This window comes from Micromonospora sp. CA-240977, from assembly GCF_050942285.1.
GTDB lineage: Bacteria > Actinomycetota > Actinomycetes > Mycobacteriales > Micromonosporaceae > Micromonospora.
Genome location: NZ_CP192055.1, coordinates 3,249,714 through 3,363,690, shown reverse-complemented (window position 1 = coordinate 3,363,690; position 113,977 = coordinate 3,249,714). Strand labels below are relative to the sequence as shown.

Here is a 113,977-nt window from a genome sequence, read left to right as displayed (position 1 = left end):
GCGTGCTCGTTCATGGCGCGTACGCCGGCGGCGCTGTCCGTACCGCTGCCGAGTCGGGCCAGCGCGTTGGCGGCCTCGTTGCCGGAGTTGAGCAGCAGACCCAGCCAGATGGTCTCGATGGTGTAGCGACCACCAGCGACAAGCCCCACCGCGGAGGAGCCGGGCTCGATGTTCATGTCGTCCTCGGTGACGGTGACCGTCTGCTTCGGGTCCAACCGGGGCAGCATCGTGGCCGCCAGCAGGAGCTTCTGCACGCTGGCCGGGGTGCCGTACTCGTGGGGGCCGCAACCGCCGAGCACCTGGCCGCTGTCCAGGTCGGCGACCAGCCACGACGTGGCGGTGATCGCCGGTGGCGCGGTCGCGTCGGCCGGCACGACCAGGCCGGACGTGTCCAGCGCCGCGCCGCCGACCACCCGCTGCTCGGGCACGGCGGGCGGCGGTGCGGGTCGGGGCGGACGGGACATCGCCGGGGCCGGCGCCCGCGGGCAGCGCACGGTCGGCCCGGCGGACCCTCCCGCGGCGGCGACCGGCGCGGGAGCGAGCAGGATGGCGGACGCCGTGGCCGCCAGCAACGCAGCTCTCATGTGCCCGACCCTAGTCAACAAGATCGGCCGGCGGGACGGGATGCGGTCGGTCAGTCCGCCTCGCCGCGACCGCGCAGGTAGTCGTGCAGCGCGGCAGTGCCCCGCAGCCGGCGCAGGCTCCGGGTGTGCAGGTCCTGCTCGCGGCGGGCAAGTTCGGCGCGGACCCGCTGGGGGCTGCCCGTGGTCCGCAGCTCCCCCAGCACCGCCTCGATGATCTCGAACGGGTACGCGCCCCGGCGGAGCAGCGCGATGACCTGCGCGGCGCGGAGTTCCGCCTCGTCGTACACCCGGTAGTTGGTGCCCGGGGTGCGGCCCGGCCGCAGCAGTTCGCGCTGCTCCCAGAGCCGTAGTTGGGAGGTGCGCACCCCGACCAGGGCGGCGACCTCGCCGATGCGGGCGGCGCGGCGCGGCGCGGGCCGGACCGCCGGTGGGCTGGCCAGCACGGTCTCGAAGGCGCCGAGCACCCGGCGGATCTCGGCGCGTTCCCGGTCCAGCTCGGCGTGGCCGCCGTCGAGCGCCGCGAGGGCCGCCGGCAGGTCGCCCCGGTGCACCGCGGTCATGATCTCCCGGGCCCGGCTCCAGCCGTGCCCCTCGGCCAGCCGCCGCGCCACCCTGAGCGCCCGGGAGTGCTCGGTCGTGAAGATCCGGTAGCCGCTGGCGGTCCGCCGAGCCGGCGGCAGCACACCCTGCTCGACGTAGTTGCGCACCTGCTGCACCGAGATCCCGACGGTGGCGGCCAGGTCCACGGCGCGGAGCCGGTCCTTCGGGGCGACGTCCACGCACGCCACCGTACCGCTTACGTCGTGATTTGAGACTTCCCGGGAGATCCCGCCTCACCCGCCTGCGAAAGTTCGCCAAAAGTCTCTACATGGGGATGAATGAGACAATGGAACCCGCACGCATCGGCGGGGCAGTGCCCCGCCACGACTCCGTGAAGGGTTCGCATGTCGCAGCCAGCAAGGTCCGCCGCCGACAGCCACGAGATGATCGAGGTACGCGGAGCGCGGGAGAACAATCTCGCCAGCGTCTCGGTCGACATCCCCAAGCGCCGGTTGACCGTCTTCACCGGCGTCTCCGGATCAGGCAAGTCGTCGCTGGTCTTCGGCACCATCGCCGCCGAGTCCCAGCGCATGATCAACGAGACCTACAGCGCGTTCCTCCAGTCGTTCATGCCGAACCTCAACCGGCCGGACGTCGACTCGCTGCGCAACCTCAGCGCGGCAATCGTCGTCGACCAGGAGCGGATGGGCGTCAACTCCCGCTCCACCGTCGGCACCGCCACCGACGCGTACGCCATGCTGCGGATCCTCTTCAGCCGACTCGGCCAGCCGTCGATCGGCGGCGCCGGGGCGTTCAGCTTCAACCTGCCCGAGGGCATGTGCCTCACCTGCGAAGGGCTGGGCCGCGTCTCCGACCTCGACATCAGCGAGCTGGTGGACGTCGAGCGCTCCCTCAACGACGGCGCGATCACCGTGCCCAACTTCGCCGTCGGCTCCTGGTACTGGCAGACCATCGTCGGCTCCGGCCTCTTCGACCCGGACGTCAAACTCCAGGACTTCACAGCGCAACAGTGGGAGGACTTCCTGCACAAGCCGGCCACGAAGATCAAGGTGGGCAGCAACAACTGGACGTACGAAGGGCTGGCGGTCAAGGTCAAGCGGCTCCTTCTCGCCAAGGACCGCGAGTCGATGCAACAGCACATCCGCGCCTTCGTCGACCGGGCGGTCACCTTCACCACCTGCGGCGACTGCGGCGGCACCCGACTCAACGCGGCGGCCCTGTCGTCGCGGATCGCCGGACGCACCATCGCCGACTGCTCGGCCATGCAGATCAGCGACCTGGCGACGTTCGTCCGGGGCATCGACGACCCGGGGGTCGCGCCACTGATCGCCAACCTGCGGGACCTGCTGGAGTCCCTTGTCGAGATCGGGCTGGGCTACCTCAGCCTGGACCGGGAGTCCGCCACCCTGTCCGGCGGTGAGGCGCAACGGGTCAAGATGGTCCGGCACCTCGGCTCCAGCCTCTCCGACGTCACGTACGTCTTCGACGAACCCACAGTCGGCCTGCACCCGCACGACATCGCCCGGATGAACGACCTGCTCCTGCGGCTGCGCGACAAGGGCAACACGGTGCTGGTGGTCGAGCACAAGCCGGAGACCATCGCGATCGCCGACCACGTTGTCGACCTCGGACCGGGGGCCGGCATCGACGGCGGCCGGATCTGCTTCACCGGCGACGTGCCCGCTCTGCGCCGCTCCGACACCCTCACCGGCCGGCACCTGGACCACCGGGTGACAGTGCGCGACCAGGTACGCCCACCGACCGGGCAGCTCAGCATCCGCCAGGCCGACCTGCACAACCTGCGCGACGTGGACGTGGACATCCCACTCGGCGTGCTCACCGTCGTCACCGGCGTCGCCGGTTCCGGCAAGAGCTCACTGATCCACGGCTCGCTGCGCGGCCGGTCCGGGGTGGTCATCGTGGACCAGTCCCCCATCCGCGGGTCCCGGCGCAGCAACCCGGCCACCTACAGCGGGCTGCTCGACCCGATCCGTACCGCCTTCGCCAAGGCCAACGGCGTCAAGGCGGCCCTGTTCAGCGCCAACTCCGAGGGCGCCTGCCCGGCCTGCAAGGGGATCGGCCTGATCTACACGGACCTGGCGATGATGGCCGGCGTCGCCAGCGTCTGCGAACGGTGCGAGGGGCGACGCTTCACCGACGAGGTCCTCACGTACACGCTGCGCGGCAAGAACATCAGCGAGGTGCTGGCCATGTCGGTCACCGAGGCGTACACCTTCTTTCCGCACCCCATCCTCGGTCGGCTTGTCGACGTCGGGCTGGGCTACCTCAGCCTCGGCCAACCGTTGACCACCCTGTCCGGCGGGGAACGGCAACGACTCAAGCTCGCCATCCACCTGGCCGAGAAGACCACCACGTACGTGCTTGACGAACCCACCACCGGCCTGCACCTGGCCGACGTGGACCAACTGCTGGCCCTGCTCGACCGGATGGTCGACGCCGGCAACACGGTGATCGTCATCGAGCACCACCAGGCGGTCATGGCCCACGCGGACTGGCTCATCGACCTGGGCCCCGGCGCCGGCCACGACGGCGGCCGGATCGTCTTCACCGGCACTCCCGCCGACCTGGTCGCCCGTGGTGACACGCTCACCGCCACCCACCTGCGCGAGTACGTCAACACGCCGGCGGCCCGACAGGGGTAGGCCCAGCGGCGGGCGGGTGGCGGTCGCGGCGGGCGGGCGGGTGGCGGTCGCGGCGGGCGGGCGTGGCGGGCGGGCGGTCGCGGCGGGCGGGCGGTCAGGCGACGCGGCGCAGCCAGCGCCGCTGCCAGGGAGTTTCCACCGCCCTGGGGTGGTACCCCTCCCGGACCCACGACACCGCCCGCTCGGCCGGCACGCCGTCGAGGATCGCCATCGCGGCCAGCGCGGTTCCGGTGCGACCCACCCCACCCCGACAGGCCACCTCGACGCGCGCCCCGTCGTGGGCACGCCGCAACGCCGCCCGCAGCGCATCCAGGGCATCCTCCCGATCGGTCGGCACCCAGAAATCGGGCCACCGGATCCGCCGGTGCGGCCACGCCGGCTCCGGGCCGGGGGCCAACAGCAGGGCGAAATCGGCAGGCGAGGTCACCGCGGCGATGCGGCGCCCGCGCACCGTCACCCCACTGGGGAGTACGAGCAAACCAGCCTGCTCAGCCCAGGCCTGAGAACCAGTCACCCGAGCAATTGTGCCGCTCCCGGCCCGGCCGGTGGGCACAGACAGCGCCGCCCCCGGCCTTGTGGACCGGGGGCGGCGCTGGTGTCGGTGTGCAGGTCGCCTCTCGGCGAGTGGCACGACGCGGCTCCAGCCGAACGGTATTCCGCGAAGGCGATATTAGGTGAGGCCCGGGGACACTGAGTCACACCGACACCCTCTACAACCAGCCAAGCCCCGGCGTTGTTCCCCGCGTCGGGCCGGTCAGGGTCGCAGTGCCAGCCGCAGGCGCGAAGCCGGCCGCGGGGCACGGCACCCGTCGCGAAGCCCGCCGCGGGCGCGAAGCCCACCGCAGGCACGAAGCCCGTCGCAGGCACGAAGCCCGTCACGGACGCGAAGCCCGCCGCAAGCACAAGCCCGCCGCGGGCGCGGGCCGGTCGCGGGCGCGGGCCGGTCGCGGGCAGGTGCCGGTCGCGGGCAGGCGCAGGCCCCGGACACGGGCGCGGCGCCCGTCGTGGGCACGAAGCCCGTCGCGGGCGCGAGACTAGCCACGAACGGCGGGGCCGCCGCGAGATCTTGGACAGTTTCCGTTAGCCGCTGACGGAAACTGTCCAAGATCTCCGACCAACCGCCGTCGCAGGCCGGGGTGATCGCCTCCCCGGGTGCCCGACACTGCGTCGCGCCAGCCCCACAACCCATCGCCGCAGCCGCGAATGCCGCTGGCCGGCACCCCGGGTGTGGGGTGCCGGCCAACGGTCGGTGTTCAGCCGGTGGGGGTCAGCTGTTCCAGTACTGGCCGACCAGGTCGGTGGCCTGCTGCTCCCACTGGGCGTACGCGTCCGGGTAGGCGGACACCTGCACGGTCTGCGCGGCCTCGGTCAACGGCATGTCCTGCCAACCGTCGACCTGCTTGAGGCCCTTGAGGAACGCCGTCGTCGAGTAAGCCGGGTCAGTGATCTGCTCCGGAGTACCCCAACCCGAGCTCGGGCGCTGCTGGAACAGGCCCAGCGAGTCGTGGTCGTTGCTGTCACCCAGATGACCCAGGTTCTCCAACTTCGACTCCTGCAGACTCGTCGCGATCGAGATCACCGCGGCCCGCTCGGGCAGGCCGGCCTTCTTCGTCGCGGCGATGATCGCCTTCACGTTGGCGGTCTGCTCGTCGTTCAGGGGAATCCGGGACTGCTCGCCCTGCGGCTTCGGCGCACTGGTCTGCACCGTGGCCGCGACGGGCTTGCCCTCGACCGGGGTGGCGGCGTGGGCGGCGATCGGACCGGCGAACACACCACCGGCGAACGCGAGACCAGCAACAGACAGCACACTCTTACGCATGATCGTGTTCATGGGGGTAGCTCCTTCGGGGGTAGGAACACCCAAACCACTGACCGGGGGGCCGGCGGCACGGGTGCGAGCACCTCGTCCGGCGCTGCACAAAACAGGGGAAAAGTCGGGAGGGTGGGCGACCGGCAAGCCGGAAGGCTCACGACGCGCAAAATTGCGGCGACCTCACAAGCGGGGCTCGTACCAGGTTCGGTGAGCGGGGGCTTGTGGTGCCGGGTCCAGATGTAACGACCGGCGGGCCGGGGTCATTCCAGGGGCGGCCCATCCACCGGCACCCTCGCGAAAGCGGTGACCGGGCGGTCGTTCGTGGGGACTGCAACGACCTGACCGCGACCCGCATTCCAACCCCGTCGGGCGGGGCGGCGAGCCGGTGGTGCTGCGATCGTCAGGGTATGTAACGACCCCGGCCCGGCCATGATTCCGGGCCACGGGTGCACCCGGTCACTGGTCAGACCGCCCACGACCGGACATCAAGCCCACATACACCGACCACGCCGACCCCGAAACGCCCCACCGAACCATGATCGACTCGGGATCAGCGAAACCGGGGTATCGGAGCCAACCGGACACCCCCGGTATCGGGGACCCTGTCAGCATCACCCCGACGAGGGCATCAGCTGCCCAGGTAGCGCAGCACCGCGAGGATCCGACGGCTGTACCCGGTGGCCGCTCCGAGATCGAGCTTGTCGAAGATGGCGTTGACGTGCTTCTCCACCGCGCTCTGCGAGACGTGCAGCCGTTGCGCGACAGCGCTGTTCGTGTGGCCTTGGGCCATCTCGTGCAGGACGTCCCGTTCGCGGGGTGTGAGCCTCCCGAACGGGTCAGGTCGCTCCGAGCCGGCCACGACCTGACGAACCACCTCCGGGTCGAGCGCGGTGCCCCCGGCGGCCACCCGGTCCAGTGCGTCGAGGAAGTCGTCGACCTGGGCGACCCGGTCCTTGAGCAGATAGCCGACCCCCTCGGGACGGTCCGCGAGCAGACGGCCGGCGAAGCGCCGCTCCACGTACTGGGAGAGCACCAGGACACCGGTGCTGGGCCAACGTCGACGGATCTCCAGGGCGGCACGCAGCCCGTCGTCGGTGTGGGTGGGCGGCATCCGGACGTCGGTGACGACCACCTCCGGACGGGTTCGTCCGACCGCCTCGACCAGTTCGTCGGCGGTGCCGACCGCCGCGACCACCTCGTGCTCCTCCTCGGCGAGCAGGCGTGTCAGGCCCTCCCGGAGCAGTGTCGAGTCTTCGGCGAGGACTAGCCGCACGGCAGCTCCGCCAGCACGGTGGTCGGGCCGCCGGCCGGGCTGGTCACCCGCAGCCGGCCGTCCAGTGCGGCGACCCGTCGGGCCAGGCCGGCCAAGCCTCGCCCGGTGGGGTCCGCGCCGCCGACGCCATCATCGTGTACGCGCATCCGGACCCAACCCTCCCGTACCCCGATCTCGACCGCGACCAGCGTAGCGGCGGCGTGCTTCGCGGCATTGGTGAGCGCTTCGCAGGCCACGAAGTACAGCACCGTCTCGATCTGCCGGTCGGGGCGGATCGGCAGATCGCAGCGGATCCGCACCGGCACCTCGGAACGACGGGCGACCATGGTGAGCACGGCGCCGAGGTCGCTGCCCTCCAGCGCCGACGGGTAGACCCGCCACGCCACCTCGCGCAGTTCCTCGACGGCCCGCTGCACGTCCTCGTGTGCCTGTGCGAGCAGGGCTGCGGTGCGGTCGGCGTCGCGGGCACGCCGCGCCCGGCCGAGCAGCATGCCGAGGGCGACGAGCCGCTGTTGGAGGCCGTCGTGCAGGTCGCGTTCGATGCGCTGCCGTTCGGCGTCGACCGCCGCGATGACCCCGGCCCGGCTGCTTGTCAACTCGTCGACCCGCCGCGCCAGCTCGGCCCGACTTCCGGGGCCGAGCAGCCGCCGCGCCAGCCGGACGTCCAGCGCGGCGACGCTGGCGAGGGCCTGGACGTTGAGCAGCAGGAGCACCACCCCGACGGCGGCCTGTGCCAGGGTGTCGAGGAGGGACAGCTCGCCACGTACCGCCGCGCGGACCACGATCCCGGCCAACACCAGGCCGACGCCGAGCATCGCGTACGCGAGGAGGCCGAGCGCTCCGGGCAGCAGGCGGGCCGCCAGGTAGCCGACCTGCCGCCGGGTCGCCACCTCGTGGACCGGGAGTGGTTCGCCCTCGGGGAGCAGCAGCCGACGGAGCCGGTCACGTTCCAGGCCGACGAGCCATCCGGCGTACCGCCGGGTGAGCCGGGCGACCCCGCGAGCGGCCGGCGGCACGGGCGCGGACACGGCGAACGCGACGGCCGCGAGAACCAGGACGGCGAGCTCGACGACGCCGGTAGCGCTGCCGGCGGCGACGCCGACCGGCAGCCGGAGACGAGCCCACCACCTGTCGACCCGACGCTCTCCGGTCACCTGTCCTCCCCCGTCCGTGGCGTGTCGGTCGTCATCGGGTCCTGCGGCGACAGGTGGAGCAGAGGCTGGGTAGCGCATGCCGGGCTAGCGCTCGTCCGAGGTCCACGTACCGCTTCGGTAGAGGGTGCCGCGCCCACCCGGATCGGGCACACCGAGCGCCGGTTCGCCGCGCCCGGCGTCACCGGGTTCGGCCCCCTCGGGGTTACGGGCGGCGCGGCGGGCGCGCAGCACACGGGACCCGACGAACCAGGCGACCGCCGCCGCGCAGATCACGATCACGACCTTCTGGAGCGTGCTCGCGTACCCCTCGACGAGGTGCCAGTTGTCGCCGAGCAGGTAGCCGGCGAGGACGAAGGTGGTGTTCCAGATCAGGCTGCCCAGCGTGGTGTAGAGCAGGAACGTGCCCACCGGCATGCGCTCCACCCCGGCCGGGATGGAGATCAGGCTCCGGAAGATCGGGATCATCCGACCGAAGAAGACGGCCTTCACGCCGTGCCGGAGGAACCACGCCTCGGTCCGGTCCACGTCGCTGAGCTTCACCAGCGGCAGCCGGGCCACGATGGCCCGCATCCGGTCCCGACCCAGCGAGGCGCCGACCAGGTAGAGCGCCAGCGCGCCCACCGCCGAGCCCAGCGTGGTCCAGAAGATCGCGCCGACCAGACTCATCCGGCCCTGCGCCGCGACGAACCCGGCCAGCGGCAGGATCACCTCGCTGGGGATCGGCGGAAACAGGTTCTCCAGCGCCACGGCCAGACCGGCGCCCGGCCCGCCGAGTCGTTCCACCAGGTCACTGACGTAACCGACGAGGCCACCCTGCGGTGGTTCCGCAGCGGCGGTGGGGGTTCCGGTGGCGAGCACGGCGTGGGACGTTCGAATCATGCGCCCACCGTACGAAGTGATCCTGAAAGCCGACCATGCGGTTGACCGCCCGGCCGCGCGACCCGACCACACCGCTGGGGGTGTGGAAAACCGCACCCCACTGCGGCTCGCGGTCGCGCAGCCGCCGTGCGTACCCCTCGATGTCGCGGAGAACGCGCGGGCGCACGCCGCCGCGGTCCGCGCGGCGGCGGCCCGGGTGGTGGTCTTTCCCGAGCTGTCCCTCACCGGGTACGAGTTGGACGCGCCGGTCGTGTCGGTCGACGACCCGCGGTTGGTGCCGCTGGTCGAGGCGTGCGCCGAGACGGGCGCGGTGGCCCTGGCCGGGGCACCGGTCGCCGGCGACCACATCGGGGTGCTGGCGGTGACCGGCGCCGGGGTGACGCTGGCGTACCGGAAGATGTGGCTGGGGGCCGCCGAGGCCCGCCGGTTCCGGCCGGGCGACGCGCCGGTCGTGCTCGAGGTGGACGGCTGGCGGGTGGGACTGGCGGTCTGCAAGGACACCGGCGTCCCCGCGCACGCGGAGCGGACCGCGGCGCTCGGGATCGACGTCTACGCGGCGGGTGTCGTGGAGTCCGCGCGCGACGCGGCAGTGACGGACCAGCGGGCGCACCGGATCGCGACCGCCCAGCGGGTCTGGGTGGCGGTGGCGAGTTTCGCCGGCTCCACCGGGGGTGGTTTCACCGAGACGGCGGGGCGGTCGGGTGTCTGGACTCCGGCGGGCGAGGTGGTCGCGCGCGCGGGCACCGAGCCGGGTGAGTCGGTCGGCGTCACGCTCGGTTGACCGGGCTCGACTGGCCTTCCTGCTCGGTGGCGTCCTGCTCGCGCTCTTCCCGCTGCCGGAGCTGGCCGCGGAGGCGGCCCCGGGCGTGCCCGATCCGGCCGGCGGCTGGTCCGGCGTCACCCCTGGCGTGCGTTGTCGACGGTCGCGAGGAGGTCGACCTGGCTTTCGCCGCGGCGGTCGCTGCGGGCGCGACGGTGGTGGCGGCGCCCACCGACCGGCCCTGGGGTGGGCGCTCCGGCTACATCGCCGACCCGGAGGGCAACCGGTGGGAGATCGCCTGGGCGGGCACTGCCGTCTTCGACGAGCGGGGCGCGCTCGTCTCGTTCGGCTGAGTGGAGGGGTTTGCGTCTCGACAATGACCTTGGAATGCTTCGCGGGTGACTTCTTTTCCGGGGACCTTCGCCGACGATGTCGTGAGCCAGCCGGCGCAGGCTCAGCTCGAGGCGTTCATCGACGAGCATCGCCGAGACCTCAACGGCTGTCTGGACGGGCTGACCGAGGAGCAGGCGCGCCGTTCGTTGGTGCCGTCCCGGACCACGCTGCTGGGTCTGGTGAAGCACGCCGCGTTCGTGGAGAAGGTCTGGTTCGACGAGGCCGTCACCTGCCGGTCCCGCTCGGAGATCGGCATTCCCGCGACGCCGGACGAGTCGTTCATCCTCACCGACGACGACACGATCGCCAGCGTCCAGCGGGCGCACCGCGAGGCGTGCGAAGCCTCCCGCCGCGCGACGGCGTCGTTGAGCCTGGACGACATCCTGCGCGGCCATCGGCGCGGCCCGGTGCCGCTGCGATGGGTGTACCTGCACGTGCTGCGCGAGCTGGCGCAGCACTGCGGGCATGCCGAGATCCTGCGTGAGCAACTCCTGGCGGAGTAGCGGGGGCGGTCAGCCGGCGTCCAACACCTCCCGCAACCGTGCCGCGAACTCCTCGGGCTTGCCCGCGTAGCCGAACTCGCCACCGAGGAAACCGCCGTGGTGACTCGGGAACACCACGGCCTCCTGGCCGAGCAGGGCCGCCAGACCGAGGGCCGTACGCGCGGTGTACGTCCCGGCCGACTCCTCGCCGACGGCCACCACGATCCGGGTCGGCGCCGCGGTGAGCCGGTTCGCGTCGGGACGGTAGTCGCTGATCGCCCACGACAGGTCCGACAGCAACGGGTCGTCGCGGTTGCCGTCGTCCTCGGTGGACAGACCGAACGTCGCCGGGTCGGGCGTGGGCTGGGCGAAGTAGGCGTCGGTGAACTCGCCCTGCCACGAGGTCATCGCGATGAACGCGGCCATGCCCGCGCCGGCGCCCTTCGTCTGGTACGCCTGGTAGAAGTCGGCGCGAGCGCGTTCGGCGGCCCCGGCGTCGGGAAGCACCGCGTTGATCGGCGGCTCGTGCGCCACCAACGTGACGACGTCGCCCGGGTAAGCCGCGACGAGTTCGAGCGCCGTGACCGCACCGCCGCTGCTGGCGAACAGGTCGACCGGGCCGGCGCCGAGCGCCTCGATCAGCTGGTGCAGGTCGGCCGCCTGCTGCTGCGGCGTGTGGTCGCTGCGACCGTCGGTACGGACGCTACGGCCGAGACCGCGCGGGTCGTAGGTGACAACGGTGCGGTCCGTGAAGTGCGGGGCGAGCGCGGTGAAACCCTCCGCCGTCATCGGTTGACCGATCATGAGCAGGACGGGGCGCCCGCCGGACGGGGGCAGCGGACCGCGGACATCGTAGACCAGGTCGACGCCGGGCACGGCGAGGGTGTGCGTCTGCGTTGTCGTCATGGTGGTGAGACTACGGCCGACGGAACCGGTGGGCGGCTACGCCGTGCCGTCGACCCGACTGGCCGATCAGTCGGATCCGGCGAAGCCGTTGAGCGCTGGTCGGGTTCGGCGGCGGTACTGGATCACGCTCCAGCCCAGCCGCCGGTGTCGCCGAAGCGCCGGAGCGTCCACCGGGCCGGCGGCCAACCGCCGGGGTCGTGGTCGCTGGTCCATTCGGTGATCGACGCCGGTGCGACGTCCAGGTCGAACGCGCGAAATATCGGCTGCGCGGCGAGCGCGTGGAACGCGCCCTCGACGGTCTCGCTGTGGCCGACCAGGATCACTGTGGCGCCCCGATGTCGATGCGCGATCTCCATGATCGCGCGGCTGACCCGGACCACCAGCTCGGCCCAACTCTCGTTGCCCTCCTCGAACGGCCGGAACACACCCCCGCCGGCCACCGCGTGTTCGGTGCGGAAGCGGGTGGTCGGCAGGCCGTCGGCGTACGGGGGTGTGTGCCAGGTGCACAGGCCGCAGTCGGCCACCGGTCGGACGCCGAACGCCGCGCCGATGGGTTGCGCGGTCTCGACGGCTCTGCGCAGGACCGACGAGTAGACCGCCACCGGTCCGTCGGCAGCAACGTCACGGGTGAGCCGGTTGGCCAGGTCGTGCGCCTGCTCGTGGCCGAGGGCGGTGAGGCCTCGACAACCCCGTGGCCCACCCACGATTCCTTCGACCTGATGAAGCGACTCGCCGTGCCGAACGAAGATCAGACGTGTCCGCATCGGGACATCATGCCAGCGGCATCGACGGCGATATCAGTCGTCCGTCCGGCCCGTGGAGAAGCTGCCGGCCCGGGTCAGCAGGGCGTCCAGTTGGGCGCCGGTCTGCGCTGGCAGCCTGTCGCGTTCCACCAACTCGGCGATGTGGTCGCGCAGGTCGGCGACGCGCTTGGCCCGGTCCCTGGTGTGCCGGTTGAGGTCGGCGAGGTCGTCGCGCAGATCGTCGGCGGTCCTGCGGTCGACGTCGCCGCGGGCGACCGCACCGGCGAGGACGGCGGCGAACTCGCTTGTCACCTCCCGGAGGCTGACCGGCACCTGCTGCCCGGCGGTCGGGGGCTCGGTGCTGGCGCTGGGTCGGGGCGAGGAGGGTGCCGCCGGCGTCGGCGAGTGCGTCGTGGGCGCGGGGTTCGGGGCGGAGGTCGACGGCGGGGCGGCCACCTGCGGCGAGGTGGGCGCGCTCGGCGTGCCGAACGGACCCTCGGCGAGCAGGGCGCCGACGCCGACCAGCACGGCGAGACCGGCCGCGACCAGCACGGCGAGGGGCCGGCGCGACCGGCGGCGGGTCGGCTCGGGGGCGGCCGGGGCGGGGCGGGCCGCCGAACGGTCGATCAGGGTGGGCGGGTGCGCCGCCGGCAGGATCCGCAGCAACTCGGTGGGCGGCTCGACCGGCTGGCCGGCGCCGAAGCGGCGGGCCAGATGGGCGGCGCTCGGCCGGTCGGCCGGGTTGGCGGCCAGGCAGGCGAGGGTCAGCTCGGCGATGTCGGCGGGGAGGCCGGGCACCCGTAGCGGCGGCACCGGAGTGCCGCGCCGATGCACGTCGAGGGCGTCCTCCCAGCTCTGCACTGGCAGCGGCGCCTGCCCGGTGAGGGTGCGGTAGAGCAGCGCGCCGAGGGCGTACACGTCGCTGGCCGGATCGGGCGGGCCGGCGGTCAGCCGCTCCGGGGCGAAGTAGGCGGGGGTGCCCATCAGCGGCTCGCCGGACTGGCCGTCGAGCCCACCGAGCGCGGCGATGCCGAAGTCGAGCACCTTGGCCCCGGTGTCGGTGAGCATGACGTTGCCCGGCTTGACGTCGCGGTGCACCACGCCGATGCGGTGCGCGGCGGCGAGCGCGGCGGCGATCTGTCCGGCCACCCGGACCGCTTCCGGCCAGGGCAGCGGCCCGCCGCGCAGGCGGTCGGCCAGGTTGTGGCCGTCGACGAGCTCCATCACCAGGTACGGGACCACGACGCCGTCGGACAGGGTCGCCTCGGCGTAGTCGTACACCTGGGTCACGTGTGGGTGGGTCAGCCGGGCGGCCGCGCGGGCCTCGCGTTGGATGGTGGCCCGCAGTTGCGGGTCGGCGGCGAGCTGCCCGGCGAGAACCTTGATCGCGACCGGTCGGCCGAGCACGTCGTCGTCGGCCCGCCACACCTCGGACATGCCACCGAGGCCGATCCGCTCGTGCAGTACGTAGCGGTCGTGCAGACGGAGGGTGGGCGTGAAGGGTGACATGGCCTCACCAGTCTGCCTGGCCGCGCCCTCCTCGACCACCCTCCGTGCCCGGACCCACACTGTTCGTCCCGTGCGTACCGGAATGAGTTTCGATCGGCTCAGGAGCAGCGCGGCGAGGCAGGCATCGGTCGCGGCTGGATGCGGTCGGCGAGCCGGCGCAGGGCGACGGCGGCGGCCAGCCGGGTCGGGGCGAGCAGGGCCGGGCGGACGCGTTTGACCTGGACCGGGGCGTCCGGTCGGGCCGAGTTGACGTGCCGGTTCATGGCGTCGAGCGCGGTGACGTAGCCGGTGGGAAGTTCCATGGTCAACTCCTCGGGACAGGTCCGGTGGAGTCCCGGACGACGAGTGCGGTGGGCAACAACACATGGCCGGCCGCGGCGTCCGCGGGCGGGTCGAGCAGGAGTTCGGCGGCGATCCGGCCCTTCTCCTCGGCTGGCTGTCGGACCGTGGTGAGGCCGGCCGCGGCGGCCTCGGGGACGTCGTCGAAACCGGTCACCGAGACCGGCGGGCGGGCGCCGGCCGGCCGCTGCGCCAGCGCGTCGAGCACACCGAGGGCAAGCACGTCGGAGCCGGCAAGCACGGCGGTCGGCGCCGTCGGCCCGTCGAACAGGCCGGCGACGGCGGCGGCGGCCGCCGGACGGCTGTTACCCGGGGCGTTGAGCACTGTCAGTTCGGCCCACCCGACGCCGACCTCGGCGAACGCGTCGGCGAATCCGGCGAGCCGGCCCCGGGTCGTGGGGTGCCCCGCCTCGTGCACACCGGACAGGCGGAGCGGGCCGGCGGGGGCGTCGGGGAGCACGGAGTCGGCGAGCAGGGCCACCCGGCGATGACCGAGTCCGGCCACGTGCGCGGCGACGCCACGCGCCGCGGCGCGCTCGTCGATGCCGACGAACCGCTCGTCGGGGCCGGCGTCCTCGCGGGCGGCGGTGCTGACGAACGGCAGCCCACGAGCGCGGATCACGTCCAACGCCCACTCCTCGTCGGCCACGCAGTAGACGCAGAACCCGTCGACCGCGGCGTTCTCCACCGCCCGCCGGGCGTCGGTCACGGCCGGCGGCAGCGGTACCAGCAGCATGCTGGTGCCGTGCCGCTCGGCCGCCCCGCCGACCCCGGCGAGGAAGCGGACCGCGAACGGGTCGGTGAAGGCGTAGGACAGTCGCGAGGTGAACAGCACCCCGATCGACCCGACGAAGCCCCGGCGCAGGGAACGTGCGGTGGGGTTGGGGCCGGGGTAGCCGAGTTGCCGGGCGGCGTCCAGGATCCGCTCGCGCAGGGTGGCGGAGAGCTGGTCGGGGCGGCTGTAGGCGTTGGACACGGTGCTGCGGGAGACGCCGACGGCGTCGGCCACGGCTTGCAGTGTTGGCTTCACCGGCACCTCTCTGTATCGATCCAGTCTGTATCGATACAGAGACTAGCTCGACCAGTCGGCGTCGGTCAATACGTGGATCCGACTCAGGAAACCGCTATGCCTCTGGGCGCCAGCGCAACCCGGCGGCCAGCCACGACGGCACAGCGGAGTGGCCCGGGCGCGTCGGAAGACCCCGGCGAGCTGGACGCCCTCGGTCGGGACCGTCGCCCGGCCGGGTCAGGGCAGGCGGGCGACAGCGCCGTACATGCCCACCTCGGCGGTCGAGGGACGCGGCAGCTCCTCGCCCTGGGCCCGCCACTCGGCGACCGAGGTGATGCCCGGCTCGACCAGGTCGAGACCGGTGAAGAAGCGGACGAACTCGTCCCGGGTACGCAGGTTGATCAACCCGTGCGGGCCGCCGCCCCGGGCCTTGGCCCTGAAGTCCGCGGCGACCGCCGGCGGAAGGTGGTCGTGGGTGCCGTGCGAGGCGACCAGGTAGCTGCCGGCCGGCAGCGCGTCGAGCAACTGCCGCACCAGCGCGTACGGGTCGTCGTCGTCGGACAGGAAGTGCAGGACCGCGACCAGCATGAGCGCGACCGGCTGCGACAGGTCGATGGCGCGGCGACACTCCGGGTGCGCGAGGATCCGCTGCGGATCGCGCAGGTCGGCGTCGATGTAGGCGGTGGCACCCACCGTCGAGCTGGTCAGCAACGCGCGGGCGTGGGCCAGCACGATCGGGTCGTTGTCCACGTAGACCACCCGGGTTTCCGGCGCGATGGCCTGGGCGACCTCGTGGGTGTTGTTGGCGGTCGGGATGCCGGTGCCGATGTCGAGGAACTGCCGGATGCCGGCCTCGCGGGCCAGGTATCCCACAGTCCGCTGGAGAAAACGGCGGTTTTCCAGGGCCGCGGTGCGCACGGACGGGAAGGCGGCCGTTATCGCGTCGCCGGACTCCCGGTCGGCCTGGAAGTTGTCCTTGCCGCCCAGCCAGTAGTTGTAGCGGCGGGCCGGGTGCGCCACCGAGGTGTCGATCCGGTCGCTCGGCGAGCCAGCCGTCGCGCCCGCAGCATCGGTGGTCAAGGCAGCCCCCGCAATGACGTCTGTCCACTGTCGCCGTTCGCGACCATGCTAGTGCCAGTGCGGGTGGGGCCGTGGCCCCACCCGTCGATCACGCGGGATAGAGGTCGTCAAGCAGGCCGCGGAGAATGTCCGCCGTGCGCTCGGGTGGCTCGGCCTCGACGCAGAGCCGCTCCATGGCCACCGCGTAGTAGTCCAGGTCGTCACGCTTGTCGAGGTAGATCGCGCTGGTGAGTTGTTCGATGTAGACGATGTCGGGCAGCTCCTGGTCACCGAAACGCAGGATGGTGAAGGCGCCCCCGGCGGCAGCGTGCCCCCCGGCGGCGAACGGGATGACCTGGAGCCGGATGTTCGGTGACTTGGTCGCCTCGATGAGCGCGGTGAGCTGGCCACGCATGACCTCGGGGCCACCGATCGGTCGGCGCAACGCCGCCTCGTCCACCACGGCCCAGAGCTGCGGCGGGCCCTGCCGGTGCAGCAACTGCTGCCGCTGCATCCGCAGGGCGACGCGCCTGTCGATCTCGTCCGGACCGGCCGTGCCGTGCCCGAGCAGCACGACCGCCCTGGCGTACTCCCGGGTCTGGAGCAGGCCGGGCACGAACTGCACCTCGTAGCTGCGGATCAGCGCGGCCGCGGCCTCCAGGCCGAGGTACGACTGGAACCAGGTCGGCAACACGTCGCCGTAGCGGTGCCACCAGCCGGGACTGTTGGCGTCCCGCGCGAGCTTGAGCAGCGCGTCACGCTCGTGTTCCTCCGTGACGCCGTAGAGGGTCAGCAGGTCGGAGACGTCGCGCTCCTTGAAACCGACCCGGCCCAGCTCCATTCGGCTGATCTTGGATTCGGAGGAGCGGATCTCCCAGCCGGCGCCCTCCCGGGTCACCCCGCTGGACTCCCGCAGGCGGCGCAACTGGGCACCGAGCAGCATCCGGAGCACTGTCGGCCCGGTTGTCGGGCCACCCTCGGCAGGAACCATCGTCACGTGCGGACCTCCGGACACCGACCCGTGATGGCCGGGCACCCCGGCCCGACCGACGTGTAAGCATGCCATGGACCGACAGTGAGGTGAACTCCTCCGGACCGGCTATTCGGTCCCGTCGCCGGGACGTTCCCGCCGACGAACGGTCAGTTGATGAGGTGATCGAAGTCGCCGTCGCGTGCGCCGAGCACGAAGGCGGTGATCTCGTCCACCGTGTAGATCAGGGCCGGCCCCTCCGGATGTCGCGAGTTGCGGACCGCGATGCCCGCTCCTCCGGGCAGTTCGGCGAGTTCGACACAGTTGCCGCTGGGGTTGCTTCGGCGGCTCTTCTGCCAGCTCAACGGAGGCAGCTGGTGGATCGGTACGCCATTGGGTGGCTGCTGCATGGAGGCGTCTTTCTGCTCACGAGCCCGCCGGTGGCCGTGGGAGGAGCGGTGACGGCGAGGGGGGTGCCATATCGACAGTGGACGGTCATGCACGTGCATCTGCTATTGCATCTGCACCGGACGGCGAGCATGATAACGCACGTGATCGGTGGCCATCCGTTCACTTTGAGTTACCCCTACAGGGGCAACCATCAGGTAAAACGTGGCCCCGACGCGGCACGCCGCGTCGACCGAGGCTGGAGGCGGTCGAGGCGATGGGAGGGTTCGTGCCGGATCCGATGAGTGTCGCCTCCGGCGTCTGTGCCGCCGGCGCCCTGCTCTCCTCCTGGCAGCTGCGGCGACGGGCGCTGCGCGCCGAGGCCGAGATCGGGCACCTGCACGCCGAGCTGGCCGCCGAACGGCACGCAGCGAGTCACGACCCCCTCACCGGGCTGCCCAATCGCCGCGCCTTCTACCGCCTCGCGGCCGCCCTGCTCACCGACGCGGCCGGCGAGCCGTTGATCGCCGTCGTGCTGGACCTGAACGACTTCAAACAGATCAACGACCAGTACGGGCACGCCGCCGGCGACCAGGTGTTGATCAGCGTGGCCGAGCGGCTCGCCGGCTTCGCCGGGGACAACCTCGTCGCCCGCCTCGGCGGGGACGAGTTCGCCGGGCTGCTCTCCACCCCCACCGTCGACCGGCGCTGGATCGAGCACGCCACCCGCCGTCTCAGTGAGACAGTCGCCGCGCCGATCCGACTGAGCGGATGCAGCGTCCGGGTCACCGCGTCCGTCGGGCTCGCCCCGGTGACCGGTCCGGCTCAGCTCACCGACGCGCTCAGCCGCGCCGACGCGGCCATGTACCAGGCGAAGAGCCTCGGCGGCGACCGGTCGCCCCGGCAACTCGTCGACAGCGCCCGCCTGGCCGAGCGCTGACCACGAGCCCGCCCGGCCGGTGACACGGGGTCACCCCGATATCGATCAAGAGTTACCCTCATTGCTCGGTGGAGACCTGTCACGGGGGTGATATGGAATTCCGTGTGTTGGGTCCGGTGGAGGCCTTACAGAACGGCCGGCCCGTACCGCTCGGCGGGCAGAAACCGCGCACCCTGCTCGCGGCGCTGCTTGTCGACCACGGCCGGGTCGTGCCGGTCGACCGCCTCATCGACGTCGTCTGGGACACCAGGCCACCGGGCAGCGCCCGGGCCGTGCTCCAGACCTACGTCTCTTCCCTGCGGCAGGTCATCATGCGGGTGGACCCCACCGCGGAGATCGTCACCCGGGCGCCGGGTTACCTGCTCCGGATCGGCCCCGACTCGCTGGACCGCGACGTGTTCGAGCGGTTGCTCGACGAGGGGCGCGCCGCCTCCCAGCAGGACCGGCCCGAGGACGCTGTCGAGCTGCTCCGACTCGCCGCAGGTCTCTGGCAGGGGACCGCGTTGGACGGTGTCCCCAGCGACCTGCTCTCCGGTGAACGGCTCCGACTCGACGAGCTGCGCCTGGTCGCCGCCGAGGAACGGGTGGCCGCCGAGCTCACCCTCGGTCGGGCCGCCGCCGTGAGCGCCGAACTGACCGACCTCGTCCGGCGACACCCGTTCCGGGAACACCTTCGCGGCCAACTCATGGTCGCCCTCACCGCGCTGGGCCGCCGCTCGGAAGCGCTCGCCGTGTACCGCGCCGGACGCGCCGCGCTCGTCGCGGAGATGGGCATCGAACCCGGTCCGGAGCTGCGTGCGCTCCACGATCGGCTGCTACGGGAGGACGAACAAATCGTCACGTCGGGCGACGCGGCACACCGCCCAACGCGCGCCGGGCCCGACGAACGGGCGACGACCGACGCCGGCGAGCCGGCCGGCCACGACGCCGCCGCCGGGCCGACGCCGGGCCGCGCCCGCCCTGCCCAACTTCCACCCGCGCCCGCCGACTTCACCGGGCGTCGCGACGAGATCCGGCAACTGGTCGGTGCCCTGTCCGCGGCCCCGGTGGTCGGCTCCGCACGGGTGCACGCCATCGTCGGCAAGGGTGGCATCGGCAAGTCGACAATCGCGCTGCGCGTGGCGCACGAGGTGGCCGGCCGATATCCGGACGGTCAGCTCTACGCCGACCTGCGCGGCATCAACAACTCCCCCCGCAGCGCGGACGAGGTGCTCAGTCGCTTTCTCCAGGCGTTGGGGATGGCCGCCGTCGCCCTACCCACCACACTTGAGGAACGCACGCAGCAGTTCCGGACGCTCACCGCCACGATGCGGCTGCTGCTGATCCTCGACGACGCGTGCTCCGAGGGGCAGATCCGTCCGCTGCTCCCGGCCGCGTCCGGGTGCGCCGTGCTGATCACCTCGCGGATGCGGCTGGGTGGCATCGCGGGCGTCGGCCTGACCGAGCTCGACATGATGGACCCGCAGGACTCGGTCGACCTGCTGGACCGGGTGGTGGGTGGCGGCCGTACCGCTGAGGAGCTGGGCGCGGCACGACAGATCGTGCAGCACTGCGGCGGGCTGCCGCTGGCGATCCGGGTCGCCGGCGCCCGCCTCGCCGGCCGGCAGCGGTGGCCGTTGCACCTGCTCGCGGCACGGCTCGCCGACGAGAGGCGACGCCTGGACGAGCTGACCGTCGGCGACCAGGAGGTGCGGGCCAGCATCGCGCTGAGCTACCGCACCCTTGATCCCGCGGCGCAGGAGGTGCTGCGCATCCTCGGCCTGCTCGGCCTACCCGACTTCCCGTCCTGGGTGGTGTCCGCGGCGCTCGGCGTCACCGAGGCCGTCGGTGAGGACCTGATCGAGCGGTTGGTCGACGCGCAGCTGGTCGACGTCGTGCGGGTCAGCGAGATCCATCAGCTCCGCTACCGACTGCACGACCTGGTTCGACTCTTCGCCCGCGAGCTGGCCGAGGCCGACGACCCGATCGAGACCCGCCGCCGCCGGGTCAGTGACCTGGGCGCCGCGCTGATCTGGCTGGTGGACGCGGCGGCCGCGGTCAGCCCGTCCGGCGAGTTCGTCGCCCAGCAGCGCCCGGTCATCGCCCAACCGGCCCTTCCCCTGGCGATCGGGCAGGCACTGGCCGAACCGGCGGCGTGGTTCTCCGGCGAGCACGAGGTGCTCGCCGCGATGGTGGCCGTCGCGGCCGGCCTCGACCTCGACCAGCTCGCGTGCGACCTCGCGGCGCTGCTGATGGTGCCCGCCTTCCCGACCGAGAAGCGCTTCGCCGTCTGGACGGCGGCGCACGACGTCGCGCTCGGCGCCGCGCAACGCGCCGACAACCGCTACGGAGAAGCCATCCTCCTCTATGGTCTCGGCGCGCTGCGCAACCTTCAGGACCGCCACGACGAGGCCACCGAATACCTGTGCCGCGCGCTGGAGTCCTTCCGGCGCAGCAAGGACCGCCGGGGCGAGGCCGCCAGTCTGACCGCGCTGGGGTTGACCTGTCGCGAGCGGGGACGCTTCGACGAGTCGCTGCACTTCCTGGACGCCGCCGCCGTCCTGCTGCCGGAGATCGCCGACGACATCGCAGTCGGGTACGTTCACCGCCTGCTCGGCTCGGTCCGCCTCGAGCAGGGTGACAACGCGCGTGCGTCCGATCATTTCCGGCAGGCGCTGGAGGCGTACGGTCGGGCCGGCAGTCGCCGGGGCCTGTCGCTTGTGCAACGCAACCTGTCGATGTGGCACCTGGCTCGGGGTGAGGCCGACGAGGCGCTGGAGACCGCCCGACAGGCCGCGGCCGGGGCGCAGGAGGTCGGCGACCAGTTGCTCACCGGATACTGCCTGCGCACGGTGGCCAAGGCGCTGATCCGGTTGGGGCGCGGCGCGGCGGCGGAGGAGCTGCTGCGAACGGCGCTGGGTGTCAGCATTCGCGCCGGGGACCGCTGGGGTAGGGCGGCGACCCTTGTCGCGCTCGGCGAGCTGCACCTCTGCGAGGGCGACCTGGACGAGGCCGAGCGGCGGATCGGCGAGGCTGTGCGCATCTGGGAGGCGCTGAGCCTGCCACTGGATCGGGCCCACGCCCTGCGCGACCTGGCCCTTGTCGAGCGCGCCCGGGGCCGGCACGAGGCCGCCGCCGCCCTGCGTACCGAGGTGCTTGCCGTCTTCCGTCAGTACGGGGCCTGGCAGCACGCCGAACTGCTCGCCGAACACGACGACGGCGCTCCAGAGATCCTCCAGGATTTACCGACGACCCTCTGAAGGGCGACTGCAGCCGTTCTGTAGCCGGTCACGGGACCTTCCTTGTGCGCAACCCGCGCTCTGAGGAAGGACGATGACATGACCAGGACGACACGGGGGAGGCGGTCCGTCCGCCTCGTCGCCGCGGCACTGGCGGTGGCCGCCGCCGCCACCGACGCCGTCGTCACGCCCCGCACCCGCACCGGCCGGCAGTTCATGACCGCCATCAGCTGAGCGCGGACACCGGCCGTCGGACCAACAGCACCCCGACGGTGTCCATCCGCCGCACGACCCCGCGTCGACAGACGCCGATGGCTGCTGCCCGGCAGCGGTACCCGCTTGCCTCGTACGACTCTCACCACGACACCCCTGGAGATTTCGATGAAGATCCTGAACGCCCCGATCCGGTACGTGACCGCCCTCGCCGTCGGTGCCGCCTTCCTGAGCACCGGCGCGGTGCCCGCCTCCGCCGCGGAGCCGACCCCGACGATCCCGCCGGCGTTCGCGTCAGCCGCAGTGGCGTACCCGACCGCACCCTGCGACCCGAACGGCACCACCGGCGCCGACAGCACGATGGCCACCCAACTCAACGCCCAGCTCCGATCCGACATGCGCGGATACATGAACGCCTACCGCACATCCTGCGCCCGGATGGTGGTGAACGCGGTCAAGGCCCGAGGGCTCACCTCGCGGGCGGCGGTCATCGCGATCGCCACGGTCATCGTGGAAACGCACCTGCAGAACGTCGACGAGGAGCTGGACCACGACAGCCTCGGGCTGTTCCAGCAGCGGGCCTCCTGGGGCTCGGCGGCCGAGCGCCTCAACCCGACCTGGGCCACCAACGCGTTCCTGGGGAAGATGCTGCGGGAGTATCCGAACAACTCGTGGAAGACCGCGCCGATCGGCGAGGTGTGCCAGGCGGTCCAGGTCTCCGCGTATCCCGACCGCTACCAGACCCAGGCGGCCGACGCGCAGATCATCGTGGACGCCCTCTGGACGCCGCCCGCACCCGAGTTGCCGGACATGTTCGGGGTGTCGGGTGACTTCAGCGGCGACGGCAAGGCCGACATCATCGCCCGCAGCGGCAGCGGCGACCTGTGGCTCTACCCCGGCACCGGCAACGCCACCACCGACGCCGTCGTCAGCCTCCCCCGCATCCGCGTCGGGGTCGACTGGGACAACATGACCACCCTCGTCAGCAGCGACTTCACAAACGACGGCAAGGCCGACCTCGTCGCCCGCGACGCCGACGGCGAACTCTGGCTCTACCCCGGCACCGGCACCGCCACCAGCGACGCCGTCGTCAAGCCCCGCACCCGCATCGGCACCGGCTGGAACACCCTGGCCACCATCACCGCCGGCGACTTCACAAACGACGGCAAGGCCGACCTCGTCGCCCGCGACGCCGACGGCATCCTCTGGCTCTACAAGGGCACCGGCACCGCCACCAGCGACGCCGTCGTCACCCTCCCCCGCGTCCGCGTCGGCACCGACTGGCAGAACATGAACGGCCTCACCACCGGCGACTTCACAAACGACGGCAAGGACGACCTCGTCGCCCGCCACGCCACCGGCGAACTCTGGCTCTACCCCGGCACCGGCATCGCCGCCACCGACGGCGTCGTCAAGCCCCGCACCCGCATCGGCACCGGGTGGAGCACCCTCAACGCCATCACCGCCGGCGACTTCACGAACGACGGCAAGGCCGACATCGCCGCCCGCGAGACCGACGGCGAACTGTGGCTCTACCCCGGCACCGGCACCGCCACCACCGACGCCGTCGTCAAGACCCGCACCCGCATCGGCACCGACTGGCAGTTCATGACCGCCATCAGCTGACCACGAACACCGACGAACCGCTCCGGTGGGGCCCTGGGAACGACAGGGTTCCACCGGAGCGCTGGCGTGATTGCGAGACACACCGTGTACGACACGAGCCGGGAGACCGTGCCGCCCCTACTCCGGCACTGGATGGTTGGCGCGGTGGAGTGCGGTGAGCCGCTCATCGACCTGACCGCCGTGCCATCACTGCGACTCCGCCCGACGCGGCGCACGGACCTGCCCGTCCGGCTCCGTCTCGGCGTGGTCGACCGCATCGTCGCCGCCCAGAGCCTGCTGCCGGTCCATCTCCGACTGCTTGTCGTGGACGGCTACCGAACGGCCAGGGCGCAGGCCGGGCACGCCGAGAGCGCCATGCCCGGCCCCCTGGGTCACCACACCGGCGGCGAGGCCGACCTGACGCTCTGCGATCCGCTCGGCCAGGAACTCTGGCTGGGCTCCGCGGTGTACGACATCGACCCGACGGGGACACCACCGGAGCTGACCGTCGAGATCCAGTGTCGACGCCTCCTGCTGCGCCGCGTGCTGTCCACAGTGGGGATGGTCGGCTCGCCGCACGCATGGTGGCACTGGTGCTACGGCAGTCGGGAGTGGGCCGGCGTCACCGGTGCGCGCACGGCCCCGTACCACGACATCGGCACCGCCGAGCCGTGACGACGGCTCCCGCCACCGGTTCAGTTGACGGGTTCGCCGAACCACCGGGGCAGCTGACCCAGCAGGCCCGCCTGGTCGTCGCCGGCCCACGCCACGTGGCCGTCCGGCCGGAGCAGTACACCGGGCACGTCCAGTTCCTCGCTCACGTCGACCACATGGTCGACCCGATCCGCCCAACCGTCGACCGAGAGCCGGCCGGTCCGGTCGAGCAGCAGTCCCCGGCCGGAGTGCATCAGCTCGTAGAGGCGCCCCTGCTTCAGCCGCACATCCCGCAGGTGGCGGCCGAGCAGCGGGTGACCGTCACCGAAGTCGTAGCGGACCCCGATCGCGGTGACCTTCTCGATCAGGTGGCGGTTCACGTCCTCGAAGTCCATCAGCTCCGACAGCAGCTTGCGGACCGATTGCGGACCCGGAGCGGGTGACAGCAACTCCATCTGCGCGCGGGTGTTGTCCAGCACCTCGGCGGCCACCGGGTGCCGTTCGGTGTGGTAGCTGTCCAGCAGCCCGTCGGGCGCCCAGCCGTTGATCTCCGCGGCCAGTTTCCAGCCGAGGTTGAACGCGTCCTGGATGCCGAGGTTGAGCCCCTGTCCGCCGGTGGGCGGGTGGATGTGTGCCGCGTCGCCAGCCAGCAGCACCCGGCCGGTGCGGTAGCGCTCGGCCAGCCGGGTGGCGTCACCGAACCGGGAGAGCCAGCGCGGTGAGTGCACGCCGAAGTCGGTGCCCGCGTACACCCGCAGTTGGTGCTTGAACTCCGCGAGGGTCGGCGGGACCGAACGGTCCTCGGCGACCCCGTCGGCGGGCACGACGACGCGGTAGACACCCTCCCCGAGCGGCCCGACACCGAACCGGAATTGGGTCCTGCGGACCTCGGCCACCACGGCGGCGACCGTCTCCGGCGGGGCGGTCACCGCCATCTCGCCCAGCAGCGTGTCGACCCGGCTGGGCTCACCGGGGAAATCGACGCCGAGCCGCCTGCGCACCGTGCTGCGACCGCCGTCGCAACCGACGAGATAGCGCGCGCGCAGCCGCGTGCCGTCGGCCAGTTCGACTGTCACCCCGTCGTCGTCCTGGCTGAGCCCGACCAGTTCGCAGCCGCGTCGGATCTCCACACCCACGTCGCTGGCGTGCTCGTTCAGCAGACGGTCCGTGCTGGTCTGCGCAATGCCGAGGACGTAGGCGTGGGCGCTGTCCAGCCCACCCGGCGACGGTTTGGCGATGCCGGCGAAGAAGCCACCGACGGGGTGTCGCGTGCCGAGCGCGAGGAACCGCTCCAGCAGGCCGCGCTGGTCCAACACCTCGATGCTGCGCGCGTGCAGGCCGAGCGCACGCACGAACCTGGTCGGCTCCGCGTCCTTCTCCAGCACGAGGGCCTGCACCCCGTGCAGCCGTAGCTCGCTGCCCAGCAGCAGACCCGTCGGGCCGCCGCCAGCAATAATCACGTCAATCATGAAATCCCCCGATTTTCCCAGGTTTGGGATTCGTCAGGAGATTCTGCGGCACATGGGGGGTCTTGCGGCAAGACCCCCCATGCGATATACGTTGGAAGAGGCAAGGGGCGGGTCCGCTCTGTGGAGCACATCCCGCCAGCTCCGCGGCCACCGGACCAACGGGATCAGTTGGGTCCGGGTCGCACAGCCGCTCGAGCGCCACCCGAGTCGCGGTCACGATCCCCGTGGTACGCCGGCAGCACCCGGCGCGACTCGTCGGTCACCGCACCGCGGTCCGGCTGCCGTGATGTTCGTTGCGCCGTTGCCCGGGTATGGGAAGACAGTCACACAGGTCGACGGCCGAAGGGAACCGACGTGGCGACCATTCGCGCCCTCGTGCTCAACTGCACCCTCAAGCCGTCGCCGGCCCCGTCCAGCGCCGAGCAACTCGGTCGGGAGGTGCTGGCCGAGCTGGCCGCGCAGGGCGTCGAGGGCGAGTTGGTCCGGGTGGTCGACCACGGCGTGCGCTTCGGGGTGTCGACGGACGAGGGTGACGGCGACGGCTGGCCGGCGATCCGCGCCAAGCTGCTGGCGGCCCAGGTGCTCATCATCGCCACGCCGATCTGGCTCGGTCAGCCGGCCAGCGTCTGCAAGATGGTCCTCGAACGCCTGGACGCCGAGCTGTCCAAGACCGACGACGCCGGTCGGCTCCGCACCTACGGCAAGGTGGCCGGCGTCGCCGTGGTCGGCAACGAGGACGGCGCGCACCACACGATCGGCGAGGTGCAGCAGGCACTCAACGAGGTCGGGTTCACGGTCCCCGCTGCCGCCGCGACCTACTGGGTCGGCGAGGCTCTGCACAAGGTGGACTACCGCGACGCCGGCCCCAAGCCCGACACCACCGGCCGCACCACGAAGGCCCTGGCACTCAACACCGCGCACCTGGCACGGCTGCTCGCCGACCAGCCCTACCCACCGCCCGACACGCAGGGCGCCGCGGTCGGCCCGAGCAACACGCCGGCCTGATCACACCCGGCCCCGCCGTCCGGCCACGCCGACGGCCTGATGCCCCGCCCGGTCGGCCGACCGCCGGATGCCACGCCCGATCGGCCTACGGCCGCACGGTCAACGCCAGCCGTAGCCCGCGCGCAGCGCCTGCCCGACCCGGTCGAACCGGGGCCGATCCAACACGGCACCCTCGCGGCGGATGCTGTCCTCCCGCATGGTGAGCACCCGGTCCAGCCGGACCCAGCTCGGCCGGTTGTCCCGGTCCCACTCACCCGGCCCGAGCGCGAACCAGTGCCGCTGCCCGTCCCGCTCACTCTGACTGGACAGCATCAGCCCGAACAGCGTCCGGCTGTGCCGCCCGACGACCAGCACCGGCCGGTCCTTGCCCTGCCGGGGGTCGTCCTCGTACGGCACCCACGTCCAGACGATCTCGCCGGGGTCGGCCTGACCGTCCCGCTCCGGGGCGTAGGTCAGCTCCCGTCGTTGCAGGGCGCTCACCTGACGGCGGCGGGCCACCTGCGCGGGTGCCGGCCCGGTACGTCGGGGCGACGGGATCACCGCGCCCACCCGGGAGATACGAGCCGCGACATTCCTCAACAGACCAGCCACGGCGGGCAGCCTACCCGTCGCCACGCCGGCCGTCGGCGTGGGAGTTGCTGCGGCAGACTGGGGCGATGATTGACGTACCCAACGACCTGCCGATCCTCGAACGGCGTGCGGTACGGGTGGTGGTCATCGACCACAGCGATCGGGTGTTGCTGTTCCACACCCACGACCCGGACCATCCCCGGCTGGGCACCTGGTGGGAGCTGCCGGGCGGCGGCATGGACCCCGGGGAGACCTACCGCGACACCGCAGTGCGCGAGCTGCGCGAGGAGACCGGCATCGTGGTCGCCAGCGACCAGGTGGGCGCGCCGACCTGGCGACGGCGGGCAAGCTTCCTGCACCGTCAGGTGCGGCACGTCCAGGACGAGGTGGTCGTCACCGTACGGCTGGCGGGCCCCGGCCCGGACGTGGACGAGGCGCATCGCCTCGACTACGAGCGGGAGGACTACTTCGGCTTCCGTTGGTGGCCGCTGCCGGAGGTGGTGGCCAGCCCGGACCGGTTCTACCCCGGCCAACTCCCCCGGCTGATCACGCCCTTCCTGGCCGGCGAGGAGATCGACGAGCCGTTCGAGCTGTGGTCGTGAGCCGGCCCGGCGGGCAGAGTGGGGGGATGACGACCGATCCGCACGGGCCGCTCGCCGCGTACGCCGCGCGGTTGCACGCCACGATCGGCGACCGGCACCACGTCGCCTCCCCGCTCGGCGCCTGGCTGCTGCTCGCGGTCTGCGCCACCGCCGCCGACTCCGACCCGGCCGCCGAGGACCTGGCTCGCGCTCTGGGCACCGACCTGGCCAGCGCGGCGGAGGTCGCCCGAACGTTACTGGAGGCGCCGCATCCGCTCGTCGCGTCCGCCACCGCGCTCTGGCAGCGGGCGGGCCAGGGTGGCGGTGGGTCGACCGGTTGGCGGGCCGGCCTGCCCACGACGACCGAGGTCGGCGCCCTGCCCGACCAGGCGGGGTTGGACGCCTGGGCGCGCGAGCACACCGACGGCCTGATCGACACGTTCCCGCTGAAGGTCGGCCCGGATGTGGTCTTCGCCCTGGCCAGCGCGCTGGCCACCCGAATCTCCTGGGCGACCCCGTTCGACAGCGCCGATGCCCGCGCGCTCGGTACCGGCAGCGCCTGGTCGCGCCGGCTACGCCAGGTGCTGCGCAGCCCGGGCCAGGGCCACCGGTGCGCCATCGTGTCCAGCAATCGGGTCGGTGACGTGATCGTGCACGCCGCACCGGCCCAGAGCAGCGACGGCGCGGGGCTCGTCGTCCTCTCGGTGGCCGCCGCACCGCAGGTGTCGCCCGCCGAGGTGCTGGCCGTCGCGTACGACCTCGGTGCCGGCGCGGCCGACGGCACGCCGCCTTCCGGCAGCCGGTCGCTGTTCGACCTGCCGCTCGGCGAGACTCCGCTGTGGACGCTGAGCGAGGAGCGGGTCCGGACCCGGGCCCGCGACGGCCGCGAGGAGCGGCACACGGCGGTGCTCCCCTGCTGGTCGGCCCGGAGCGAGCACGACCTGAGCGCTCCGGCGCTGGGCTTTCCAGCGGCCACGGCGGCGCTGGCGAGGGCGCTGGCCCAACCCGTGCAGGGCTTCGAGGCACGACAGACGGCGCTGGCCCGGTACGACCGGTACGGCTTCGAGGCGGCCGCGGTGACCGGGATGTTCGGGGTGGTCAGCCTGCCGCCGGAGGGCGTGGCACGCACCGCGGAGCTGCGCTTCGGCCACCCGTACGCCGTGCTGGCCGTCGCCACCGACACCCGGCCGGACGGGACCACCGGGCCGTGGCACGGGGTGCCGGTGTTCTCCGCCTGGATCACCGACCCGGAGGAGCTGCCCGACTCCGCGACGTGAGCTCCGCCCGTCGCGACGAGCCGGCTTGATCGGCTCGGGTTCACGGAAAGCGGGGTGTCCCGCCCTCTGCGACACCCCGACGTCAACGAACGCGAGTGGATCTCGCCCCGGACCGGACGGCGCGGGGCGGGGCGGGTTTAGGGCAGGTATCGCACGGCTCCGCCGTCGCCGTCGCGCGGCAGTCGCGCCACCAGTTGCCGGAACTCCCGGACCGTCATCGCCGCACGTAACGTGCTGAAGACCGCCCCGGTTCCCGCTCGGGCGGTGGCCGGGTCCACTCCGGCGCGCTCTCCCACCCGGCGCAGGAACTCCGCCGGACCGGCGTCCGGCGCAGGAGGAACCGCGGCGCCACCGACATCGAGCCCCACCCCGGTGTCCAGCCCGTCCAGGCCGCCATCGGGTCCGCCGACACCGGCCGGATCCGGGGCAGAGCCGACCGCCCCAGCTCGATCCGGGGCCGCGCCGGTCAGATCCGGGGCCGGGCCGGTCAGATCCGGGGCCGGGCCGGTCAGGTAGCCGTCGACCTCGTTCGGCAGGTGTCCGACGAGGTCGTCGGGCGCGCCGCCGGTCACCCGCTCGGCCAACGTCTGGAGTACGGCGCGGGCGAGCGCGGCGGCCTGCTCGGACGGCAGGCCGGACCGGCGGGACACCGCGTCGATGAAGTACGGGAACCCGTCGCGGTCGGTCACGTCCGGGCGGTTACCCCGGGCCGGCCGGGACAAACTGCGCCGTCAGCGCAGCAGGTCCTCGGCCAGCAGGTGGTCGAAGATGAGGTGGTCGACAGGTGAGGTGCGGTGCCGGTCGGCGTAGCCGAGCCAGGCCATCTCGGCGATCTCGCTGGCCGGCCGCAGCAGTCCCCGGTACCCGGCCCGGTAGCAGGTCATTCGCACTGTGACACCACCCGCGTGCCCGTGCGCCTGGGCGGTGAAGGTGCCCAGGTGCACCGCGTGGTGCACGTCCACCTCGACGCTCAACTCCTCGTCGATCTCCCGGCGCAGGGTCTCCAGGTCGGTCTCCCCCGGCTCGCGCTTGCCGCCCGGCAGGTACCAGACATCCTTGCCGGCCGACCGGGTGCTCAGCACCCGCCCGTCCTCGATGAGGATCCAGGCCACCTTGTCGATCTCGCGCACGCCGCCCCCTCCGGTCGAAGATCCGGCACGCTACCAGCCGGTGGCCGCCGCACGGTCAGTCGGCCAGCAGGTCGAGCAGCAGCGCGGCGGTCCAGCTGAACGCCGGCGAGCCCAGCCCGGCGCCGGTGTCCGGGTGGAAGTACTCGTGGCAGCCGGCCCCGCCGACCAGGTCGATCATCGAGCGGCGCAGCCCGGCGGCCAGCTCCGGGTGCCCGTGCGCGAGCAGCCCGCGCCGGACCAGCCAACCGATGTTCAGCCAACTCGGCCCACGCCAGTAGCGCAAGGGCTCGAAGTCGCGCGCGGTGCGGTCGTAGGTGGGCAACGGCCGGTCCATGCGCCGGGCAACGCCGAACCGCGCCGACCGGGCCTCGACGACCAGCGCGTCGGCCTGCCGCGCGGGCAGGTCGGGCAGGATCAGTGGCGTCAGGCCGAGCACGGTACGGGCGCTGACCAGCCGGTCGGTGCGCAGGTCACGGGGCTGGAACGTCCCGGTGCCGTGGTCCCAGAGCCGTCGTAGCAGCGCCTCGGTGATCTGGACCGCGCGGGCCCGGTGCGGCCCCGGGTCGGCGCCGACCAGCACGGCGATCTCGGCGAGGGCGTGTTCGGCGGACCCGAACGCCGCGTTGAACAGCGGGCACTCCACAAGGAACGGGTGACCGTCGGCGAGCCGGCGGTCGGAGTAGCAGTGGTCCCGGTAGGCCGCGACGATCGCCAGGTAGCGCGCGTAGTCCAGGTCGGTGGGGCGGTGCGCGGCGTCGGCGTGCGCGGTGTCGTGCCGACGGTACGCGCGCATGACGGTCGCCTCCGCCGCCACTGCGGCCATCGGCTCGTCCCAGGCCGGGCTGTTGTCCAACCCGGACTCCCACGGGTGCACGATGCAGACCAGCCCGTCACCGGCCACGTCCCGCCGCGTCGCCAGGTAGCGCTGCTGGGCGACCAGCGCGGGATAGAGCCGGCGCAGCGCGGCCAGCCCGGCGGGGTCCGGCGCCCGCCGGTACGCCAGCCACGCGGCGAGCGCGTGCACCGGTGGCTGGACCAGGCCGGAGGTGTCCACGGCGGGTGTGCCCGCGACGCTCGCCGAGCGCCACAGCTCCGGCCCCGGGAAGTACGTGCCGACCCGCATCGCCGGGTTGAACACGATGTGCGGCACCCGCCCGTCGGCCCACTGCGCCCGGAAGAGGCTCGCCAGCTCCCGCCAGGCGCGCTCGGGGCGGACCTGGGCCAGCCCGACCGCGATGAACGCGGAGTCCCAGCTCCACTGGTGCGGGTAGAGGGTGCGCGAGGGCACCGTGTGGTCGCGTTCCCAGTTGGCGTCGAGGGTGTCGACGGCGAGCTGGCGCAGCCCGGCACCGTCGACCGGCCCACCGGTGCGGGCGGGGTCGGCGTCGGCTGTCAGCCCTCCGGCGGTCACGCGGCGGCCTCCCGGGGCAGCGCGTGTCGCAGGACCGTCGCGGCCTGTTGCAGCGCCCGGACCGGGTCTCCGCGCAGCCGGCATTCCAGGGCCAGCCAGCCCCGGTAGTCCAGTTCCAGCAGGGTACGCACCAGTGCCGGCCAGTCCAGGTGCCCGGCGCCGGGCTGGAACCTGTTCGAGTCGCTGACCTGCACGTGCCCGAGGTAGGGGGCGGCGGCACGCAGCGCGCGGTGCATGTCGTCCTCCTCGATGTTCATGTGGAAGGTGTCGGCGACCACCCGGACCGACGGCATCCCGACGGCGGCGCAGAGCGCGACCGCCTCGTCGAGACGGTTGACCATGTGGTCCTCGTACCGGTTGAGGGGTTCGAGGAAGAGGGTGACCCCCTCGGCCCTGGCGTGTTCGCCCAGCTCGCCGAGGGCGTCGAGGAGGACCTGCCGGTCGCCGGCCGGCGGACGCGGCGGCTCGAACGGTGGTAGCCGTCGGGAGAACATCCCCCAGGCCGCCGGGGTCAGCACGCCGACGCCGCCCACCTCGGCGATCACCGAGAGCTGCGAGCGCAGGTTGCGGACGGCGTCGGCGGAGCGGGCCGGGTCGAAGTCGCCGATGAAGTGGTCCATCTCGACGCAGACGGTGGGCAGCACTGCCCCGTCGGCGCGGGCCCGGCGCAGCTCCGGCAATCGGCGGGCGAAGGCGAGGTCACCGCGCCCGCGTAACTCGATGCCCTGGTAGCCGAGGGCGGTCGCGAGCGCGTACTTCTGGGTCAGGTCGGTGCCCGGCAGGAGTTGTTCCTGGCAGGCCAGCGCGATGGTGGTCATTTCAGAACCTCAACACCACTTGGAGGACGTCACCGGCGCCGCGGTCGAGCAGCGCGAGGGCGTCGGCGACGGCGCTGGCGTCGACGATGTGGCTGACCAGCGGCATCGGGTCGAGGCTGTGCTCAGCCACCAGATCCATGAAGGTCTGCGCCACCCGGTCTCCGGTCCACCGGCCGGCCATGCTCGGCGCGGGGGTGGGCCCGGAGACCTGGGCGGCCACCAGCTGGATGCGGTTGTGGTGGAACTCCTCGCCGAGGCCGAGCGCGTCGGCCTGGCCCTGGTAGAAGCCGGCGGCCACGACCCGGCCGGCGTGCGCGGTGGACCGGATGGCCTCGTGCAGCGCCGGGTACGCGCCGGACAGCTCCAGGCAGACGTCCGCGCCCCGGCCGCCGGTGGCCCGGCGCAGCACGGCCGCGGCGGATTCCGCGCGGGCGTCCACTGTGGCTCTCGCGCCGTAGCGGGCGGCGTGGGCCAACCGACCGGGCACCGGATCGACTGCCACCACCCGGGCGCCGGAGAGCACGGCGAGTCGGGTGGCGAGCAGCCCGATGACGCCCTGCCCGAAGACGCCGACCCAGTCACCGAGGTGCAGGTCACCGGCGAGCACCGCGGTCAGCGCGATGGCGCCGGGCCGGGCGAAGACGGCGGCGAGCGGGTCCAGCCCGGCGGGGAGTGGACGGACCGCGTCGGCGGTGAGCACCGCCTCGGCCCGGTGACCCCAGATGCCCCAGACGAGCTGCCCGGGGTGCCGGTCGGTGACCTCCGGGGCCACCTCGATGATCTCGCCGACCTCTTCGTAGCCGAAGCCGATCAGCGGGTAGGGAACCGGGGTCTGGCGGGGGACGAACATCCGGGCGGTGTCGTCCCAGTCCTTGCTGAGCCGGGGATTGCTGCCCCGGTAGAGGGTCAGCTCGGTGCCGGCGGAGATGCCCGAGTAGCAGGTGCGGACCCGGACCTGGCCGGGGCCGAGCGGATCCGGTGGGCAGGGCTCGAGGCTGATCCGTCGAGGCCCGGCGAGAGAGACGACCCAGTTGCCCATGTGTCACATCCCGGTAGCACTGGGCTCCAGGATAGCAAAAAATCGCCATATGTCTTGTCATTGATCTATCGATGGTGTTGAATCCGGCATGTACCCTTCGAGAGGAGTGCCACCGATGTCAGCACCTCCGAGGCGGATACTCGCCACCACCCTGATCCTGGCACTGGCAACGTCCACCCTGCTGGCCTGCGGAGACGACGAACCGGACAGCAACAGCAAAAAGATCACCGTCTGGAGCCTGGAAGACGTCGCCGATCGGGTGACCGCCACCAAGGCGATCATCGCCGACTTCACCGCCAGGACGGGGATCCAGGTCGACCTCGTGACCGTCAACGAGGACCAGTTCCCCTCCCTGATCGCCGCCAACGCCGCCGCCGGCGACCTGCCCGACGTGGTCGGCTCGGTCTCCCTCGCCGGCATCCGTACGCTCGCCGGCAACGAGCTGCTGCACGCCTCGGCGAACGCCGAGGTCGTCGACAAGCTGGGCAGGCAGACGTTCTCGCCCCGGGCGTTGGAGCTGACCTCCGACGACGGCAAGCAGCTCTCCGTCCCCAGTGACGGGTGGGGGCAGCTGCTCGTCTACCGCAAGGACCTGTTCGCCGCCGCCGGCCTGCCCGCACCGGACACGTACGAGCGGATCACCGACGCCGCGACGAAACTCAACACCGGCGGCGTCGCCGGGATCACCGCGGCCACCTCCGCCAGCGACGTGTTCACCCAGCAGACATTCGAGCACCTGGCCCTTGCCAACGGCTGCCAACTCACCGACGACTCCGGGAAGGTCACCCTCGACTCGCCCCAGTGCGTGGAGGCGATCCGCTTCTACGGCGACCTGATCCGCACCAGCTCGGTCAAGGGCGCCCAGGACGTCGACACCACCCGGGCCACCTACTTCGCCGGCAAGGCGGCCATGGTCATCTGGTCGCCGTTCATCCTCGACGAGCTGGCCGGGCTCCGCAACGACGCCAAGCCGACCTGCCCGCAGTGTCAGAGCGACCCGGCGTTCCTCGCGATGAACAGCGGCTTCGTCACCGCGATCAAGGGCCCGAACGGCACCGAGCCGGCACAGTACGGCGAGATCAGCTCGTGGGCGGTGCTCGACGGCGCGGTGAGCGACCCCGCGAAGTCCTTCGTGGAGTACATGCTCAGCGACGGCTACCCGCGCTGGTTCGGCATGTCCCCCGAGGGCCGCTTCCCGGTGCGCAAGGGCACCACGGCCGAGCCCGAGGCGTACCTGACGGCGTGGAACACCAGCCAGGCCGGGGTGGACGTGAAGAAACCGCTCGCCGAGGTGTTCGGCGAGGAGGTGCTGGCCACGCTGCGCCGCAGCCCGGACACCTTCCAGCGGTGGGGGCTCACCCAGGGGCAGGGCAAGCTGGTCGGCGCCATGCTCGGTGAGCTGCCGGTGCCCAAGGCGCTGACCGACGTCTACTCCGGCAAGTCCGACGCCGCGGCCGCCGCCGGCCGGGCCAAGAAGGACGTCGAGGCCATCAAGGCGGGCGTCAATTGACCACCACCGCGCCCGAGACCGGCCGCTCCCCCGGCGGGGAGCGGCCGGGACGGGCCGACCGCCGTCGCCCACTGACCCTGCGCCGCCGCGAGTCCCGGGCCGGGCTCGCGCTCGTCGCACCGACCCTGCTCGTCACCATCGCGGTCATCGGCATCCCGATCGTGTGGACCGTGGTGCTCGCCTTCCAGCGGGTCCGGCTCGCCACGTTGCGCAAGACCGGCTTGTTCGGCGACTTCACGATCGACAACTTCGACCGGGTGCTGCACACCCCCGGCTTCGCCGAGACGCTGTGGGTCACGCTGATCTACAGCATCGGTGGCACCGTCGGGTCGATAGTGCTCGGTCTGGTGGCCGCGCTGGTGGTCCGCCGGCCGTTCCGGGGCCGCACGCTGGTCCGGGCGTCCATGCTGCTGCCGTACGTGGCGCCGGTGGTCGCTGTGACGTTCGTGTGGCAGGTGATGCTCGACCCCCAGCTCGGCATCGTCAACGCGTGGGGCCAACGCCTGCTGGGCTGGGACGCCCCGGTGCCGTTCCTGTCCCAGGAGTCGACAGCGCTGACCACTGTCATCGCCTTCGAGGCGTGGCGGTACTTCCCGTTCGCGTTCCTGTTCCTGCTGGCCCGGCTCCAGGCGGTGCCCGGCGACCTGGAGGAGGCCGCCCGGGTCGACGGCGCCACCCCCACCCAACGGTTCCGGCACATCCTGCTGCCCCAACTGCTGCCGGTGATCGCCCTGCTCGGCGTGCTGCGCTTCATCATGACGTTCAACAAGTTCGACGACGTCTACCTGCTCACCGGTGGCGCGGCCGGCACCGAGGTGGTCAGCGTGCGGGTGTACGAGTTCCTCACCGCCCGCACCGACATCGGCGCGGCCTCCGCGCAGGCGGTCGTGCTGGCCGTGGTGCTCATCGTGTTCGTGCTGATCTATCTGCGCTTCTTCGGACGGAGGGCCGGCTGATGGACCGCGACGTGGTCGAGACGGTGAGCCTGCGTTGGCTGCGCCGCCTGGTGATCGCCGTGTTCCTGGTGGTCACCGTCTTCCCCTTCTACTACATGCTGGTGCTCTCGGTACGCCCCATCGAGCAGCTGCTGCTCGACCCCGGCAAGCTGGTGGTCGGCTTCGGTGAGCTGACAGTGGGGACGTACGCCGAGGTCCTGAAGGCCACCGACGACGGGGGCCAGGGGTTCCTCACCTTCATCCGCAACAGCGGGGTGGTGGCGGTCGCGGCGACGGTGCTCACCCTGGTGGTGGCGATCCCCGGCGCGTACGCGGTGGCCCGGCTACGGTTCTTCGGCCGGCGGCAGGTCGACTTCCTGTTCCTGGCGGTCTACCTGTTTCCGTCGATCGTCATCGCGATCCCCCTGTTCGTGGTGTTCAGCCTTGCCGAGCTGCGCGGCTCGCTGTTCGGCCTGGTGCTTGTCTACATCTCGCAGACGCTGCCGGTGTCGGTCTACATGCTGCGCAACTACTTCGAGACCATCCCGGTGAGCCTGGAGGAGTCCGCGGCCATCGACGGCGCCGGTCGGCTCGGCATCATCCGCCGCGTCAGCCTGCCCCTCGCCCTGCCGTCGATCATGGCGGTCGCGCTGTACGACTTCATGATCGCCTGGAACGAGTTCCTCTTCGCGCTGCTGTTCCTGATCGACAAGCCCGACCGGTGGACGGTGTCGCTGGGGCTGTCCCTGCTCGCCGACGGGGTGGAGGTGCCCAAGACGGTGCTGATGGCCGGGTCGGTAGTGCTCACCCTCCCCATCGTGATCCTCTTCTTCGCCAGCGAGCGGCTGCTCACCGAGGGGCTGACCAGCGGCGCGGAGAAGGGATGATGGTCTCCTCCGGGTCCCCGACCGCATCCGCACCGGCCCGGTTACGGTGGCCACATGGCCAACCCGACCCGCTGGGCGACCGACACCGGCCCCGAGCACTCACAGTGGTATATCGACAGGTTCCGCAAGCTCGCCGCCGAGGGCGAGGACCTGGCCGGCGAGGCCCGCCTGGTGGACACGCTTGTCGCGCCCGGCTCCCGGATCCTCGACGCCGGCAGCGGCACCGGCCGGGTCGGCGCCGCGTTGGCCGAGCGTGGCCACACGGTGGTGGGAGTGGACGCCGACCCGATGCTTGTCGACGCCGCCCGCGCCGACCATCCCGGCCCGACGTGGCTGGTCGCCGACCTGGCCGAGCTGGACCTGCCGGCGCTGGGTGAGGCGGAGCCGTTCGACGCGGCGGTGCTGGCCGGCAACGTCCTCGCGTTCGTCGCCGTCGGCACCGAACCGGAGGTGCTGCGCCGGGTCGCCGCACACCTGCGCCCCGACGGTGTGCTGACCGTGGGCTTCGGCACCGAGCGGGGTTACCCCCTTACCGCGTTCGACGCCGACGCGGTGGCCGCCGGGCTGCGCGTGGAGCACCGCTTCGCCACCTGGGACCTGCGCCCGTGGCGCGACGACGCGCCGTTCGCGGTGAGCATCCTGCGCCGCCCGGCCGACTGACACCCGACCCGACCCGGCCCCGGTCGGGCGTCACCTCAGTCGGGGGCGGCGACGGCGCGAGCGGCGGCCGGGTCGAGGGTGGCGCCGGCGGGCACCAGGCTGACCAGCCCGGCGGGCAGCCGCAGCGGGCGCACGTCGCGGTAACCGAGCATCGGGAGCACGTCCCGGTTGGCCAGCACGTAGCGTCGGCCCAGGTCGGTGACCACCGAGACCGCGCCGCCGGCCGCGCCGGGCGCCGCGGCGGCCTCGACCACCGCGCCGCGACCCGGCTCCACCACCACGTGGTCGGCCAGCACCGCACCGCCACCGGGCACGGTCCGCGGCGTGGCCGCCAGGTCCCGCAGCCGTACGCCCCAGCGCACCTCGGCAACCCCGCCGTCGTCGGCGACCCGGGTGCAGAGGGCGCCGTCGTCAGCCGCCGCGAGCCGGGGCGGGGTCGGCGGTGGGGCGTTCGCACCGCTCGGCGCGAGGTCGGGCACCGTGGGCAGCGCGGCGAAGCGACCCAACGTCATCGGGGCCGGCTCACCCTGACCGGTGCGCGCCAGCAGCAGCCCGGCCTGCAACTCGGTGATGCCGGCCACGCCGGCGTCGACGGCGACCGCGTACTGCCGGCCGCCACCGGAGTTGCTCACCAGGTAGACAGTGCCGATCGCGGCGCCCGCCACCCGGGTGGCGGGCTGACCCAGCCCGGGCAGGTCGAGTGGGGCGAGGTCGGCGCCGGCGGGCAGTGAGTTGAGCAGGGCGGGCGCCACCTCCACCGCCTGCGCCCGGGTGGTGGCGAGCGCCGCCAGCACCCGGCTGGGATCGCGGACCAGGTAGCGCCGCTGGTGCCAGACCAGGTGCAGCCCGCCGTCGGGGTGCCGCAGCAGCAACGCCTCGTCGCCCAGCGGCCGGCCGCCCTCGGGCTCGGTGCCGATCAGCAGCGCGGAGCGGGGCGCCTCGCCGGCCGGCGTCGTCGAGCAGACGGTCCACGCCGCCGTGGCCAGCCGGCCGGGAGCGGGCAGCGAGTCGGGCGCGTCGGCGATGCCCAGCGGCAGCCCGCGCGGCACGCCGTCGATCGTGCGTCGGGAGACCAGCACGGTCTTGGACTGGTCCGCGCCGACGATCAGCAGCGCGGAGGCGTAGTTGAGCACCGGGTGCAGCTTCTGCTCGCGGTAGACGAACCGGGCGCCGGACTCCTTCTCCACGATCACCGCGCCCGGGTCACGCCAACCCTTGCCGCCCCCGGCGAACAGGCCGTAGAGCGCGAAGCCGCCGAGCCCGATCGCCGCGACCAGGACGCTGGCCAGGCCGGCGCCGGCCAGCCGCCGAAACGGCGACTGCGCGGGGTCGGTTTCCCGCATGACCAGAGCGGCGACCGCCCGCTGGACGCTGAACTGGTAGGAGTGCAGCTGGTCCTGCCGCGACGGCATGAGGTCCCTTCCGGTGGATCGGCCGGGGCACAGAATATGCGTTGCGTCGATGTCTCGGGACCCTGCGTGTCCGGCACGGGGCAACCGGTACCATCCGGGGACGAATCCGGCGGCGAGAGGGCACCCGTGGGCGCGCGTTTCGAGGAGCTGGCCTGGCGGGAGACCCCGATCGGCGCGATCAGCCTGCGCAGACGCCGGGATCCGGCCCTCCAGGTCGAGGTGTACGAGGTCAAGCTCGACGACGAGTACCTGATGTCCAGCCTGTTCCCGGTCGCGGAGATCGAGCTGGCCCGGTTGGGTCTCGCCGAGGTGGCCGGTGACTCGCTCGACGTGGTGGTCGGCGGTCTCGGGTTGGGCTACACCGCCTGCGCGGCGCTCGGCGACCCCAGGGTGCGGTCGCTGCTGGTGGTGGAGGCGATCGAGGACGTGATCGACTGGCACCGTCGGGGTCTGCTGCCGTTCGCGGCGGGGCTCGCCGAGGACCCGCGGACCCGGTTCGTGCAGGCCGACTTCTTCGCGGCGGTGGCCGGTGACGTCGGCTTCGACGCCGAGGTGCCCGGGCGACGGTTCGACGCCGTGCTGCTCGACGTCGACCATTCACCGCGCAACGTCCTGCACCCCAGCCACGCGGCGTTCTACCCGCCGGCCGGTCTGCGTCGTCTGGCCGCGTTGCTGCGCCCGGAGGGGGTCTTCGCGCTCTGGTCGGACGACCCGCCGGACGCCGAGTTCACCGCGGCGCTCGGCGAGGTGTTCGTGGACGTGCGGGCGCACGTCGTGCCGTTCGCGAACCCGCTGACCGGCGGCGAGTCCGCGAACACTGTCTACGTGGCGCGGACCGGGGGCTGAGCCGCCCCTGATCGACTCGGCCGTCCGGAGGTCGGGGCGTCCCCTCCCCCGTCCGCCGCGACCGCGAGGACCCGGGGTCGATCAAGCCTCGACCGCGCGGGCCTGCGGCTTCTCCCGTCGCTCGGGCATGGCGGCGGCCGGATCGGGAAGGTGACCCCGTGCCCGCCGGACGAGGCGCGGCCGGTTACCGGAGGTGGACATGCGTGCACTGCTCTGGGTCGTCGGCGTGGTCGCTGGCGTGCTGATCCTGCTCGGGCTGATCCTGGAGGCCGTCCGCTGGCTGATCATCATCGGTCTGATCGCGCTGGTGATCGTGATCATCCTGGGTGTGGTCAAGGGGCGGCAGGCGATGCAGCAACAGAACCGTCGACGCTGACGGCCGGGCCGCTCAGAACCAGTCCGGGCGCATGTCGAGGGTCGTGCGGTCCCGGCTGTCCAGCAGGTCGAACTGCGGGCCGGTGCGGGGCAGCTCGACCAGGAAGAAGTAGCGCGCGGCCTGGCGCTTGCCGGCGTGGAACGCGTCGCCGGCCCCCTCCGGCGGCAGCGCCAGCACCTGCTCCAACCACATCCACGCGATCACTACATGCCCGACCGCCTCCAGGTAGGCGGTGGCGTTGGCCAGGGCGAGCACCGGGTCACCGTCGGCCCACAGCCGACGGGTGACCGCGGTTGTCCGGTCCACCGCGGCGGCCAGCCGGTCCGCCAGTCCGGCCGCCTCGCCGCCGGCCTTCCGGCCGCGCTCGACAGTGTCGCCGATCGTCGCCGTCAACACCGCGAGGCCGGCGCCGCCCCGCATGGTCATCTTGCGCCCCAGCAGATCCAGCGCCTGGATGCCGTGGGTGCCCTCGTGGATCGGGTTGAGCCGGTTGTCCCGGTAGTGCTGCTCCACGTCGTGATCGCGGGTGTACCCGGCACCTCCGAGCACCTGGATCGCCAGGTCGTTGGCGGTGAGGCACCACTGCGACGGCCAGCTCTTGGTGATCGGCGTGAGCACGTCCAGCAGCAGGTGCGCGCGTTCGCGGTCCGCCTCGACCGGGGCGGTCTTCTGCTCGTCGAGCAGCCGCGCGCAGTAGAGCACCAGCGCCAGCGCCCCCTCCACGTAGCTCTTCTGCGCCAGCAGCATCCGTCGTACGTCCGGGTGGTCGATGATCGGCACCTGCGCCGTGGCCGGGTCCTTCGCACCGACCGGACGGCCCTGCGGTCGCTCCTTCGCGTACGCCAGGCTCTTGAGGTAGCCGGCGTAGCCCAGCGCGGTGGCGCCGGCTCCGACCCCGATCCGGGCCTCGTTCATCATGTGGAACATCTGGGCCAGGCCCTGGTGTGGCGCGCCGACCAGGTGGCCGACCGCACCGGCGCGACCGCCCGGGGTGTGCCCCCCGTCGCCGAAGTTGAGCAGGGTGTTGGTGGTGCCCCGGAAACCCATCTTGTGGTTGAGCCCGGCCAACACGACGTCGTTGCGGTCGCCGAGCGAGCCGCCCGGGCCGACCAGCACCTTCGGCACGATGAACAGCGAGATGCCCTTCACGCCGGGCGGGCCGCCGGGGATCCGCGCCAGCACCAGGTGGACGATGTTCTCGGCCAGCTCATGATCCCCGCCGGAGATCCACATCTTGGTGCCGAAGACCCGGTACGTGCCGTCCGCCTGGGGCTCCGCCCGGGTGGTGATGTCGGCCAGTGAGCTGCCGGCGTGCGGCTCGGACAGGCACATGGTGCCGAAGAACCGGCCGTCGAGCATGGGCCGGACGTAAGTGTCCACCTGCTCGGCGCTGCCGTGCGCCAGCAGCAGGTTGGCGTTGCCCAGGGTGAGGAACGGGTACGCCGAGGTCGCCACGTTGGCCGCCTGGAACCAGGTGAAGCAGGCCGCCGCGACGGCGTGCGGCAGTTGCAGGCCGCCGACCGAGGCGTCCAGCCCGGCGGTGAGCAGGCCCGTCTCGGCGAAGCTGTCCAGCGCCGCGCGGACCTGCGGGATGAGCCGCACCCGCTGCCCGTCGAAGGTGGGCTCGGCGAGGTCGGCGGCGCGGTTGTGCGGGGCGAACTGCTCGGTGGCCACCCGCTCGGCGAGGTCCAGGGCGTCGTCGAAGGTTTCCCGGGAGTGCTCGGCGTAGCGGGGGCGCTCGACGAGCTGACACACCCCCAACCAGTCGTGCAGCAGGAAGTCGAGGTCGCGGCGGGAGAGCAGGGTGGACGGCACGGCACTCCTCAACGGGCGCGGGGGTGGGTCGAGCCTGGACGACGGCCCAGGGTCGCCACGGCCCATCCTCGCGGATCGGCGGGGCGCGCACCACCGGGCCGGGCGGCGGCCGACGAGCGCAACCTGTCACACCGGCCGACTAGGGTCGCTGCCCGTGACCGAACCCGGAGACGTCCCGCCCGAGATGCTCGGCCGGCTGCGGCCGATCTGTCTCGGGCTGCCGGAGACCTACGAGGAGCCCGCGTGGGTGGGCATCCGCTGGCGGATCCGCAAGCGGACCATCGCCCACGTGCGCACCGTCGACCCCGATCGCCAGCCGATCCCCGCACGAGCCGCCGTCCTCGACCAGCCCGCCTGCCTGCTGACCTTCCGGTCGCCACTGGACGAGATCGCCGGGCTCCTCGCCGTGGGGCACCCGTTCTACAAACCGGACTGGGCTCCGAACGTGCTGGGCATGGTCCTGGACGGGGACACCGACTGGGAGGAGGTGGGTGAGCTGCTCACCGAGAGCTACTGCGTCATGGCCCCAAAGCGACTCGCCGCCCAGGTCGGCCCCCCGACGCCGCCGTCCGGCTGAGCGCCGGGGTGCCCTGGCCACCGGCGGGGCGTCGGCATGCCCCACGACCGGCGGTTTCGCCCGGCACGCGGCGGGGATACCGCGCCGGATGGCCGGAGCCGTCGGTTACCGGCAGGAGCCGAGGACGCCGCTGGGCGGGTGAGGAGCGGGTCGATGTCGTCGCTGCCCACCGAGGAGGATCCCCGGTTGACGCCGGTGCTCCACGAGGACCGGGTGTGCACGGGCGTGACCACCCTGCGCGGGCGGGTGTTCCTGAGCTACCCGTCGGCGGACCGGCCTGGCGTGCAGGTCGTCGAGGCGCTGCCGGACGGCCGGCGTGATCCGTACCCGAACGCCGCGTGGAACCAGGCTGACCAGTCACCGGACGGGGCGTTCGTCCACGTCAACGGGTTGCGCGCCGGGCCGGACGGCCGGCTGTGGATCGTCGACTCGGGTGCGCCGTCGATCGGCGACGCCCAGGTGCCGGGCGGCGCTCGGCTGGTCGTGGTCAACCCCGACGGCGACCACGTGGAGCGGGTCTACCACCTCGACGAGGCGGTGCACCCGGACAGCTACGTCGACGACGTCCGATTCAACGGCCCGGTGGCGTACCTCAGCGACGCCGGAGCGGCCGGCCTCATCGTGCTCGACCTCGACTCGGGTCGGCCCCGACGCGTGCTGGACGGGCACCCGAGCACGGCGGGCGGCCCGGTGGTCGCCGACGGCCGCCCGCTGCGTGACCCGGGCGGCGCCGAGGTACGCCTGCACGTCGACCAGTTGGAGGTGTCGCCGGACGGTCGGTGGCTCTACTACCAACCGGCCTCCGGCGGGATGTCCCGGATCGCGACCCGCTGGTTGGACGACTCGTCGGTGTCCGTCGACGAGCTGGCCGGGCGGGTCGAACGGTGGTGTGACACGCCCAGCACCGGCGGCACGGCGATCGACGCGGACGGCACCATCTACCTCAGCGACCTGGAACGGCGGCGCGTCCTCGCCCTGGCGCCCGACCGCAGCGTGCGTACCCTCGTCGCCGACCCCCGGCTGTCCTGGGTGGACGCGATGTGGCTCGATGCCGATGCCCGGCTGTGGATGCCGGCGGCGCAGTTGCACCTGACCGCCGGGCTCAACGGCGGGCACTCGGCCGTCGACTACCCGGTGTGGATCCACCGGATGTCGGTCGATGCCGGGCCGCCCGCACGGGACCACGCCTGAGCGGGATTCCGACCGGCGCAGGAGGGCGCCCCCGGGCCGTCGTCGGCACCGATGGCAGTCGATATGCTGCCGCCATGCACCGGAGTCGTGTCTACGCACTGCTGATCGACGCCCCCGAGGCGGAGGCCGCCCAGGCGGCGGAGTTCTGGTCGGCGGCGCTCGGCGTCAGCACCCGATCCGACCCGGCGGAGCCGCAGTTCGTCGGCCTGCACGAGGCGCTGCCCGGGCTGGTCACGGCGGTGCAGTCGGTGGACGACGCGGCGCGCTACCACCTCGACATCGAGACCGACGACGTGACGGCCGAGACCGCCCGCCTGATCGACCTGGGCGCCACCGAGGTGTCGCGGTGGTTGGAGTGTCGGATCCTGCGGGCCCCCGGTGGGCATCTCCTGTGCGTGCTGCCGGTGGCGAGCCCACCGGAGGTCTTCGCGGCGCAGGCCCGCACCTGGCCCTGAGCCGCCGGGCTGTCGGAGGGCGGCGCTAGGGTGCCGGCCATGGCTGATTTCGTGTTGGTGGCAGGGGCGTGGCTGGGGTCGTGGGCATGGGACGAGGTCGTGCCTCCGCTGCGGGCGGCCGGGCACGACACCTACCCGCTGACCCTCTCCGGTCTCGCCGAGCGGCAGGGCGTGGCCGCCGGCCAGCAGACCCACGTGCGGGACATCGTCGACGAGGTCGAGCGCCGTGACCTGCGCGACGTGGTGCTGGTCGGGCACAGCTACTCGGGCATCCCGGTGGGTCAGGCCGCCGAGCGGATCGGCGACCGGTTGACCCGGGTGATCTTCGTCGACTCCGAGGTGCCGGTCGACGGTGGGTCGTTCGCGTCCGGCTGGTGGCAGGGTCAGGCGGCGTTCGAGGCGCTGATCGCCGACAACGGCGGCTTCTGGCCGCCGCTCGGTGCGGCCGATCTCGACGGTCAGGGGCTCACCGACGAGCAGGTGACCCGGCTGGTCGAGGGCTCCACCGCGCACCCGGGTGCCACGCTGACCGAGCCGGCCGAGTTGACCCGCCCGCTGGGCGAGCTTCCGGCGACGTACCTCAAGTGCCTGCTCGACGGGCCCGAGCCCAACGACACAGTGGCCAAGCTGCTGACCAGCGACCGCTGGCGACTGGTCACGATGGCGACCGGTCACTGGCCGATGTTGTCCCAGCCCACCGAGCTGGCCCAGATCCTGCTGGCGGAGGCCGCCTGAGCCGCCCGACGCGGCTCCGCTGCGGCGCGCCGCCGCGGCGGGGCCAATCCGAGGTGCGGCACCTCAGTCAGGTCGGGCCGTGGGGTCGTCGAGGGTCCTGATGTGGCGCACCGGCGACGCGAGCAGCCACAGCACGGCGAGCACACCACCCAGGCCGGCGACGACCAGGGTCGGTCGCAGCCCGAGGGTGGTGCCCAGCGCTCCACCGACCAGCGCGCCGAGCGGTCGGATGCCGTAGTTGACAGCGCTGTACGCGCCGGCACGACGTCCCCGCGCGTCGTCGGGTGTCACGGCGGCCAGCAGGGCGTTGAGGTTGACGTCCATCAGCATCACCCCGGCGCTGGAGACCAGCTCGATGGCCGCCAGCCCGGCCACCTTCGTCCAGGTCGGTCCGGACACCAGGGCGGTCAGCGCCAGCGGCGCGGGAAAGAGCACCGCGCCGATCATCGCGGTACGCCCCAGTCCGACGGCGCGCGAGATCCGTGGCGCGAGCGCCGCCCCCGCGAGCCCGCCGACCGCCCCGAATCCGATGGCGAGGCCGATCGCGCCGGCCGACAGGTCGAGTTCGCGGCTGGCGTAGAGCACCAGCAGGGCGCTCGCGATGAAGGTGAAGAAGTTGACAGTGCTCGTGCAACCCAGGGCGGCCCGCAGCACCGGGTGCCGCAGCACCAGCGCGAGCCCCTCGCGGACCAGGCCGAGGGTGGACGTCTGACGCGGCGGCGGTGGTGGCTCGGTCACCGGGATGCGGCTGAGCAGCAGCGCGGAGCCGAGGAAGGAGACCGCGTCGACGACGATCGCGACCGGCGCGCTCAGCGCCTGGACCAGCCCACCGCCGACGGCCGGACCGGCGATGAACGAGAGTGAGCGGCTCATGCTCAGCTTGCTGTTCGCGTCCACGTACGCCGATCGCGGCACCAGGGCCACGAAGAACGCCTGGCGCGCCATCGCGAACAGCACCGCCCCGGCGCCGGTGAGCAGTGCCACCAGGTAGAGCTGGGTGAGGGTGATCGCGTCGAACAGGTAGACCACCGGCAGGCTGAGCAGCACCGCGGCGCGGATCAGGTCCGCGATGATCAGGAGTCGCCGCTTGTGGGTGCGCTGGTCCACCCAGGCGCCGAGGAACAGGCCCAGCAGGTTCGGCAGCCAGATCAACGCGGTGAGGACGCTGACCTGCACGGGCGTCGCGGCGAGCAGGGTGACGGCGATCAGTGGCAGGGCCAGTTCGCTGATGCGATCACCGAAATCGGAGATCGTCTGCCCGATCCAGAAGGTGCGGAACCGTCTGTCGCGATGCAGGGCCGGCGGGGGCCCGACACCGGTGGCGGTGCCGGTGGCGGTCACGACGCGGCCGGTTCGTCGCCGGCCTCGGCCGGGTCGTCGTCGCCGGGCTCGGGCAGGAGGTAGCGCAGCATCCGGACGATCCGCGCGCCGTCCGGAGACGACTCCTCCTTGCGCCGCACGTACGGTGCGATCAGCTCTTCGATCGACTCCTCAAGCTGCCGCAGCTCGTCGGCGGTGGCCACGAACCGGGTGTCGGCGATGCCGGCCAGGGCACGCCACTCGGGGTCCAGCCGGGGCTCCTCGCGCAGCAGCCACTGCTGGGGCGCGTCGGCGGTGCGGGCGAACATCTCGCCGCGCAGCAGTTGGCTGGCGGACTGCCCTTCCACGCTGTCGGTAGCGGTGAAACGGAAGCCCCGGGCAGCGGCCTGCCACCAGCGTTCCCGCTTGCTGGTGGCGCCATCCCAGTCGATGACCAGACCGAACGTCGCGAGGTGCCGCAGGTGCCAGCTGACCACCGACGGGGTGGCGCCGACGTGCGGCGACAGCGCGGTCGCCGTGGCCGGGCCGTGCCGCTGAAGGTGTTCGAGGATCGCCAGCCGCACCGGATGGGCGAGTGCCCGCAACGCCTGCGGCTCGGTGATCTCGAAATCCCCGTACGGATTCTTGAGAGACATGTTTCGAAAGTAGTCTCTCACGTCGACCCGGGCAACCCCGAGCCGCGCGCGAGCGCGTGCCGATCAGGCGATGCCCAACCGCGCCAACGGCTCGACCAGCTCCCGCTCCTCGTAGCTCAGGTGCGACAGCAGGGCGTCGGTCAGCAGGTCCACCGCCGCCCGCAACCCGGCGAGACCGTCCGGGGACCCGACGTACGCGACGAGGGCCCGGTCGACGCCCTCCAACACGTCGTGGATGACGTGGTGCTCCTGCTCCAGCCGGTCGACGACCGGGCCGAGCCGGGGGTCGCGCGCCCGCAACCGGGGAAAGAACGACTGGTCCTCAATGGTGTGGTGGGTGGTGACGATCCGGCAGTACGACTCGCAGTAGACGCCGAGCGTCCAGCGGTTCTGTCGCATGGTCATGGTGTTGATGTGGGACCGGGCCGCGCCGGCGTCGATCTCCCCGGCCGCCACCTGGTCGATCAGATCGTGAATCTGGGCCAACTCGGCACGCAGGCCGTCGTGGATCTGCACCAGGTGCGCCCCGGTGGCCTGCTCGTGGGGGGTGTAGGCGCGGTCCGGGTCGGGCGCGGGCCCGGTCGGCCTCGTCGACTCGTCCCAGACCTGCTTGTCGCTGCGCCGCACACCGTCGTCGGGGGTCGGCACCACGGCGAACGCGCCACCGGTCACTGTCGCGCGGCTCGGCCGCACCGCCGGCGCACGCCCCGGCGCGGGGTCCGGCGCACGCTCCGGCGTGGGCTCCACCGCACGCTCCGACTCCGGCGCACGCTCCGACGCCGGCGCCGCACCGCCGTCGCGCTCGGCCGCGACCAGCTCGCGGACCGCCGGAGCCACCTCGCCGGCGAACCGGCGCAGGTCGTCGGGATCGTCGCTGCCGAGGATGAAGGTGCTGACACCCTCCCCCAGCGCCAGCTCGGCCAGTTCCCGCGCCCACTGCTCGGCGGGCCCGTTCAGTGGACCACTGCCGACGGCCGAGAACCGGCCGGAGATGTTGAGCAGCCGACGCACGTCCCGCGGTGACCGGCCGGCCTCCCGCGCGGCGTCGTCGATTGTCGCGTTACCCCTGGTCAGGTCGCCCGGCTGGAGATAGCCCAGCGACGGCAGCCACCCGTCGGCCCGGCGGCCGGTGAGCTGGAGCATCCGGGGTTTGTACGCGCCCAGCCAGATCGGCACCGCGTGGGCCGGCGCCGGCCCGCGCTTGGCGCCTCGCACCCGGTAGAACTCGCCGTCGACACGCACACCGCCACGCGCCTCGGCGTCCCAGAGCTGGCGGATGACCTCGATGGCCTCCTCCAACGCGCGTACGCCCTGGCCGGGGGTCAGGCGTCGGCCGCCCATCGCCTCGATGGCCTCCCAGAACGCTCCCGCGCCGAGGCCCAGGGCGACCCGGCCGCCGCTGAGCAGGTCCAGGCTGGCCACGCTGCGGGCGAGCACCGCCGGGGGGCGCAGTGGCAGGTTCGTCACGTTCGCCGCCAGGTGCACGCGGCTGGTCCGGGCCGCGACGAAGCTCAGCAGGGTCCAGGTGTCGAGGAACGCGGGCTGGTACGGGTGGTCCTGGAAGGTGACCAGGTCCAGCCCGACCTGCTCGGCCAGGACGGCGAGGCCGACCGTGCCGGCCGGGTTGTCACCGCTGGGGGTGACGAACGATCCGAAGACCAGGTCATGGCCGTAGTCGCTCATCTGCGAGCCTCCCGATTCACGCGACGCCCCGATCGACGCGTCCTGACCACGACCTTATGTCATACAGAACATCTTCTGCCAACAAGGTCTGCGTCACTGCGCTATTGTCGGGGGATGACGGGTGCCCCCCACCGACCGGACCGGCCCGATCCGCTCGACGACGACCTGGGCTGGATGCTCGGGATCGTGTTCCGTGGCTACGTCCGGGCGGCCGAGCACGCGCTCACCGACTTCCCCGGCGGCCCGCGCGGCTACCAGGTGCTCACCGCGGCGATCAACGGGCCGGCCCGGAACCAGGGTGCGATCGCGGAGGAGCTCGGCATCGACCGCACCGTGCTCACGTACCTGATCGACGACCTGGAACGACCCGGGTACGTCGCGCGTCGGGCGGACCCGGCAGACCGGCGGAACCGGCTCGTCGACGTCACCGACGTCGGCCGCGCCGCCTGGGAGCAACGGCGTCTGGCGCTGCGAGCCGTCGAGTCACACCTGTTGGGGGCGCTCACGCCGGCCGAGTCGGCGACGCTGCGGGCACTGCTGCAACGGGTCGCCTGCTCCGCCCAGGCGATGGACCCGCTGCGCGACCTCTGCGAGGTGGTGACGCAGGTGCAACCCACGCCGGCGTCGAACCAGACCGACGCGCCGGCCGGCCGCGGCGGGCGGGCCGCCGCGCCCCGTGGCCGTCGCCGCACCACCGACTGACCCCGACGACAGCCGCCGGAGAGAAACGCGACGCGGATCCGGCCGGCTCCCCCGACGTGGTACGTCGAACGGAGCCGGGCGGACCCGCTGTGCCGTTGAATCAGCGCACGTGCACGAACACCGGGTTCGAGTAGAACCACAGGTCGTCCCACGGGCTCTCCAGCCCGTCGGCGAGCGGCTCGGCCTCGTCGGTGCTGGTGCCCCGCACCCGTGCGTAGGTGTCGGTCTCGACGTTGCGCAGCGTGTGCCGGATGACGTAGTCCTCGCCCTGCCGACGCCAGTCCCGCGGGCCGAACCGGGCCACCACCTTGGTGGTGGGGTTGGTGTCGGCGTCGAGGTTGGCGCTCGGGCCGGTGATCTGGCCGACGATCAGGTCGACCCGGCGGACCTCGGGGCGATCCCCGTTGCCGTTCACACCGTTCAACGGGCGGAACGTGATCTCGATCTCGACGTCGGTACGGCTACGACGGCTGAGCGTGACGGTCTCGCCCACCTCGGCTGTCCTGCCCTGGGACCTGGCGGTGACGTCGAGACTGCGGATCAGGTCGCCGGTGGTGACCCAGATCCGGCCGTTGCGCAGACCGTCCATGATGTCGCCGTAGTCCTGGCGGGCGTGTACGTAGGTCTTGCTGTACTCGCCCGGCCAGAAGTCGGAGCCGCCGCGGGTCCAGTGCACGTGCGAGTCCGACGTCGCGGTGATCCACCAGCGCCGCCCCTCACCGAGCAGCGAGTCCCACAACCCGCCGACCCGGGCGGTCATCTGGTCGAAGCCGCCGTAGGTGGGGTGGTTGCCGTACCCGCCGCGCTTGCCACCGTTGAGCGGGCCGGCCTGGTGCCCGGGCGCGCCCTCGAAACCGATGTAGACGTCCGGAGCGGCGTTGTTGCCGTTGCGGAACTCCCGCGGGGTGTCCTGGCCGTAGACGCCGAGCCCGGTCGCCGAGCGGGACGTGTGGTGGGCGATCACCAGCGGCTTGTGCGGCATGCCCCGGGCGACCTTGAGGAACTCCACCATCTTGGCCTCGGTGTCGCGGGCCGGATCGGTGGGGAACGCGTCGTACTTGGCGAACCGGCTCTCCAGCTCGAAGAGCTGCTTCGCCTCGTCGTCGTGGCGCGGGATCATCAGCGTGTGGTGGTCCAGCGAGGGCGTGTCGAACTCCATCCCCCAGAACTGGAGCACCTCGGGGACCAGCTTGCGGGACCGCAGCAGGTCGGGGTACGCCTGCTCGATGTTCACCTTGGAGTGGGTCGGTCCACCGTGGTCGGTGCACATCGCCCAGGTCAGACCGAAGTTCTTCGCCATGATGGCGTTGGTGACGATCGGGTAGACCGCGTCCGCGCCCTTGTGGAAGACGATCGGGCTCTTCGCGGTGTCGAACTCGCCGCTGTACTCGGAGTGGATGTGGTGGTCACCGGCCCGCCACGCGCGGTTCTTGGAGTCGCCCCGGTCGCCCGTGTCGTCACCCGGCCGACGGTCCTCGTCGGCCCAGGCCGCACCGGCACCGACAAGCGGGCTGGCGGCGGCCAGCGTCGCGCCGACGCCCGCGTACTTGACCAGCTTGCGCCGGGACAGCTGCGCGTGCTCGGTCTCTTCGGGTTGCTTGTCTCGCACTGAGAGCCTCTCCTCGATCAAGCGAATGCTCTTTCGATCAAGGAGCCTCGGAGAGGGCGGTGAACGCGCGCCGTACGCCGCGCGTTCCCACAGTGAACACCTCACCCTGACCTGCCGAGAGCGCCGACCACGCGCCGCGACGGGTCATCCCTCGACCGCGCGGAGTGCCGATCGGGCGCCTCCCGGTCGGCACCGGTCAGGGCAGCTGCCGGGTGTCGCGGGGCGTCCGGGCGGCCGACGGGGCGGTCGGCGCGGTGACCACCGGCGGTGCGACATCGACGGCGGGCAGCCCGGCCGGACTGGTGACCGGAAGGACCAACGTGCTGCGGCCGAGGTCGACCCGGACGGTCGCGTCCCGGTCGGCGGCCTCGGTGAACTCCGGGTCGCTCTGGCCGAGGACCAACCCGAGCACGTGCCCGGCGGGCACCACCGCGTCGTACGCGTTCAGTGGGACCGTCACCGTGTACCAGCGGTCCGGTCGCAGCGGCGTGGTGAACCGCAGCGAACGGTGGTGCGCGGCGTCGAGCCACCCCCGGGTCAGCACGGCGTGGTCGGAGACAGCGGTGACCTCCTCGGTGTCCCGGTAACAGGCGTCGTCGACGTCCGTGGAGGCACCCCAGCAGGATTCGGTGTCCACTGTCCGCACTCCCCCCGCACCGGTGAGCAGAATTCGCTCGGCGGTCCCGTAGTCGACGAGCCGGGCGGTCAGCTGGGTGGTCGGCCGATCCACCCGGACCCGCAGCCGCACCGACGGGCTGCCGGCGATCCGCAGCGCGGTGGGCAGCGCGCCGGAGAGGAAGACCAACCGGCCGGGGGTCGCGGTGTTCGGCGCGGCGACCACAGTGTCCTCGGACAGCGACTCGTCGACGTACGCCTGCTCCTGACCCGGCCGCGCGCCGCGCCCGCCGAGGGTGCCGGTCACGCCGTCACCGGCACCGAGGGCCACCCGCACGTCCCGGGTGCCGGGGGCGGGCCAGTCGCGCTGCGTCGTCCAGGTGCCCGGCGCGGTCTCCAGGTCGACCCGCGGCTCGTCCATCACCCCGTTGCGCAGCCCCTGCAACCAGTAGTCGAACCAGCGGTGCAGGGCGGCCACCCACTCGGCGCGTCGAACGTCGAACGGGTCCTGGTGGCCGGTTTGGTGCAGCCAGAGCTTGCGGGGCACACCCTGCTCCGCCAGCTCCTGCCACCAGCGGCCGAACTGGTTGGTCGTGACGTTCAGGTCGTTGAGGCCGTGCACCAGGAAGACGCTGGCCCGGACCCGGTCGGCCGCGGGCCGGTAGTCGCGCTGCGCCCAGAACCCGTTGTAGTCACCGGTCTCGTCGGCGCTGTCCGCCCGCAGTCGCGCCAACACCTGCGCGCAGGCCTCCTCGGGGCGGCCGTTGACGTCCGAGTGCAGGTAGCCGGGATAGTCGGTGGCGACCGGCGTCCCCTGGTAGCGCATGTAGTCGTACCAGCTGGAGATCGCGGAGATCGGCACGATGGTGGCCAGCCCCGACACGCCGGTGGCGGCGACCCCGTTGGCGACCGAGCCGTCCCAGGACTTGCCAATCATGCCGACCCGCCCGCTGCTCCAGGCGGCGCTGACCGGCCGCCCGGCGGCGTCGTACGCACGAGCCCGTCCGTTGAGCCAGTCGATCACCGCGGCGGCGCTGCCCACCTCGGCGGGACCGCCGACGTCCTCGCAGCCGGTCGACCGGGCGGTGCCGGCCAGATCAACGGCGGCGAAGGCGTACCCGCGCGGGACGAAGTAGTTGTCGTAGAAGAGCGGAACCTTGGCGATCACGCCGGCCGCGTCGTACGTCTTGCGCTCACCCTCGTTGCCCCGACCGCAGCAGAGGTAGTAGGGCGAGGCGTCCATGATGACCGGTACGCGTACCCCCGCGACGGCGGCCTCCCGGGGCCGGACGAGGTCCACGGCGACGCGGTCTCGCACTCCGTCGCCGTCGCTGTCGGCGCGGGTCTCGACCCAGACGCTCTCCCGGATCGCGTCGGCGTAGGAGTAGGCGGGGACGGTCTGGTCGCCGACGACGTGCGGCGGGAGGGGGCGGTGCCGGGCCGCCGCCTCGGCCGCCGCCGGGGCGGTTGTCCGGGCAGCGGCGACAGCCGGCGCGGGCAGCGCCGCCACGAGCAGGCCGACCAGGACGCTGGCGACCCGGGCGCGGGTTCCGGCGGACGACGGTACGGACCTCATCAATGTCCTTCCCGGAACGACGGGTGGATCATTCGATCAATGGGATCGATGGCCGTCAGCCTAGCGCGTGACGGACAACCGGCCGCCCGGCGACCGGTGGACGGGCAGGGCCGGTCAGATCCGGGCGCGGGGCAGCCAACCGAGGAACCGGAGCCGGACCCGGGGCAGCGGCACCGTGGGCAGATCCTGGGCCGCGGCGACGAGGCAGGAGCCCAGATAGACAGCGAGGGCGGTACGCGCTCCGCCGAACTCGGCAAGCAGTTGGCTCTGCTTCGTGGCGCAGGGCCACTCGCGACCACATCCGGTGCAGGTCCAGCTCGGCGGGTTGGGCAGGTGCTCCGGCAGCTTCGCGCGGCGGTACCGGCCGACGACGCTGTTGTCCGCGCGCACGTCGCGCCGACGCGGCATCGGGCGTCCGTTGCGGGGCGCGATCGGGCGGGCGCCCGGCAGGTAGCGCCCGACGGTGCCGAGCAGCACCCCGACGCGGATCAGGGCGTCCGGCCCGACGTGGTGGGCCAGCAGCGCGGTCATCAGGTAGTGCCCCAGCAGGTCGAACGCCTCGCGGCTCAGACCAAGGTCACGGCAGAGGTCGACGAAGTCCGGCGTGGTCAGCGGCACCCGGTTGTCGAGTGCGCGGCGCACCACCTCGCGCAGATCGGACCCGAGTCGCTCCACCGCGTCGCTCTCGCCCAGCCCCAGGCTGTCCTCGTTCGCCACCCGGGCCAGCGCCTCCGCCACGGCCAGTCGAACGACGCGGTCAGGATCACTACTGTCCAAGGCGCACCCCTGTCGTAGGCCGGTCACCCCGGCGGCGGCCCGATCGCCCAGTGACGCCGGGGGAATCATGAACAAGATTTCGCTGTCGCCCGCGACGATGGCTAGGACAGCAGACGCAGAACCTGCCGACGGGTTAGCCGGAAAGCGAAGTCGACAGGCCGACACAGTGCGGTGATTGGTAGGACGACCGACGGTGATTGTCGTATGGTGACATTCCCATCCACGGATATTGCGCGGCGAAGTCTCTCCACCGATCAGCCCGTCACGACGCCACCTTGACCGGTCGCTGCCGTCCCGCTCGCGACGTTCCACCTCACTGCACCGCCGGCCACCGCCATGCCGGGTCACCGCCGAGCGCCTCGGCATGTTCCGACCCGGCCGCCGGCACCAGTTCACCATTCGGCGGCACCTCCACCGGACGGAGACAGCGGATGACGTCAGCACCACTGCAGACCCGACAGTTCGACAGCCGTGACCCGGTGGCGATCCACGACTTCCTGTCCACCACGTACGACCCGAAACTGAGCCTGGAGAGCAGGAACGGATTCCGGCTCAGTCATCACCGCGTCGACGCCGGCCCCTTCGCCATCGCGACCACCCGGCAGACCGGGCACCTCGACATCGGCGTCAGCACCCTCGGCGGGCTGGTCCTCGGGCGCACCCGCACCGCCCGCGTCGATCGCGTCTGTGCGGGGTCGGCCAACCGGTTCGACCCCGGTGACGTCTTCCTCGTCACCAAGCCCGACGAGCCGTGCACCGTACGCTGGCATCCCGGCGAGGTGGAGCTCTGCGTGCTGGATCTCGCGGTGCTGGAGCAGGTGGCCACCACCGCGCCGGCCCGGCGACCCGGCCGGATCCGGTTCACCGACCTGGGCCCCGCCGACGAGGCCCTCGCCCGGCAGTGGCGCACCACCACCAGCTTCGTCAACGACGTCGTGTTGCACAACCCGACCGCCAGCGCGCAACCGCTGGTGATCGGCAACGCCGCGCGGATGCTCGCGGCGGCGGCGCTCGCGGTCTTTCCGAACACCGCGTTCACCGAACCGACGGCCGCGGACCGGCACGACGCCAGCACCACGACGTTGCGACGGGCGATCAACTTCATGGAGGACTACGCCGACCGGGACATCAGCGCGGCCGACATCGCCGCCGCCGCCGGCGTCTCGCTGCGGGCGGTGCAACTGGCCTTCCGCCGTCATCGCGGCACCACCCCGATGGCGTACCTGCGTCGGATCCGACTCGCTCGGGCACACCACGACCTGCTGCGCGCCGACCCCCGCCAGGAGACCGTCTCGGCGATCGCCAGTCGGTGGGGATTCGCCAGCCACAGCAGGTTCACCGCCCGCTACCACGCCAGCTACGGCGTACCGCCCCGCGAGACGCTGCATGCCTGAGGCCCGGCCGCCGGGCAGCCTGGCCGACCTGGAGGACCGGGTCGCGGCGAGCAGGGGCGAGCCCCAGGTGTACGGGACGCAGGTCCGCTGCGGCCCTCCGGCGACGGTCGCCGGGCTGGGCGCGTCTAGCCCCGATCGCGCTCGTGGCCGTCCCGAGCGGTTTGCAGATCCGGCACCGAGGCCTCCAACAGGTCGGCGAGTCCACGAAGCTGCACCGCGACCCGTTCACCGAGGGGGGTCAGCGAGTATTCCACGCGGGGCGGGATCGCGGTGAGCACCTCGCGGGTGAGCATGCCGTCGCGTTCGAGGGTCTGCAGGGTCTGCGAGAGCATGCGTTCGCTGACCCCGTCGATGCGCCGACGGAGCGCGTTGAACCGGTAGCGGCCCTCACCGAGCGCGAGCAGGGCGAGCGAGGCCCACTTCGAGGTGACGTCCTCGAAGGCGGCGCGGGAGGTGCACCCCCGCGCGAAGACATCGCTGACGAATTCCTGGGTAGGCCCCGCCGGGTCCTGGGCCGGCATGTCGGTCACCTCACCAGCCTATCGCATGCCACTCGCTTGGTTAGTGCTGTAGATTCGTAAGTGCTTGCAATTCGTCACCGCCGTAGCGGAGGTTCTCATGCCCACCTATGCCGTCACCGGCGCCACCGGCCGGTTGGGCCGCGTGGTGATCGAGCAGTTGCTCGACTCCGGCGTACCCGCCGCCGAGATCGCCGCCATCGTTCGCAGTCCAGAGAAGGCCGCCGACCTGGCCGCGCGCGGGGTCGAGATCCGCGAGGCCACTTACGACGACCCGTCGACGCTGCCCGGCGCCGTGGCCGGCGTACGCCGTCTGCTGCTCATCTCCGGCACCAGTCCCGGTCAGCGCGTCGCGCAGCACACCGCGGTCATCGACGCGGCCAAGCTCGCCGGGGTCGAGCGCCTGGTCTACACCAGCATCCTGAAGGCCGACACCACCACGAACCCCCTCGCCCCGGAGCACCGGGCCACCGAGGCGGTCCTCGCCGCGTCTGGCCTGGCCTACACCGTCTTGCGCAACAGCTGGTACATCGAGAACTACACCGACCAGCTGCCGCAGTACCTGAAGACCGGCACGATCCTCGGCGCCAGCGGTGGCAGCAAGATCTCCGCCGCGACCCGGGCGGACTACGCGGGGGCCGCCGTGGCCGCGCTGACCCGCGCGGAGGACGGCAACGCCGTCTACGAACTGGGCGGCACCGCGTTCACCTTCGACGAGTTGGCCGAGGCCGTCACGGAGGTCACCGGCACCACCGTCGTCCACCAGGACCTGGCGGCGGCCGAACTGGCCTCGACCCTGGAGAACGTCGGGCTCGACGCCGGCACCGCCGGTTTCGTCGCCGCGCTCGACCACTCGATCGCCCTCGGTGAGCTGGCGACCGACAGCGACGACCTCAGCCGGCTGATCGGTCGGCCGAGCACCCCGCTGCGCGACGCCATCCGGGCCGCGCGGGCCTGAGAGCCTGGCCACCATTCAAGCCGGTGCCGGGCGGGCGGCGGGGCACCCCTTCCCCGTCGCCCGCCCGGCGTACGACGCCTCCTCCGCCTCGTCCTCCTGGTCGGTGAGCTCGGCCAACACGTCGGCCGCGTCGCGGTTGCCCGCGTCGGCGAGCCGTCGAAGTTCGCCGACGTCGGCCCGCTCCGCCACCAACTCGACAAGCTGGTCGACCGCGTTCCGGTCACCGTTCGCGGCCCGTTCCCGCAGGTCAGCAAGGTCAGGGTCAGCCATCGCACGTCCGCCCGCCGCGGGCGGTTGGGCCACCAGCAGACCGGCCAGCAGCCTGCGTACGGTGCGCGCGAAGAGATTCGTTCGGGGCGCTGACGCGGACGGCTGACCGAACGCCGTGACCAGGTGCGGGTACTAGGCTGGTCGGCATGCCCGCACCCCGCCCGCAGCGCCACGACGATGCCCGGGGACGGGGCCGCACGGCGATCCCGGCGGCCGTGATCGAGCCGTCCGACCGGTGAGTGGCCCATCGGTGCCCGCCCAGCGGCGGGAGCCCGGCCCGCCCGAGCAGCACCGGTCCGGCTGGTCCGAGCACTCTGCCCGGCTCGCCGGCTCACGTCCCTTCGAGATCGTCATCGTGGTGGTCATCCTCGCCAACGGGATCGTCCTCGGCCTGGAGACGTACGACGACCTGACTGCGGCGGGCACGGCACTGCACTGGTTGGAGTTGTTCTTCCGCGCCGTCTTCGTCGTCGAGATCGGCGTCCGACTGGCGGCCTACGGCAGGCGTCCGCAGGACTTCTTCCGGCACGGCTGGAACGTCTTCGACTTCGTGGTGATCGCGGCGATCTTCATACCGGGCCTGCACGGCGATCCCGCGCTACTGCGCGTCGTGCGGGTCGCCCGCATGATCCGGCTGGTGCGGTTCTCGCCGGGCCTGCGGACCATCGTCTCCGCGCTGTGGCGCAGCCTGCCGGGCGTCACCGGTTTCCTCGCCCTGGCCGTGGTGACGCTCTACGTGTACGGCATGGCCGGCTGGCTGATCTTCGGCAGCAGGTACCCGGAGCAGTACGGCGACATCGGCCGTTCGTTGCTGACGTTGTTCGTGCTGCTGTCGCTGGAGACGCTGCCGGACCTCGTCGAGCAGGGCATGGCCATCTCGCCGTGGACGCTGCTCTACTACGTCAGCTACGTAATCATCACCGTCAACCTGCTGCTCAACATCCTCATCGCCGTCATCGTCAACTCGATGGAGGAGGCCCGCCGGTTGGAGATGACCGAGCGACTGGCCCCCGACTACGACGAGGACGGCGACGGCGTACCGGACGAGGTGGACCGCATCGCGCTCACCCAGCGGCTGGACGACCTGCGGGCGGTCATCGCCGAGCTGGAACGCGAGTTACGGATCGACAGGGAGGACGGGCACGGCCGATCGCAGCGGGACGGCGCCCGTACCAGACGGTGATCCGACGCTCGCGTTGAGTGCTCCCGTTCGGATAGTGTCGACGGCGGTCCCACCGCTTCGGCCGAAGGGCACCGCCATGACGACAAGCGTCGACAGCGTCCACTCCGACGCCGACGTGGCAGATCCGCTCGGCACCGTCATCGACGAGGTGATCCGCCCGCAGGCGACCATTGTCGACAGGGAGGGGGCCTTCCCGCGACCGGGTGTCGACGCCCTCGCCGCGGCCGGTCTGCTCGGTCTGGCCTCCTCGACCGAGGTCGGTGGCGGCGGCCACGGCATGCGCGTGGTCGCCGGGGTCGTCGAGCGGCTGGCCGCCGAGTGTGGGTCCACCGCGATGGTGGTGCTCATGCACTACGCGGCGACCGCCGTCATCGAGGCGCACGGCCCGCGCGAGGTCCGCGCGGCCATCGCCACCGGCGGCCATCTCGCCACGTTGGCCTTCTCCGAGTACGGCTCGCGCAGCCACTTCTGGTCGCCGACCGGCACAGCGAGCACCACCGGCGACGGCACTGTCCGCCTCGACGCCCGCAAGAGCTGGGTCACCTCGGCCGGGGAGGCAAACAGCTACGTCTGGTCGAGCCTCCCGGTGTCCCGCGACGCCGGTCCGATGACGCTCTGGCTCGTGCCCGCCGACAGCACCGGTCTGACCGTGACAGGTGATTTCGACGGGCTCGGCCTACGCGGCAACGGTTCCCGGCCGATGACCGCCGACGGGCTCCGGGTCCCGTCGACGGCGATGATGGCGGCCGACGGCGCCGGGCTCGACACCGCGCTCGCGGCGGTCCTCCCCTGGTTCCTGGTGCTCAACGCCGCGTTCTGCCTGGGGCTTTCCGGCAGCGCGGTCGCGGAGGCCGGTCGGCATCTCACCGGGACGACGCTCACGCACACCGGCGCCGCCCTGCGCGACGCGCCCGTCACCCGACGCGACCTGGCCCGACTGATGATCCGCACCGATGCCCTGCGGGCTTTCCTGGGCGACACCCTCACCGCGCTGGAGACCGGCCGCGACGACGCGATGCTGCGGGTGTTGCAGGTCAAGGCGCTCGCCGGCGAGACCGTCGCGGACGTGACCGACGGCGCGATGCAGCTCTGCGGCGGCAGCGCGTTCCGCAGGGAGTTGGGCCTCGAGCGCCGGTTCCGCGACGCGCGGGCGGCCCGGGTGATGGCGCCGACCACCGACGCCCTGCTCGACTTCGTCGGTCGGGTCGCCACCGGGCTGCCGCTCTTCGACTCGGCCAACCGCTGATGCCGGCGCCAGCCGTCCTGATGGGCGCTGTCGCGTACGACCCCAAGGTGGTGACCATCTGGGCGGGTTTCCGGGCCTGGCTGCGCGGCCGGGGCCTGGACTTCGACTTCGTCCTCTACTCGCACTACGAGCGACAGGTCGAGGATCTCGTCGCCGGGCGGATCGACGCGGCATGGAACTCGCCCCTGGCCTGGCTGCGGGCCGAACGGTTGGCGGCAGCCAGCGGCACCGTCGTGCGCGCGCTGACCATGCGCGACACCGACCAGGACCTCACCTCGGTCGTGGTGGTGCGCGCCGACTCACCGGTGCGACAGATAGCGGATCTTGCCGGGAAGAGGGTCGCCGTCGGTGCGGTGGACAGTCCACAGGCGACGCTGATCCCGCTGGATCACCTCGCGACCGCCGGCGTCGAGGTCGACGTGCGTCGGTTCGACGTCGGTGTCGGCCTGCACGGCGACCACGTCGGCGGGGAGCGCGACGCGGCCCGCGCCATGCTGAGCGGGGAGGTCGACGCCGCCTGCATGATCGACGCCAATCACCTGGCGTTCGTGCGGGAGGGCACGCTGCCGCCCGAGGGCACCCGGATCGTCGGGCAGACCGCGCGCTACGACCACTGCACGATGACGGTCCGCGAGCCGGAGTCCGCCGGGGTCCAGCTCTTCGGCACGCTGCTGCTCGGCATGTCGTACGCCGATCCGCAGGTGCGTCCGCTGCTCGACCTGGAGGGGCTGACGGCCTGGAAGGAGGGCCGCACCACCGGGTACACAGTGCTCGCCAGGGCGGTCGACGTCAGCGGGTTCTACTCCCCCGACGGGCGGGTGACGGCCGCGGACTACCGGCCGTGAGCGGGGCGCCGGCCGCCGACGTCGAGGTCCACCTCGGTGACCTGGGCTTCGGCCGGGGAGCGCACCTGCTTGTGCAACGCGCCCTGGCCGGCCTGCCACCCGGAGGTCGCGTGGCGGTCCTCGGCCGTGACCCGGCGTTGCCCGTACACCTGCCCGCCTGGTGCCGGGGCCGGGGTCATCGGGTCGAATGGCCGGGGCGGGGCGACCGGAGCGAGCTGGTGGCGGTGGTCGTCCGGGGCACCGCGGACGACGACAGGTGGTTCGGCGCCGAACGAGCCGGTTCCGCGCTGCCGTCGGCGCTGAGCAGCCGCCCACCGGCGCGGTGGGGGCTCGGCGCCCGGGGCGCGCTGTTCGAGGCCGGTGGTCCCGAGGCCCGGTTCGACCTCGACGATCGCGACCTGGTGTGGGCCGATGTCGCTCCCCAGTTGTACGCGCAGGCCGCCGCGCGACAGTGGGATCCGCAGACCGCTGTGCCGTGGGACGACCCGGTGGTGCTGCCGGCCGACGTCGAGGCGGCCGTGGTGCAGGTGATGACCTACCTGGTGGAGAACGAGCAAGCCGCGCTCGTCGTTCCGGCCCGGTTCCTGGGGCGCATCCACCCGCACTTCCGGGAGGTGGTGCAGCTCCTCGCCGTGCAGGTGGCCGACGAGGCGCGGCACATGGAGGTGTTCAGCCGGCGGGCGCTGCTGCGGGGCGCCGAGCTGGGCACGTCGTCGGCCGGCGGCCGGCAGTCGCTCTTCACGCTCGTCACGGAGTCCGACTTCGCGCTCGCCTCGTTTCTGCTCTCCGTGCTCGGGGAGGGCAGCTTCGTCGATCTACTCTCGTTCCTGCACCAGTTCGCGCCGGACCCGGTGACGCGCCGGATCTGCTGGCTCGCCATGCAGGACGAGCGCCGGCACGTGCTGTTCGGCATGGCGCACCTGGAGCATCAGGCACAGCTCGACCCGGCACTGCGGGATCGACTGCGGGCGGCCGTCCACAGTCGCCACGACGCGCTCGCCGACACCGCCGGCCTCAATGCAGATGTCTTCGACGCGCTGGTGGTGCTCGCGTCGGGGGGCTGGCGCCCGGACGACGTGTCCGCCGGCTACGACCGGGTGCAGGCCCTGCAACACGCGATGGATCAGGGCCGCCAGCGCCGGCTGGTCCGGCTGGGTTTCCGGCCCGACGAGGCCGCCGCGCTCTCGGCCCTGCACACCCGCAACTTCATGTAGGCGCGCCCCCGCGTACGGCGTTTCGTACGCGGGGGCCGAGGTCCAGCACGTCACTGGCCGAGCAGGGTCCGGATCTGCTGCGCGTAGCCGGCCACCGTGAACTCCGGGCCGACCGAGTCCACCAGGATCAGGTCATTGATGGTGTGTGCGGTACGCAGCGACAGGATCGCCTGGTACTCGGGCGAGTTGTACCAGGCCTTCGCGGTCGCCGCGTCCGGGAACTCGATCAGCACGACCGAACCGGGCCAGGCGCCCTCGATGACCTGCACCTCGGCATCGACGGCGAGCCACTTGGCGCCATACGCCTCGGTGGTGGCCTGGACCTGCTCCAGGTACCGCAGGGACTCCTCGGTGGGCACGCCGCCGGGGATACGCAGGTGGTTGATCAGGTACGTGCTCATGTCCGACTCCTCAGTGCGGGTGATGGGTCTGCCGGTCGAAGGCGTACGACCGGTCGTCTTATAACTTGCAAAAACTGCGACATCAGGGAGCAACGCCCCTCGTCACGGCTGGTGATCCACAGGGATCAGGTGAGGATCCGCGTCGTGGTGATCGTGAAGAACTCCCGGAGGGCATCCGGGTTTCCGGAAGCCTTCGCCCGCGCTGCCGCCCCCTCGTAGCCGGAGACCACGAAGCCGGCGAGTTCGCGGGCCGGTTCGTCGCCGTGCAACTCGTCGGCGGCGCGTGCCTGATCGATCGCCACGGTGAGAGCGGCGACCCACCGGCCGAAGCCGGCGTCGACGGCGGCGCGTAGGACGTCGCTGTGCGCCGGGATCTCGTTGGCGAAGTTGCCGAGCAGGCAACCCCGGTCTCCCATGGTGTCGCCGAGGCCGGTGATGCGGCGGAGGTGGTTGACGATCCGCTCGCGCGGCGAGCCGCCCTGCTTCTCGTCGAGCATTTCCAACCCCATCGCCGCGGAATATCTCGCCACCGAGTCGAGGGCGAGGTCCTCCTTGCTGGCGAAGTGGTTGTAGAAGGTGCCCTTTGGTGCTCCGGCGGCGGCGACGATGTCCTGGACGCTCGTGCCGTTGTAGCCGCGCAGGTGAAACAGGTCCAACGCCGCGTCGGACAGCCGTTGCCGCGTCCCGGCGGAGCCCGGCGACTTCGGTCGTGGCATGGCGTGGCGCTCCTTCCGGTCGGGCTTCGGCTGGCTGACACCCAAACGATATGACCAGTCGTCTCGGAATGCCAGAGATGTGACCGCAGTCATCCCCCAGTACGGTGGGAAAGGCCATGAACAGGGATTCCAGCGCGGTCCGTGAGGAGTTGCTGCGGCTTCGCGAGCAGACCGAGGCTCAAGCCACCGCCTTGAACGGCGACCTGCGGAGCCTCTTCGAGGCGTCCCGGTCGTCCAACGCCGACGACGAACACGACCCCGAGGGCAGCACCATCGCCTTCGAACGCGCGCAGCTCACCGCCGTTCTGGACGTCACCCGCCGACGGCTGGCCGAGTTGGACATCGCGTTGCTCCGGGTGGACGACGGCAGCTACGGCGTGTGCGAAGGCTGTGGCCGCCCGATTCCCGCCGAACGCCTCGCCGCCCGCCCATCGGCGCGAACGTGCGTGGCCTGCGCCAGCCGACGGTGACGGCACCAGCTGACCGGGGACGCGGTCCGCCCGACCGCCGGGAGAAACGTCCGACCGCGCGAGCTGTCGCGCGTCCCGCTCCGGGAGCGCTTTTCGCGCCCGCGCCGGGCACGACCTCGCCAGCGCTCAGACAGAGCTACGCCGTTCCAGCAGTACCACGTCACGCCAGCGGCCGTGGTGGCGACCAACCCGTTCGCGTACGCCGACCACCCGGAACCCGGCCCGCTCGTGCAGCGCCAGGCTTGCCGCGTTCTCCGGGAAGACCCCGGACTGGATCGTCCAGATGCCGGCCGCCTCGGTCGAGGTGATCAGAGCGTCCAGCAGCAGCCGGGCGACCCCACGGCCCTGGGCGGCCGGGTCCACGTAGACGGAGTGTTCGACCACCCCGGCGTACACCTCCCGGGTCGAGGTCGGCGAGACCGCGACCCAGCCGAGGACCGCGCCGAGGCGGTCGACGGCCACGAACCGGTGCGCGGCCAGGCGCGCGGCGTCGAACGCCGCCCAGGTCGGCGCGGTGACCTCGAAGCTGGCGTTGCCGGCGTCGAGGCCGGCCTGGTAGATGGCCAGGACCCGGTCGGCGTCGGCGTCGGTCATGGGTCGCACGGTCAGCTCGGTCATCACGCGTTCCTCTCTGGCCGGGGTCGCTGCCTCGACGACGCCGGCCGCCGCTACTCACGGCCAGAAACCACTGCCTGGCCACGCCGGCCGAGACGACCACCCGCGCCGCCGCGCACCAGCGGTGATCGGAAGTCGACCGGGTCGACCGCCTTCCGATCACCGTAGCTGGCGGGAGGCCCTCGCCGCGCTACCGCCGTGCGCCGGCGGGAACCACCGTGACAACCTGCGTTTGGGTCACGCTCTCGCCGATAAAGGGGTCGTTCGGCCAGTAGCTGGCGTGCAGGTATCCCGTCTGGGAGGGCGCCAGGTCGAGTGCGAAGCGCCCCCGGGCATCGGTGTTCACGGGTCCATACTGGTTGTAGCAGCCGTTGTCGTCGCAGAGGACGAACAGGACCGCGAAGACCTGGTTGGGCAGCGGCGCCCACCCGGACGAGGTGAGCCAGGACAGCCGGCCGCTGACCCGGACGGTCTCGCCCGCGACGACCCGGGTGCGGTTCACCGTCGCGGTGACCCGCGTCTTGCGCGGCACGACCGGTAGCTCGAATCGGACCTCCGCGGACCGCTCATAGTCGAACCCGCCGGACGAGCCCGCGTATCCCACCAGAACTTCCGTCTTCGGGCCGTAGGCGTACACGGTGACGGTGCCCTCGAACGAGCCGTCGGCCGCCGTCTGCACCGGGGGAAAGTTGTACGCCGCGTTGATCTCCACGGGAAAGTCGGCGAGCGGGCGAACCTCGCCCGTGCCGGGCCACCGGCCCTTGAGCACGCCGCGCACGGTCACGTCGCGGTGGTCGTAGTCGACGCTTGTGCGGTCGACTGTGACACCCTCCAGGAAGGTGGTGACCCGGTAAAGCAGCGAACCGGCTCGCTCCTGCCGTACGTGGTTGCCCGCAACGTCGGTGACCTCGACGTGCACCTCGTAGTCACCAAGCTCGTCGAGGATCAGGGGAGCCGAGGTTGCCCAGATGGTCGCGTCCGGGTCTGTCGACAGGAGCACGAAGTCCGAGGTTTCGGCGACCGGAGCCCCGGTGTCCTCGGTGACGAGCTCGGCGCGAATGTCGGCGACCGGCTGCGTCGAGGTGATGGAGACGAACAACCGGCCCGGTTCCAGGTTGGAGCTGTAGGCGCGGTTGACCTGCAGGAGGTCGGCGGCCTGGGCAGGTGCCGGCGCGGCGCTGACAACCAGCGCCACGCCGAGCACGCCGGCAGCGAGAACTGACCTTCTCTTCATGAAACCCCCGTTGAGAACCCGTCAGATCGACGGAAGTGAACCCCCAGTTATAGGGATTTGGAGGTCGTCGCGCAACCGGCGCGGAGTTACGGCACCAGCGGCCGGCCCACTCCTTGACGTCCTACCAGCACGGCGGACGGGTGGTGCGACCCGCGGTGCGGGGGCGGTGCCGAGCCGGCAGGGCGAAGTCGCGCCCTCAACGACGCCCGGCGTAGACGGCGCGGTCGCCGAGCTCCTCCTCGATGCGGACGAGCTGGTTGTACTTGGCCGTGCGGTCCGCGCGCGACAGCGAGCCGGTCTTGATCTGGCCGCAGCCGACGCCCACCGCCAGGTCGGCGATTGTGGTGTCCTCGGTCTCGCCGGAGCGGTGCGACATCACCACCCGGTAGCCCGCCTTGTGGGCGGCGTCCACCGTCGCGAGGGTCTCGGTGAGCGTGCCGATCTGGTTGACCTTGACCAGGATCGCGTTGGCGTAACCGCCCTCGATCCCGTCGCGCAGCCGGTCGACGTCGGTGCAGAAGACGTCGTCGCCGACCAGCTGCACCCGCTCCCCCGCCAGCCCGGTCAGCCGCTTCCACCCGGCGATGTCGTCCTCGGCCATCGGGTCCTCGACCGAGCTGATCGGGTACCGGGAGACCAGGTCGAGCAGGTAGTCGACGTGCTCCTCGACGCCGCGCCGCCGCCCCTCGCCGACGTAGTCGTAGACGCCGTCGCGGAAGAACTCCGAGCTGGCCGGATCGAGGCAGATCGTCAGGTCGGTGCCGGGCTCGTAGCCGGCGTCCTCGATGGCGCGCAGGACGAAACGCAGCGCCTCGTCGGCATCAGTGACGTTCGGCGCGAATCCGCCCTCGTCACCGACGTTGGTGCTGTGCCCGGCCGCCGCCAGGGACGCCCGCAGGGTGTGGAAGACCTCCGAGCCCATCCGGACCGCCTCGGCGAACGTCCGCGCCCCGACCGGAGCGACCATGAACTCCTGGAAGTCCAGCGGGTTGTCGGCGTGCGCGCCGCCGTTGATGATGTTCATCATCGGCACCGGCAGCAGCCGGGCGCCCACCCCACCGACGTAGCGGTAGAGCGGCTGCCGGTGCGCCAACGCCGCCGCCTTGGCCGCCGCCAGGGACACCGCGAGGATCGCGTTGGCGCCCAGTCGACCCTTGTCCTTCGTACCGTCGAGCGCGATCATCGTCTCGTCGATCAGCGCCTGGTCCTCCGCGTCGAGCCCGACCACCGCGTCGGCGATCGCACCGTTCACGGCGGCGACCGCCGTCGTGACGCCGCTGCCGTGGAACCGCGTGGGGTCCCCGTCGCGCAGCTCGACCGCCTCGTTCGCCCCCGTCGACGCCCCGGAGGGGACGGCCGCCCGCCCGGTCGACCCGTCAGTGAGCACCACGTCGGCCTCCACCGTCGGGTTGCCCCTGCTGTCGAGGATCTGCCGACCCCGTACCCGGCTGATTGCCGTCATCACACACTCCCTGCTCACGATGCCTTTTCGCAGCCAGACTGGCAGGAAACGGCGGTCCTGGCACCGCGACGATGGACACGTTGACCCGTACCCCGGGGTGCGGGTTTAGGGTCGCGGGATGCGGGTGGGTGAGCTGGCACGACGGACCGGGACGACGGTCCGGGCCTTGCGGTACTACGAGTCGGCCGGGTTGGTCGTGCCGCGACGGCTGGGCAACGGCTATCGCGAGTACGACCCGATCGCGGTGCGGTTGGTGGCCCAGATCCGTGAGCTGATGGCGCTCGGCCTCACCGTCGAGGAGACCCGCCCGTTCGTCGAGTCGATCGCCGGTGGCGCCGACGACACCGACGTGTGCGCGGCGGCGGTGGCCACATACCGCAGCACCATCACCAACCTCCAGGAACGGATCGGCAGGTTGACCGCCCAGCGGAACGCGCTGGACGCGCGCCTCGACGCCGCCGCGACCCAGGTCGTCCCCGGCGGCGCGGCGGTCGGCGTCGACCCCGCCGCGCTGGTCGGGACCAGCCTGCCGCCGCTGTCCTTCTACGGCACCGACGGCCACCCGGTCGACCTCGGCGCGCTCGGCGCCGGGCGCAGCGTCATCTTCGTCTACCCCCTGACCGGGCGGCCGGGCGTCGACCTGCCCAACGGGCTGCTGGAGGTCCACGGCGCCCGGGGCAGCACCGAGCAGGCGGCCTGGTTCCGCGACCACCACGCGGAACTCCGCGCGGCCGGCGCGGCCCGGGTGTACGGCCTGTCCGCACAGTCGACCGGGTACCAGCGGGAACTCGTCCACCGGCTGCGGCTGCCCTACCCGCTGATCCCCGACCCGCGGCTGACCCTGGCCGCCGCCCTGCGGCTGCCGACCCGCACCGCGGGGGACATGACGCTCTACGAGCGGTTGACCCTGATCATCGCCGACGGCGAGGTGGAACACGTCTTCCACCCGATCCCGGACCCGGCGTCGCACCCCCTGCACGTCATGCGGTGGCTCACCAAGCGACGCCGGGCCCCCGGATCGGTCGCCGCCTAGAAGTCGTCGTCGAAGGCGACAGTGCCGGCCACCCCGACCTGGTACGCCGAGACGCGCCGCTCGAAGAAGTTGGACAGCTCCTGCACGTCCTGCAACTCCATGAAGGCGAACGGGTTGCTCGACCCGTAGTGCGGGGCGATGCCGAGCTGGGCCAGGCGGCGGTCGGCGACGTGCTGGAGATACTCCCGCATGTCGGCGAGCGTCAGGCCGGGCACCCCGTGGCCCACCAGGTCCTCAGCGAACTGCACCTCACATTCGACGGCCTCGGCGAGCATCTGCCGCACCTGGTCGGCGAGGGCGTCGTCGAACAGGTCCGGCTCCTCGGCGCGGACGGTGTCGACGACGTCGAACGCGAACGCCATGTGCATCGACTCGTCGCGGAACACCCAGTTGGTGCCGGAGGCGAGACCGTGCAGCAGGCCACGGGAGCGCAGGAAGTAGACGTACGCGAACGCGCCGTAGAAGAACAGCCCCTCGATGCAGGCGGCGAAGCAGATCAGGTTGAGCAGGAACATCCGCCGGTCGTCCCGGGTCCGCAGCTCCCGCAGGTCGTTCAACGAGTCGATCCAGCGGAAGCAGAACTCGGCCTTGCGGCGGATCGAGGGGATGTTCTCGATGGCCGCGAAGGCGGCGAACCGCTCGGTCTCGTCCGGCACGTACGTGTCGAGCAGGTTCAGATAGAACTGGACGTGCACTGCCTCCTCGAACAGCTGCCGGGACAGGTAGAGGCGACCCTCGGGGCTGTTGACGTGCTGGTAGAGGTTGAGCACCAGGTTGTTGGCGACGATGGTGTCGCCGGTGGCGAAGAACGCCACCAGGCGGCTGACCAGGTGCCGCTCGGCCGGGGACAGCTTGTCCAGGTCCGCGAGGTCGGCGTGCAGGTCCACCTCCTCGACGGTCCAGGTGTTGCGGATGGCGTCGCGGAACCTGTCGAAGAAGTGCGGGTAGCGCATCGGGCGGAGGGTGAGGTCCATCCCGGGGTCGAGCAGCATGTGCGTGGTCCTCGTGTCTGGGGTGGTGGGGTCGGCGACGGTCACTGGCAGGCCTCGCACGACTCGGGGTTCTCCAGCGAGCAGGCCAGCGCCTCCGCGTCGGCCGGCACCGGGGCGACGACCGCGACGGTGGCCTGCTGGATCCGCGTGGCGGGGCGGGAGCGCAGGTAGTAGGTGGACTTCAGCCCGGCCTTCCAGGCGTACAGGTACATCGACGAGAGCTTGCCGATTGTCGGCGCGGCCAGGAACAGGTTCAGCGACTGGGACTGGTCGATGAACGGGGCGCGGGCGGCGGCCAGGTCGATCAGGGCGCGCTGCGGCAGCTCCCAGGCGGTGCGGAACAACTCGCGGACGCCGGCCGGCAGCTCGGCGATGTCCTGCACCGACCCCTCCGCCCGCTTGATCGCCGACCGGATCCGGTCGGTCCACAGGCCACGGGCCTTCAGCTCGCGGACCAGGGCGGTGTTGACCTGGAGGAACTCCCCCGACAGGGTCTCGCGCTTGAAGAGGTTCGACACCTGCGGCTCGATGCACTCGTAGCAGCCGGCGATCGAGGCGATGGTGGCGGTCGGGGCGACCGCCACCAGCAGCGAGTTGCGCAGCCCGTCCGCCGCGACCCGTCGCCGCAGCGCGTCCCACCGGGCCGTCTGCGTGCCCTGGACACCCCACAGGTCGGGCTGCAACTGGCCGCGCGCGGCGCGGGTCTGCCCGTACGCCGGGTGCGCGCCGAAGTCACGCGCCAGGTCGGCGGAGGTCTCCAGCGCGGTCAGGTACAGCTCCTCGCTGATCCGGGTGGACAGCTCCCGGGCGGCCGGGGAGTCGAACGGCAGCCGCAGCGCGAAGAAGACGTCCTGCAGACCCATCAGCCCGAGCCCGACCGGCCGCCAGCGCGGGTTGCTGGCCGCCGCCTGCGCGGTCGGGTAGTAGTTGATGTCGATGACCCGGTCGAGGAAGGTGACGGCGGTACGGACCGTGGCGCGCAGCCGCTCCCAGTCGATGCCGCCGTCGGTGAGGTGGGCGGCGAGGTTCACCGAGCCGAGGTTGCACACTGCGGTCTCGGCGTCACTGGACACCTCGATGATCTCGGTGCACAGGTTGGACAGGTGCACCACGTTGCCGTCCTCGGCGGTCTGGTTGCACAGCCGGTTCGCGGCGTCCTTGAAGGTCATCCACCCGTTGCCGGTCTGGGCGAGGGTGCGCATCATCTTCCCGTACAGCTCCCGCGCCGGGACCTGCCGCACGTGCCGGCCCTGCGCCTCGGCCTCCCGGTACGCGGCGTCGAACCGCTCGCCCCACAGGTCGGGCAGCTCGGGCACCTCGTGCGGGTCGAACAGCGACCACATCTCGTCGGCCTCGACCCGGCGCATGAACTCGTCCGGGATCCAGTTGGCCAGGTTCAGGTTGTGGGTGCGCCGGGCGTCCTCGCCGGTGTTGTCCCGCAGTTGCAGGAACTCCTCGACGTCCGGGTGCCACGGCTCCAGGTAGACGCAGGCCGCGCCCTTGCGCCGGCCGCCCTGGTTGACCGCGGCGACGCTCGCGTCCAGCGTGCGCAGCCACGGCACGATCCCGTTGGACTGCCCGTTGGTGCCGCGGATCAGCGCGCCCCGGGACCGGACCCGCGAGTACGCGATGCCGATGCCGCCGGCGAACTTGGACAGGTTGGCGACCTGGGCGTACCGCTGGTAAATGGAGTCCAACTCGTCACGCGGGGAGTCGACCAGGTAGCAGGAGGACATCTGGGTGTGTCGGGTGCCCGAGTTGAACAGCGTCGGTGAGCTGGGCAGATAGGCCAGGCTGGACATCAGCCGGTAGAAGCCGACCGCCTCGTCCGGCGTCTGGGACAGCCCGCAGGCCACCCGCAACAGCCAGTACTGCGGGGTCTCCAGCACCGCCCGGGTGGTGGGGTGGCGCAGCAGGTACCTGTCGTACACAGTGCGCAGGCCGAAGTACTCGAATCGCCGGTCGCCGTCGGGGTCGACGGCGTCGTCGAGCAGCGGGGCGTGTGCGGCCACGAACGCCGCGGTGTCGTCGCCGATCAGACCCTCGGCGTGGCCGAGCCGGATCGCCGCGCTGAACGACGTGACGCCCTGCCGACGCACCTCCTTGTCGACGTAGCCGGACAGCAGCCGGGCGGCGAGGCGGGAGTACTGCGGTTCCTCACCGATCATCTCGGCCGCGGTCTGGATGGAGAGCCGGTCCAGCTCGGCCGTCGTCGCCCCGTCGTACAGGCCGCTGATCGTGCGGGTGGCGACGCGCATCGGGTCGACGTCGGTCAGGTCGTCGGCCCACCGCTCGACCGCCCGGACGATCTTGTTCAGTTCCACGGATTCGGTAGTGCCGTTGCGCTTGCGGACCTGCATCGGCGTCCGCCGCACGGCCGCGTCTCCGCCGGCCGGGACTACCTCGGTGACTGTCACCACTCACTCCTCGCGAGTTCGAGACCTGATGGCCCCTCGGACGCGTGGAGACAGACACCGGCGGACGCCACGCCGGCACGGCGTGGGTCAGATGGCGTCAGCCGTCCCACGCGGCCTCGGACCGCCGCCCACCCGGGTGCGGGTACGCGGCGCGCTGGCAGGTCTTCGGACTCGCGGGCACGACCGGGTTGGCCGGTCTCCTACTGACCGTCGCTTCCCAGACCGATTCGTGGCCCAGTGCTGATGACGGCGGTCGTTCCCACTCACCGCTGCGGGACAGTCCCGGATTCACACCGGGTTCCCTCTTGCCTCGACCGCTCGGGCTGAGCGGCCGAACCAGCTGCGTTCGACACCATATATAGGGACGCTGCCGTTGTCACACCCCACATGTCGGTCCCGGGCGTGTCGGCGGCGGCGCCGTGACGGTCGTCACCGGCTTCGCCAACGAGGCCGATCCGCGCGAACGCGCGGCGGGTCGACGCCCGCGCGGGACGCGGCAGGCGAGCGGGTGTCGACATTCGGAAAGGTGTGATGTATTAAGTCTCTAGATGTAAAGACCCCTACCCATATCCGGCCGTCAATGCGACTATGCGGAGTGGACATCCAATCTTCCGGGCCGCTCTCCGCCCCCGCGCCGTCGTCCCGATCGGGCCGGGAACGCCTCAGCAGCCCACGAGCCGAGGAGGAGCCGCCGCGCCGTTAGGGCGCCTACCAGCGCGACGAATCCTGCCAACAACGCGGTCGGTCCGGCGGGCCGGGCCTGCCGGTCGGGAGGACGACCCGCTGACGAATCCGTACCACGAAAAAAACATTCGATGTCTTCGATTCCTGGGCGATCGACGTCGTTGACGCGTCGGATTGGCCCTCCGTATACTCCCTGAGATCATCTGATCTTTAGCCTAGCCGGGCGAGGAGCGCATGCCGCAGATCACCGCCGTCACCGTCGAGGACGTCCGCTTCCCCACCTCCCTGACCGCTGACGGCTCCGACGCCATGAACAAGGACGGCGACTACTCGGCGGCCTACGTCGTCCTGCACACCGACGGCGTCGACAGCACCGGTGCGCCGCTCACGGGCCACGGTCTGACCTTCACCATCGGCCGAGGCAACGACATCGTCGTCGCGGCGGCCGTCCACCAGGCACAGCGCCTCGTGGGTGTGGACGTCGCGACCATGGCGGCGGACATGGGTGCGGTCTACCGCATGCTCACCTCCGACTCCCAGCTGCGGTGGCTCGGCCCGGAGAAGGGCGTCGTGCACCTGTCGCTGGCCGCCGTGCTGAACGCCTCGTGGGACCTCGTCGCCCGGGTCGCCGGCAAGCCGGTGTGGCGGCTGCTCGTCGACATGTCCCCCGAGCAACTCGTCGACATCGCGGACCTGCGCTACCTGTCCGACGCGCTGACCCGGGACGAGGCACTTGCCATCCTGCGCGCCAAGGAGAGCACGAAGGCCGCCCGCCTCGCCGAGCTCGAGAAGACCGGCTACCCCGCCTACACCACCTCGGCCGGCTGGCTCGGCTACGGCGACGACAAGCTGCGCCGGCTGTGCCAGGAGGCGGTGGACAGCGGCTACGGCTACGTGAAGCTCAAGGTGGGCGCCAACCTCGAGGACGACATCCGCCGGTGCGGCATCGCCCGGGAGATCCTCGGCCCGGACCGCAACCTGATGATCGACGCCAACCAGGTGTGGGACGTCGGCCAGGCCATCGAGTGGGTGAAGGCGCTCGCCCAGTTCGAGCCACTGTGGATCGAGGAGCCGACCAGCCCCGACGACATCCTGGGCCACGCCGCCGTCCGCCGGGCCGTCGCGCCGATCGGGGTCGCCACCGGCGAGCACTGCCACAACCGGGTGATGTTCAAGCAGTTGTTCCAGGCCGAGGCCATCGACTTCTGCCAGTTGGACACCGGCAGGCTGGCCAGCATCAACGAGATCGTCGCAGTGCTGCTGCTCGCCGCGAAGTTCGACATCCCCGTGTGCCCCCACGCCGGTGGTGTCGGGCTGTGTGAGATGGTCCAACACGTGTCGGTGCTCGACTACGTCGCGATCTCGGGGGATCTCACCAACCGGGTCACCGAGTTCGTCGACCACCTGCACGAACACTTCACCGACCCGTGCATCATCCAGGACACCGGTTCGGGCAGCGGTTACGTCCTGCCGCGCCAGCCCGGCTACTCCACGCGGATGCGCCCCGAGTCGGTCGAGCTCTACCGCTTTCCGGACGGCCACTACTGGGCGGCGACAGACACGACTACGGTGTCAGTTTCGGAGCCGTACGTGATCGCGGGTGGGACGGCCACCCCCGCCGGCCGCTAGGGGGTTGTCATGTCGCGCACCGACGAGGTGGTGAACGGCATCAAGCGGATGATCCTCGAAGGGCACTTCAAGCCCGGGGACCGACTGCCCATCGAGAAGGACCTCGCCGAGTCGCTCGGCGTCTCACGGGGTTCGCTGCGCGAGGGGATGTCGGCGCTGTCGATCCTCGGCATCGTCAACATCCGCCAGGGTGACGGCACCTACGTCACCAACCTCGACGCGCCGCAACTGCTGGCCCCGATGGGCTTCGTTGTCGACTTCCAGGGCCAGGGCGACCCGCGGCACGTCCACATCGTCCGGCGGCTGCTGGAGTGCGAGGCCGCCCGCCTGGCGGCGACCAGGATCACCGACGAGGCCCTCGCCCAGGCGGGGGTGCTCCTCGACGAGGCGGCTCGGATCGCCGGTCGGTCGCCGCAGGAACACGAACGGATCATGGAGATCGACATCGCGTTCCACCGGATCATCGCGGTGCACGCCGGCAATCCGGTGCTCGTGGGTCTGATCGAGGCGTTCGCCGGGCGCACCCTGCGCGGGCGGCTCTGGCGGAGCCTGCACGAGGAGGGCGCGGACCGGCGTACCCACGACGAGCACGTCGCGATCCTGAAGGCCCTCGTGGCCCGGGACCCGGAGCGCGCCCGGATCCGGATGGCCAACCACCTGATCGGGGTGGAGGAATCGCTGCACGGGCAACCCGACGACGGTGACGCCAACGTCGAGCCGACACGGTTCTGAGCGCCCGTCCCGGCCCGGCGTCCGACGGCCCGCTTCGCACCCACCGACGGCTCCGGGGCGCGCTTTCGATCACGTGATCGCGCGCGCCCCGGTCGACGATGTCAGCGTTCGTCCCGCTCTCCGCTGGTGCTCCCGGTCATCGCCGCGACCAGGTCGTCGGTGGTGACCTCGTCCGCGCGCAGTCGGGCCGCCCGCCGGCCGAGCCGCAGCACCTCGACCCGGTCGGCGATCTCGAGCACCTGCGGCATGTTGTGGCTCACCAACACCACCGACATGCCGGCGTCGCGGGCCCGCCGGACCACGTCGAGCACCCGGCCGGTCTGGACGACACCGAGCGCCGCGGTCGGCTCGTCGAGGATGACCACATTGGTCGCCCAGATGATGGCCCGGGCCACCGCGACGCACTGGCGCTGCCCACCGGACAACATCGCGATCGGGGTGGTGACCCGGGAGATCCGCACCCCCAGCTCGTCGAGGGCCGCGGCGGCGCCCTGCCGCATGGCGCGCTTGTCGAGCAACCCCAGCCGGCCGAGCGGCCCCGAGCGCAGGATCTCCCGACCGAGATACAGGTTGGCGGCCACGCTCAGGTCGTCGGCGACGGCGAGGTCCTGGTAGACGGTCTCCACCCCCGCGCGCCGGGCGTCGACCGGCGTGGAGAACTGGACGGGACGACCGTCCACCCGGATCTCGCCCTCGTCGGGCGGGTGCACACCGGACAGCGTCTTGATCAGGGTGCTCTTACCGGCGCCGTTGTCGCCGATCAGCGCGACCACCTCACCACGGTGGACCGTGAAGTCGGCGCCGCGCAACGCCTCGACGTGCCCGAACCGCTTGACGATGCCACGGGCTTCGAGGACCGGCGGTTCGTCGGCGGTCGGTTTCTGGTCGCTGTCGGCGGTGGCCGTCGGAGTCGTGCCCATCACTGCACCGGCGGGTTGGCGCAACTCGGCTCGAGCACCGCCTTGATCTCCGCGGAGTCGATGTTCTCCTTGGTGACGAACGTGACGCCGGTGTCGGCGGACGCCAGCGGCGCCTTGTCCCGCAGGTGCTTCACCATCTTGTCGACGCCGAAGTAGCCCATCTTGAACGGGTTCTGCACGACCAGCGCGGAGATCTGGCCGCTGCGCACTCCGGCGATCTCGTCCGGGGCCGCGTCCCACCCGATGATGACAACCTTGCCGGACTTCCCGGCCGCCTGGATGGCCTGCGCGGCGCCGAGCACGCTCGGCTCGTTTGCCGCGAAGACACCCTTCAGGTTGGGGTTGGCGGTGAGGATGTTCTCGGTGACCCGTCGCGCCTCGTTGACGTCGCTCTTGCTCGGCTGTTGGCCGACCAGCTTCAGGTTGGGGTACTGGGCGAGGCCGGCCTTGAAGCCGTCGACCCGCTCGGTGTTTGTCTGCGATCCGGGCTGGAACTCGACAAGCGCCACCTCGTGGTTGCCGGGGCCGAGTTCGGTGGCGAGCAGCTTCGCCGCCTCGGTGGCCGACGCCTTGTTGTCGGTGGCGAAGAGCGGCACGCTCGACGGCTGCGGGCTGGTGCCAGAGTCGATCATGGCGACCGGGATGTTGGCACTGAGTGCCTTGTCGGTCGCCGGCGCCAGCGCACTGGAGTCGGTCGCCGCGTACACGATGCCGTCGACCTTCTTGGTGACGAAGTTCTGGATCAGGTTGACCTGGCCCTCGACATCGGTCTCGGTGGTCACCCCGTCCCACTGCACGGTGACGTCCCCCGCGCGCTGCGCGGCGCACTCCGCGCCCGCCTTCACGGTGTTCCAGTAGTCGGCGCCGACGGCCTTCGGCACGACGGCGAGCTTCAACGGGCCGCTCGCGTCCTTCGTCGCGCCGTCGCCCCCGTCGCGGACCTCGACCCCGCCGCAGGCGCTCAGCAGAGCGGTCGCCGCGGCCGCGGCCAGAACGGCCCGTACACCCAGGATCGACCGTCGCGTCCGCCGGCTGGTGGTGGTGTGCGCCATGGTGTGTGTCCTCTCTCGTTCGGAGTCTCGGAATGGCATGTCAACCCCGTGATTCCAGCCGCCGTCGGCGGTACTGGTCGAAGTAGACGGCGGCCCAGATGATCAGGCCGACGATCACCTGCTGGTAGTGGATGCTGATGTCGAGCAGCACGGCGCCGTTGCGTACCAGGGCGATGAGGAACGCGCCGATGATGGTGCCGACGATCCGGCCCTGGCCACCGAAGAGACTGGCGCCGCCGATGACCGCGGCGGCGATGACATCGAGCTCCAGCGAGATCCCGTAGTTCGGCTGGCCGGAGTTGACCCGGGAGGCGGCGATCATGCCGCCCAGCCCGACCAGCACGCCCGCCAGCACGTACACCCCGGTCAGGTGGCGCCCCACCCGGACGCCGGAGCGGCGGGCCGCCTCCAGGTTGGAGCCCATCGCGTAGGTGTACTGACCGAAGCGGGTCTGGGAGAGCAGGAAGGCGACCCCGACCGCGACCAGGACGGTGATCACCACGGCGAAGGGAATGCCGAGGATCTGCCCGTTGCCGAGCAACTGGAAGGAGCGGGGCAGGCCGTAGACGCCGACCGCGCCGGTGATGATGAAGACGAGACCGCGGCCCACGGACATCGTGCCCAGCGTCGCGATGAACGGCGGGATCCGGGCCACTGTCACAAGCAGCCCGTTCAGCAGGCCGGCCAGCGCGCCGACACCGATCGCGACCACCGTCGCCGCCCAGAGCGGGAAGCCGAGGTCGCGGACGACCATCGCCCCCGCGACACCGGCGAGCGCGGCGACCGACCCCACGGAGAGGTCGATGCCCTTCGTGATGATGACCATCGTCTGCGCCGTGGCGATGATGGCGATCACCGCGGTCTGCGCCCCGATGTTGAAGAGGTTGTCCGCCGTCAGGAAGTAGGGGCTGGCGAAGGTCAACGCGACGAACAGGACGACGAGCGCGGTCGCGGCGGTCAACTCGGAGACGGCGTGGGAGATCCGTTCGCGGAACCAGTCGCTGAGTTCGCCGCGCTGCGCGCCGACGGATGCCTCGGCGGTACTCATCGTCGGATCTGACCTCCCCAAGCGTGGCGCCGGCGCGCGACGGGGGAATCCCGACGAGCCGGCCACCTCTGAGCCACCGAGCCTCCTCGGCCGGGCACGCGGGCTAGTGCCCACAGCACCCGTCGAGATAGGTCGGATGTTTCCCTCGATCAGGCGTTACCTTGCCACGCATTGACTCATGTTGCCAAGGTCTTACGGGGATGTTGTCGTCGTTACCCGGTGCGGATGCGGCATACGTCTGATCAAACTGGCACAACCTGCGGCCCGCCGACCGGCCCGGCCCGCGCTGCGGCCCGCCGGTCGGCGCGGCCGCGGGGTCACGCCGCGTCCAGCCGGTACGCCCGGCGGGCCGTCCGCCGCCAGATCGCCGCCCGCTCGTCGTCGCCCAACGGGTCCAGCAGTTCGGTGAGGACCTCGACCCAGCGCGCGTACGAGGAGGCGAGCAGACACACCGGCCAGTCCGAACCGAACATCAGCCGGTCCGGGCCGAACGCGTCGAGCGCGTGCTCGACGGCGGGCCGAAGGTCCGCCGCCGTCCACGAGGGGCCGTCCACCTCGGTCACCAGACCGGAGAGCTTCGCCGTCGTGTTGGGCTCGGCGGCGAGCGCCCGCAGGTCGCGCGGCCAGTCGCCGAGGCCGGCGTGCCCGAGCGAGGGCTTGCCGAGGTGGTCCAGCACGAACCGCATCTCGGGCAGGTCGCGGACGAGCCGGGTGGCCGCCGGCAGTTGGTGGTCGCGTACCAGCAGGTCGAAGGCGAGACCGGCGGCGCCGACCGCGGCGATGCCGCGCCGGATGTCCGGCCGGTCGAGGTACGCCGGATCGGGCTCGGACTGGACGAGGTCGCGAATGCCCACCAGCCGCTCTCCGCCGCGGGCCGCCCGGAGCCGGTCGAGGCGGTCGCCGACGTTGTCGGCGGTGAGGTCGACCCAACCGACGACACCGGTGATGAGGGGGTCGTCGGCCGCGATGCCCAGCAGCTCGGGCGTCTCCGTCCGGACGGCGACGGACTGCACCACGACGGTCTGGGTGACCCCGGCGGCCCGGGCCGCCGGGGCGAGATCGAGCGGGGTGAAGTCGCTGTCGATCGCGGCCATGGTGTGCGGATCGATCCAGGGCTGCGGGTGCCGTGCCCGGACCCAGAGATGGTGGTGCGCGTCGACGATGCCCTGGCCCGGCGCAGCCTCGGTGGTCGTCATCGGACACGTCCTGGCATGCTCACGTACTTCTCCCCCACCCGCACAGTCATTGGTCAGATGTCCGGGTCGGCTCGGTTGCTTCGAAACCGATCCGGCAGTTTGACCATGTTAGCGGTAACAGGACGCCTGTGGGGCCGCCGAACGGGTGCCTCGGCGCAACCAAGCATCATATCTTTGGAATTTAGCTGTGTCGATACTATCGCTCACCCGAGGCCGACACCCCGTCCGTGGGGCCGGGTTGACCGCCTGCGGCGGCACCGATACCGTCGACCCACTATCTGCGGCGACGCGAGGGAAGCCGGTGTGAATCCGGCGCGGTCGCGCCACTGTAAGCGGTCCCAGCCTCAACGGGTCCGCGAGCCAGGACGCTCGGTCGTCCGCAGCCTTGCGATGGGGACGCGTCATCCCCGGGGAGGTTCGTGATCTCATGTCTGCTTCCACGTCCAGCCAGCCGTTGGTGCGTCCCGCTGGCACCACCCGTCTGCTGTGGACCGTCCTGGCCACCGTCGTACTGCTCAGCCTGCTGGCCTACCTCGTCGCCTTCGATCAGGGAGCGGTCTCGCGCAGCGGGACGTACCTGCACGAGCTGATGCACGACGGCCGGCACCTGCTGGGTGTCCCGTGCCACTGACGTCCACCACCGCTCCCCCGTTCGTCACCGTCCTCGTCCGCGGGCTGCTCGCCGGCCTGATCGCGGGCCTGCTCGCCGGGGCGTTCGCCTACGTCGCCGGCGAACCCCACGTCGAGGCGGCCATCGCGATCGAGGAGGCGGCGACGCACGCCGAGCCCGCGGTCGGCGGGCACGACCACGAGGACGCCCTGGTGAGCCGCACCGGTCAGCGTGGCGGCCTGTTTCTGGCCACCAGCCTGTTCGGCGCCGCGATGGGTGGCCTGCTGGCCACCGCGTACGTGCTGCTGTCCCGCCGGCGGCGGACCTACGACGACGGCCGCTCGGGCCTGCTGCTGGCCGGCGCGGCCCTGCTCGGCGCGGTGATCGTGCCGTTCCTGAAGTATCCGGCGAACCCGCCGGCCGTCGGCGACCCGGCCACCATCAACCAGCGCACCGTCACCTACCTGCTGATGGTGGTGCTCGGCCTGGTGGCGGTGTGGGCCGGCTCGCTCGGCTATCGGGCGGTCGGCGGCACGGCGCCGACGTGGCAGCGCGCCGCCGCGGCCACCGGCGGGTTCCTTCTGGTCGCCGTGGTGTCCTACGTGGTGATGCCCTCCTTCCAGGAGGTCCCGGAGGACTTCCCGGCGGCCCTGCTGTGGGACTTCCGGCTGGCCTCGCTCGGCACGCAGGTGGTGCTCTGGACCGGGATCGGCCTGCTGTTCGCGGCCCTGATGCACCACGACCTGCGCCGCCGGACCGCCACCGCGCTGCCGGGCACGTGACCCCCACCAGCCTCCGGCTGGTCGCCCATGGTCACACCGCCGCCCTGCGTCGGGCCCGCTTCGGCGCGCCCGACGACGGCCTGGACGAGGGTGGCCTGCGTGCCGCTCTTGCTCAGGCCCACGGAGATCCGGGCCGGCGTGGGCACCTCGGCGTGCACGACACCTGCCTGTCCAGCCCGGCGGCCGCGGCCCGGCAGACCGCCGAAACCTTCGGCCTGGTGCCGACGATCGAGACGGCGTTGGCCGACTGTGACTACGGCGACTGGTCCGGACGGTCGCTTGAGGAGGTCGCCGGCACGCACCTACAGGCGCTGCGGGAATGGTTTGCCGCGCCGGACTCGGCGCCGCACGGTGGTGAGTCCGTGACGGCCGTGCGGGATCGGGTCGGGGGCTGGCTGGACGAGCAGCGCGGCGCGGGTCGACGCATCATCGCGGTCACCCACCCGCTGGTGATCCGGGTCGCGGTCGTGCACGCCCTCGGTCTGCCGATGGCGGCGTACCGGCATCTTGACGTGGAGCCGTTGGCGGTCGTCCGGCTCACCAGTGCGGGCACGCGTTGGCAGCTTCGACTGGGCGCTCAGCGAACAGCGTGAGGTCAGCGGGCCGTGCCCACCAGGAGTGGACACGGCCCGCGCGGGTCAGTCGACTGCTCAGTGCTGCCGGTGGGACAGGTGCAGCTCGACCGGCTCGGGCGGAAGGTCGTCGACGCCGACGGCGACGGCCTCCTCGTGGCGGCGACGCGCCGAGGGCAGGGCGAGTGCCGCGAGGACGGCCAGGACCGCGACGCCCGCGCACACCCAGAAGCCGGCGGTGAACGCCGCGTCGGTGGGCAGACTCTGAGGGGTGCTGTTCGAGGTGATGACGGCCGCCACGACCGCCGCTCCGATGCTGCTGCCGATGGTCCGCGCGATGGTGTTGACGCCGCTCGCCTCGCCGGTCTGTCCGGCCGGGACGCTCTCGATGATGGCGTTGGACATCGCCGCGAACGCCAGGCCGATGCCGGCGCCGGTGAGCACCCCGGAGAGCAGAACCTGCCAGGTGGCGCCGTGCGCGACCGCCGGCAGCACGAATGCGACGACGACCGCGACAGTGCCGAGGAACATCGGAACCTTGGGACCGTAGCGTCGGTCCAGCAGACCCGCCAGGGGACCGAAGACCACCATCATCAGGACGGTGGGCAGCAGGAACAGGCCCGCCTGGGACACCGTCTTGCCGAACCCGTACCCGGTGGCGGCGGGGAGTTGAAGCAGGGTCGGTACGAGCACGAACGTCCCGAACATCGCGAACCCGAGGATCAGGGCGACGAGGTCGGTGGCCCAGACACCGCGAATCCGCATCAGGCGCATGTCGATGAGCGGCTCGCGTACCCGAAGCTCGACCCGGACGAACACGATCATCGCGACCACACCGAGCACGAAGAGGCCGATGGTCTTCGGCTCGGTCCAGCCCCAGCCCTGCCCCTTGCTCACGGCCAGCAGCAGCGAGACCAGCGACACCGACAGGATGGCCGCGCCGAGCATGTCGAGCCGCCCGGGCGTGCGGACCCGCGATTCGGGCATCCCGAAGATGGCGCCGAGCAACGCGACGACGACGAGGACCAGCGGCAGCCAGAACAGCCAGTGCCACGACAGGTGCTCCACGATCGGGCCCGCGGCCACGATGCCGACACCGGCGCCGACCCCGAAGATCGCCGACAGCAGGCCGACGGTGACGCCGACCTTCTCCCGAGGCAGTTGGTCACGGACGATGCCGATCGACAGCGGCAGGATCGCTCCGGCGGCCCCCTGCAGCGCCCGCGCGACGATCAGCACTGTCAGGTTGGGCGCCAGGGCGGCGAGCAGGGTGCCCGCGGCCAGGGCCGCGAGGACGCCGATGAGGACCCGACGCTTGCCGACCATGTCACCGAGACGTCCGAGAATGGGCGTCAGCACCGAGGCGGCCAACAGGTACGCCGTGAGCACCCAGCTGATGTCTCCGGTGGAGACGCCCAGGTCCCTTCCGATTGTCGACAGCGCGGGCGCCACCAGCGACTGGAGCACCGCGAACGCCAGGCCGCCCAGCGACAGGTACAGCACCAGGAGGGTGCTGTTGGCGCGCGGGGCCGCGCTGGGCGCGGAGCCGAGGTGGGTCGACTCCTCGATGGTGTGGGTCATGACATCCTCGAACTAGATGTAAACGCTTGCTGACTTAGCCAGTATGCTCGGCCGGCAGCTCAAGTCAACAGTCGTTTACGTCACCTCACGTCCCCGTGAGGAGCTTGCGTCGGCGAGTAAGTCAACATATGTTTACTTACCGACGGACGGCGGCCCACGGTGGAGCAGCCGGGGAGGGAGGCGTCGTGGCAGCAGAACCGCCGGTCCCCCCGACCAGCGACACCGCCGGCGAGCCGGCCCAGCGTCGCCGTCGGGACGCGGCCGAAACCCGGCAGCTCCTGCTCGACGCCGCCCGCCAGCGCTTCGCGCGGGACGGCTACGCGGCCACGACCGTCCGGGACATCGCCGACGACGCGGGCGTCAACGTGGCGCTCATCAGCCGCTACTTCACGTCGAAGGAGGGGCTGTTCGAGGCGTGCCTGCGGGCCGCGGGCGACGAGCTGCGCCGGACGACCGGCCAGACGCCGTCCGACCGGGTGCCCGAAACCATCGCCCGGCACATCGCCGACCCCGGCGCGGCTGGCCTGTCGAGCCAGCTCTCCCTGCTGCTGCGGTCGTCCGGGGACGCGGCGGCGGACGAGATCCGGCGCGGCGTCCTGGTCCGTTCCAGCGAACAACTGGCGGCGGCCCGCGGGTGGCGTCCCGGCGAACCGGGCAGTGAACAGATCCTGCTCCGCGCCCAGATGGCTCTCGCCGCCGGCATCGGGGTCGCGGTGCTGCGGTCGTCGATCCGACTGGATCCGCTGAGTTCCGCCACCGAACAGGACCTGGTCGGCCCGCTGCGCGACCTGGTCGACGCGCTGCTGCCACCGCGCGAGAGTTGATCATCGCGGAACGGCGTGGGCGGGCCGTGGTCACGGCCCGCCCCGCTCGTATCCAGTGCCGGCCCGGCGCTAGCCGGTGACAGTGAACGGCCGCGACACCCTCGTCGCCGACCTGGCACCGCTCAGCGTGACGCTTGTCGCGCCCGCCTTCGCCGCACCCGGAACGCTTACCGTCGCGCCGGCGAGGACACCGTCACCATTCGCGCGCACGGTGCTGACCGTGAGGTCGTTGCCGAGGGCGATGGTGACCGTCTCGTTCGGCGCGAACCCGGAACCGTCGACAGTGATCGACGTGCCACGCGGCCCCGACCTGGTCGTCAGCGCCACCCGCGGCTGGTAGGTCGGCGCCTCGGCCGGCCCGCTCACCTGGACGGTGGCCGTGGCCGGGGTACGCGAGGACGCGCCCGTCGCGGTGACCGCGTACCGGCCGGGTTGTGCGTCATCGGATGTCGGGACCGAGGCGCGGACCGTTCCCGTCGCGGAGGCCGCGACCTTCATGGTCCGGTCCGGGTCGGTGCCGACGCGGACGGTCACCTGCTCACCGGCGGCGAACCCGCTGCCGTCGACGGTGATCGCGCCACCGGTGGTGACGGTGCCGGACGCGGACAGCGCGATCGCCGGCTGCGATCCGCCCCGGGCCACTGTCACGATGAAGGAACGGGTGCTGCTCGACAGCGTGTCCCACACGGTGACGTGCACCGGGTAGGCGCCCTCCCGCGCGTAGGTGTGCTGGCCGCTCATCGCACCGGACGCGTCGATGGTGACGTCGTCCGGAGTCGTGCCGTCACCCCACTGGACGCGGGCCCGGTAACCGGTCGGACCGGGAGCGCCGGCGGTCACCGCGCCGAGGTTCGCCGCGAGGGCCTGCCCGGCGTTCGCCGTCTGGTCCTTCGGGGCGACGGTGGTCAGGGCGGGGGCCGGCGTGCCGTCGTTGGCCACGGCGAACACGTGGATCCGTCCCGCCGAGCGGGGATCGCCGGTCTGCGCCGGCAGGGTCACCGACACCAGCTTCTTGCCGGCCGGGATCTGGTACGGCGCGGTGGCGAACAGGAACGGCTGGGCGCCGTCCCGGCTCGTGCCCTGCAACCGGTACGCCGTCCTCGCGACGATGATGTTGCCGTAGGACGGGGTGCCGTTGGCGTTGCCGCCCAGCGTCCAGTCGCTCAACTGGATCGGGACGCTGGCCGTGCTGCCGTCGCTGAACGTCGCCGTGCCGGTGGTGCTCTGGTTGCCCTGCGTCCCGGCGCCCACGAACGAGATGCTCGTCGCGTCGTCCGGCAGGTCGAGCACGACAGTCGCACCGTTACCCGTGGCGTTGTCCGGCTGCCCGGCCGGAATCGCCGGCAGGGTGAACCGCAACGCGGTCCCGGGGACCTGTTGCCGCTCGCCCTGGGTCACGCCGCCCGCTACCAGGGCGGCCCGCGAGTACGCCCACGACTTCGCGTCGCAGTCCGCGGCCAGGACCCCCTCGTCGCCGACACAGACGCTGTCGAACGCGGCGGTGAGGCCGGAGGCCGGGACGTACCCCACGTCGACGCCGACCGTCGCGGAGTTCTGGCTCTCGCCGTCGGTGACCGTGACGGTGGCCTGGTGGTAGCCCGGTGTGGCGTAGGTGTGCGACCCACCGATGCGGTAGACGGCCCGCGAGTTCAGCGTCACGGTGCCCGCGGTGGCCGGCGTGCCGTCACCCCAGTCGACAGTGGCCTGGTAGTCGCCGGCGGCGCCGCCCGTGACGGTGGCCAGCGGCCCCGAGACCGGTACGCCGGACGTCGCGTGCACGCCGTCGGCGGCGGTCACCGCGATGTCGCCGCCCCCGAGGTCCAGATCGCCCCCGGCGAGCAGCTCGATCTCGGCGAGGTTGGTCTGCGGGGCGCCGACGGTCCTCGACACGGCGAGCCGGAACTGCGCGAAGCGTCCCGGCCTGTCGATCTCGAACGGGCGGGTCTGGTTGCGCCACCGGAACGCCTGGTCCCTGCGGGAGTCCACAGTGGTCCAGGTGAGGCCGTCGTTGGAGCCCTGCAGCCGCCAGTCGGCCGGATCGCCCGCACCGGCGCCGGACGTGACGGTGTAGTACGTCGGCTTCTGCCTGCCACCACGGAACGCCCAACCGATCTGCGGCGTCGCCGAGGTGAAGGTCAGCTGGGTGGTGGACGAGTCGTCGAACAGCTTCGCCGCGTCCTGACCGCCGGTCGCGGTAGCGGTGCCGAGACCGGGGCCGGTGGTGTCCTGCAACGGCTTCGGCGCCTGGTCACCCTTGGTCAGTGACGGCGGCGCGTCGTTCTTGCCGCTGCCCCAGGAGGACGGGTTGGGGCCCATCTGGAAGTCGATGGAGCCGCCCTTGGCGAGCGCTGCCACGTCCAGGGACAGACCGCGCTGCTTCTTGCCGTTGACCTTCACGTCCTGCACGTAGACGTTGCGGTTGCTGTTGTTCGGCGCGTTGACGACGATGTCGCCGGTGCTGCGGCGCACTGTCATCCTGGTGAACTGCGGTGAGCCGATGGCCCACTGCGACGACCCGGCCTGCAACGGGTAGATGCCCAACGAGCTGAGGATGTACCACGACGACATCTCGCCGTTGTCCTCGTCACCCAGGTAGCCCTGGCCGATCTCGCTGCCGACGTAGAGGCGGCGCAGGATCTCCCGTACCGTCGCCTGGGTCTTCGCCGGCGCGCCGGCGACGTTGTACATGTACGGGATGTGGTGCGACGGCTGGTTGCTCATGCCGAGCTGACCCATCCGTACCGCGCGGGCCTCCAGCATCTCGTGGATGACCCCGCCGTACCCGCCGGGGCGGTCGGCGTTCTCCGGGGTGGCGAAGAACGCGTCGAGCTTGTCCCGCAGCGCCTTCTGACCGCCGTACAGGTTGACGAGGCCCTGGCCGTCCTGCTGCGCGGTGAACGCGAAGTTCCACCCGTTGGTCTCGGTGTAGACACCACCCCAGTCCAGCGGGTCACCGGACAGGAAGTTGCCGGCGGCGTCGCGGCCCTGGAAGAGCTTCGACGTCGGGTCGAACAGGTGGACGTAGTTGCGGGCGCGCTCCAGGAAGTAGCGCGACTCCTCGGTGAGCCGGGCGCGCTCGGACTTCGGCGTGGCCGGGTCCCGGGCGAGGGCGGCACCCATGTTGCCGATGCCGTAGTCGTTGATGAACCCCTCCAGCGCCCACGACACCGACTCCCCGGTGGACGTCGGCGTGTAGCCGAGGAACAGCGAGGTCTCGATGCCCTTGCGCCCGACCGCGCCGCGCCCGGACGCGACTGTCGCGTCCTTGACCGCCGCGTCGTACGCCGCGAGCGGGTCGGGCAGCTTGACCCCGGTGAGGTACGCCTGGGCCAGGGCCACGTTCGCGCTGGTGCCGGTCATCAGGTCGGCGTAGCCGGGCGACGACCAGCGGGCGATCCAGCCGCCGTCGCGGTAGTGCTGGACGAACCCGTCGGAGATACGGGCCGCGACGTCCGGGTAGAGCAGCGCGTAGGCGGGCCACACGGTGCGGTAGGTGTCCCAGAAGCCGTTGTTGACGTAGATCTGCCCGTCGACGACCTTCGCGCCGGTCCGGGTGGCTGTCGACGCGCCGGTCGGCGCCGAGACCGGGCTCGCGTACTGCCAGCGCGGCGCGGCGGCGGTGCCGGTGTTCTCGGACTGCGAGTTCGGGTAGAGGTTCAGCCGGTACAGGTTCGAGTACATGGTGACGAGCTGCGCCTCGGTGGCGCCGCGTACCTCGACCCGGCCGAGCCGGTCCTTCCACGCGGCCGTCGCGGCGGCGTGGATCTGGTCGAAGCTCCGGCCGGTGACCTCCAGGTCGAGGTTGCGGCGCGCCTGGTCGACGGAGAGGAACGACGTCGCGAGGCGCATCGTCACCTCCCGGGTCGTGGAGACGTCGAAGGTCGCCGACGTGGCGGTGGTTGCCGTCGGCGCCCGGTCGACGACACCGGACACGAACATCCGGCTCCGTCCGGCGGACAGGCCGCTTCCGTTGTCGACCCAGCCGGTGACGGTGCCGTCGGCGCCGACGATGAACGTGCCGTTGTGCAGGACGAGGCTTCCGGTCGCCTGCCCGGCGGGGAAGGTGAACCGCATGATGCCGCCGTGGTCGGTGGGCGACGTCTCCGCGATCAGGCCGTTCCGCAGCGTGACCCGGTAGAGGTCCGGTTGGGCCGTCTCGTCGTCGTGGCTGAAGGCGAGCGCACGGCTGGCGGGCTCACCGGTGAGCGGCCCGTCGCCGACGACCGGCATGACCGACATCTGGTTGCGGTCACCCATCCACGGGCTGGGCTCGTGGGAGATCGCGAGGCCCTGCAACATCGGCAGGTTGGCCTCGTTGTTGATCCGGTGGTACTCGTACTCCCAGGAGTCCGAGGTCGCGTCGGTCACCGGGGTGAAGAAGTTGAAACCGTTCGGCAGCGCGGTGATCGGCAGGTTGTTGCCGCGCGAGAAGCCGGCCGTCGAGTTGGTGCCGCGCCGGGTGTCGACGTAGTTGGTGAGCGTCGAGCCGTCGATCGACGGCGGCACGGCGGTCAGCTCGATGTCGTCGAGCCAGCCCTGGAACCGGGTCTCGCCGGTGGCCTGCGGGTTGTCGTACGCGAGCAGGATGCGGTCGATCGTCTTGCCCTGGGCGACGGTGCCGAGGTCGGCCTGCACCAGGTTCCACTGGTCGGCGTAGAGCACCTTGGAGGCGCCCTGACCGGCGGCGGTCAGCGGGTAGCCGTGCTGGTCGACGGGTGAGCGCCCGCTCAGGTAGCTGCCGTCGGTGAAGCGCAGGTCGACGGCGGCGTAGGTGGACGGGTACCGGGCGTCCCCACCGGTGAACTCCGGGAAGAGCTTGTACGACAGTCGGGTCTTCGGCCCGACCGGGATGCTGACGTCGAACAGCTTGTTCGTCGCGTACGACCGGCCGTTGCCCTCGGCCCCGCCCGCGTAGCGCAGCGCGGCCAGTCCGGTGAACCCGGCGTCCGGCTTGGTGGTGTAGCCGCCGTTCGGGCCGGAGGTGGCCTCGCTGACCATGGGGGTGGCCGGCGGGCGGACGTTCGAGCCGTCGCTGATGTTCCAGTCGGCGAGCTGCACGAGCGAGTCGCCGGAGTTGGCGGTGACGTTCAACCGGTAGTAGCCGTAGGCGTTCGGGTTGGTGAAGCTGTACGTGTTGGTGGCGAAGCGGCCGCTGAACGTCACCCCGGCGCGCCTGTCCAGGTCGGTCCAGGTTCGGCCGTCGTTCGACCCCTGCACGACGAAGTCCCTGGGGTCCCGGGTCGGTGCGTCGTTGGCGGCGGTCAGCGAGTAGCGCACCACGGTGGCGGGCTTGGCGAGCTGGTAGGTCACCCAGCCGCTCGACTCGAACACGAGCCACTTGGTCGACGGGTCGTCGTCGGTGAGGTTCGCGGCGATCTCGTTCGGCGGGTTCTCCGCGCTCGCGGTCACGGCGCCGACCTGCCCGAGCAGGCTGCCCGGCAGCGTGGTGACCCTGCCGCTCAGGTTCGCCTGGACCGGCTTTCCGTTCGCGCCGACCTCGACGGTGCTGGCGGCGGGTTGCGGGTCGGCGGACTCGAACGAGGAGGCGAAACTGCCCGGGGTCGCCGGCGCGGCGGCGGCGTTGGCCAGGGGCGCGGCGACGAGCAGACCCAGCGGTAGCAGGGCGGCTGTGGCCGCGGCGAGCAGGCGGGGGGACGGGTGACGCGCATGGGGGGTATGCGACATGAGGGACGGTGCCTTTCGACTCGAACCAGTCGAGTACGTCGAAGGTCTGGGCAGAGTGGACGGGGTCAGGCCCTATGACATCGTTGTCATACGAGGTCGTGAACGACGATGGTCGGGGCGGTGGACTGCCGCTGATAGTTCCGGGCGGACCACGGCCCTGTCAACGGGTGATCACCGCGAGACCGCCGCCCGGACCCTGACCCACCGGGGAGCGTCGGACCCCGCACTCCGCACCACGGTCACCGGCTCCCGGGCCTCGACGTCACGCGGCGCCGAGGCCCGGATCGCGCGTCAGCAGGACAGGTTGGCCCCGGCGGGCACACCGAGGATGCCGACGAACTGCTGGTATCTCGTGACCCGGCTCTGCACCTGGGCGGGGTTGCCCCCGTTGCACTCGATCGAACCGTTGATGCTGCGGATCGTCTCGCCGAACCCGGCCCCGGTGACCATCGCGTTGTGCGCGGTCATGGTGCCCGGTCCGTTCTGGGTCATCCAGTACCAGATACCGGTCTTCCAGGCCACCGCCGCGTCGTTCTGCACCAACCACGGATTGGTCAGCAGCGGCAGTTGCAGGGCGATCCCGGCGGCGTTGTAGTTGAAGTTCCAACTGAGCTGGATCGGCCCCCGCCCGTAGTAGGCCGCCTGACCGGCCGGACAGCCGTAGGGCTGACCGGGATCGCAGTAGTGCGGGTAGTTGGCGGTGTTCTGCTCGACGACGTGCACCAGGCCGCCGGTCTCGTGGTACACGTTCGCCAGGAAGGCCGCGGCCTCCTGACGCTGGACGGTGGCGCTGCCGGTCCTGGCGAACGCCGGGTAGGCGCTGAGGGCGGCGACCAGCCCGGAGTACGTGTAGAAGGAGTTGCGGCCCGGGAACATCTGGTTGAACTGGGCTTCGGTCACCACGAAGCCACCGGGGTTGGTGGGCGGCTGGCTGGTGGGTGGCTGGCCGCCACAGGTGTACGGCTCCCAGTACCAGGTGCTGACGACCGGGTCGTACCCGGGATTGTCGTGCTCGGCGACGTAGTACAGGCCGTTGGTGTATCGCACGATCGCCCCGGCGGTGTACCAGGTGCCGGCGGCCCAGTTCGGGTAGGTGCAGCTGCCCGTGGTGGGCGGCGTGCTGCCTCCTCCGCACGCGCCGAGGTCCTCCCAGACCCCGGTCGTGCCCGGCGGCGCCTCGTTCTGGGTCCACCACTTCGCCCGGTAGTTACGACCGTTGTGCGACACCTGGGCGTCTCCCCAGTAGACGGCCGAGGCCTGCCACGATGCGGAGCAGGCCGCCGCCGACGCGGCGGTGGACGGGATGATCGCGACCAGTCCACCGGCGACGATCAGTGCCGCCAGCGCGACCAGCGCGCGCAGTCGTGCCATGTGATCACTCCATTCCTGGGACATCCCGGGCCGACGACCCGGGACAACCATTGATGGAGGTGACTGTAACATCTTCTGTTCACAAACTTTACTATTGCGGTCGGACGGTCCGCGCCCCGCGACGCCCATCGCTGTCGATAGTTCCGAGGCCTTTTCCGGATGGTGCCGCCAGCAACCCCGGCCGGGACGGCCGATCACTCCCCCTCGTGGGCTTGACATAGGACGTCAGACCTCATCCCGGATGCTTCCGGATAGTTCCGGAAGTTGTTGACGCTCCGGAAATCCCGCTGTAATACTCCGATCCATCGAGGTCAATGCGGCCGACGTCGCGATGGTCGGTTCGGCCGCCCCACTTGTCCACACCTGCCCGGACCTGTGCTGCCCGCACCCTGGCGCACGTCCGGGCCCCCGGAAAGGGGCACCAGATGACCAGGATCTCTCCCAGCACGGCCCCGCGGTCGAGGCGGTTGCGCGCGTCGCTGGCCGCCCTCACCACCGCCGTCGCGATGTGCGGCGTCGTTCTCGCCGCCACCTCGGCCCCGTCGAGCGCCGCCACCTGCAACGGCTACGTCGGCCTCACCTTCGACGACGGCCCCACGGGCAGCACCAGCGCGCTGCTCACCGTGCTGCGCAACAACGGCGTACGGGCCACGATGTTCAACATCGGGCAGAACGTCCAGAACAACAGGTCCGCGGCGCAGGCACAGGTGTCCGCCGGCATGTGGGTCGGCAACCACAGTTGGAACCACTCCCACATGACCTCGATGAGCCAGTCCCAGATGCAGTCCGACCTGTCCCAGACCAGCTCGGCGATCCAGTCGGCGACCGGCGTCCGACCGCAGTTGTTCCGGCCGCCGTACGGGGAGACCAACGGCACCCTCCAGTCCGTCGCGTCGTCGCTCGGCATGCGCCAGGTGATCTGGGACGTGGACTCCCAGGACTGGAACGGCGCGAGCGTCAGCCAGATCGTGTCCAACGCGAGCCGCCTCCAGGCCGGTCAGGTCATCCTCATGCACGACGGAATCCAGAACACCCGCGACGCGATCCCCCAGATCATGGCCAACCTGACAAGCCGCAACCTGTGCCCCGGCATGATCTCGCCGTCCACCGGCCGGGCGGTCGCGCCCGACGGCACGACCCCGCCGCCCAGCACCGGCACCCCGCCGCCCAGCACGGGAACTCCCCCGCCCGGCTCCGGCAGCTGCACCGCGACGGCGACGACCCCCAACGTCTGGGGTGACAGGTACAACACGTCGGTGACGGTCAGCGGCGCCAACACGTGGACGGTGGTCGTGGCGATCACCTCCCCGCAGCGCGTCTCCACCATCTGGAACGGCACCGCCACCTGGGACAGCAGCGGCACCGTCATGACGATGCGGTCCAACGGCAGCGGCAACACCTTCGGCTTCACCACGATGACCAACGGCAACAGCAGCGCCCGCCCGCAGATCCGGTCCTGCACCGCGGGCTGACCGCACCCGGGTCGATCCGGTGTCGGCGGGTGCCCGGTTCTCCGGGCGCCCGCCGATTGTGTCGGTGGCGGTCGTTAGCGTGTGGGCACTGTCGCCGCGCCGGTCCGTTCAGGCCGGTCGCTGACCCCCGGAGGCCCTCATGTCCCAGGAGACGACCTACCTCGAACTGTCCGAAGTGGACGGTGCGCACAAGTTCTACGAGGTCATCGTCGACAACGCCACGCTGACCGTGCGCTACGGCCGGATCGGCGACCAGGGGCAGGTCAAGGCCAGCGCCTACCCGGACAACGCCCGGGCCCGCGCGGCCGCGGCGAAGAAGATCGGGGAGAAGGTCCGCAAGGGCTACGCGCCGGCGGTCCCGGGCGTCCGGCAGAAGCGCAGCGTCTCCCGGCGGCAGATCGTCAGCACCCGCTCCACCGCCCACACCGCCCCGGTGCTCTGGCGCTACGACTCCGGCGCCCCCGCCTTCGGCATCTTCGTCGACGGGCGGCACTGCATGGTCGGCAACGAGCACGGCGTGATCACCACGCTCGACCACGACGCCCGGGTGCGCGGCCAGGTCCGCCTTCCCGACGGGGTGAAGTGCATCGTCGCCGACGACGCCTGGATCTACGCCGGCTGCGACGACGGCAACGTCTACGACCTCTCCGGCAAGGTGCCCCGGGTGGCGTACGCGATCGCCCCGGAGATCGACATCTACTGGCTGGACATCCACGACGGCGTCCTGGGCGTCTCGGATGCCGACGGCGGGATCACCGCTGTCGACCACGAGGACGAGTTCCTGTGGCGCCGGCCCGGGCGGGGGCGTTCGGCCTGGATGGTGCGGTGCGACGACGACGCCATCTACCACGGTCACTCGCGGGGCGTGACCGGCTACGAGTGGCGTACCGGCCAGGAGCTGTGGCACACCACCACCGGCTCGGTGCTCTTCGGCTGGCAGGAGCAGGGCAGCGTGTTCGCCGGGACCAGCACCCGCGAGGTGGTCCGGCTGTCCAAGGCCGGTCGGCTCGACGGCACCTACCGGTGTGACGCCCCGGTCTTCTCCTGCGCCACCGCCGAGGGCGGCCGGTACGTCTTCGCCGGTGACAGCCAGTCCTCGATCTACTGCTTCGACGCGGCCGGCACCCGGCTGTGGAAGCTCGGCACCGGCTGCGGCTCGGCGTACTCCATGCAGTACCACGACGACCGGCTCTACGTCGTCACCACCGGCGGTCACCTGGCCTGCATCGACGCGAGCGAGCCGGCGATCCGGGCGGCCCAGGCCGGGGACGTGCCCCAGGTACGCGACGTCACGGCCCCGCGCCAGGCGCCTCGGCAGGCGGAGCCGACGATCGTCGAGGTGACGAGCGACTCGGGTGCGGGCGTGGTCGTGCAGTGCCTGGACGACAGGGGCCGGCTGCGGGTCCAGGTGCTGTCCGACGGCTACCGACGCGACTGGTCAGTGCAGTTTCCGAAGGGGATCCGCGAGCCGGGCGCCCGCTATCTGGTGACCGAGGTCCGCGAGTCCAGCCGGGGCGGGTTCTACCGGGCGTTCGGCGACATCCGCCGCCTGCGCTGAGCGGCGACCTCCGCGGCCGGGCCGGCACACCGACGGGACGCCGATCGGGCTCCCCCGTGTCGTAGGGTGCCGGCATGGCGCACCCCGTCCGGGCCGACGGCGAGGCCAACGGGGCCTGGTGGGCCGCCCCTCCCACGCGGCGGGTGAGTCACCTGCCGGCCGTCGACCCCGAGGTGCTGCGGGTGGCGCTCGACCCGTTGCCGCCCGCGGCGCCGGCGGTCGTGCACTACCGGCCCACAGTGGTGGGTCCGCTCGGCGACCTCGTGGACGACCTCCTCGACCAGGTCGACACCGCGGCGCTCACGATGTTCCCCCGGTGGCTGGCCGGCGCGGACCGTCTCGAGCGCGAGGGCACGCTCGGCGTGGCGGCGGTACGCGCCCTCGCGGCCCGTGCCGCGGCCCGATCCGCGCACTTCGGCCCGTTCCTCGCGGACCTCGCCGAGCGTGGGCTGCGCGGTCCGCGCCAGCCCGCCGGCCGGTCCCGCTTCGCCCCGGGGGTACGCGCCGCCGGGCTCGCCCGGGTGCTCGCCGACGCCTACGACCGGGAGGGCTGCGTCCTCGTCATCGCCCTGCCCGACCTGGGCGCGGACGCCGAGCGGACCCTGGTGGCCGCCGCCGAGTGGCTCGTGCGGCACGGCGACTTCACCGTGTGGTTGGCCGGCGGGCCGCTGCGCCACGCCGACCGGGTGCGGTCGGTGCCGATGCTGGTGCCGGTGCGGTTCGCCGAGCTGGTCAGCTCGACCGACCGACCTCCGGCCACGTCCACACCGCCGGGCCCGACGGTGTTGGCCTGGCCGCCGATCGCCGGAGTGCCGCGCGGTGACAGCGCGGCCGAGCAGGCACTGGAACGCGCGCTCGCACCGCACGACTGGGCGCGGGGCCGGCGGTGGAACCACACCTACGAGTGGCACCTGCTGGGCGCGTCCTACCGACTGGATCTCTTTTGGCCCGCCGAGGGTCTTGCGGTCGAGGTGGACGGCCCGGAGCATCGTGGGCGAATCGCTTTCGCCAACGATCGGCGGAGGGACGTGCAGCTGCAACTCGTCGGGCTGGACGTGCTCCGCTTCACCAACGAGCAGGTGCTCACCGACGTGCCGGCGGTGGTCGACGGGATCCGTCGGCTGCTGACCCGGCGGCGCGCGGACGGCACGCACACCGACGGAGATGAGAGATCATGACCAGCCCGGCGGACGTCCCGCACCTGACGCCGAACCAGATAAACGCCCTCGTGGTGCTGATGGTCGAGGCGCGCCGAGTCAGCAACGTCGAGCTGAAGGAGCTTGCCGGTTTCACGCTGACCGGCCAGGACAACAGGAAGCTCGTCGACCTGGGTCTGGTGGAGACCGATCGGACGCACCGGCCGTTCGCCCACGAACTGACCGACGAGGGCTGGCGGGTGGTCCGTCACCTGCACACCTCCACCCCACCCAGGCAGGGTGGCTCCACGACCCGGTCGCTGTTCGTCGTCCTGTCCAACCTGCACCGTTCGCTGGACCGGCTCCGCATCAGCCACGGTGACTTCTTCACGCAGACCGACGCCACCGCCCCGCCGGCCAGCGTGCCACGGCAGGACACACCCGCCACGGTGACCGCGACCGCGGCGGAGGTGGAGGCGCTGGTTCGGGCGGCGTACCGGGAGCTGGCCGCGGCACCGGGCGCCTGGGTCGGCCTCGCCGACGTCCGGGACCGGCTCGCCGACACCGACCGGGCGTCCCTGGACGCGACGTTGCGGGCGATGGTCGGCCGGGAGGACGTCCGCATCATCCCGGTGGCGAACACCAAGTCGCTGACCACACGGGACCGCGCCGCGGCCGTCCGCATCGGGAACGAGGACAACCACGCCCTGGCGATCGGCGCGGCATGATCTCCGACGACCAGCGGGCCGCGCTGGAGGCGGTGAGTCTCAACCCGGCGGTCACCCCGGACGACGTCTGGCGACCCAGCCCGCACAACGTGCCGGAGCTGCACGAGCAGGTGGTCGCGGAGATCCTGCGCGGGGTGGCGCGGGCCCGCACCGACGACACGAGCATGCCGCTCGGCGTGGCCATGCAGGGCCGCGCGGGCGCCGGGAAGACGCACCTGCTCGGCGCGGTACGCGAACGGATCCAGCGCGACGGCGGTTACTTCTTCCTCGTCGACATGGTCAGCGGCAAGACGTTCTGGGAGAGCGTCGCCCTGGCCCTGGTGGAGGGCATGGGCCGCGCCCACGTCGGCTGGGGCACCCAGCTGAAGACCTTCCTGCGCCGACTCACCACGCAGATCGGCCTGCCGGTGGAGGTCCGCGACGCGGTCGCCGGCACCCGACCGGTGACCCGTGCGCAGCTCGACGCCTTCGTCTGGGCGCTGCGCGCCCGGGACCGGGAGGTCGGACGGGACGCCCAGGACACCGCGCGGGCGCTCGTCCTGCACGGTGCCATCGACTTCGAGGCACAGGACGTCGGGTACGCCCACCTGATCTCCGAACCGGGTGACCCGGCCGCGCGGGAGGCGTGGGGGTTGAGCGGCGCCGTCCGCACCCCGCAGCAGGTCGTGCAGGACATCTCCCGGCTGATGGCCCTGGCCCTGGACCCCACGGTGATCGCCGTGGACCAGCTCGACACGCTGTTCGCCCAGACCAGCACCTCACTGCTCAACCAGCATCAGGGGTTGGAGGACGGCCAGGCCAAGGTGCTCGGTCCGATCGCCGACGGCCTGCTGAAGCTGCGCGACATCACCCGCCGCACGCTGGTCGTCGTCTCGTGTCTGCCGGACACCTGGGTGCTGATGACGCGTACCGTGCCCACTCCGGTCGGTGACCGGTTCCGGGCGGCGACCCTGCCGGACCGGATCCCCACAGCGGAGATCGGGCACGCCATCGTGGCGAAGCGCCTCGCCGCCGCGTACGCGGGTCCGTACTTCACACCTCCCCACCCCACCTGGCCGATCGCCCCGGCTGCCTTCGCCGACGCACCCACCCTGACGCCACGCGCCCTGCTGCGCCGGGTGGACCGCCATGTGGCCTGGTGCCGGGACCGCGACGAGGTGGTCGAGCTGGACCGACTCATCGACGGCACCGACTCGACGCCGACGGCCGGCGCGGCGCGCGGCGCGACGGCGGACCCGACGACCGTCGAACGCCGCCTGCGCGAGCTGGACGAACGGTTCGCCGAACTGGTCGAGGCCGCGGACGTGTCGGCCGCCGTCGATCCGGCGGGCGAGGACGAGCACATGCCACCGCTGCTCGCCGCCGGCCTGGCCGCCTGGATCGCCGAGCAGGCGCCGACCGGCGCCACCTACAAGTACGATCCGCCGCCCGGCCGCAAGCCGGCGCTGCACGGGCGGCTGATCGAGGTGCTCGACGAGGCCACCGAGAACGAGGCGCACTGGTGCTTCCGGGCCGTCGCTCATCCCAACGCCCTGGCCGTGACCGCCCGGGTCAAGGCCGCGTGCACGCTGGCCGGACTGGATCGGGACCTCCCCCAGCGGCGGCTGGTCCTGCTGCGCAACGGCCCGTGGCCGACCGGCAAGCGGACCACCGAGGTGTTGAGCGGTTTCGATGCGGCCGGCGGCCTCCGGCGCGCGGTGCCGGAGGCGGATTTGCGGGTCTTCGCGGCCCTGCGGGTGCTGGCGGCCGAGCCGTCCACTGCCTTGCAGGAGTGGCTGGTGGCCCGTCGTCCGGCCAGCGGCACCGAGCTGTTCCGGGCGGTCCTGCCTGGGCCCGAGCGACCCCGCGACGGCGTGCCGCCGACGGCTCCCGACGACGGGGTTCCACCGCCGGGCGACGCCAGGCCTCCGCCGGACAACGCCGCGCCCTCGTCGGACGACGCCGAGGCGCCCTCTGGTGACGCCGAGGCGCCCTCGGGTGGTGTCGAGGCCGACCGGGCCGGCGCGCCGGTCGCCACCGTGAGCGGCGGGCCGTCGACCGGCTCGGTCTCCGTGGCCGTGCCCGCTGACCCGGTCGGCCTCGGGGCCGGCGGCCGGACCATCGGGCTGGGGCGGACCGCCGACGGTGGCCACCCGTTCACGGTGCCCCTGGAGTCGTTGCGTCGGCACGCCGTCGTGTTCGCCGGGTCCGGGTCGGGCAAGACGGTGCTCATCCGTCGACTGGTCGAGGAGTGCGCCCGCGAGGGCGTCTCCGCGATCGTGCTCGACCCCAACAACGACCTTGCCCGGCTCGGTGACGCGTGGCCCGCACCGCCGAGCGGCTGGGGTCCCGGCGACGCCGAACGAGCCACCGACTACCTCACCCACACCGAGGTGGTGGTGTGGACGCCGCGGGTCACCGCGGGGCGGCCGCTGAGCTTCCAGCCGTTGCCCGACTTCACCTCACTGCGGGACTGGCCCGACGAGTTCGACCAGGCGGTCCGCTCCGCCGTGGAGGCGCTCGCCCCACGGGCCGGTGTCGACCGGACGAGCCGACTCGCCCAGCAGGGCAAGGCCGTCCTCACCGAGGCCCTCCAGGCGTACGCGCGGAGCGGGATGGTGGGGCTGCACGGCTTCACCGAATTCCTCACCGAGTTGCCCGAGGGGGTCAGCCGGCTGGCCCGCGCCGGGAAGCTCGCCGAGGAGTTGGCCGAGGCGCTCAAGGCGGCGATGGTCACCGATCCGCTCTTCGGAGGTGTCGGTGCGCCGGCCGACCCGGGGCTGCTGCTGACGCCGTCGCCGGGGCGGCGGGCCCGGGTGTCGGTGATCAGCTTCGTCGGTCTCACCTCCGACCAGGAGCGACAGAGCTTCGTCAACCAGTTGCAGATGGCGCTCTTCGCCTGGATCAAACGGCACCCGGCCGGTGACCGACCGCTGGGTGGGCTGTTCGTGATGGATGAGGCGCAGACGCTCGCACCGTCGACAGGCACCACGGCCTGCACCGCCAGCTCGATCGCGCTCGCCGCGCAGGCCCGCAAGTACGGGCTCGGGTTGGTCTTCGCCACCCAGGCGCCGAAGGGTCTGCACAACCAGATCTCCGGCAACGCGACGACACAGTTCTTCGGACTGCTCAACGCGCCCGCGCAGATCGACGCGGCCCGGCAACTCGCCGAGGCCAAGGGTGGGCGACTTCCGGACATCGGCCTGCTCAACAGCGGCGAGTTCTACGCCGCCGGGGAGGGTTTCTCGTTCGTCAAGGTCCGTACCCCGTTGTGCCTGACCCACCACCCGAAGGCGCCGCTGACTCCCGAGGAGGTCGTCGCCCGTGCCCGCCCGGCTGAGTAGCCTTGGGCCATGATCTTCATTACCGCCAAGTTCCGGGTCCTGGCCGAGCACGCCGACCGGTGGCCGCAGATCGCCGCCGAGTTCACCGAGGCGACCCGGGCCGAGCCGGGCTGTCTGTGGTTCGACTGGTCCCGCAGCGTGGCCGACCCGACCGAGTACGTGCTTGTCGAGGCGTTCCGCGACGACCAGGCCGGCGCCGCCCACGTGCAGTCCGCCCACTTCCGCGCGGCGCAGGAGACCCTGCCGCCGCACCTGGCCGAGACGCCGCGCATCGTGAATGCCACGGTGCCCCAGTCGGACTGGTCGCTCCTGGGCGAGATGGCCGTCCCGGAGAGCCGCTGACCGTCGCTGGCGGGCGAGCCGCCGGCGGGCGCTGATCCGCCCACCGGCAGGCGCTGATCCGCCGGCCGGCGCGGGGTCTCTCGACCGGCCGTCAGCGGAGCCGACGGGCGGTGAACCGGGTCGGCGGATCGGCGATCACGTTCTGTGCGGCGATGAGCTGGATCTCCCGGGTGCCCGCCGCGAGGGTCGCCTCAAGGACGGCGAAGACGGAGCCGATGGTGCGTTCCAGCGCGGCCGCTGGTGAACCGGTAGTGCACAGGTGCGCGAGGTACAACGCAGCGGTGACGTCGCCGCCGCCGTTCGGGTTGATCGGCAGCAGCGGGGTGGTCACCGCCCAGGCCCCCTCGTCCGAGACGGCAACCACCTCCAGCGAGCCCGGCGGCAGGTCACGGTGCAGCACGCTGGTCACCAGGACGTGGCGCGGCCCGGTCGCGCGCACCACGTCGACCGCGTCGAGCACCTCCGCCAGTGAGTTCGTCGCGCGGCCGGCGAGGAAGTCCAGCTCGAACTGGTTCGGGGTGATGATGTCCGCGCGCGGCACGACGGTGTCGCGCAGGTACTCCGGGATGCCCGGCCGGACGAACATCCCCCGTCCGACGTCGCCCATCACCGGGTCGCAGCAGTACACCGCTGTCGGGTTCGCCGCCTTGACCTTCTCCACCGCGTCCAGGATCACCGCGCCCACGGCCGGGTCGCCCTGGTAGCCGGAGAGCACCGCGTCGGCGCTGCCCAGGACTCCACGGTCCGCGATGCCCGCGATCACCTCGGCCACGTCCGCCGCCGGCAGCATGGGCCCACGCCACGCGCCGTACCCGGTGTGGTTGGAGAAGTGGACCGTCACGACCGGCCAGACCTCGTGCCCGAGCCGTTGCAGGGGAAAGGCGGCCGCCGAGTTGCCGACGTGACCGTAGGCGACCGACGACTGGATGGACAGGATCTTCACCGGCCCATCATCGCCGTCGCGGCCGGTGCCGCACGCACGGCCCGCCGAATCTGTCGGGTGGCCCACTCGCCGGTGACGGCACGACGGGCGGCCCGGACATCGTCGTCCGGGCCGCCCGAGCGGTCGTACGGTCAGCCGCCGAGGCTCGCCGCGGCGGAGGCGATCGACGAGGCGAAGTAGCTCACCTGGGTGTAGACGCCCGGGTAGTTGGGCCGGGCGCAGCCGTTGCCCCAGCTGACGATGCCGACCTGGATCCACGCGTTGCTGGCGTCGCGGCGGAACATCGGGCCGCCCGAGTCGCCCTGGCAGGTGTCCGTGCCGCCGCTGGCGTAGCCGGCGCAGATCTCCTGGGCGGGGATGAGCTCGCCGCCGTAGTTGGCGTTGCAGGTCGAGTCGCTGACGAAGGGAACGGTTGCCTTGAGCAGGTACCGCTGCTGCCCGCCGCCCTCACGCGCGGCGCCCCAGCCGGCGATGGTGAAGGTGCCGCTGTCGTAGGCGGTCGTGCTGGCGATCGGCAGCGTGCTCAGCTCGGTGACCGGGGTGGCCAGCCGGATCAGCGCCCAGTCGCGGCCGGCGCCGTTGTAGCCGGGAGCACGGTAGACGTAGTTGGACCGGACGGTGATCCGGCTGGAGGACTGGAGGTCGACCGTCCCGAGCGTCGCGGTGATGCTGCTGTTGGTGCCGGTCGAGCCCACGCAGTGTGCCGCGGTGAGCACCAGCCGGGGGCTGTACAGCGCCCCGCCGCAACCCATCGAGAGCCGCACCATGAACGGGAATTCACCCTGGGCGGCGGGGGTGCCACCGACGACGTTCGGCGTCATGGGGTTGTCGGCCGCCGCGGCCGGCGCGGTGAGAGTGAGGCTGGCCGCGGTCACCGCGGCCAACGCGGTGGCCAACAGGCCAGTGAGGGTACGCCAGCGAACCATGCATTCCTCCGCATCAGGATGGCACGCCTCGTGAGCGCACCCCATTCGAGATAGCGGTCATCATATTGAGAGGTATGGATCTAGCGGGCCATCCTCTCTGGGTCGTACCACCGGGGCTATGGATCTCGCGTTGGCGCAGAAGCGTTGACGGCGGGACCACCGCGGCTCTATAACGTTGTAGAGGTAATGACGAATGTCGATGCGCCTGTCGGCGGCGGCGCGTGGAGATCCCACCGGCATCCGTCAATGACGCCCGTCCCTCGTCAGTGACCACCCGATGCCCACCACCCACGCGCTTCGGGCCTGGCTGCACCGCCCGCGGCGACTCGCCCCCCGGAGACGGCATGACTCGTCAGGTCCCCATCCGCCCCGCCCTGCCGCTGCTGCTCATCCTCGCCCTCGTCGTCGGCGTTCTCGCCGCGCCGACCCGGCCGGCGCACGCCGCACCGGCCAAGACGCCGCCGCTGACCACCCCCTGGACCAGCCAGGCCCTGGCCGGCACCCCACTGCCCGAGTATCCGCGCCCCCAGATGACCCGCCCGGACTGGCTCAACCTCAACGGCGAGTGGCAGCTACGCCAGTCGGCCACCGACGACGCCCCGCAGTTCGGCACCAACCTGCCCGAGCGGGTCAACGTGCCCTTTCCGGTGGAGAGCGCCCTCTCCGGCATCCAGCGGGCCGCCAACGACAACCGCAACTACCTGTTCTACCGGCGCACCGTGACCATCCCGGCGAACTGGTCGGGCCGGCGGACCCTGCTGCACTTCGGCGCCGTCGACTGGCAGAGCACCGTCTGGGTCAACGGCGTCCGGGTCGGCGCGCACACCGGCGGCTACGACGCCTTCACCTTCGACGTGACGCCCCAGCTCACCGCCGGCACGAACGAGATCGTCGTGAAGGTCTGGGACCCCACCGACACCCGACAGAACGGCAGCCTGCCGGCCATCGGCAAGCAGACGAAGCAGCCCAGCGGGATCTTCTACACCCCCAGCTCCGGCATCTGGCAGACGGTGTGGATGGAGCCGGTGCCCACCGCCTCCATCGCCGGCGTGGACGTCCACCCCAACCTGAGCGCCAACACCCTGCGGGTCCGGGTCCTCACCAGGGGCGACGTGAGCGGGCACAGCGTGCTCGCCGAGGCGCTGAACGGGAGCACGGTGGTCGGATCGGCAACCGGCGGCTTCACCGAGTTCAGCGTCCCGGTGCCGAACGCCCGCCGCTGGTCACCCGACGACCCGTTCCTCTACAACCTCCGGGTGACCCTGCGCGCCGCCGCCGGCACCACCGTGGACCGGACCACGCACTACTTCGGCATGCGGGAGATCACCACCGGCCTGGTCAACGGGGTGCTGCGCCCCAAGCTCAACGGCCAGTTCGTGTTCCAGGTCGGCACCCTCGACCAGGGCTTCTGGCCGGACGGGCTCTACACCGCCCCGACCGACGCCGCCCTCGCCTTCGACCTGCAGAAGCACAAGGATCTCGGCTTCAACATGGTGCGCAAGCACATCAAGGTCGAACCGCAGCGCTGGTTCTACCACGCGGACCGCCTCGGCCTGCTCGTCTGGCAGGACATCCCGTCGCTGACCGCGCAGGACATCGACCCCACCGACGCCCAGCAGGCGCAGTTCGAGACCGAGGCACGCGAGATCGTCGACGAGCACCGCAGTTCGCCCGCCGTGATCGCGTACACGCCCTACAACGAGGGCTGGGGCGAGCGATCCCTCGCCGACACCCGGCGGGTCGCGCAGACCATCAAGAACCAGGACCCGACCCGCCTGGTCAACCCGCACAGCGGCCACAACTGCTGCCAGTCCCTCGGCAACCCCGGCAACGGCGACATCGACGACTGGCACGTCTACCTCGGGCCGGACTCCCCCGTGCCGTCGAGCACCCGGATTGCCGTGCTCGGTGAGTTCGGCGGTCTGGGCCTGCACACCCCGGGCCACGAGTACAGCCCGAGCGGCAGCTTCTTCGCCTATGAGTGGCAGAGCAGCTCGAGCGCGCTCACGGACCGCTACCTGGGCTTGGTGCAGGGCAGCCAGAACCTGATGCTCGGCAAGGGGCTCAGCGCCTCGATCTACACCGAGATCACCGACCTGGAGGGCGAGCTGAACGGTTTCCTCACCTACGACCGGCAGGTCGTCAAGATGGACCAGGCGCGGGTTCGCGCCGCCAACACCGCCCTGATCAACGCCTCGAAGACCATCGGCAGTTCGGCGCCGGTCGCGCTGCCGGTCAACACCCGACGGTCATTGCAGGTGACAACGCCCGGCTTCACCAACCGCTACCTGCGCCACCGGGACAGCCTGGCCTACACCGACGTGGTCGACGCCGCGAGCCCCAGCCTGCTCAAGGCCGACGCCACGTACACGATCCGGGCCGGACTGGCCGATGCCGGCTGCTACTCGTTCGAATCGGTCAACTTTCCCGGGCAGTACCTGCGTCACCAGAACTCCCGGGTCCGCAACTCACCGGACGACGGCTCGGTCCTCCTGCGGGCCGACGCCACCTGGTGCGCGCGGGTCGGACTGACCGGAACGGGTGTGTCGCTCGAGTCCTACAACTTCCGGGGCAGGTATCTGCGGCACTACAACTCGGAGATCTGGCTCAGCAACGGCGCCGGTGGCGACGCGTACAACACACCGACGTTGTGGACCGCGGACAGCACCTGGGCCATCGCCGCCCCGTGGGCGCCCTGACCCCATCGGCGGCGACCCCGTCGCGGTAGGAAGACGTCGCGGGAGGTTCCGGCCCGGCCGGAAGCCTCCCGCGACGCCTGGACCGCCGCCCGGGTACGGGCCGGCAGCCCGACCCGGGCGCGTCACCTGCCGTCCGGGAGATCGTTTCTCCGGTCATGAGGCAGACCGGCGGATCGGTTCACCATCGGTCCTGGTCGGTTGTCGGCGGCAGCCGTCCCCGATCGTCCCGTTGTGGCCGAGCCCGGAGCGGCCTGCCAACCGGCAGTGATCGGCGGCAAGCGCCGATCCGCAACTTGCATCCAGCCGGACTCAACCGTCCAATGCGACATGCAATTAGGCCCGGCAATAAATAGATGCCGGCCAATCTTGACTTGCGCAGCCGCTCAGCGCACCGTAAAGAGCCAGAGGCAGATGAGCGCCATTATCGGCCCGACTGGAGTGGATCGCCGAATGGAGGCGCTGCCGGTTTTCGCGCCGCGTTCACCAGGAGGGGTTCCATGCGGTTGAATCCGTTCGCCGGAGTTTATCTCACCGATCCGGCAAGCACGTGGCGACGAATTCTCGACGACCCCGGCGGGGTGCACCACGCCGAGGATCTGGACCTGTGGTTGATCAGCGGGCACGCCGACGTCCGGCGTGCCCTCGCCGACGCCACGACGTTCGCCAACGCGCTCACCCTCGCCCCGGTCTACCAGGTGTGCCCCGAGGCGATGAGCGTGCTCATGCGGCTCGACGCGCCACCCACCACCGCCGCCGCGGACCCACCGGTGCATCCCCGTACCCGCCGGGCCCTGCGGGCGACCTTCGCGAACACCGCCGAGCGGGTCGAGGCCGAGTACGGCGCGATCGTCCGGCGGCGGGTCGACCAGCTCGTCTCCCGGCTCGCCGCCCGCCAGGGCGAACGGGTCGACCTGATCCCGGAGTTCGCCACCGAGCTGCCCCTGCTCGTGGTCCTGGACATCCTCGGGGTGCCGGACGTCGACATCGCGCGGATCCGCAGGTGGGCGGACGGTCAGATCGCTCTCGTCTGGGGGCAACCGGACCCGGCCGAGCAGGTACGCCTGGCGCAGGGCCTGTTGGACTTCTGGCACTACTGCGAGGATCTGGTCCGCCAGCGGGTGGCCGGTGGGCACCAGGGCGACGACTTCATCGGCCGTGCCCTGGCCTACCGGGACGACGACGACGCGGTGCTGACCGTGCCCGAGGTGGCGAGCCTCGCGTTCAACCTCCTGGTCGCCGGCCACGAGACCACCGCCGGCCTGCTCGCGCACGCCCTCGACCAGGCGCTGTCCACTCCCCGGCACTGGTCGGACCTCGCCGCCGACCGGGGGGCTGTCCCCGCGTTCGTGGCCGAGACCCTGCGGTTCGCGCCCGCCATCGACGGCTGGCTGCGGGTGACCAGCCGAGACGTCACGGTGGGCACGGTGACGATTCCCGCGGGGGCACGCTGCCTGCTGCTGATCGGAGCGGCGAACCGCGACCCCGCGGTTTTCACCCACCCGGACCAGTTTGATCCAGCGCGGGCGGACGCGGGCAATCACCTCTCGTTCGGCCACGGCCCGCATTTCTGTATCGGCGCGGGATTGGCCCGACTGGAGGCCGAGATCGCCATCACCAGACTCACCGAAGCCATTCCCGGCCTCCGCCTGGCAACTGCGCAACAACGCTCCTACAAGGCCAACGTCGCGTTCCGCGCCCACCACACGCTGCTCGCGGTAATCGATAGCCTGGCACCCGCCGACGTTCCGGCGACGCGCGGTGCGGCGGCCACCGAGACAGCCGCCGCCTGACCGTGAACGTACGCCAGCAGGCTCACCTATGGACGGACCGAGTGCGGGCCGGGCGGCGCTGCCCCCGCACCGGCACAGCTCGACCCCGGCACGCACCTTTCCGCTTTTCCCGACGATCCATGCCGGTGAACGTCTTCACACCCATCGCGTCCTGGGTTAAGAATTGCCCTCTATGAATGTTCAGCTCATCGGCGAATCTCGATCTGGCGTCCGCTGCTGATTCCCCGTAGCCACGAAGGTGAGCGCATGGAGCACACGTCCCCGTCGAGTTCTGCTCCCTCTGCGGCCAGTGAACGGTTCCGCTGGGAACTGCGCCACTGCCGGGTTCGACGGGGCCTGACCCAACGGGCCCTGGCGGATCTGGTGCGGTTCAGCCGGGAGACGGTGGCGGCGGTCGAGTCGGGTCGCCGGTTCGGCAGTCACGAGTTCGCGCTGCGCTGCGACGACGTACTCGGCACCGGCGGCCGACTGGCGGCGCTGTGGCCACAGGTGGCGGCCGAGCAGTTGGCGGCCGACGGCCGCCGTGGGCCGCGCGCCCCGGAACCGGCGCGGCGGGATCAGCCGGTGCCGCGCCAGCGCGCTCGGCGCGACGCGCGCGACCCGGGCGCCGTTGTGGACGCGATCGACGAGCTGCGTGAACTGATCGGTCAGGTGCTCAACGGCCCACCCGTCCCGGACGACGCGGAGCGGCCACCCTCCCGGGTCGACCCCCTCGACGACCAGCGCTGACCGCACCGATCCGGATCGGTCTCGCGGTGTCACCGGCCGCTGACGTTGGGTACAGATGCTGGTACGGGCAGTTTGTACCACGGCCAGGTCTGGCCTACGAGCGCGGCTTCCGGCCGAATGGGACTTGCATTCGGCAACGTGCGGATAGACCGTCATCGACGAGTCGTGGGAGTCAATCTTGGCGTCGAGCACCCGGTCCCACGCGGCCAGACCCTACCCGACCCGCCGCCGCGGCTGGAAGATAGCCGGGCGGATGCGCCTCATCGTCGCGGCACCACTCGTCGCCGTGATCGGCTTCGCCGGTCTCGCGCTGACCGAGAGCGCACGCCAGACCGTGCGGGCCGGCGACCTGCAGATCCTGGCACAGGTCGGCGCGGAGGCCGGCAACCTGGCCTACCGGCTGCAACGCGAACGCATCGCCGCCGCCGACCTGCTCACCTACCCCACGCCGGAGCAGCAGGACACCTTCGGCGTGGAACTGACCGCCACCGACGACGCCGTCGCGCGCTATCGCGCACAGCGGGACCGGCTGTCCACCGATGCCGACACCAACCGCCCGCTCCTGCGCCGCATCGACACGGCCCTGGACAGCCTCGCCCCGCTGCGCACCCAGGTACGCACGGCGGCGCACGCCTCGGTGTCGGCGATGACCTTCAGCTACCGGATCGCCATCGCCGACCTGATCAGCTTCCGGGAGAACGTCTCGCACGGCGTCGTCAACGCCACACTCGCCGACGGGATCCGCGCCTCGGCGGCCCTGTCGAAGACGGCCGAGGCGATCGGTCAACAGCAGGTTGCCGTGCTGCGCGCGGTCGCGGGCGGCGAACTCACCCCCGCCATGCAACAGGACATCACCGCGGCCCGGACCAGCTACACCGAGTCGAGCCTGGCGTTCCTGGCCCTGGCCCCGTCCGAGTGGAGCGTCTGGTGGGAGCAGGCCGGCACCGGCAAGGAGGCGCTCACCCTGCAACGGATGCAGGACGAGGTGTCGCGGGCCCAGCCGGGGTCCCGCCTGCAACTGGAGACCGCCGCCTGGGTGTCCACCACCCAGGCGCGTGCCGCCCGCCTGGCCGACCTGCGCGCACGGGTCGACGCCGCGGTCGGCGACGACGTCCGGGCCGCGCACGCCGACCAGCGCCGCCGGGCCGTGGCCGAGGCGGTCGGCGTCCTGCTGGCACTGCTCCTCACCGCGCTGGTGACCTGGGCCGTCGCCCGGCAGATCACCCGGCGGCTGCGTCGCCTGCGGGACGCGGCAAACGCCGTGGCGTTCGAACAGCTCCCCGCCGTCGTGGCGCAGCTCCAGCAGCCGGGCAGTGCCGCCGTCGACCCGCAGAAACTGGCCCACCAACAGGCCTCGGCCGCCCTCGAACCGTCGAGCGACGACGAGATCGGCGAGCTGGGCCAGGCGTTCAGCGCGGTGCACCAGGCCGCCGTGCAGACCGCCGCCGAGCAGGCCGTCATGCGCGCCAACACCGCCGACATCTTCATCCACCTGAGCCGCCGCGAACAGCGACTCGTCGACGCCGTGCTGGCCCAGGTCGATCTCGTCGAACGGGACGAGACCGATCCCGACCGGCTCCACCAGCTGTACACGTTGGACAACCTGGCGACCCGGATGGGACGGATCAACGCCAGCCTGCTCGTGCTCGGCGGCGTCGGTGTCGGTCGCGTACGCCAGCGCGACGTCCCGCTGCAACAGGTGCTCCAGGCCGCGCTGTCCCAGATCGAGCACTACGCGCGGATCCGGCTCGGCATGGTCGACGGGGACGTCGCCGTGGCGGCGAAGACCGTCGACGAGGTCGTGCACCTGCTCGCCGAACTCATGGACAACGCCACGACGTACTCGCCGCCGGGCAGCGAGACCTGGGTGAGCGGTCGCAGCCTGGGTGACCGCGTCATCGTCCAGATCAGCGACGAGGGCATGGGGTTGTCCGCACAGCGGATGCAGCAGCTCAACGAACTCCTGGCCCGCCCGCCGGCCATCGACGTGGCAGCCGTACGGGCGATGGGTCTGGTCGTCGTGGGTCAGCTCGCGGCCCGGCTCGGCGCGACCGTCCAACTGCGACGCGGACCCCGGCGCGGCACCCTCGCCGAGGCGACACTGCCCGCGGCGATCATCCGGTCGCTGCCACCGGAGGAGTACCTGCTCGCGCCCGGCCGCCTCTCCCGGCGGGCGGCGCGGACGGCCAGCCCGCCGCCGCCGTACCAGCCGCGTCCCGAGCCCACCGCCGGACGCCCTCGGGCGGAGCGGACCCTGCCGGCGGCGCCGGTGTTCCGACCGACTCCCGCGCCCCCGGACCGGGGTGACGCGCCCACCGAGGAGTTGCTCATCTTCGAACAGGTCAACCACTGGTTCCAGACGGATGCCGCCGACGGCAACGACAACCGGGAGTGGTCCAGCCCCGCCGACGACGCCTGGCAGACCGCCGCCCAGGCGCACACCCCCGACGTCGCCGCCACCACCACGTCCGGCCTGCCGAAGCGCGAGCCGCAACGGCATCTCGTGCCCGGCGGCGTGAGCGTGCCGCAGCAGCAACAGCGGTCCGAGTACCGCGACCCGGCCCAGGTGGCGACGGCGATGGCCGCGTACGCGCGGGGTGTGGCGAACCGGAGGCGCACCCCGATCAACCTCGGCAACAAATGACGCGACAGGAGAGCACGTGAGCGACCAACAGGACCTCGGCTGGCTGCTGGACAGCTTCGCCGCGCGGGCGACCGAGGTCAGCCATGCGATCGCCATCTCCAGCGACGGCCTGATGGTCGCCGCCACCCGTGACCTGCCCCCGGACCGGGCCGACCAGTTGGCCGCGACGGGCAGCGGACTGGTCAGCCTGCTGCGCGGGGCGGCGGCCTTCTTCGACGCCGGCGCGGTGATCTCCAACGTCACGCAGCTCGAGGGCGGGTTCATGTTCTCGATGGCCTTCAACGACGGCGCCTCGCTGCTGGTGCTCGCCGCACCGGAGTGCGACGTGGGCAAGGTCTCCTACGAGATGACCGAGCTGGCCAACCGCATCGGGGACGCTCTCACCCCCGCGGCCCGCGCGGCACTCGCCCGCAGCCGCTGACCACCCCGGCGCCCCCACGCCGGAGACCCTCTTCCCCTGGAGTTCAGACATGCCTCACATCACCCCTCGGCGTAGCCATGCCCTGACCGCCGCACTGCTTGCGGTCGTTCTCACGGCCAGCACGGCCTGCGGCGACGACGCGCCGGGCACGAGCGCCGGCGGCTCGATAAAGATCGGCCTGCTCGCGTCGCTGTCCGGGACGTACCAGGCGGTCGGCACGGAGATCCGCGACGGTTTCCAGCTCTACCTGGACACCCACGACGGCAAACTCGGCGGTCGAAAGGTCGACCTCGTCGTCGCCGACGAGGGCAACGGCGCCCAGACCGCGGTCCCGGCGGCGACCAAACTGCTCAAGCAGGACCGGGTGTCCGCGCTCACCGGCATCGTCGGTGGCGGCTCGGTCGCCGGGGTCACGCCCCTGCTCGACGAGACCAAGGTGCCGCTCGTCGGGTCCAACGGGCGACCGGAGCTCAAGGACGTCTCCCGGGTCTGGCACACCTCGTACCTCTCCGACGAGCCCGGGGCGGCGATCGCCCAACACGTCCGCGACAACGTGCAGGGCTCGGTGTACGCGATCGGCCCGGACTACCAGGGTGGCTGGGACGAGCTGCGGGGCTTCACCGACGCGTTCGGGAAGATCGGCGGGAAACTCGCGAACACCGACGGCAAGACCACCTTCACCCCGTTCCCGACCACCACCAACTTCACCCCGTACTTCGCCCGCATCAAGGCCTCCGGCGCGGCGGCGGTCTACACCTTCTACGCCGGCAGCGCCGCCGTCGACTTCGTCAAGCAGTACGCGCAGTCCGAGATCAAGGACGTCCCCCTGTACGCGGCCGGGTTCCTCACCGAGGGCGGCGTGCTCAACGCCCAGGGCGAGGCGGCCCGGGACATCTTCTCGGTGCTCAACTACTCGCCCGACCTGGACAACGCGGAGAACCGCGCCTTCGTGGCGGCGTGGAAGGCCAAGCACGACGGGTCGCCGACGACCTACGCGCTCGCGTCGTACGACGCGGCGGCCGTGCTGGACCGGGCAATCGGCGCCGCCGGGAGCAACCCGACTCCGGAGGCCATCAACACGGCCATCGGCCAGCTCGGCCAGATCGCCAGCCCGCGCGGCACCTGGCAGTTCTCCACCACCACGCACTCCCCGGTGCAGAAGTGGTACCTGCGGCAGGTCCGCCAGGACGGCCGGGCGCTGTCCAACACCGTCGTGGGTGACCTCGCGACCGTCGGCCGGTGACCGAGGTGGCGGCCGGCCTGAACCGGATCGACCCGTACCTGATCCCGGCACTGGACGGGGTCGCCTACGGGCTGCTCGTCTTCGTCGCCGCGTCGGGTCTGGTCTTCTGCTTCGGCGTCGCCAACATCCTCAACCTGGCGCACGGCCTGCTCTACGCGATCGGCGGGTACGCCGCCGCGGCGGTGCTCGACGGTGGCTGGGCCAGCCTGGCGTTGGCGCTTGTCGTCGGTGTGCTGGCCGCCGCCGCCGCGGGTGTGCTCCTGGCCGGCCTGCTCACGCCGGTCGCCACCGGCAACCACCTGGGTCAGGCGCTGTTGACGTTCGGGGTGGCGCTGGCCGGCGGCAGCCTGCTCGTCGCCGGCTTCGGCGCCGACGATCCGCAGGTCCGGGTGCCCGCCGCCCTGGAGGGGTCGGTGGTGGTCGCCGGGCACCGTTACGCCGCGTACCGGTTGGTCTTCATCGTCGTCGCGGCGGTGCTCGCCGCCGCGCTCTACCTGGTGGTGCGGCGCACCAGGGCCGGGATGCTGGTCCGGGCGGCCGTCGACGACCCGGAGATGGTCGCCTGCCTGGGCGTGAGTCCCGCGCGGATCCGCGCCGGCGTGCTCGCCGCCGCCGGCGCGCTGGCCGGCGCGGCCGGGGTCCTGGGCGCGCCCATCATCGGCCCCGGCACGGACACCGCCGACACCGTCCTGTTGCTGTCCCTGGTGGTCGTCGTCCTCGGCGGTCTCGGGTCGATGGGGGGCACCCTGCTGGCGGCGCTCGCGATCGGCGAGATCCAGACGCTGGGAGTGGCGCTGCTGCCGTCCGCCGCGCCGTTCCTGCTGTTCGCCGCCATGGCGGCGGTGCTGGCAGTGCGGGCCCAGGGCCTGGCCGGCAGGTGGAGGGCGGCATGAGGGGCGAGGTGATTCGGCGGGCGCGCGGCGCCGTCGCGGCGCTCGTCCTGGCCGGCCTGGTCGTGGCGCCCTGGGTGGTCGACGACTACACCACGGCGATCCTCGCCCGCACGTTGGCGCTGGCCCTGGTCGGGGTGAGCGTGGCCCTGCTCACCGGTGTCGCCGGGATGCCCACCCTCGGCCAGACCGCGCCGTACGCGGCGGGCGCCTACGCCTGCGCCGTGGTCGGCGGCCGGATCTCCGACGTCGGCGTCGTGCACCTCGCCGTCGCGGCGGCCGCCGGTGCGGTGCTGGCGGCGCTCACCGTGCCCCTCGTCGTGCACGCCCGGGGAGTGATCGTCCTGATGATCACGCTGGCCATCGGTGAGCTCGTCGTCACCGTCCTCGGCCGGTGGCGGTCGGTGACCGGTGGCACTGACGGGTTGGCCGGCATTCCCGCGGTCCGCCCGTTCTGGGGGCTCCCGCCGCTCGCCAGCGACCAGGCGCGTTACCTGTACGCCCTGGTCGTCGTGGCCACGCTGGTCGGCGCGGTGCTGGTGCTGCTGCGTACCCGGGCCGGGCTGCTGCTGCGCGCCGGCCGGGACGACGAGACGCGGCTGCGGGCCAGCGGTCACCGGGTGCCGCTCTACGTCGCCGGGGCGCACGTCGCCGCCGGTGCGATCGCCGGTGCGGCCGGCTCGCTCCTGGTGGTCGCCCAGCAGTACATCTCCCCCGCCGACTTCGGCTTCGACACGTCCGCGTTGCTGCTGCTCGGTGTCGTCATCGGTGGCACCGCCTCGGTCGGTGGCGCCCTGGTGGGCGCGGCGCTTGTCATCGCCGTCCGGGACTGGTTGTTCGGGGTGCTGCCCGGCCACGCGCCGTTGGTGCTGGGGGTGCTGTTCGTGGCGACGGTCTACCTGCTGCCCGAAGGAGTCAACCGGGCCCGGGGCAGGTTACGCCCGCCGCGTGCCGCGGCGGACCAGTCGGACCCGCCACCCGCCCGGGACCGGGCGACGATCCCGGAGCTACGCCGATGACCTACCTGCTCAGCGCCGAGGACGTCAGCGTGCGGTACGGGTCGCTCGCCGCGCTGGACGGCGTGGACCTGTCCGTTCACGACGGTCAGCGGCACGCGCTGATCGGCCCGAACGGCGCCGGCAAGACGACACTGCTCAACGTGATCGGCGGGTCCACGAGACCGCGGCGCGGCACTGTGCGCTTCGCTGGACAGGACGTCGGTCGGCTCGGACCGGCGGCGCGGGCCCGACGGGGTATCAACCGCATCCACCAACGACCCGCGGTCTTCGCGACGCTGACCGCGACGGAGAACGTCGTGGTGGCCGCGCTGCCGCGGGTCATTCCTCAGCGCAGCTGGTGGCCGGGCGCACGCCGACGCGGCGCGCACCGCCGGGCGGGCCCGCTGCTGGACCAGATGGGCCTCACCGACGTCGCGGCGGTGCCCGCCGGGCACCTCGCACACGGGCAACGACGCCAGTTGGAGATCGCGATGGCCCTTGCCGGTCGCCCCCGCCTGCTGCTCCTCGACGAACCGGCGGCCGGGTTGTCCGCCGTCGAGGTCGGCCGGCTCGTCGAGCTGCTCCAGGCGCTGCCCCGGGCGGTCGCCGTCTTGCTCGTCGAGCACCGACTCGACCTGGTGTACGCCCTCTCCGACACTGTGACAGTGCTGCGCGACGGTCGGACGTTGGCCGCCGGGACGCCGGACGAGATCCGTTCCTCGCCGCTGGTGCGGCAGGCCTACGCCGATGGGGTGGCCTGATGTTGTCGGTGGATCGGCTCTGCGCCGGCTACGGCGGAGGGATCGTGCTGCACGAGGTCAGCCTGCGGGTACGTCCGGGCAGCATCCAGGCCGTGGTGGGCCGCAACGGGGCGGGCAAGAGCACTCTCGTGCACACGATCGCCGGGCTGGTGCGAGCCTCCAGCGGTCGCATCGAGATCGGCGGTGTGCACGTGGCCGGCCGGCAACCACACCGCATCGCCCAGTCCGGCGTCGGTCTCGTCCCACAGGGCCGACGGGTGTTCTCCCGGCTGACCGTGGCCGAGCACCTGCACCTGGCGGCCGCGCCGTGGCGGGCCGCCGCCCCCGGCGGCGAGGGCTGGACGGTGGCCCGCACCCTCGAACTGCTGCCGCGGTTGGCGGCGCGACTGCGACACCGCGGCTGCGAACTCTCCGGCGGCGAGCAGCAGATGCTGGCGATAGCCCGTGCGCTCCTCGGCCAGCCACGGGTGCTGCTGCTCGACGAGCCATGTGAGGGCCTCTCGCCCGATCTGGCGGCGCGGGTCCGTGAACTCGTCAACGGTCTCGCCGCCGACGGCCTGACCGTGCTGCTCGTGGAGCAGCAACTTCAGCACGCGATCGAGATCGCGGACCGGGTGGCGGTGCTGGAGTACGGCCGGGTGGTCTACGACCGGCCGACGGCCGAGGCCCGCGTCGATCCGGCCCCACTCGCGGCGATGTTGAGCATCGCCGCCGCCCCGCCGCCCCCACCCAACCAAGCGGCCCCTCGGCTCTGGGCCGACACCCCGTAGTCACCCGACCCCGCGGAAAGGTAGACACCGATGACAACCGCTACGAGCGATGGCGCGTACACGTTCGACAACGGCGCACCCGACGCCGTTGCCCAGATGCACGCGCTGGAGTCCTTCCTGGATCCGATCACGACGCGTCGCCTGGCCCGCCCGGTGCTGCGACCGGGCGCGACCTGCTGGGAGGTCGGGGCGGGTGGCGGCTCGATGGCCCGGCGGATCGCCCGCGCGACCGGCGACGAGGGCCACGTGCTGGCCACCGACATCGACCCCACGCACCTGAGCCCGGAGGGCAACCTGCACGTACGCCGGCACGACGTGCGTACCGAACCGCCACCCGGCGACGCGTTCGACCTGATCCACGCCCGGCTGGTGCTGCTGCACCTTCCCGATCGACGGCGGGTCCTGCGGACGCTCACCGGCGCACTGGCTCCCGGCGGGTGGCTGGTGGTCGAGGAGTTCGACTGCACCGCGCCGCAGCGGGTGCTGACCGCGCCATCCGATGACGCCGCGAAGCTCTTCGCGCAGGTCATGGACGCCATGATGGGTGTCCTGGAGGACCACGGCGCCGACCTGGGGTGGGCGCAGGACGTGCACACCGAGATGGCCCTCGCCGGCCTCACCGAACTGGACACGATCACCCACTCGCAGAGCTGGGCCGGCGGTTCGAGCGGAACGTCGCTCTACGAGACGAACTCCCGCCAGTTGGAGCCGGACCTGCTCGCCGCGGGGCTGTCACCCCAGCAACTGAACGCCTTCCGGCGGCTGGTCCGCGACCCCGGATTCGCCGTCATGTCGTACCACTTCGTCTCCACGCGGGGCCGTCTGCCGAGCTGACCGCAGCCGGATCACCGCGCGGAGAGCGGTCGCGCCGTCCGTACCGCTCCTGCCGCAGCACGCCCCCCGCTGCGTCCCGGACAGCTCTACGACGGCGTCGACCGCACCGGCCGGGCTCCCCGCGAGGGAGCCCGGCCGGTCTGCGCCTGCGGTGGCACCCCGCAACGGCGCGGGCGCTGCGGACCGCACCTGCGCCGGCTCACCGAACAGCGAGCGTCGACGGAGGCGTGGCTGGACCATGTCGGCGCGCGACGCCGGCGATACTGTGGGCGTGGAGTACGTGTCCAGAGTGCCGCGACCGCCGCTGGACGGGCTGATCGACGACCTCTACTACCTGGAGGGCGCGTCGCCGTACCCCCTGCTGACGCTGCCGCCCGCGCCGTCGG

At 71.9% G+C, this 113,977-nt stretch carries 103 protein-coding genes and 2 riboswitches (2 of these 105 only partly in view); of the genes, 55 read left to right on the top strand and 48 right to left on the bottom strand.

Features of this window, described 5'->3' with window-relative positions; genetic code table 11:
• Both ACQPWW_RS15340 and ACQPWW_RS15335 read right to left on the bottom strand, forming a co-directional pair.
• On the bottom strand, window positions 1–584 hold the 5' end (the start) of the coding sequence (locus tag ACQPWW_RS15340; protein ID WP_433133263.1) for a D-alanyl-D-alanine carboxypeptidase family protein. 625 nt of this gene lie to the left of the window's left edge; the window shows 584 of its 1,209 coding nt (coding positions 1–584); the start codon lies at window positions 582–584; the stop codon falls past the left edge of the window.
• A gap of 50 nt (window positions 585–634) precedes the next feature.
• Complete coding sequence (locus ACQPWW_RS15335; RefSeq protein ID WP_433133261.1) at window positions 635–1,363, bottom strand: MerR family transcriptional regulator; 729 nt, start codon at window positions 1,361–1,363, stop codon at window positions 635–637.
• Between the two features lie 165 nt (window positions 1,364–1,528).
• Here ACQPWW_RS15335 and ACQPWW_RS15330 point away from each other — a divergent pair, with 165 nt between their 5' ends.
• Window positions 1,529–3,808, top strand: a complete 2,280-nt coding sequence (locus ACQPWW_RS15330; protein ID WP_433133259.1) for an ATP-binding cassette domain-containing protein — start codon at window positions 1,529–1,531, stop codon at window positions 3,806–3,808.
• A gap of 94 nt (window positions 3,809–3,902) precedes the next feature.
• Here the strand turns inward: ACQPWW_RS15330 and ACQPWW_RS15325 are convergent, their stop codons facing one another.
• The 5 genes from ACQPWW_RS15325 to ACQPWW_RS15305 form a co-directional block, all read right to left on the bottom strand.
• Window positions 3,903–4,322, bottom strand: a complete 420-nt coding sequence (locus ACQPWW_RS15325) for a protein-tyrosine phosphatase family protein (protein WP_433133257.1) — start codon at window positions 4,320–4,322, stop codon at window positions 3,903–3,905.
• Window positions 4,323–5,075: 753 nt separating this feature from the next.
• Complete coding sequence (locus ACQPWW_RS15320; RefSeq protein ID WP_433133255.1) at window positions 5,076–5,639, bottom strand: hypothetical protein; 564 nt, start codon at window positions 5,637–5,639, stop codon at window positions 5,076–5,078.
• A gap of 610 nt (window positions 5,640–6,249) precedes the next feature.
• A complete protein-coding gene (locus tag ACQPWW_RS15315) occupies window positions 6,250–6,894 on the bottom strand; it encodes a response regulator (RefSeq protein ID WP_433133253.1) in 645 nt (214 codons plus the stop codon).
• A complete protein-coding gene (locus ACQPWW_RS15310; protein ID WP_433133251.1) occupies window positions 6,885–8,048 on the bottom strand; it encodes a sensor histidine kinase in 1,164 nt (387 codons plus the stop codon). The genes ACQPWW_RS15315 and ACQPWW_RS15310 overlap by 10 nt, the downstream gene beginning before the upstream one ends.
• An 84-nt stretch (window positions 8,049–8,132) precedes the next feature.
• Entirely contained in the window at window positions 8,133–8,927 is a 795-nt protein-coding gene (locus tag ACQPWW_RS15305; RefSeq protein WP_433133249.1) for a DedA family protein, read from the bottom strand.
• Window positions 8,928–9,009: 82 nt separating this feature from the next.
• Between ACQPWW_RS15305 and ACQPWW_RS15300 the strand changes: the two genes are divergently transcribed.
• The 3 genes from ACQPWW_RS15300 to ACQPWW_RS15290 are packed head-to-tail and all read left to right on the top strand — an operon-like array spanning window position 9,010 to window position 10,583.
• Entirely contained in the window at window positions 9,010–9,708 is a 699-nt protein-coding gene (locus ACQPWW_RS15300; protein WP_433133247.1) for a carbon-nitrogen hydrolase family protein, read from the top strand.
• A gap of 26 nt (window positions 9,709–9,734) precedes the next feature.
• Entirely contained in the window at window positions 9,735–10,040 is a 306-nt protein-coding gene (locus ACQPWW_RS15295) for a VOC family protein (RefSeq protein WP_433133245.1), read from the top strand.
• A 45-nt stretch (window positions 10,041–10,085) separates the two neighbouring features.
• On the top strand, window positions 10,086–10,583 hold the full coding sequence (locus tag ACQPWW_RS15290) for a DinB family protein (RefSeq protein ID WP_433133243.1): 498 nt from the start codon (window positions 10,086–10,088) through the stop codon (window positions 10,581–10,583).
• Between the two features lie 9 nt (window positions 10,584–10,592).
• Here ACQPWW_RS15290 and ACQPWW_RS15285 read toward each other — a convergent pair whose 3' ends face one another.
• From ACQPWW_RS15285 to ACQPWW_RS15250, 8 genes are all read right to left on the bottom strand, one after another.
• Window positions 10,593–11,468 carry an alpha/beta fold hydrolase gene (locus ACQPWW_RS15285; RefSeq protein WP_433133241.1) on the bottom strand — a complete coding sequence of 292 codons (876 nt, stop codon included), beginning with the start codon at window positions 11,466–11,468 and terminating at the stop codon, window positions 10,593–10,595.
• 122 nt (window positions 11,469–11,590) lie between these two features.
• Window positions 11,591–12,232, bottom strand: coding sequence for a histidine phosphatase family protein (locus ACQPWW_RS15280; RefSeq protein ID WP_433133239.1), 642 nt, complete (start codon window positions 12,230–12,232; stop codon window positions 11,591–11,593).
• Window positions 12,233–12,265: 33 nt separating this feature from the next.
• Window positions 12,266–13,720, bottom strand: a complete 1,455-nt coding sequence (locus tag ACQPWW_RS15275) for a protein kinase domain-containing protein (protein WP_433133237.1) — start codon at window positions 13,718–13,720, stop codon at window positions 12,266–12,268.
• Window positions 13,721–13,818: 98 nt separating this feature from the next.
• A complete protein-coding gene (locus ACQPWW_RS15270; protein ID WP_433133235.1) occupies window positions 13,819–14,022 on the bottom strand; it encodes a hypothetical protein in 204 nt (67 codons plus the stop codon).
• 2 nt (window positions 14,023–14,024) lie between these two features.
• Window positions 14,025–15,089, bottom strand: a complete 1,065-nt coding sequence (locus tag ACQPWW_RS15265; protein WP_433133233.1) for a LacI family DNA-binding transcriptional regulator — start codon at window positions 15,087–15,089, stop codon at window positions 14,025–14,027.
• A gap of 216 nt (window positions 15,090–15,305) precedes the next feature.
• Window positions 15,306–16,148 carry an SAM-dependent methyltransferase gene (locus tag ACQPWW_RS15260; protein ID WP_433133231.1) on the bottom strand — a complete coding sequence of 281 codons (843 nt, stop codon included), beginning with the start codon at window positions 16,146–16,148 and terminating at the stop codon, window positions 15,306–15,308.
• Between the two features lie 88 nt (window positions 16,149–16,236).
• The gene (locus ACQPWW_RS15255) at window positions 16,237–17,118 is read right to left on the bottom strand and encodes a helix-turn-helix domain-containing protein (RefSeq protein ID WP_433134361.1); all 882 of its coding nucleotides are present in this window, start codon (window positions 17,116–17,118) and stop codon (window positions 16,237–16,239) included.
• A gap of 149 nt (window positions 17,119–17,267) precedes the next feature.
• Window positions 17,268–17,507, bottom strand: coding sequence for a DUF397 domain-containing protein (locus ACQPWW_RS15250; protein WP_030490204.1), 240 nt, complete (start codon window positions 17,505–17,507; stop codon window positions 17,268–17,270).
• A 266-nt stretch (window positions 17,508–17,773) separates the two neighbouring features.
• On the opposite strand from ACQPWW_RS15250, the gene ACQPWW_RS15245 reads away from it, so the two are divergent.
• The 5 genes from ACQPWW_RS15245 (at window position 17,774) to ACQPWW_RS15225 (ending at window position 24,135) form a co-directional block, all read left to right on the top strand.
• Complete coding sequence (locus ACQPWW_RS15245) at window positions 17,774–18,424, top strand: GGDEF domain-containing protein (protein WP_433133228.1); 651 nt, start codon at window positions 17,774–17,776, stop codon at window positions 18,422–18,424.
• Window positions 18,425–18,516: 92 nt separating this feature from the next.
• Entirely contained in the window at window positions 18,517–21,663 is a 3,147-nt protein-coding gene (locus tag ACQPWW_RS15240) for an AfsR/SARP family transcriptional regulator (protein WP_433133226.1), read from the top strand.
• 78 nt (window positions 21,664–21,741) lie between these two features.
• Window positions 21,742–21,876 (top strand): hypothetical protein, encoded by a 135-nt coding sequence (locus ACQPWW_RS15235; RefSeq protein WP_433133224.1) that lies wholly within the window; start codon window positions 21,742–21,744, stop codon window positions 21,874–21,876.
• A 147-nt stretch (window positions 21,877–22,023) separates the two neighbouring features.
• Window positions 22,024–23,481: an FG-GAP repeat domain-containing protein gene (locus ACQPWW_RS15230; RefSeq protein WP_433133222.1), complete on the top strand. Its 1,458-nt coding sequence runs from the start codon at window positions 22,024–22,026 to the stop codon at window positions 23,479–23,481.
• Between the two features lie 66 nt (window positions 23,482–23,547).
• A complete protein-coding gene (locus ACQPWW_RS15225) occupies window positions 23,548–24,135 on the top strand; it encodes a hypothetical protein (RefSeq protein ID WP_433133220.1) in 588 nt (195 codons plus the stop codon).
• Between the two features lie 20 nt (window positions 24,136–24,155).
• Here the strand turns inward: ACQPWW_RS15225 and rox are convergent, their stop codons facing one another.
• Window positions 24,156–25,583: a rifampin monooxygenase gene (rox, locus tag ACQPWW_RS15220; RefSeq protein ID WP_433133218.1), complete on the bottom strand. Its 1,428-nt coding sequence runs from the start codon at window positions 25,581–25,583 to the stop codon at window positions 24,156–24,158.
• 354 nt (window positions 25,584–25,937) lie between these two features.
• On the opposite strand from rox, the gene ACQPWW_RS15215 reads away from it, so the two are divergent.
• Window positions 25,938–26,588, top strand: coding sequence for a flavodoxin family protein (locus ACQPWW_RS15215; RefSeq protein WP_433133216.1), 651 nt, complete (start codon window positions 25,938–25,940; stop codon window positions 26,586–26,588).
• 99 nt (window positions 26,589–26,687) lie between these two features.
• Here the strand turns inward: ACQPWW_RS15215 and ACQPWW_RS15210 are convergent, their stop codons facing one another.
• Window positions 26,688–27,179, bottom strand: coding sequence for a type II toxin-antitoxin system PemK/MazF family toxin (locus ACQPWW_RS15210; protein WP_030336385.1), 492 nt, complete (start codon window positions 27,177–27,179; stop codon window positions 26,688–26,690).
• Between the two features lie 65 nt (window positions 27,180–27,244).
• Between ACQPWW_RS15210 and ACQPWW_RS15205 the strand changes: the two genes are divergently transcribed.
• Complete coding sequence (locus ACQPWW_RS15205) at window positions 27,245–27,760, top strand: NUDIX hydrolase (RefSeq protein WP_433133213.1); 516 nt, start codon at window positions 27,245–27,247, stop codon at window positions 27,758–27,760.
• A 26-nt stretch (window positions 27,761–27,786) separates the two neighbouring features.
• Window positions 27,787–29,016: a hypothetical protein gene (locus ACQPWW_RS15200; protein WP_433133211.1), complete on the top strand. Its 1,230-nt coding sequence runs from the start codon at window positions 27,787–27,789 to the stop codon at window positions 29,014–29,016.
• A 137-nt stretch (window positions 29,017–29,153) separates the two neighbouring features.
• Here ACQPWW_RS15200 and ACQPWW_RS15195 read toward each other — a convergent pair whose 3' ends face one another.
• The 5 genes from ACQPWW_RS15195 to ACQPWW_RS15175 are packed head-to-tail and all read right to left on the bottom strand — an operon-like array spanning window position 29,154 to window position 33,414.
• Entirely contained in the window at window positions 29,154–29,705 is a 552-nt protein-coding gene (locus ACQPWW_RS15195) for a DUF2267 domain-containing protein (RefSeq protein ID WP_433133209.1), read from the bottom strand.
• A 42-nt stretch (window positions 29,706–29,747) separates the two neighbouring features.
• The gene (locus ACQPWW_RS15190) at window positions 29,748–30,146 is read right to left on the bottom strand and encodes an NUDIX hydrolase (protein ID WP_433133207.1); all 399 of its coding nucleotides are present in this window, start codon (window positions 30,144–30,146) and stop codon (window positions 29,748–29,750) included.
• 55 nt (window positions 30,147–30,201) lie between these two features.
• Window positions 30,202–31,557: an MGH1-like glycoside hydrolase domain-containing protein gene (locus tag ACQPWW_RS15185; RefSeq protein ID WP_433133205.1), complete on the bottom strand. Its 1,356-nt coding sequence runs from the start codon at window positions 31,555–31,557 to the stop codon at window positions 30,202–30,204.
• Window positions 31,554–32,375 carry a TIM barrel protein gene (locus tag ACQPWW_RS15180; protein ID WP_433133203.1) on the bottom strand — a complete coding sequence of 274 codons (822 nt, stop codon included), beginning with the start codon at window positions 32,373–32,375 and terminating at the stop codon, window positions 31,554–31,556. Before ACQPWW_RS15180 ends, ACQPWW_RS15185 begins: the two co-directional genes overlap by 4 nt.
• Window position 32,376: 1 nt before the next feature.
• A complete protein-coding gene (locus tag ACQPWW_RS15175) occupies window positions 32,377–33,414 on the bottom strand; it encodes a zinc-dependent alcohol dehydrogenase (protein WP_433133201.1) in 1,038 nt (345 codons plus the stop codon).
• Between the two features lie 115 nt (window positions 33,415–33,529).
• Between ACQPWW_RS15175 and ACQPWW_RS15170 the strand changes: the two genes are divergently transcribed.
• Genes ACQPWW_RS15170 through ACQPWW_RS15155 form a run of 4 tightly spaced genes read left to right on the top strand, consistent with a single transcriptional unit; the run spans window position 33,530 to window position 37,406 of the window.
• A complete protein-coding gene (locus tag ACQPWW_RS15170) occupies window positions 33,530–34,924 on the top strand; it encodes an ABC transporter substrate-binding protein (RefSeq protein ID WP_433133199.1) in 1,395 nt (464 codons plus the stop codon).
• Window positions 34,921–35,880, top strand: coding sequence for a carbohydrate ABC transporter permease (locus tag ACQPWW_RS15165; RefSeq protein WP_433133197.1), 960 nt, complete (start codon window positions 34,921–34,923; stop codon window positions 35,878–35,880). Before ACQPWW_RS15170 ends, ACQPWW_RS15165 begins: the two co-directional genes overlap by 4 nt.
• Window positions 35,880–36,746 carry a carbohydrate ABC transporter permease gene (locus tag ACQPWW_RS15160; protein WP_433133194.1) on the top strand — a complete coding sequence of 289 codons (867 nt, stop codon included), beginning with the start codon at window positions 35,880–35,882 and terminating at the stop codon, window positions 36,744–36,746. Before ACQPWW_RS15165 ends, ACQPWW_RS15160 begins: the two co-directional genes overlap by 1 nt.
• A gap of 54 nt (window positions 36,747–36,800) precedes the next feature.
• On the top strand, window positions 36,801–37,406 hold the full coding sequence (locus ACQPWW_RS15155; protein WP_433133192.1) for a class I SAM-dependent methyltransferase: 606 nt from the start codon (window positions 36,801–36,803) through the stop codon (window positions 37,404–37,406).
• A gap of 35 nt (window positions 37,407–37,441) precedes the next feature.
• On the opposite strand, the gene eccB is transcribed toward ACQPWW_RS15155, so the two are convergent.
• The gene (gene eccB / locus ACQPWW_RS15150; RefSeq protein ID WP_433133190.1) at window positions 37,442–38,818 is read right to left on the bottom strand and encodes a type VII secretion protein EccB; all 1,377 of its coding nucleotides are present in this window, start codon (window positions 38,816–38,818) and stop codon (window positions 37,442–37,444) included.
• Window positions 38,819–38,944: 126 nt separating this feature from the next.
• Here eccB and ACQPWW_RS15145 point away from each other — a divergent pair, with 126 nt between their 5' ends.
• Window positions 38,945–39,664 carry a spermidine synthase gene (locus tag ACQPWW_RS15145; RefSeq protein WP_433133188.1) on the top strand — a complete coding sequence of 240 codons (720 nt, stop codon included), beginning with the start codon at window positions 38,945–38,947 and terminating at the stop codon, window positions 39,662–39,664.
• Window positions 39,665–39,863: 199 nt separating this feature from the next.
• Window positions 39,864–40,040 (top strand): hypothetical protein, encoded by a 177-nt coding sequence (locus ACQPWW_RS15140; protein ID WP_433133186.1) that lies wholly within the window; start codon window positions 39,864–39,866, stop codon window positions 40,038–40,040.
• Window positions 40,041–40,052: 12 nt separating this feature from the next.
• On the opposite strand, the gene ACQPWW_RS15135 is transcribed toward ACQPWW_RS15140, so the two are convergent.
• Window positions 40,053–41,855: an acyl-CoA dehydrogenase gene (locus ACQPWW_RS15135; RefSeq protein ID WP_433133184.1), complete on the bottom strand. Its 1,803-nt coding sequence runs from the start codon at window positions 41,853–41,855 to the stop codon at window positions 40,053–40,055.
• A 154-nt stretch (window positions 41,856–42,009) separates the two neighbouring features.
• Between ACQPWW_RS15135 and ACQPWW_RS15130 the strand changes: the two genes are divergently transcribed.
• The 4 genes from ACQPWW_RS15130 (at window position 42,010) to ACQPWW_RS15115 (ending at window position 44,813) form a co-directional block, all read left to right on the top strand.
• Window positions 42,010–42,432, top strand: coding sequence for an MmcQ/YjbR family DNA-binding protein (locus ACQPWW_RS15130; protein ID WP_433133182.1), 423 nt, complete (start codon window positions 42,010–42,012; stop codon window positions 42,430–42,432).
• 153 nt (window positions 42,433–42,585) lie between these two features.
• Window positions 42,586–43,623 carry an SMP-30/gluconolactonase/LRE family protein gene (locus ACQPWW_RS15125; protein ID WP_433133180.1) on the top strand — a complete coding sequence of 346 codons (1,038 nt, stop codon included), beginning with the start codon at window positions 42,586–42,588 and terminating at the stop codon, window positions 43,621–43,623.
• A gap of 74 nt (window positions 43,624–43,697) precedes the next feature.
• Entirely contained in the window at window positions 43,698–44,078 is a 381-nt protein-coding gene (locus tag ACQPWW_RS15120) for a VOC family protein (protein WP_433133178.1), read from the top strand.
• Between the two features lie 39 nt (window positions 44,079–44,117).
• Window positions 44,118–44,813, top strand: coding sequence for an alpha/beta fold hydrolase (locus ACQPWW_RS15115; protein ID WP_433133176.1), 696 nt, complete (start codon window positions 44,118–44,120; stop codon window positions 44,811–44,813).
• Window positions 44,814–44,876: 63 nt separating this feature from the next.
• On the opposite strand, the gene ACQPWW_RS15110 is transcribed toward ACQPWW_RS15115, so the two are convergent.
• From ACQPWW_RS15110 to ACQPWW_RS15100, 3 genes are all read right to left on the bottom strand, one after another.
• On the bottom strand, window positions 44,877–46,154 hold the full coding sequence (locus tag ACQPWW_RS15110) for an MFS transporter (RefSeq protein WP_433133174.1): 1,278 nt from the start codon (window positions 46,152–46,154) through the stop codon (window positions 44,877–44,879).
• Entirely contained in the window at window positions 46,151–46,768 is a 618-nt protein-coding gene (locus tag ACQPWW_RS15105) for an ArsR/SmtB family transcription factor (RefSeq protein ID WP_433133172.1), read from the bottom strand. The genes ACQPWW_RS15110 and ACQPWW_RS15105 overlap by 4 nt, the downstream gene beginning before the upstream one ends.
• Before the next feature lie 63 nt (window positions 46,769–46,831).
• Window positions 46,832–48,451, bottom strand: a complete 1,620-nt coding sequence (locus ACQPWW_RS15100) for an LLM class flavin-dependent oxidoreductase (protein ID WP_433133170.1) — start codon at window positions 48,449–48,451, stop codon at window positions 46,832–46,834.
• A gap of 114 nt (window positions 48,452–48,565) precedes the next feature.
• On the opposite strand from ACQPWW_RS15100, the gene ACQPWW_RS15095 reads away from it, so the two are divergent.
• Entirely contained in the window at window positions 48,566–49,153 is a 588-nt protein-coding gene (locus tag ACQPWW_RS15095) for a MarR family winged helix-turn-helix transcriptional regulator (protein WP_433133168.1), read from the top strand.
• Between the two features lie 100 nt (window positions 49,154–49,253).
• Here the strand turns inward: ACQPWW_RS15095 and ACQPWW_RS15090 are convergent, their stop codons facing one another.
• The 3 genes from ACQPWW_RS15090 to ACQPWW_RS15080 all read right to left on the bottom strand — a co-directional run bounded on the left by ACQPWW_RS15090 (window position 49,254) and on the right by ACQPWW_RS15080 (window position 53,730).
• Complete coding sequence (locus tag ACQPWW_RS15090) at window positions 49,254–50,762, bottom strand: phosphoesterase (protein ID WP_433133166.1); 1,509 nt, start codon at window positions 50,760–50,762, stop codon at window positions 49,254–49,256.
• A gap of 196 nt (window positions 50,763–50,958) precedes the next feature.
• Complete coding sequence (locus ACQPWW_RS15085; protein ID WP_433133164.1) at window positions 50,959–52,953, bottom strand: Xaa-Pro dipeptidyl-peptidase; 1,995 nt, start codon at window positions 52,951–52,953, stop codon at window positions 50,959–50,961.
• A gap of 114 nt (window positions 52,954–53,067) precedes the next feature.
• Window positions 53,068–53,730: a hypothetical protein gene (locus tag ACQPWW_RS15080; RefSeq protein WP_433133162.1), complete on the bottom strand. Its 663-nt coding sequence runs from the start codon at window positions 53,728–53,730 to the stop codon at window positions 53,068–53,070.
• A 431-nt stretch (window positions 53,731–54,161) separates the two neighbouring features.
• On the opposite strand from ACQPWW_RS15080, the gene ACQPWW_RS15075 reads away from it, so the two are divergent.
• A complete protein-coding gene (locus ACQPWW_RS15075) occupies window positions 54,162–55,124 on the top strand; it encodes an AraC family transcriptional regulator (protein WP_433133160.1) in 963 nt (320 codons plus the stop codon).
• A 125-nt stretch (window positions 55,125–55,249) separates the two neighbouring features.
• Here the strand turns inward: ACQPWW_RS15075 and ACQPWW_RS15070 are convergent, their stop codons facing one another.
• Window positions 55,250–55,645: a winged helix-turn-helix transcriptional regulator gene (locus ACQPWW_RS15070; protein ID WP_433134359.1), complete on the bottom strand. Its 396-nt coding sequence runs from the start codon at window positions 55,643–55,645 to the stop codon at window positions 55,250–55,252.
• A 97-nt stretch (window positions 55,646–55,742) separates the two neighbouring features.
• Between ACQPWW_RS15070 and ACQPWW_RS15065 the strand changes: the two genes are divergently transcribed.
• Window positions 55,743–56,600 (top strand): SDR family oxidoreductase, encoded by an 858-nt coding sequence (locus ACQPWW_RS15065; RefSeq protein WP_433133158.1) that lies wholly within the window; start codon window positions 55,743–55,745, stop codon window positions 56,598–56,600.
• 15 nt (window positions 56,601–56,615) lie between these two features.
• Here ACQPWW_RS15065 and ACQPWW_RS15060 read toward each other — a convergent pair whose 3' ends face one another.
• A complete protein-coding gene (locus ACQPWW_RS15060; protein WP_433133156.1) occupies window positions 56,616–56,870 on the bottom strand; it encodes a hypothetical protein in 255 nt (84 codons plus the stop codon).
• Window positions 56,871–57,105: 235 nt separating this feature from the next.
• Here ACQPWW_RS15060 and ACQPWW_RS15055 point away from each other — a divergent pair, with 235 nt between their 5' ends.
• The 4 genes from ACQPWW_RS15055 to ACQPWW_RS15040 all read left to right on the top strand — a co-directional run bounded on the left by ACQPWW_RS15055 (window position 57,106) and on the right by ACQPWW_RS15040 (window position 61,358).
• Window positions 57,106–58,053 (top strand): ion transporter, encoded by a 948-nt coding sequence (locus ACQPWW_RS15055; protein ID WP_433133154.1) that lies wholly within the window; start codon window positions 57,106–57,108, stop codon window positions 58,051–58,053.
• 76 nt (window positions 58,054–58,129) lie between these two features.
• On the top strand, window positions 58,130–59,299 hold the full coding sequence (locus ACQPWW_RS15050; RefSeq protein WP_433133152.1) for an acyl-CoA dehydrogenase family protein: 1,170 nt from the start codon (window positions 58,130–58,132) through the stop codon (window positions 59,297–59,299).
• Window positions 59,299–60,144 (top strand): phosphate/phosphite/phosphonate ABC transporter substrate-binding protein, encoded by an 846-nt coding sequence (locus ACQPWW_RS15045; RefSeq protein WP_433133150.1) that lies wholly within the window; start codon window positions 59,299–59,301, stop codon window positions 60,142–60,144. Before ACQPWW_RS15050 ends, ACQPWW_RS15045 begins: the two co-directional genes overlap by 1 nt.
• Window positions 60,141–61,358: a ferritin-like domain-containing protein gene (locus tag ACQPWW_RS15040; RefSeq protein WP_433133148.1), complete on the top strand. Its 1,218-nt coding sequence runs from the start codon at window positions 60,141–60,143 to the stop codon at window positions 61,356–61,358. The genes ACQPWW_RS15045 and ACQPWW_RS15040 overlap by 4 nt, the downstream gene beginning before the upstream one ends.
• A 50-nt stretch (window positions 61,359–61,408) precedes the next feature.
• On the opposite strand, the gene ACQPWW_RS15035 is transcribed toward ACQPWW_RS15040, so the two are convergent.
• Window positions 61,409–61,759 (bottom strand): DUF1330 domain-containing protein, encoded by a 351-nt coding sequence (locus ACQPWW_RS15035; protein ID WP_433133146.1) that lies wholly within the window; start codon window positions 61,757–61,759, stop codon window positions 61,409–61,411.
• Between the two features lie 125 nt (window positions 61,760–61,884).
• Window positions 61,885–62,475, bottom strand: a complete 591-nt coding sequence (locus ACQPWW_RS15030) for a TetR/AcrR family transcriptional regulator (protein ID WP_433133144.1) — start codon at window positions 62,473–62,475, stop codon at window positions 61,885–61,887.
• Between the two features lie 116 nt (window positions 62,476–62,591).
• On the opposite strand from ACQPWW_RS15030, the gene ACQPWW_RS15025 reads away from it, so the two are divergent.
• Window positions 62,592–62,945, top strand: coding sequence for a TraR/DksA family transcriptional regulator (locus ACQPWW_RS15025; protein ID WP_433133142.1), 354 nt, complete (start codon window positions 62,592–62,594; stop codon window positions 62,943–62,945).
• 126 nt (window positions 62,946–63,071) lie between these two features.
• Here ACQPWW_RS15025 and ACQPWW_RS15020 read toward each other — a convergent pair whose 3' ends face one another.
• The 3 genes from ACQPWW_RS15020 to eno all read right to left on the bottom strand — a co-directional run bounded on the left by ACQPWW_RS15020 (window position 63,072) and on the right by eno (window position 66,256).
• On the bottom strand, window positions 63,072–63,563 hold the full coding sequence (locus ACQPWW_RS15020; protein ID WP_433133140.1) for an N-acetyltransferase family protein: 492 nt from the start codon (window positions 63,561–63,563) through the stop codon (window positions 63,072–63,074).
• Between the two features lie 187 nt (window positions 63,564–63,750).
• A complete protein-coding gene (locus tag ACQPWW_RS15015; RefSeq protein ID WP_433133138.1) occupies window positions 63,751–64,794 on the bottom strand; it encodes a hypothetical protein in 1,044 nt (347 codons plus the stop codon).
• A gap of 196 nt (window positions 64,795–64,990) precedes the next feature.
• Complete coding sequence (eno, locus tag ACQPWW_RS15010; RefSeq protein WP_433133136.1) at window positions 64,991–66,256, bottom strand: phosphopyruvate hydratase; 1,266 nt, start codon at window positions 66,254–66,256, stop codon at window positions 64,991–64,993.
• Between the two features lie 118 nt (window positions 66,257–66,374).
• Here eno and ACQPWW_RS15005 point away from each other — a divergent pair, with 118 nt between their 5' ends.
• A complete protein-coding gene (locus tag ACQPWW_RS15005) occupies window positions 66,375–67,289 on the top strand; it encodes a MerR family transcriptional regulator (protein ID WP_433133134.1) in 915 nt (304 codons plus the stop codon).
• Here the strand turns inward: ACQPWW_RS15005 and ACQPWW_RS15000 are convergent.
• Together ACQPWW_RS15000 and ACQPWW_RS14995 are read right to left on the bottom strand one after the other, a co-directional pair.
• On the bottom strand, window positions 67,286–68,281 hold the full coding sequence (locus ACQPWW_RS15000) for a ribonucleotide-diphosphate reductase subunit beta (protein ID WP_433133132.1): 996 nt from the start codon (window positions 68,279–68,281) through the stop codon (window positions 67,286–67,288). The genes ACQPWW_RS15005 and ACQPWW_RS15000 overlap by 4 nt on opposite strands.
• Window positions 68,282–68,322: 41 nt before the next feature.
• Entirely contained in the window at window positions 68,323–70,641 is a 2,319-nt protein-coding gene (locus ACQPWW_RS14995) for a ribonucleoside-diphosphate reductase subunit alpha (protein ID WP_433134355.1), read from the bottom strand.
• 196 nt (window positions 70,642–70,837) lie between these two features.
• A riboswitch (cobalamin riboswitch) is annotated at window positions 70,838–71,054 on the bottom strand.
• Window positions 71,055–71,616: 562 nt separating this feature from the next.
• Here ACQPWW_RS14995 and ACQPWW_RS14990 point away from each other — a divergent pair.
• Window positions 71,617–73,011 carry an L-fuconate dehydratase gene (locus tag ACQPWW_RS14990; protein WP_433133130.1) on the top strand — a complete coding sequence of 465 codons (1,395 nt, stop codon included), beginning with the start codon at window positions 71,617–71,619 and terminating at the stop codon, window positions 73,009–73,011.
• A 9-nt stretch (window positions 73,012–73,020) separates the two neighbouring features.
• A complete protein-coding gene (locus ACQPWW_RS14985) occupies window positions 73,021–73,743 on the top strand; it encodes a FadR/GntR family transcriptional regulator (protein ID WP_433133128.1) in 723 nt (240 codons plus the stop codon).
• 101 nt (window positions 73,744–73,844) lie between these two features.
• Here ACQPWW_RS14985 and ACQPWW_RS14980 read toward each other — a convergent pair whose 3' ends face one another.
• From ACQPWW_RS14980 to ACQPWW_RS14965, 4 genes are all read right to left on the bottom strand, one after another.
• Window positions 73,845–74,663, bottom strand: a complete 819-nt coding sequence (locus ACQPWW_RS14980; RefSeq protein ID WP_433133126.1) for an ATP-binding cassette domain-containing protein — start codon at window positions 74,661–74,663, stop codon at window positions 73,845–73,847.
• A complete protein-coding gene (locus ACQPWW_RS14975; protein WP_433133124.1) occupies window positions 74,663–75,715 on the bottom strand; it encodes an ABC transporter substrate-binding protein in 1,053 nt (350 codons plus the stop codon). Before ACQPWW_RS14975 ends, ACQPWW_RS14980 begins: the two co-directional genes overlap by 1 nt.
• A gap of 40 nt (window positions 75,716–75,755) precedes the next feature.
• Window positions 75,756–76,763: an ABC transporter permease gene (locus ACQPWW_RS14970; protein WP_433133122.1), complete on the bottom strand. Its 1,008-nt coding sequence runs from the start codon at window positions 76,761–76,763 to the stop codon at window positions 75,756–75,758.
• A 317-nt stretch (window positions 76,764–77,080) separates the two neighbouring features.
• Complete coding sequence (locus ACQPWW_RS14965; protein WP_433133120.1) at window positions 77,081–77,959, bottom strand: amidohydrolase family protein; 879 nt, start codon at window positions 77,957–77,959, stop codon at window positions 77,081–77,083.
• A 250-nt stretch (window positions 77,960–78,209) separates the two neighbouring features.
• Window positions 78,210–78,351: riboswitch (cobalamin riboswitch) on the top strand.
• A 35-nt stretch (window positions 78,352–78,386) separates the two neighbouring features.
• Here ACQPWW_RS14965 and ACQPWW_RS14960 point away from each other — a divergent pair.
• Genes ACQPWW_RS14960 through ACQPWW_RS14950 form a run of 3 tightly spaced genes read left to right on the top strand, consistent with a single transcriptional unit; the run spans window position 78,387 to window position 79,944 of the window.
• Entirely contained in the window at window positions 78,387–78,590 is a 204-nt protein-coding gene (locus tag ACQPWW_RS14960) for a CbtB domain-containing protein (protein ID WP_433133118.1), read from the top strand.
• Entirely contained in the window at window positions 78,581–79,351 is a 771-nt protein-coding gene (locus ACQPWW_RS14955) for a CbtA family protein (protein WP_433133116.1), read from the top strand. Before ACQPWW_RS14960 ends, ACQPWW_RS14955 begins: the two co-directional genes overlap by 10 nt.
• Window positions 79,348–79,944 carry a histidine phosphatase family protein gene (locus tag ACQPWW_RS14950; RefSeq protein WP_433133114.1) on the top strand — a complete coding sequence of 199 codons (597 nt, stop codon included), beginning with the start codon at window positions 79,348–79,350 and terminating at the stop codon, window positions 79,942–79,944. The genes ACQPWW_RS14955 and ACQPWW_RS14950 overlap by 4 nt, the downstream gene beginning before the upstream one ends.
• Window positions 79,945–80,001: 57 nt before the next feature.
• On the opposite strand, the gene ACQPWW_RS14945 is transcribed toward ACQPWW_RS14950, so the two are convergent.
• The gene (locus tag ACQPWW_RS14945; RefSeq protein ID WP_433133112.1) at window positions 80,002–81,504 is read right to left on the bottom strand and encodes an MFS transporter; all 1,503 of its coding nucleotides are present in this window, start codon (window positions 81,502–81,504) and stop codon (window positions 80,002–80,004) included.
• A gap of 185 nt (window positions 81,505–81,689) precedes the next feature.
• On the opposite strand from ACQPWW_RS14945, the gene ACQPWW_RS14940 reads away from it, so the two are divergent.
• Window positions 81,690–82,328: a TetR family transcriptional regulator gene (locus tag ACQPWW_RS14940; protein ID WP_433133110.1), complete on the top strand. Its 639-nt coding sequence runs from the start codon at window positions 81,690–81,692 to the stop codon at window positions 82,326–82,328.
• Between the two features lie 69 nt (window positions 82,329–82,397).
• On the opposite strand, the gene ACQPWW_RS14935 is transcribed toward ACQPWW_RS14940, so the two are convergent.
• Window positions 82,398–88,013, bottom strand: a complete 5,616-nt coding sequence (locus tag ACQPWW_RS14935; protein ID WP_433133108.1) for a GH92 family glycosyl hydrolase — start codon at window positions 88,011–88,013, stop codon at window positions 82,398–82,400.
• Between the two features lie 291 nt (window positions 88,014–88,304).
• The gene (locus ACQPWW_RS14930) at window positions 88,305–89,384 is read right to left on the bottom strand and encodes a glycoside hydrolase family 19 protein (protein WP_433133106.1); all 1,080 of its coding nucleotides are present in this window, start codon (window positions 89,382–89,384) and stop codon (window positions 88,305–88,307) included.
• 425 nt (window positions 89,385–89,809) lie between these two features.
• Here ACQPWW_RS14930 and ACQPWW_RS14925 point away from each other — a divergent pair, with 425 nt between their 5' ends.
• The 6 genes from ACQPWW_RS14925 (at window position 89,810) to ACQPWW_RS14900 (ending at window position 97,943) form a co-directional block, all read left to right on the top strand.
• Window positions 89,810–90,856 carry a polysaccharide deacetylase family protein gene (locus ACQPWW_RS14925; RefSeq protein ID WP_433133104.1) on the top strand — a complete coding sequence of 349 codons (1,047 nt, stop codon included), beginning with the start codon at window positions 89,810–89,812 and terminating at the stop codon, window positions 90,854–90,856.
• A gap of 139 nt (window positions 90,857–90,995) precedes the next feature.
• Entirely contained in the window at window positions 90,996–92,414 is a 1,419-nt protein-coding gene (locus ACQPWW_RS14920) for a PQQ-binding-like beta-propeller repeat protein (RefSeq protein WP_433133102.1), read from the top strand.
• Window positions 92,415–92,488: 74 nt separating this feature from the next.
• Window positions 92,489–93,592 carry an endonuclease domain-containing protein gene (locus tag ACQPWW_RS14915; RefSeq protein ID WP_433133100.1) on the top strand — a complete coding sequence of 368 codons (1,104 nt, stop codon included), beginning with the start codon at window positions 92,489–92,491 and terminating at the stop codon, window positions 93,590–93,592.
• Window positions 93,589–94,278, top strand: a complete 690-nt coding sequence (locus tag ACQPWW_RS14910; RefSeq protein WP_433133098.1) for a hypothetical protein — start codon at window positions 93,589–93,591, stop codon at window positions 94,276–94,278. The genes ACQPWW_RS14915 and ACQPWW_RS14910 overlap by 4 nt, the downstream gene beginning before the upstream one ends.
• Complete coding sequence (locus ACQPWW_RS14905) at window positions 94,275–97,601, top strand: ATP-binding protein (RefSeq protein ID WP_433133096.1); 3,327 nt, start codon at window positions 94,275–94,277, stop codon at window positions 97,599–97,601. Before ACQPWW_RS14910 ends, ACQPWW_RS14905 begins: the two co-directional genes overlap by 4 nt.
• A gap of 9 nt (window positions 97,602–97,610) precedes the next feature.
• Entirely contained in the window at window positions 97,611–97,943 is a 333-nt protein-coding gene (locus ACQPWW_RS14900) for a putative quinol monooxygenase (protein ID WP_433133094.1), read from the top strand.
• Between the two features lie 91 nt (window positions 97,944–98,034).
• On the opposite strand, the gene pdxY is transcribed toward ACQPWW_RS14900, so the two are convergent.
• On the bottom strand, window positions 98,035–98,886 hold the full coding sequence (pdxY, locus tag ACQPWW_RS14895) for a pyridoxal kinase PdxY (protein WP_433133092.1): 852 nt from the start codon (window positions 98,884–98,886) through the stop codon (window positions 98,035–98,037).
• Window positions 98,887–99,017: 131 nt separating this feature from the next.
• The gene (locus tag ACQPWW_RS14890) at window positions 99,018–99,812 is read right to left on the bottom strand and encodes a S1 family peptidase (RefSeq protein ID WP_433133090.1); all 795 of its coding nucleotides are present in this window, start codon (window positions 99,810–99,812) and stop codon (window positions 99,018–99,020) included.
• Between the two features lie 344 nt (window positions 99,813–100,156).
• On the opposite strand from ACQPWW_RS14890, the gene ACQPWW_RS14885 reads away from it, so the two are divergent.
• The 12 genes from ACQPWW_RS14885 to ACQPWW_RS14830 form a co-directional block, all read left to right on the top strand.
• Window positions 100,157–102,511: an AbfB domain-containing protein gene (locus ACQPWW_RS14885; protein WP_433133088.1), complete on the top strand. Its 2,355-nt coding sequence runs from the start codon at window positions 100,157–100,159 to the stop codon at window positions 102,509–102,511.
• A 497-nt stretch (window positions 102,512–103,008) separates the two neighbouring features.
• Window positions 103,009–104,301 (top strand): cytochrome P450, encoded by a 1,293-nt coding sequence (locus ACQPWW_RS14880; protein WP_433133086.1) that lies wholly within the window; start codon window positions 103,009–103,011, stop codon window positions 104,299–104,301.
• A 246-nt stretch (window positions 104,302–104,547) separates the two neighbouring features.
• A complete protein-coding gene (locus tag ACQPWW_RS14875) occupies window positions 104,548–105,030 on the top strand; it encodes a helix-turn-helix transcriptional regulator (RefSeq protein WP_433133084.1) in 483 nt (160 codons plus the stop codon).
• A gap of 253 nt (window positions 105,031–105,283) precedes the next feature.
• Window positions 105,284–107,674 carry a sensor histidine kinase gene (locus ACQPWW_RS14870; protein ID WP_433133082.1) on the top strand — a complete coding sequence of 797 codons (2,391 nt, stop codon included), beginning with the start codon at window positions 105,284–105,286 and terminating at the stop codon, window positions 107,672–107,674.
• A gap of 16 nt (window positions 107,675–107,690) precedes the next feature.
• The gene (locus ACQPWW_RS14865; RefSeq protein ID WP_203174378.1) at window positions 107,691–108,095 is read left to right on the top strand and encodes a roadblock/LC7 domain-containing protein; all 405 of its coding nucleotides are present in this window, start codon (window positions 107,691–107,693) and stop codon (window positions 108,093–108,095) included.
• Between the two features lie 49 nt (window positions 108,096–108,144).
• Window positions 108,145–109,338, top strand: coding sequence for an ABC transporter substrate-binding protein (locus ACQPWW_RS14860; RefSeq protein WP_433133079.1), 1,194 nt, complete (start codon window positions 108,145–108,147; stop codon window positions 109,336–109,338).
• Complete coding sequence (locus tag ACQPWW_RS14855) at window positions 109,335–110,231, top strand: ABC transporter permease subunit (protein WP_433133077.1); 897 nt, start codon at window positions 109,335–109,337, stop codon at window positions 110,229–110,231. Before ACQPWW_RS14860 ends, ACQPWW_RS14855 begins: the two co-directional genes overlap by 4 nt.
• Entirely contained in the window at window positions 110,228–111,247 is a 1,020-nt protein-coding gene (locus ACQPWW_RS14850) for a branched-chain amino acid ABC transporter permease (RefSeq protein WP_433133075.1), read from the top strand. Before ACQPWW_RS14855 ends, ACQPWW_RS14850 begins: the two co-directional genes overlap by 4 nt.
• Window positions 111,244–111,987: an ABC transporter ATP-binding protein gene (locus tag ACQPWW_RS14845; RefSeq protein WP_433133073.1), complete on the top strand. Its 744-nt coding sequence runs from the start codon at window positions 111,244–111,246 to the stop codon at window positions 111,985–111,987. Before ACQPWW_RS14850 ends, ACQPWW_RS14845 begins: the two co-directional genes overlap by 4 nt.
• Window positions 111,987–112,757, top strand: a complete 771-nt coding sequence (locus ACQPWW_RS14840; protein ID WP_433133071.1) for an ABC transporter ATP-binding protein — start codon at window positions 111,987–111,989, stop codon at window positions 112,755–112,757. The genes ACQPWW_RS14845 and ACQPWW_RS14840 overlap by 1 nt, the downstream gene beginning before the upstream one ends.
• Before the next feature lie 30 nt (window positions 112,758–112,787).
• The gene (locus tag ACQPWW_RS14835; protein WP_433133069.1) at window positions 112,788–113,591 is read left to right on the top strand and encodes a methyltransferase domain-containing protein; all 804 of its coding nucleotides are present in this window, start codon (window positions 112,788–112,790) and stop codon (window positions 113,589–113,591) included.
• A gap of 271 nt (window positions 113,592–113,862) precedes the next feature.
• Window positions 113,863–113,977 carry the 5' end (the start) of a helix-turn-helix domain-containing protein gene (locus ACQPWW_RS14830; protein WP_433133067.1) on the top strand. The gene runs 725 nt beyond the window's last position, so 115 of the gene's 840 nt are visible here — the first part of the coding sequence; its start codon is at window positions 113,863–113,865; the stop codon falls past the right edge of the window.

Bases quoted from the DNA above. Each gene is read 5' to 3' on its own strand.
- ACQPWW_RS14905 (WP_433133096.1), top strand. From the start codon at position 94,275: ATGATCTCCGACGACCAGCGGGCCGCGCTGGAGGCGGTGAGTCTCAAC.
- ACQPWW_RS15030 (WP_433133144.1), bottom strand. From the start codon at position 62,475: ATGCCACGACCGAAGTCGCCGGGCTCCGCCGGGACGCGGCAACGGCTG.
- ACQPWW_RS15095 (WP_433133168.1), top strand. From the start codon at position 48,566: ATGACGGGTGCCCCCCACCGACCGGACCGGCCCGATCCGCTCGACGAC.
- ACQPWW_RS15100 (WP_433133170.1), bottom strand. From the start codon at position 48,451: ATGAGCGACTACGGCCATGACCTGGTCTTCGGATCGTTCGTCACCCCC.
- ACQPWW_RS14945 (WP_433133112.1), bottom strand. From the start codon at position 81,504: ATGACCCACACCATCGAGGAGTCGACCCACCTCGGCTCCGCGCCCAGC.
- ACQPWW_RS15205 (WP_433133213.1), top strand. From the start codon at position 27,245: ATGATTGACGTACCCAACGACCTGCCGATCCTCGAACGGCGTGCGGTA.
- ACQPWW_RS15025 (WP_433133142.1), top strand. From the start codon at position 62,592: ATGAACAGGGATTCCAGCGCGGTCCGTGAGGAGTTGCTGCGGCTTCGC.
- ACQPWW_RS15035 (WP_433133146.1), bottom strand. From the start codon at position 61,759: ATGAGCACGTACCTGATCAACCACCTGCGTATCCCCGGCGGCGTGCCC.
- ACQPWW_RS15120 (WP_433133178.1), top strand. From the start codon at position 43,698: ATGCACCGGAGTCGTGTCTACGCACTGCTGATCGACGCCCCCGAGGCG.
- ACQPWW_RS15255 (WP_433134361.1), bottom strand. From the start codon at position 17,118: ATGGTTCCTGCCGAGGGTGGCCCGACAACCGGGCCGACAGTGCTCCGG.
- rox (WP_433133218.1), bottom strand. From the start codon at position 25,583: ATGATTGACGTGATTATTGCTGGCGGCGGCCCGACGGGTCTGCTGCTG.
- ACQPWW_RS14890 (WP_433133090.1), bottom strand. From the start codon at position 99,812: ATGGTTCGCTGGCGTACCCTCACTGGCCTGTTGGCCACCGCGTTGGCC.
- ACQPWW_RS15125 (WP_433133180.1), top strand. From the start codon at position 42,586: ATGTCGTCGCTGCCCACCGAGGAGGATCCCCGGTTGACGCCGGTGCTC.
- ACQPWW_RS15000 (WP_433133132.1), bottom strand. From the start codon at position 68,281: ATGCTGCTCGACCCCGGGATGGACCTCACCCTCCGCCCGATGCGCTAC.
- ACQPWW_RS15280 (WP_433133239.1), bottom strand. From the start codon at position 12,232: ATGCGGACACGTCTGATCTTCGTTCGGCACGGCGAGTCGCTTCATCAG.
- ACQPWW_RS14995 (WP_433134355.1), bottom strand. From the start codon at position 70,641: ATGCAGGTCCGCAAGCGCAACGGCACTACCGAATCCGTGGAACTGAAC.
- ACQPWW_RS15045 (WP_433133150.1), top strand. From the start codon at position 59,299: ATGCCGGCGCCAGCCGTCCTGATGGGCGCTGTCGCGTACGACCCCAAG.
- ACQPWW_RS15085 (WP_433133164.1), bottom strand. From the start codon at position 52,953: ATGAGGTCCGTACCGTCGTCCGCCGGAACCCGCGCCCGGGTCGCCAGC.
- ACQPWW_RS14975 (WP_433133124.1), bottom strand. From the start codon at position 75,715: ATGGCGCACACCACCACCAGCCGGCGGACGCGACGGTCGATCCTGGGT.
- ACQPWW_RS15285 (WP_433133241.1), bottom strand. From the start codon at position 11,468: ATGACGACAACGCAGACGCACACCCTCGCCGTGCCCGGCGTCGACCTG.
- ACQPWW_RS15175 (WP_433133201.1), bottom strand. From the start codon at position 33,414: ATGGGCAACTGGGTCGTCTCTCTCGCCGGGCCTCGACGGATCAGCCTC.
- eno (WP_433133136.1), bottom strand. From the start codon at position 66,256: ATGACGGCAATCAGCCGGGTACGGGGTCGGCAGATCCTCGACAGCAGG.
- ACQPWW_RS15240 (WP_433133226.1), top strand. From the start codon at position 18,517: ATGGAATTCCGTGTGTTGGGTCCGGTGGAGGCCTTACAGAACGGCCGG.
- ACQPWW_RS15305 (WP_433133249.1), bottom strand. From the start codon at position 8,927: ATGATTCGAACGTCCCACGCCGTGCTCGCCACCGGAACCCCCACCGCC.
- ACQPWW_RS15230 (WP_433133222.1), top strand. From the start codon at position 22,024: ATGAAGATCCTGAACGCCCCGATCCGGTACGTGACCGCCCTCGCCGTC.
- ACQPWW_RS15105 (WP_433133172.1), bottom strand. From the start codon at position 46,768: ATGTCTCTCAAGAATCCGTACGGGGATTTCGAGATCACCGAGCCGCAG.
- ACQPWW_RS15050 (WP_433133152.1), top strand. From the start codon at position 58,130: ATGACGACAAGCGTCGACAGCGTCCACTCCGACGCCGACGTGGCAGAT.
- ACQPWW_RS15275 (WP_433133237.1), bottom strand. From the start codon at position 13,720: ATGTCACCCTTCACGCCCACCCTCCGTCTGCACGACCGCTACGTACTG.
- ACQPWW_RS15200 (WP_433133211.1), top strand. From the start codon at position 27,787: ATGACGACCGATCCGCACGGGCCGCTCGCCGCGTACGCCGCGCGGTTG.
- ACQPWW_RS14925 (WP_433133104.1), top strand. From the start codon at position 89,810: ATGACCAGGATCTCTCCCAGCACGGCCCCGCGGTCGAGGCGGTTGCGC.
- ACQPWW_RS14850 (WP_433133075.1), top strand. From the start codon at position 110,228: ATGAGGGGCGAGGTGATTCGGCGGGCGCGCGGCGCCGTCGCGGCGCTC.
- ACQPWW_RS14885 (WP_433133088.1), top strand. From the start codon at position 100,157: ATGACTCGTCAGGTCCCCATCCGCCCCGCCCTGCCGCTGCTGCTCATC.
- ACQPWW_RS14835 (WP_433133069.1), top strand. From the start codon at position 112,788: ATGACAACCGCTACGAGCGATGGCGCGTACACGTTCGACAACGGCGCA.
- ACQPWW_RS15330 (WP_433133259.1), top strand. From the start codon at position 1,529: ATGTCGCAGCCAGCAAGGTCCGCCGCCGACAGCCACGAGATGATCGAG.
- ACQPWW_RS15060 (WP_433133156.1), bottom strand. From the start codon at position 56,870: ATGGCTGACCCTGACCTTGCTGACCTGCGGGAACGGGCCGCGAACGGT.
- ACQPWW_RS14965 (WP_433133120.1), bottom strand. From the start codon at position 77,959: ATGACGACCACCGAGGCTGCGCCGGGCCAGGGCATCGTCGACGCGCAC.
- ACQPWW_RS15075 (WP_433133160.1), top strand. From the start codon at position 54,162: ATGACGTCAGCACCACTGCAGACCCGACAGTTCGACAGCCGTGACCCG.
- ACQPWW_RS14900 (WP_433133094.1), top strand. From the start codon at position 97,611: ATGATCTTCATTACCGCCAAGTTCCGGGTCCTGGCCGAGCACGCCGAC.
- ACQPWW_RS14870 (WP_433133082.1), top strand. From the start codon at position 105,284: ATGCGCCTCATCGTCGCGGCACCACTCGTCGCCGTGATCGGCTTCGCC.
- ACQPWW_RS15115 (WP_433133176.1), top strand. From the start codon at position 44,118: ATGGCTGATTTCGTGTTGGTGGCAGGGGCGTGGCTGGGGTCGTGGGCA.
- ACQPWW_RS14930 (WP_433133106.1), bottom strand. From the start codon at position 89,384: ATGGCACGACTGCGCGCGCTGGTCGCGCTGGCGGCACTGATCGTCGCC.
- ACQPWW_RS14935 (WP_433133108.1), bottom strand. From the start codon at position 88,013: ATGTCGCATACCCCCCATGCGCGTCACCCGTCCCCCCGCCTGCTCGCC.
- ACQPWW_RS15015 (WP_433133138.1), bottom strand. From the start codon at position 64,794: ATGAAGAGAAGGTCAGTTCTCGCTGCCGGCGTGCTCGGCGTGGCGCTG.
- ACQPWW_RS14980 (WP_433133126.1), bottom strand. From the start codon at position 74,663: ATGGGCACGACTCCGACGGCCACCGCCGACAGCGACCAGAAACCGACC.
- ACQPWW_RS14845 (WP_433133073.1), top strand. From the start codon at position 111,244: ATGACCTACCTGCTCAGCGCCGAGGACGTCAGCGTGCGGTACGGGTCG.
- ACQPWW_RS14920 (WP_433133102.1), top strand. From the start codon at position 90,996: ATGTCCCAGGAGACGACCTACCTCGAACTGTCCGAAGTGGACGGTGCG.
- ACQPWW_RS15005 (WP_433133134.1), top strand. From the start codon at position 66,375: ATGCGGGTGGGTGAGCTGGCACGACGGACCGGGACGACGGTCCGGGCC.
- ACQPWW_RS14990 (WP_433133130.1), top strand. From the start codon at position 71,617: ATGCCGCAGATCACCGCCGTCACCGTCGAGGACGTCCGCTTCCCCACC.
- ACQPWW_RS15320 (WP_433133255.1), bottom strand. From the start codon at position 5,639: ATGAACACGATCATGCGTAAGAGTGTGCTGTCTGTTGCTGGTCTCGCG.
- ACQPWW_RS15235 (WP_433133224.1), top strand. From the start codon at position 21,742: ATGACCAGGACGACACGGGGGAGGCGGTCCGTCCGCCTCGTCGCCGCG.
- ACQPWW_RS15065 (WP_433133158.1), top strand. From the start codon at position 55,743: ATGCCCACCTATGCCGTCACCGGCGCCACCGGCCGGTTGGGCCGCGTG.
- ACQPWW_RS14840 (WP_433133071.1), top strand. From the start codon at position 111,987: ATGTTGTCGGTGGATCGGCTCTGCGCCGGCTACGGCGGAGGGATCGTG.
- ACQPWW_RS15270 (WP_433133235.1), bottom strand. From the start codon at position 14,022: ATGGAACTTCCCACCGGCTACGTCACCGCGCTCGACGCCATGAACCGG.
- eccB (WP_433133190.1), bottom strand. From the start codon at position 38,818: ATGCCGTCGCGGCAGGACCAGCTGCACTCCTACCAGTTCAGCGTCCAG.
- ACQPWW_RS14880 (WP_433133086.1), top strand. From the start codon at position 103,009: ATGCGGTTGAATCCGTTCGCCGGAGTTTATCTCACCGATCCGGCAAGC.
- ACQPWW_RS14910 (WP_433133098.1), top strand. From the start codon at position 93,589: ATGACCAGCCCGGCGGACGTCCCGCACCTGACGCCGAACCAGATAAAC.
- ACQPWW_RS14985 (WP_433133128.1), top strand. From the start codon at position 73,021: ATGTCGCGCACCGACGAGGTGGTGAACGGCATCAAGCGGATGATCCTC.
- ACQPWW_RS15020 (WP_433133140.1), bottom strand. From the start codon at position 63,563: ATGACCGAGCTGACCGTGCGACCCATGACCGACGCCGACGCCGACCGG.
- ACQPWW_RS15140 (WP_433133186.1), top strand. From the start codon at position 39,864: ATGCGTGCACTGCTCTGGGTCGTCGGCGTGGTCGCTGGCGTGCTGATC.
- ACQPWW_RS15180 (WP_433133203.1), bottom strand. From the start codon at position 32,375: ATGACCACCATCGCGCTGGCCTGCCAGGAACAACTCCTGCCGGGCACC.
- ACQPWW_RS14875 (WP_433133084.1), top strand. From the start codon at position 104,548: ATGGAGCACACGTCCCCGTCGAGTTCTGCTCCCTCTGCGGCCAGTGAA.
- ACQPWW_RS15170 (WP_433133199.1), top strand. From the start codon at position 33,530: ATGTCAGCACCTCCGAGGCGGATACTCGCCACCACCCTGATCCTGGCA.
- ACQPWW_RS14860 (WP_433133079.1), top strand. From the start codon at position 108,145: ATGCCTCACATCACCCCTCGGCGTAGCCATGCCCTGACCGCCGCACTG.
- ACQPWW_RS14960 (WP_433133118.1), top strand. From the start codon at position 78,387: ATGTCTGCTTCCACGTCCAGCCAGCCGTTGGTGCGTCCCGCTGGCACC.
- ACQPWW_RS14970 (WP_433133122.1), bottom strand. From the start codon at position 76,763: ATGAGTACCGCCGAGGCATCCGTCGGCGCGCAGCGCGGCGAACTCAGC.
- ACQPWW_RS14915 (WP_433133100.1), top strand. From the start codon at position 92,489: ATGGCGCACCCCGTCCGGGCCGACGGCGAGGCCAACGGGGCCTGGTGG.
- ACQPWW_RS15250 (WP_030490204.1), bottom strand. From the start codon at position 17,507: ATGCAGCAGCCACCCAATGGCGTACCGATCCACCAGCTGCCTCCGTTG.
- ACQPWW_RS15160 (WP_433133194.1), top strand. From the start codon at position 35,880: ATGGACCGCGACGTGGTCGAGACGGTGAGCCTGCGTTGGCTGCGCCGC.
- ACQPWW_RS15070 (WP_433134359.1), bottom strand. From the start codon at position 55,645: ATGCCGGCCCAGGACCCGGCGGGGCCTACCCAGGAATTCGTCAGCGAT.
- ACQPWW_RS15155 (WP_433133192.1), top strand. From the start codon at position 36,801: ATGGCCAACCCGACCCGCTGGGCGACCGACACCGGCCCCGAGCACTCA.